Origin of the sequence: Variovorax sp. J2P1-31 (assembly GCF_030317215.1) — a bacterium.
Lineage (GTDB): Bacteria > Pseudomonadota > Gammaproteobacteria > Burkholderiales > Burkholderiaceae_C > Variovorax.
Genome location: NZ_JASZYA010000001.1, coordinates 1007404 through 1120450 on the forward strand (window position 1 = coordinate 1007404; position 113047 = coordinate 1120450).

Sequence of the window (113047 nt, forward strand, 5' to 3'; positions counted from 1 at the left end):
GCCACCGTGCGCCACCACCAGCACCGGGGCCGGCTGCGCCAGCGCATCGGCGAGCGAGAGGCGGTTGCGGTCCACGAACTGCGGCAGCGTCTCGCCGCCCTCGGGCGCGCAGGCCCAGTCGAGGTTCACCGAGGAGGTGCCGATCAGCGCGCCGAAATGGCGCTCGCGCAGGTCCTCGCGTGCCAGCGGCACGATGCGCAGGCTGGCGGCCACGGTGTGGGCGGTGTCGAAGGCGCGGCGCGCGTCGCTGCAGACGATGGTGCGGATCGGCTCGCCGGTCAGGCGCTCGGCGGCCAGCACGGCCTGCTGCCGGCCCAGTTCGCTCAACGGCTCGTCGACCGCCTGGAAGATGCGCGAGGCGTTGCGGCCGGTCTGGCCGTGGCGCAGGAAGTAGAAGTGGTCGCAGGCCGGCGAAATGGGCTCGGCGGCGGCCAGGCGGACCAGTTCGTCGAAGCCGGCGGGATGCTGCTGGGTGAAGTGCGCGGTGGTGGTGCTCATGGGGCTGGAGTCAGGAGGAGGAAGGCCGGCCGATCTTCATGGCGTGGGGGCGCGCCAGCAGCCGGTCGACGTAGACGTCGATCTTCGCACTGCCCGAGCGCCGGCCCATCATGCGCTGCCAGATGAACATCGCGCCCACCATCACATCGGCCGCGGTGAACTGCGCGCCGAACAGGTAGGGGCCTTCGCCGAGCTCGCGTTCGACCACGTCCCTGACGATCGCGAAGTCGTTCCAGCCGCGCGCGGGCGGCGTCTGCAGGTTCAGCAGGTCGTCGCCCATCGAGGGCTCGAGCTGCGCGGTGGCGTAGACCATCAGCGAAAGGAAGCGACCGCGCTCGGGCGTGCCCAGGGGCGGCGCGAGCCTGGTGTGCGGGTACTTCTCGGCGATGTAGAGCGCGATGGCCGGGTTCTCGAACACCCGCGCCTTGCCGTCGACCAGCGCCGGCAGCTTGCCCGCGGGGTTGATGGCGCGGAAGGCCGGCGTCTTGTGTTCCTTCTTCTGGAAGTCGATGGGCACGATCTCGTAGGCCACGCCGGCCTCGTCGAGCAGCCACTTGGCGATCAGCGCGCGGCTGTAAGGATTGAAATAGAGCTTCATCGCAGTCTCCTTTTCAGAGCTTGGGAATGCGCAGCGTCTTGCTCACCATCAGCGTGCCCGACAGCGCGAACAGCAGGACCAGCGGGTGCAGCTGCCACGGGCCCAGCACCCAGGCACCGCCCCAGACCGCATCGCCCACGCGGCCCTGCCATGCCGCCCAGGCGAGCACGCCCACCAGCACCACGCTGGTGGGAATGGGCGTGCCCTCGAAGTACTTGACCTTGTCGGCGCCCTCGGACAGCGCCTCGGCCGTGACGTTGTAGCGCGCGAGCCGGCTCACGCCGCAGCAGACGAAGTAGACCAGCACCAGGCAGTCCCAGCCGCCGTCCAGGCCGGCCGCGAAGGCCAGCGCGGCGGGCGCGACGCCGAAGGAGATCACGTCGGCCAGCGAATCGAGCTCGCGCCCGAGCGCCGAGTGGGTCTGGCGCCAGCGCGCGATGCGGCCGTCGAACACGTCGAAGACGAAGGCCGCGGGGGCCAGCGCCGCGGCCCAGAGGAAATGCGAGAGCGAGGGCTTGGCCATGTAGGCCATCGCGAGGAAGACCGCGCCGACGCCGCAGGCCGCATTGCCGAGCGTGAACACGTCGGCCAGGTGGAAGCCGCGGATCATGGAGAAGTGCTGGCGTGGCATGGGGCGGGGTCCTCGGAACGGGGTTCGGACCGCCGGTCGGCGGTCGCATCGCCGCACCTTAGCGCAATCGGCGCGCGCGCCTTGTAGGCTCAATCCGGCGTCTCGGCGCCGCTGCGCGTGAGCAGCGCGCGGTTGCCGCCCGACTTCTTGGCCGCGTACATCGCCTCGTCGGCGTAGCGGATCAGCTGCTTGTAGTCGTCGCCGTGCTCGGGGTACAGCGCGATGCCGATGCTGGGCGAGACCTGCAATTGGCGCGCGGCCAGCATGAAGGGCAGGCGCAGCACGCTCAGGATGCGGCCGGCCACGGCCATGGCCTGGCCCGCGGAATGGTCGTTGTCCAGCAGCACCAGGAACTCGTCGCCGCCGATGCGCCCGACGGTGTCGGCCGCGCCCACGCAATGGCGCAGCCGCAGGGCGGTCTCCTGCAGCAGCAGGTCGCCCACCGCGTGGCCGAAGCTGTCGTTGACCTGCTTGAACATGTCCAGGTCGAGGTAGAGCACCGCGAAGCGCGAGGCGCGCGTGCGGGCGCGCTGCAGCGCGGCCTCCATGCGGTCGTGCAGCAGTGCGCGGTTGGGCAGGTCGGTCAGCGGGTCGTGGCGCGCGATGTGCCGCAGCCAGGTGTCGCGGCGCTTGCGCTCGATCGCGGTCGCGACCTGGTCCGAGACGAACTGCAGCAGTTCCACGTCGGCGTCGGTGTAGCGCTCGTCGCCCGAGTAGCTCTGCACCACCAGCACGCCGAGCGTGCCTTGCTGGGTGCGCAGCGGCACGCCCAGCCAGTCGAGCGAGCCCTTGCCGACGTCGAGCTTCACGCGCGCCGGCAGCGGGGTCGGGATGTCGGAGCGCAGCAGCAGCGGCTGGCCGCTGCGGATCACCTCGGCACTCAGCGTGCCCGCGCTCAGCGTGAGCGGCGCGGGCGGCGTGTGGTGGGTGTCGACGTAGTAGGGGAAGGTGAGGGCGTCGGTGGCCTCGTCGTAGAGCGCGACGAAGAAGTTGAGCGCGGGCAGCAGGTCGCCCACGATCCGGTGCACGCGCTCGAACAGCGCCCCCAGGTCCTCGGCCGTGTGCGCGGCCTCGGACACCGCGTAGAGCGCGGCGCGCATCGATTCGGCGCGCCGGCGCTCGGTCACGTCGCGCGCCACGGCCACCCGCACCTGGTCGGCTTCCGACCAGCGGGCCGACCACATGATGTAGACCGCGCGCCCGTCCTTGCGCCGGTAGCGGTTCTCGAAGTGCGGGGCCTGGACGCCGGCGATGACCTTGTCCACGCCCTCGAGCGTCCGGGCGCGGTCTTCGGGCCAGACGAAGTCGATCATCGGCTGGCCGATCATCTCTTCGGCGGTGTAGCCGAAGATCCGCTCGCAGGCGGCGCTCAGGAAGACGAAGCGGCCCGAGGCGTCGACCACGCAGATGGCGTCGACCAGCAGGTCCATGACGGTGTGGAGGAAGGCGGCGCCGTGGCGGTTCATGGACAGGGTCGCGGAAAGGGCAGGGGAGCGGATGCAGCCGCAGGATGCACATGTCGTGCCAATGCAGGAGCGCATCATGCCGCACCCGCTGCCCGGCGGTCGCCGCCGCCTGTTTCCAGGACCCTTGCGCCAGATCAAGGGCGCTGCAGATCCGGACGCCGCGCGCCCTTAGCGCCCGAGAAGGCGCCTAAGATTCCTCCGCACCGCAACGGCCGCGCGCAGCGGCGAAGGACACACAGGCATGTACTACAGCAGTGGCAACTACGAGGCCTTCGCCCGGCCGCGCAAACCCGGCGGCGTGGAGAACAAGACCGCATGGTTCGTCGGTTCGGGCCTGGCGGCCCTGGCGGGCGCGGCCTTCCTGATCCGCGACGGCCACATGTCCGGAGACCGGATCACCATCCTCGAGCGGCTCGCGCTGCCCGGCGGCGCGCTCGACGGGCTCGAGGTGCCGGAGAAGGGCTTCGTGATCCGCGGCGGACGCGAGATGGAGAACCACTTCGAGTGCCTGTGGGACCTGTTCCGCTCGATTCCCTCGCTGGAGGTCGAAGGCGCGAGCGTGCTCGACGAGTTCTACTGGCTCGACAAGGACGACCCGAACTACTCCCTGCAGCGCGCCACGGTGAACCGGGGCGAGGACGCCCATACCGACGGCCTGTTCACGCTCAGCGAGCAGGCGCAGAAGGAGGTGGTGAAGCTCTTCCTGGCCACCCGCGAGGAGATGGAGAACAAGCGCATCCATGAAGTTCTGGGCCAGGACTTCCTCGCCAGCAACTTCTGGCTCTACTGGCGCACCATGTTCGCCTTCGAGGCATGGCATTCGGCGCTCGAGATGAAGCTGTACCTGCACCGCTTCATCCACCACATCGGCGGCCTGCCGGATTTTTCCGCGCTCAAGTTCACCAAATTCAACCAGTACGAATCGCTGGTGCTGCCGCTGGTCGCGTGGCTGCGGGAGAAGGGCGTGGTGTTCCAGTACGGCACCGAGGTCACCGACGTCGACTTCGACATCGCCGCCGGGCGCAAGCAGGCCACGCGCATCCACTGGACGAAGGACGGCGTCGCGGGCGGAGTCGACCTCGCGCCCGACGACCTGGTGTTCATGACCATCGGCTCGCTCACCGAGAACTCCGACAGCGGCGACCACCGCACGCCCGCCAAGCTCGACGAAGGCCCGGCGCCGGCCTGGGACCTGTGGCGCCGCATCGCCGCCAAGGACCGCGCCTTCGGCCGGCCCGACGTGTTCGGCGCGCACATCCCCGAAACCAAATGGGAGTCGGCCACCGTCACCACGCTCGATGCGCGGATTCCGCAGTACATCCGGAAGATCGCCAAGCGCGACCCGTTCAGCGGCAAGGTCGTGACCGGCGGCATCGTCAGCGCCCGGGACTCGGCCTGGCTGATGAGCTGGACCGTGAACCGGCAGCCGCACTTCAAGCGGCAGCCCAAGGACCAGATCGTGGTCTGGGTCTATGCGCTGTTCGTGGACACGCCCGGCGACCATGTGAAGAAGCCGATGCAGGACTGCACGGGCGAGGAGATCACCCAGGAATGGCTCTACCACCTGGGTGTGCCGGTCGAGGACATCGCCGAGCTGGCGGCGACCGGCGCCAAGACCGTGCCGGTGATGATGCCCTACATCACGGCCTTCTTCATGCCGCGCCAGGCCGGCGACCGGCCGGACGTGGTGCCCGAAGGGGCCGTCAACTTCGCCTTCATCGGCCAGTTCGCCGAGTCGAAACAGCGCGACTGCATCTTCACCACCGAGTACTCGGTGCGCACGCCGATGGAAGCCGTCTACACGCTGCTGGGCGTGGAGCGCGGCGTGCCGGAGGTGTTCAACTCGACCTACGACATCCGCACCCTGCTGGCCGCGACCGGCCGCCTGCGCGACGGCAAGGAGATCGAGATCCCGGGCCCGGCCTTCCTGCGCCACCTGCTGATGAAGAAGCTCGACAGCACCCAGGTCGGCGCGCTGCTGCGGGAGTTCAAGCTGGTGGCCGACGACTGAGGTCGGCCGGCGGCCTCAGGGCCTGTAGCCCGTGCGGTCCTGGTCCGTGATCGCACGCAGCACCCGGCAGGGCGCGCCCGCGGCGATCACGCCCGCGGGGATGTCGCTCGTGACCACGCTGCCCGAGCCGACGATCGAGCCCTCGCCGATCGTGACGCCGGGGTTGAGGTGCACCCCGGCGCCGATCCACACGCGGTGACCGATCCGCACCGGCTTGGCGCGGCAGCCGCCCGCCGCGCGCTCCGCCGGGTCGAGCGCGTGGTTGCTGGTGTAGATGCCCACGCGCGGCGCCAGCAGCACGTCGTCGCCGATGAAAATGCCGCCGCCGTCGAGCATCACGCAATCGAAGTTGGCGTAGAAGTTGTTGCCGATGTGGATGTTGCGTCCGAACTCGCAGCGGAAGGTGGGCTCGAAATGCACGCCGCGGCCGACCGATCCCAGAAGCTCAGCCAGCAGGGCTTCCCGCTCGGCGGCGGGGCGCGAGAAGGACTGGTTGTAGGCGTTGGTCAACAGCACGGCCTGCTGGCGCGCGGCGATCAGTTCCGCCGTCAGGTCGTTGTACATCCGTCCGCTCTGCATGTGGGCGAACTGCCGCTGCAGGTCGAGGGAAGGCGGGGTGGGACTGTGCATCCGCGGAATGCTCTCATGGCCGCGCTGGAGGCGGGACGGCCTTGGCCCCCCGCGAGGCAGGGAAAAGGGTGAGGCATCCCGTCAACCGGCCTTTCTCAGCCAGCGCGTGATGGCGACCCGATGGGCCGCGTCCTCGCGCCGCTCGCGGGCCAGCACCCGGACGACCACGACCACGGCGGCGATCCCGAGCAGCGGTGCCAGCAGGCCGCTGTAGGGCACATGGGCGGAGAACACCGACAGGTCCCACAGGGCATGCAGCAGCATGGCCGGGACCAGCGAGCCGGTGGTGCGGCGCGCGAGGTAGAACACCGAGCCCATGCCGAAGGCGATGAAAACCTGCACGATCGCCAGCGCGCCGATGCCGAAGAAGAGGTTGGGCAGGTGGAACAGCGCGAACATCGCGGTCGACAGCAGCCACACGCCGGTCTCGCCGAAGCGGCTGCGCAGCGCGACGATCAGCGTGCCGCGGTGGACCATCTCCTCGTTGAAGCCGACCATGAGGCAGCCGCCGACGAGGTAGAGCCACATCTCGGGCGTCACGCTGCGGTAGTCGCCGAACAGCATGTTCCCCACCGCCACCAGCGCCGCGAGGGCGGGCACGACCATGGCCCAGCGCGCCAGCCGGCGCCGCTCGGTCAACGCGGGGCGCCACCAGCCATAAGCCCAGACTGAGCCCAGCGCCACCACGAAGCCGGCGAGGGTCGGGGGCAGCAGCCAGGTGCGAAGGGTCTGGGCGCTCTCGCCGATGCGTGCGTAGTCGATGCCGACCCAAACGAAGGCGGCGTAGAACACGGCCGCGTAGGCGAGGCAGATCCCGACGCCGCGCCACACGGAGGGTGGCACGCGCAGGGCGGGGTGGATATCGGTCTTGTCGGTCTTGTCGGTCATTGGCGGTTCTTCGCGCGCCCGGATCGCCTGCAGGGGCCCCGTGCCCCTGGCGTCAGCGCGCCCGCACTGTAAACCAATACCGACTAATATCAACCATATTGGTAGATAAAATAAGAATCGGGTCGGACGTACCGGGGCCCGCGAAGCGCATCACCGTGTGCCGCACACCGCGCGCAACGCCTGCACGAACAACGCATCGGCTTCGCGCAGCGAGGCCTCCGCGCGCCGGAACAGCGTCACGGGCGGCAGCGTCCAGCCGAAGCGATGGCCGACCACGCCCACACCCGCCAGTCGGGCCAACTCCTCGGCGATGTCGGCCGGCACGATGGACACGGCCCGTTCGTTGGCCGCGATCAGTTCGCCGATCACCTTGGCCGACAGGCTCTCCACCATCGGCGCGGGCGGGGCCACGCCCGCGCGCAGGAAGAAGTCGGTGATCTGCTCGCGCATCGGCGTGTTGCGCTGGCCCAGCACCCAGTCCAGCTGCGCCAGCTCGGGCCAGGACAGCGGCTTGCGGCCCAGCCGCGTCGCCAGGCGCCGGTGCGCCACCAGCCGCGGCTCCTGCTCGTAGAGCACCTCGTGCACCAGGCCGTCCATGGCCAGCACGGCCGAGCTGCGGCCGATCACGCAGTCGAGTTCATGGCCGCGCAGCCGGGCCAGCAGGTGGTCGCTGGTGCCTTCGTGGATCGTCACCGTGATGCCCCGGTCCTGCGGCCGGGTGCGGCCGATGGCCTGGGCCAGCAGGCGACCCGGGATGAACGGGATCACGCCCACCTGCAGGTGCGCGGCGCGGCCGGCACGCGCGGCTTCCATGTCCCGCACCCAATGGCCCAGGTCCTGCAGCATGGCCTGGGCACGGCTCAGCGCCACCTCGCCCAGCGCCGTCGGCGCCATGCCGCGCGCCGAGCGCGTGAACAGCGGCGCGCCGAACATCGCCTCGAGTTCGGCCAGCGCGTGCGTCACGGCCGGCTGGCTGGTCGCCATGTGCTCGGCCACGCGCGTGAGCGAGCCGTGCTGCGCGATCAGGCGCAGCAGCTGCAGGTGGCGCATCTTGAGTCGCGAGGCGAGCCGCGCCTGGATGTCGTCGGAGGAGGAGGTCGTTGTCGAGGTCATGAGTAAATCATGATGCCTCGATACTCAACTCGAATGATCGGCTTATGCCCCCTGGCCACAATGCGGCATCGCCATCGCAAGACACACAGGAGCGGACAGGGGCATGGAGTCGATCTATTTCATCGTGGCACTGGGGGCGGTGGTCGCCGGTTTCGTGCAGGGCCTGTCGGGCTTCGCCTTCGGCCTGGTGGCCATGTCCTTCTGGGCCTGGGCACTGGAGCCGCGCCTGGCGGCCGTGCTGGCGGTGTTCGGCGCACTGACCGGCCAGGTCATCGCGGCGGTCTCGGTGCGGCGCGGCTTCGACGCGCAGCGGCTGCTGCCCTTCGTGCTGGGCGGCCTGGCGGGCGTGCCCGTGGGCGTGTGGCTGCTGCCGCGCCTGGACGTGGACGCGTTCAAGGCGGTGCTGGGCGGGCTGCTCATCGTCTGGTGCCCGGCCATGCTGCTGGCGAAGCGGCTGCCGCGCATCCGCTTCGGCGGCCGGCTGGCCGACGGCGCGGTGGGCATGGCAGGTGGCGTGATGGGCGGCATCGGCGGCTTCACCGGCACCTTGCCCACGCTGTGGTGCACGCTGCGCGGCTTCGACAAGGACGCCCAGCGCGCGGTGATCCAGAACTTCAATCTGTCGATGCTGGCCGTGACCATGGCGACCTACCTCGCCACCGGCATCGTCACGCGCGAGATGCTGCCGCTGTTCGCCATCGTGGCGTCGGCGATGCTGGTGCCCACGCTGCTGGGCGCCCGGCTCTATGTGGGCATCAGCGAAGCCCGCTTCCGGCAGGTGGTGCTGGGACTGCTGACGGTGTCGGGTGTCGTGCTGCTGGCCGCGGCCTTGCCGAGGCTGCTGATGCGGTAAGGACAGGGACGGTGGACGGAATGCGAAGCGCCTCATGTGCAGCCCTGCGCCTTCACGACGCCGCACCATGCCGCACCCCTGGCGTTCCAGGTCGGCCGCTACATCGGCCAGTCTTGGCATTCAATGCATGAGCTCGCGTCGAGTAGGCTCCGATGATGCGTTACCAGATTTCCTCCGACCGCACGGTCTCGTGGCAGGAGTTCGCTGAACTGATGGCGTCCGTGGGATGGGGCGACGGCTACGACGAAATGACGTTCGAGCGTTCCAATACTGCCTACCCACTGGTCGTGCATGCCCGTTCGGACGAAGGGCTGCTGCTCGGCTATGTCTCTGCTTTCAGCGATGGAGCGTTCACCACGATGCTCGGCGAACTGGTCGTTCGACCCGCCGCTCAAGGCGCAGGCATTGGACGCGCCCTCATGCGGGCCGTCGAGTCGGCGTACCCTGGCGTTCCGGTCTACGTGAAGGCCATGGGAGACGCCAAGAGATTCTTCGAGGCCTGTGGCTACCGCCGTCCGGCAAGGGAGATGACGGTCATGTTCAAGAAGCCACCTCCGATCTCGCGGTAGAGCAGTGATGGCCGGGTTCGGCCATCGGCGGACCCGTCGACACCGTCGTTCAATAGACTCGCGCCATCCATGAACATCAGGCAAGCGCATCCCTCCGACGCACCCATGATTGCCTCCGTGCTTCAGGAGGCAGCCGAGTGGCTCGCCGCCGACCGACGAGCGCGCTGGTCAGCGCTGAGATTGGCGGCGAACGGGTCCTGATGGACATGACCGAAGGGTTGTTCCACGGGGCCTGCCAGGGAGATCAATGGATCGGCGTCATGAAGTTTGAGTTGGAGGATGCCCACTTCTGGCCTGAAGTCCTGCCTGGCACCTCGGCCTTCCGACACAAACTGGCGGTGCGGAGGAACTGGGCGAAGAAAGGGGTTTCGACGGAACTGCTGTGGTACGCCCGCGTTCGGGCTCAACGTCTGGGACGAACTCACCTGCGGCTTGACTGCGTCGCGGAACGCCAGGGGTTGCGCAAACTCTACGAAGACGTTGGCGTTTCCCTGCACAGGGTCGTTCGGATAGGGACTTGCGCGTATGCCCGCTACGAGCTTCGGACGTCAACATAGCGACGGCAATCGGCCACGCCAAGTCGACCGAGCAGTTTCTCGTCGACAAGCGACTGGTCGGTGGACCGCCCCAACCCGCAGGAGACTCGCATGGGACTGCTCACCTTCAGCCTCAACCTCACGCTGGACGGCTGCGTCGACCACCAGGAGGGAATCGCCGACGACGAGACGCACGCCTTCTTCAGCCGCCTCATGGAGGAGCGTGGCGCGATGCTGTGGGGCCGCACCACCTACGAGATGATGGAGAGCCACTGGCCGGCGGTCGCCCGCGGTGATGTGGCGGCGCCGCCGACGGTGCGCGAATGGGCGCTCAAGCTGGAGGCCAAGCCGAAGTACGTCGTGTCGTCGACGCGAACGGACTTCCCCTGGACCCACAGCCACGCGATCGCCGGCGATGTGCGCACGGGCGTGCAACAGCTCAAGGACACGACCCCGGCCGGCGTGCTGCTCGGCAGCGCCAAGCTCGCGAGCGCGCTGGACCGGATGGACCTGATCGACGAGTACAGATTCCTCGTCCACCCCAGGATCGCCGGCCACGGCCCGACCCTGTACCAGGGCGGGCTGCCCGGCACGCGACGGCTGGCGCTGGTCTCGGCGAAGCCGCTGCGCAACGGCGCGGTCGCGATGCATTACCGGCGCGCGCGTGACTGACCATCGGTTGCAGCGGACGGTTCGTTCAGGGTTCTATTTGGACTCTGGACCGAGAACAGGACGCCACCTGAAATTTCGACTGCAGACATACCCCCAGTGATGCTTGATATCTGCCACCTGCCGTTCAAGGCTCGTTGCGCCATTGCTCCCAGGAAGAGGCAGCGAGAAAACATAGCGGATGGCAGCGGCTGCGAGCGTTTCTTTCTCGCTCGTCCAGCCCTGCTCCTCTTTCTCCTTGAGAAGCGTTGCGTAGGCAGTTGACTGCGTATTGACATTCAACTCCCTTGCTCGCCACAGATACCATCGCCCGATTCCAGCTGCTTGCTTGGCGCACAAGGCCCCGACTCCGTTCTCATCAAGCCCGCCGAAAAAATGAGCAGCCTGAGGATTCGCGGCCCGCATATCCAAGATCATCTGGTAGTCAGCAGGCGTCTCTTTTGGCGGGATGAAAGCAACGTCGGCATAGGAATTCGAGCACGCCGTCAATGCCACGAGAAGAATCGGCACGCCGCACGCCCTGAAGGACAGATGTGAAGAAAAACTTTTCAAGAAGATGCCATCCATCGTGACTTGCCAGGTGTTCGAGAAGGCACGATTTCTTGTCTCATGCCCTCGAGTCATTGTTCGCCTCTCCCTCGGGTTCTTTCGCAGACGGGTGATGCCACGCCTGCGGAGGATCGGGTGCCTCGACTCCAAGATGCTTCCTTGCATCCGAACGGGGTGCCCCCGCGAGTCTTCCCATCGGGCCATCGGCGCATGCGCTGACTGGAATGAAGCTCGGACAGTCATTGGTCATTGTCCCTTGGATATCGACCATTGACGGTGATGGTCTGAATGCAGTCCGCGTCAAGAACATGTCCGGCGCTGTCCTGAACGATGTTCACGTCAATGCCGTAGCCTGACCCGCCATATCGGCCGGTACGGCTCCACGCAAACATGCCCCAGACATAGGCCGGCGGCCAGGAGCGGACATTGACATGGGGAGAGGTGTCGTGATTGCTGAAGCTCCAACCGGTGTAGATCGCGAACTCATAGGGGTTCAAACAGAACCCGCTCTGCTTGGGGCCGATCTCCAAACGCAATATTTGAAATCTCTCTCCGCGAGGTGATTCGTCCTTTCCAATCGAATAGAACGCTCTGAAGACCTCCCATGTCCCGGCATTGGCATAGCGCATCCCGCTGACCTCATACCGTTTGCTGAGATACAGACGCTCCACCTCGTTCAAAGGCCGTTCCGTCAGCATGATTCCCATTCTTCGCTGAACTTCCTGGACATTCGGCGCCGGATCCTCCGGGTTCTTTGGGAAGAGCGTGATCAGACGATCGATCATCTGCCTGAACTCGGGCGGCCATGTGTTGGCGATGGCAGGATCGCGCATCGGCAAGGGCGTGCCCACCGGTTGGGGTACCGGCCGACTGGGCAGGATGGGCGGCGCCGACGCAACCGTGCTCGCGTTTGTGGGCAAACGAGGAAGTCCCGGTGCTACCGCCGGGGCTTCGATTTTTCTCTCTGAGTTTGGGGCGGCGGTGCATCCGGCCAACGCGATCATGGCCCCCGCCCAGATGACAAGACGTCGAATTGCGAGCGTTCGGTCCATATCGATCGTTGTTGTGTCCGGCGGCAACTGGAGCTCCGATGCGCCCACGGCCTGTTGCAAGGGGTAGTTGGAGACGGTCAAGGCGTTCAGAACGCCATCATGGAGGCCGCTTGTCCCGGGTGGAACGTCCAACGCGCGGATCAGTGCTGAAGTATTGCGACGTGCGCAAGTCCTCCCGCCGGGTCGAAGTACACATGCAGTCCGTCGAAATCGATGCGAAAGCCGCTGCACATGCCAAGCGTGTAGTGGATCTCGCCCGGCTTCTCGCCATCAGGCTGGCCGAGAACGCGAACAACGTCTTCCCGCCTGAGCCCGGGTCGAAGAATCTGCTCCTTGATGTGCATTGCCATGCCGCCTCGATAGCAGTCGGCGTCGGATGCGTTCGTCTGTTTCGCGGACCACGCGGTCGAATCGAATCTCGAGGTTGCAAAGACCCCGCCGTGAAAGAGCCAGTAGAGCCAGCCCGCACAGCCAAAGAGGATCGCCACGGAACCCAGCGCGAGCCACTGGATCGCGCGAAGAAAATGGTTCCTGGGAGGTCGTTGATTCATGAACTCAGCATGCCAGAGCTTCATGTCAATCGTTGATTGAACTGTGCCGGCGAATGAGCGGTCTTGGCTGCGGCGGCCGAATCAAGACAGTGACGCGCGTTCAGCGCGCCAGCGATTTCTTCATGGAGGCAAGGTAGAAACCCGACGCATAGTCGTCGACGCGCGCGTACTCCTCGTAGCCGTGCCGCCGGTAGAACGCGGGCGCTTGCCACTCGAAGGTGTCGAGCTTCGCGTTCCTGGCGCCCCATGCGATGGCTTGCCGCTCGGCTTCGGCGAGCAGGCGGCTGCCCAGGCCCGCGCCACGCGCATCGGCCTCGACAAACAGCACGTCGATGCTGAGCCAGTAGAGAAACACGAAGCCTCGCAGTCCACCCACCAATCGGCCGTTGGCGTCTCTGGCATTGAGCCGGATGTACTGCTGCTCGGGATACTCGCCGACGAAGTCATGGTTGTAGTGGCGCAGTCTGCGGCCGAGCTCGCCGGAGCGGACTTCTTCGGCGGTGGCGGCGGCGATGCGTAAGTTTTCCATTCGGGAGCCAGCGTAGAGGAGCGAGGCGTGGAGGTCGGCTTTGGGCCGCATTTCGCGCCCGCGCACCCCTCACCCGGCCCGCCTCACACCCCTTCGACGATCCGCAGGTCCCGCTCGGCACCGTCGCCCAGCGCATCGAGCGCGGCCTGGTAGGCCGCACTGTCATGAACCGATTTCGCCTGCGCGACGCTGTCGAATTCGATCAGCACCGTGCGCTGCGCCAGGCCGAATTCGTAGACCTCGGCCGGCAGTCCCCGGGCCAGGAAGCGTCCGCCGCCGGCGGTGATGGCCGGGCCGGCCAGCGCTGCATAGGCTGCGAGTTTGTCGGCGTCCTTGACCGCACGGTACGCACTGACCCAGTAGGCTTTTGCCATGGTGATCTCTCTTCAAATGTTGGAAAAAACAGAAGGCCGCATCGGCGCGATGGCAGTCGGCGACGCGCTCGCGGCGCGGCTTCCGGCCGGATCTTGCCAGAGCTGGAAAAAGAGGGATCCCGGCCCGCCGCGCAGCTGTCGGCGACAAGGGATTTCTAGGGCGTGCCCGTCGGCTCCGGCCACCGCTGCGGTACGCGACGCAGCTTGTCGGTGCTGTAGCCCAGCGCCACCAGCCGCGCCACCGCCGCCTGGTAGCGCGGCTCGGGAATGGTGGGCGTGCGCGCCATGATCCAGGCGTAGTCGCGGTCGCTGCGGCCGACGATGGTGAGCTGGTAGTCGGGGTCGATGTCGACGATCACGTACTCGGCCTTGATCGGCCAGATGAACTGCATGCCCCACACTGCATTGCCGGTGCCCGGCACCACCGTGCCTTCGGGATGCATCGTCTTCACTTCGCCGTCGAAGGCGCCCTCGCGGTAGCGGAAGCGCGTCGCGATCCGGCCGTCGGGCTGCAGCGTGTACGACTCCACCGCGTTGAAGGCATCGCGTTCGGGACGGGTCGGGATGTTGCCGATCACGTACCAGTCGCCCATGAAGCGCTGCAGGTCCACCTGCGCGACCGGCGGGATCGTCGACCTGGACGAGGTGGCGCAGCCCGCGACGACCAGTGCGGCGGCCAGCGCCACGGCGATCAGGACGGGTGGGCGGGTGAGGGTCTGGCGCAGGCTTCGGGTCATGGCGGGCTCCTGGAATGCTGCGCAAGCTACCGGAGCCGCGGCGTCCGCGACGTCGGACGATGCCGCCAGAGCGAGGGTCGCCGCCGCTACTTCAGCGCGCCGAAGCGCTCGGCATAGATCGCCGTCACCCAGTCGATGAACACCCGCACCCGCGGCGAGAGCTGGCGGTGGTGCGGGTACAGCACCGAATGGACCATGGGCGGGCAGGGCGTGTGGGCCAGGATCTCGACCAGCGTGCCTTCGCGCAGCTGCCGCTCGATGCCGTAGCGCGGCACCTGGATGATCCCGCAGCCCTGCTCGGCGCAGAGCTTGTAGCTGTCGGCGCTGTTGACGCTGATCCAGCCCTGCAGCGTGTGCTCTTCCACCTTGCCGTCGACTTCGAACAGGTAGGGAAAGACGTCGGGCCGCGCGGCGGAGAAGAAGTTCACGCCCAGGTGCCCCGCCAGGTCGGCGGGCTGCAGCGGCGTGCCATGGGCCGCGAGGTAGGCCGGGCTGGCGCAGGTCACCTGCGGCACCAGCGCGAGCCGGCGCGTGACCAGCGAGGAATCGCGCGGCTCGCCGCCGCGCACCACGCAGTCCACACCTTCGCGCACCAGGTCCACCAGCCGGTCGCCGCTGCCCATCACCATCTCGATGTGCGGATAGCGTGCATGGAACTCGCCGATGCGCGGCAGCAGCAGGTCGTTCGCGGCGGCGCCGTGGATGTCGATGCGCAGCCGCCCGCGCGGGTTGACCGCCAGCTGCGCCAGCGAGGATTCGGCGTCCTCCAGGTCGCGCAGCAGATGGCGGCAGCGCTCGTAGAAGGCCTGGCCGTCGACCGTGGTGCGCACCTGCCGCGTGGTGCGTTCGAGCAGCCGCACCTGCAGCCGGGCCTCCAACGCCTTGAGCGCGTGGGTGGCGGTGGCGCGCGGGATGTCGAGGGAATTGGCCGCCTGCGTGAAGCTGCCGAGCTCGACGATGCGGGTGAAAAGTTGCATGGCATCGAAGCGGTCCATGGCGTCCTTTTCAAGCTAATTGTTGAGGTGGGTTGGATTGTATTGGCGAGTTTTGGGCCTTTATCCGACCGGAGCGAATAGAGAGACTCGTGCCGCATCCACCCCCGAGGCCCCGATGAACCATCCCTCCACACCGCCGCCGGCAGCGCCCCAGCTGAACCGGCGCACCTTCATGATGAGCACCGCGGCCGGTGCCGGCGTGGCCGTGACCCGCCATGCCGCCGCGGCGCCGGATGCGCCACCGACCGCTCATGCCGGAACGCAGCCCACGCAGGTCAGCGTCAACGGCCAGCCGCACGCGCTGATGCTGGAGCCGCGCGCCTCGCTGCTCGATGTGCTGCGCGAGCAGCTGGGTCTGACCGGCGCCAAGAAGGGCTGCGACCACGGCCAGTGCGGCGCCTGCACGGTCCACCTCGACGGGCGGCGCGTGGCCTCCTGCCTCACGCTGGCCGTCAAGGCCGACGGCTGCGCCGTCACCACCATCGAAGGCATCGCGGCGGCCGACGGCACGCTGCATCCGATGCAGCAGTCCTTCGTCGACCACGACGCGCTGCAATGCGGCTACTGCACGCCGGGCCAGGTGATGGCGGCCATCGCCTGCGTGCGCGAAGGCCATGCCACCAGCGACGCGCAGATCCGCGAGTCCATGAGCGGCAACCTCTGCCGCTGCGGCGCCTATGCGGGCATCCTCGAGGCGATCCGCGAAGCCGCGCCGCAGATGCTGCGCCGGGAGGGCCCGCGCCATGCGTGACTTCGCCTACCTCCGCCCGCGCAGCACCGGGGAAGCGGTGCAGCTGTTCGCCCGCCAGCCGACCGGTGCGCGCTACTTCGCGGGCGGCACCACGCTGTTCGACCTGATGAAGCTGGGCGTGGAAGCGCCGGCCACGGTGATCGACGTCACGCGCATCGAGGGGCTGGCGAACATCGATGCGAGCGAGCGCGGCGAGCTGCGCATCGGCGCGCTCGCGGCCATGAGCGAGGTGGCCGAGCACGCCGTGGTGCTGCGCGAATTCCCGGCCCTGTCGGAGTCGCTCTGGAAGGCCGCCTCGCAGCAGCTGCGCAACATGGCGACCGTCGGCGGCAACCTGCTGCAGCGCACGCGCTGCGCCTACTTCCGCGGCAGCCCCGAGTTCGCCTGCAACAAGCGCCAGCCCGGCAGCGGCTGCGCGGCCCTCGGCGGGCAGAACCGCGGCCATGCGGTGCTGGGCGGCAGCGAGGCCTGCGTGGCGGTCTATCCCGGCGACATGGCGGTCGCGCTCACGGCCTTCGATGCGGTGGTCGACACGCTGAGCCCGCGCGGCGAGCGCACGGTGCCGGTGCGCGAGCTGCACCGCGCGCCGGGTGCCACGCCGCACCTCGAGACCGTGCTGGCGGCCGACGAACTGATCGTGCGCATCCGCATCCCGCGCGGCCCCGTGGGCCGGGCCTCGACGTACCACAAGGTCCGCGACCGCGAGTCCTATGCCTTCGCGCTGGCCTCGGCCGCGGTGGCCGTGCAGCTGCAGGGCCAGCGCGTGGCCGATGCGCGCATCGCGCTGGGCGGCGTGGCCACGCGGCCCTGGCGCGCCACCGAGGCCGAGCGCAGCCTGCGCGGGCTGCCGCTCACGCGCGCGGCTGCACGGCGCGCGGCCGAGCTGGCCTTCGCGGGTGCGCAGCCGCTGGAACACAACGCGTTCAAGGTGGCGCTGGGCATCGAGACCGTGACCGACGCGCTCATGCTGGCCAAGGACAGGAGCTGACGATGGCAACGACGATCAAGAACACCCCGCGCGCCGGCACCGAGCGCGTCGACGCGCACGACAAGGTGCGCGGCGTCACGCGCTACGCGGCCGACGATGCGCGAGCCGGGCTGCTGCATGCGGCGCTGGTGCCTTCGCGCATCGCGCGCGGCCGCATCGCCGGCATCGACACGGCGGCCGCGCAGCGCGTGCGCGGCGTGCGCGCGGTGCTCACGCACGAGAACGTCGGCGCCTTCGACAGCGGCGGCTTCCTGATGGGCGGTGGCTTCGGCTTCCAGAGCGTCTATCCGCTGCGCTCGGCACAGATCGCCTACCGCGGCCAGAGCGTCGCGATGGTGGTGGCCGACACGCTCGAGGCCGCGCGCGAGGCGGCCGCGCTGGTGGCGGTGGCCTACGAGGCCGCGCCCTTCGTCGCCACGCTCGACGCGCCCGACGCCGAGCCGCTGGCGCAGACCGCGGTGCTGCCGCAGCCGATGTTCGCCGACCGCCGCGTGGGCGACCCCGAGGGCGCGCTGGCCGGCGCGGCCGTGACGGTGGACCTGCGCTACACGCTGCCCGCCCAGCACCAGAACCCCATGGAGATCATCGCCACCGTGGCCGAGTGGGACGGCGAGGGCGTGCTCACGGTCCACGAGCCCACGCAGAACGCCGAGGGCGTGCGGCACGGCGTCGCGAAGCAGCTGGGCCTCGATGCCGCCCGGGTGCGCGTGCTGTCGCCCTCGCTGGGCGGCGGCTTCGGCCAGAAGAACTCGCTGCAGTCGCACACCGCGCTGGTGGCGATCGCGGCGCGCACGCTGGGGCGTCCGGTCAAGCTGGTGATGACGCGCGCGCAGCTGTTCCACAACGCCAGCTTCCGCCCGGCCAGCCGGCACCGCGTGCGGCTGGGCGCCGACCGGAATGGCCGCTTGCTCGCGGCCATCCACGAGATCGACCAGCAGACCTCGCGCCACGACCTGTTCCCCTCGATGGGCACCGAGATCACGTCGCGGCTCTACGGCATCCAGAACTTCCTCGGCCAGGAGCGGCTGGTCCGCACCGACGTGCAGACGCCGGGCTACATGCGCGCACCCTTCGAACATCCCGCGGCCTTCGCCTTCGAGAGCGCGATCGACGAGATGGCCTATGCGCTCGACCGCGACCCGGTGGCCCTGCGGCTGGCCAACGACGCCGCGGCCGACCCGCTGACGGGCAAGCCCTTCTCCTCGCGCCACGTGGCCGAGTGCCTGGTGAAGGGCAGCGAGATGTTCGGCTGGGCCCGCCGCACGATGGCGCCGGGCTCGATGCGCGCGCCGGACGGCAGCCAGGTCGGCTGGGGCGTGGCCATCGGCACCTACAAGGCCGCCATGGCGCCGGCCATCGCCACCGTGCGCCTGCGCAGCAACGGCACCGTGCGGGTGGCGGTCGGCGGCCACGAGATGGGGCAGGGCATGCGCACCGCCATCGCGGTGACGGTGGCGCGCGCGCTGGGCGCGCCGGTGGCCGCGGTCGAGATCCTGCTGGGCGACACCACCGCCGCGCCGCAGCACCTGACGGCCGGCTCCTGGGGCACGGCCACCGCCCTGCCGCCGGTGCAGGAGGCCGCGCAGCGGCTGATGGACGACCTGCGGCAGCACGCGGGCGCCGCGGCCGGCGAAGCGGGCGTCACGGCGCTGGCCTTGCTGCGTGCCTCGGGCCGGCCCTTCGCCGAGGCCGAGAGCCGCCGGCGCGCGCCGGGCCAGCCCGAGCAGGTCTTCGGCCGGCTGACCGGCGGCCTGCCCGCGGCCGCCGGGCCGGTGTACCCGGACTTCGTGGGCTTCAGCTTCATCGCGCATTTCGTCGAGGTGCGCATCGAGCCCACCACGCGCCGCATCCGCGTGCCGCGCGTGGTCAGCGTGGCCGACTGCGGCATCGTCGCCAGCCCGCGCACCGCGCGCAGCCAGGTCGAGGGCGGCGTGGTCTGGGGCATCGGCGCCGCGCTGCGCGAGGTCAGCGAGGTCGATCCGCGCTACGGCGGCTTCCTCAACGCCGACCTGGCCGAGTACGTGCTGCCGGTGGCGGCCGACATCGGCCGCATCGAGGTCGACTTCGTGGGCAAGCCCGACACGCGGCTCAACGCGCTGGGCGTCAAGGGCCTGGGCGAGGTGGCGATGGTGGGCGTGGCGCCGGCCATCGTCAACGCGGTGTTCCATGCGACCGGCAAGCGCCTGCGGCGGCTGCCGTTGATGCTCGAAGACCTGCTGTAGCCCTGCGCCGTCGCCTCACTACCCCGGCGAATCGAAGAAGGCCTTGAGTTCGAGCAGTTTGCGCGCGATGTGCGCCGCGTCGCGGAAGTCGCCCTCGGGCCGCGCCACGCCCACCGCCAGCGTGGCGGGGTGCGCGCTGGAACTCGAGCGCGCGAGCTGCAGCGCCATCAGGTTCACCAGCCCGCCATGGTCGCCGTACTGCGCGTTGGTGGCCAGCGTGAGCTCGAACACGCCGGGCCGCGTCAGCTCCGAGGGCGGGGGCGCGGTCGCATAGCGGTAGGTCTGGAAGGACTGCACCACCAGGTGCCCGGGGTTGAAGCCCATGGCCACGGTGCCCACCGTCAGGATCTCGGCCATGCTGGCCATGAACACCGTCTCGCCCGACTGGTCGCGCAGGTGGCGCACCAGCGGCGCCAGGCGCTGCGCCGCCACCTGGAAGCCCAGTGCATCGAGCGCCATCTGCTGCGGCCGGATGCCCACCAGCAGGTAGCCGCTCTCGTCGCGCGCCAGGCAGGACAGGCGTTCCAGCTCCGTCACCGTGAGGTAGGTCGAGCTCACCGGCAGCTTGAGCCGCACCGCGATCTCGTAGGCCGTGCGCACCTGCTCGCGCGACACCAGCGCGAGGATGTCGCGAAAGCGCGTGACGGCTTCGGTGGCCCAGGCGGTGGACATCAGGCCGGCCCCGCGTTCACACGAAGAAGGGCTTGCGCCCGTTCGTCGTGGTGCTGCTGGGAATCCAGCCCGAGGCGTGCACGTATTCGTCCTCGCGGTCCCAGCGCACCTTCTCTTCGGCGAACAGGTCGGCCTTGACCGAGGCGGTCTCGTGGCCGCGCGAGATCACGATCTCGAGGTTGGCCTCGACGCGGCGCGGCACCTGGCGGCCGAACAGCGTGTCGAGCGCGGTCTGGAAGCTCAGCGCGCCCATGGCCGCGGGGTAGTCGACGCCGCACAGCGGGATCTTATGGTGGAAGGCCAGCTTGTACATCAGGTTGACCTCGCCGCCGGTGTGCGGCGGGATGGTGCCGCGCTTGTAGCCGGCCTCGGTGAAGGCGCGCAGCGATCCCACGCCCTGCAGGCCCGAGTCGCACCACACGCCGTCGAACTTCGTGCCCTCGGCCAGGTGGCGCTGCACGATCGCATGGCCCAGGCTGGCCTCCCAGTTGGTGAACTCGATCGCCACCACCTCGATGTCCGGATGCAGGCCCAGGATCTCCATCGCGGCCTGCAGCCGCAGCCGGCAGGGGCTGGCGTCCTCGCGGCCGCAGAGCATCAGGATGCGGCCGCGGCCGCCCAGGTGCTCGACCAGCCACAGCGCGCTCATGCGGCCGACGAGCACGTCCGACGCCGTCACGAAGGACACCATGTCCTCGGGCTCGCCGCAGAGGCGGTCGACGCCGATCACCGGGATGCCCTCGGCGCCGAGCCCGCGCACCGCGGCCAGCAATTCGGGGTGGTCGCTGGCGGCCGCGCTGAGGATGCACAGGTCCATGCGCTCCGCGCGCATCTCGGCCAGCTGTTCGATCTGGCGGCGCGGGTCGTCCCTGGCGTCGCGCACCATCACGCGCGAGACCACGTCGCGCTGGCGCTGTGCCGCGGCCATCAGGCTGCGCGCCATGGCCACGCGCCAGGGACTGGAGCTCGAGGCGTTGGCGAAGCCGATCACGAAGGGCGGCTCGCGCCGGAAGCGCGTGGTCGACACCAGGTCGAGCAGGTTCGGGTTCCATTGCGCCATGCGCGGCATGCCGCGGCCGCTGGCGTCGGGGTAGTGGCGCACGCCGCCCGAGATGCTCGGGTCGCCCGCAGGTGCCAGGGCCCGCAGCGGCGCGAAGAAGAAGGCCGCGGCCGCCGGGCCCAGCGCCAGCATGCCGCGCGCCGGCCGCTGCAGGAAGCCCTCGTCGACCAGCGCGTTGACCAGCTTGTAGCCCGTGGACTGCGGGATGCCGCTGCGCGCGAGCAGCGTGGCCAGCGGCAGCTCCGCCTGGCCCTCGCCGAAGCTGGACAGGAGGTTGGCGATGCGCTCGAAGCTTTGCATGGTGGGCCTGACTTTAGCCAAGCGAATCTTCCATGGGCCCGGGTTTTCTCCCTATGTGGAATAGAAAGCTCGGGGCTAACCCTATTTTTCTCTTCGGTTGGAACAAGCGCTGCGGATAGGCGTTGAGAGCGCAGGGGCCACTGGGAACACTACGCATCCCCTGAACACCGCCCCGAGCGACCCGATCCCATGGCCATTCCCACCGACATCCAGCCCGCCGTCTTCCAATCGCACAACCCCGCCACCGGCGCACTGATCGAGTCCGCCACCGGCCATGGTTCGGCCGAGATCGAAGCCCGCGTCGCACAGTCCCACGCCACCTGGAAGCGCTGGTCGCTCACGCCCATGGCCGAGCGCAGCGCCATGCTGCACCGCCTGGCCGAGCTGCTCGAGCAGCGCGCCGAAACCTACGGTCGCCTCATCACCACCGAGATGGGCAAGCCCATCGGCGAAGCCATCGCCGAGGTGAAGAAGGCCGCCCTGGGCGCGCGCCACTTCGCCGACCAGGGCCCGGCCTACCTGGCGCCCGAGCCCATCGAGGGCATGAACGCCCGGGTGGTCTACGAATCGCTGGGCCCGGTGTTCGCGGTCATGCCCTGGAACCTGCCCTTCTGGCAGGTGCTGCGCTTCTTCATCCCCACCGCGCTGGCGGGCAACACCGTGCTGGTCAAGCATGCCGAGACGGTGCAGGGCTGTGCGCGTGCACTCGAACAGCTGGTGCTCGACGCCGGCGCGCCGCCCGGCCTGTACCTGAACCTGGCGATCCGCCGCGGCGCGGTGGCCGCGGTGGTGGCCGACCCGCGCGTGCGCAGCGTGACCGTCACCGGCAGCACGCAGGCCGGCCGCGCGGTCGCGGCCGAAGCCGGCGCCCATGGCAAGAAAGCCGTGCTCGAACTGGGCGGCTCCGACCCCTTCATCGTCTGCGAGGACGCGGACTTCGAGCGCGCAGTGCAGCTGGCCGTGACGTCGCGTTTCTCGAACAACGCACAGAGCTGCATCGCGGCCAAGCGCTTCTTCATTCACGAGGCCATCGCCGAGAAGTTCCAGGCCGCCTTCGTCGCACGCGCCTCGGCCCTGCGCATGGGCGACCCGCTGCAGCCCGAGACGCAACTGGGCCCGCTCGCGCGCGCCGACCTGCGCGAGAGCGTGCATGCGCAGGTGCAGGCCGCATTGGCACAAGGCGGCACGCTGCTGTGCGGCGGACAGCCCGGCGAGGGCCCGGGCCATTTCTATCCGCCGACCGTGATCGCGGGCCTGTCGCACGACGCGCCCATCGTGCAGGAAGAGATCTTCGGCCCGGTGGCCTTGCTGTTCAGCTTCAAGACCGACGAAGAAGCGATCGCGCTGGCGAACGCCACCGAGTTCGGCCTGGGCGCGACGATCTGGAGCCGCGACCTCGAACGCGCGCACCGGCTGGCTTCGGCCGTGGAAGCCGGCGCGGTGTTCATCAACGACTTCGTGCGTTCGGACCCGCGGGCGTCCTTCGGCGGCGTCAAGGGCTCGGGCTTCGGCCGCGAACTCGGCGCGCTGGGCGCGCGCGAGCTGACCAACGCCAAGCTGGTCTACGTGGGGTGAGCGCTCCACACGACAACGCGCCGCGGCTGGAGATGCGCGCGATCCGCAAGGTCTTCGGCGCCGTCACCGTGCTGCGCGAGGTGAGCCTGCAGTGCCGCGCCGGCCAGGTGCATGCGATCTGCGGCGAGAACGGGGCGGGCAAGTCCACGCTGATGAAGGTGCTGGGCGGCATCCATGCGCCCGATGGCGGCGAGATCCGGATCGACGGCCAGGCCGTGCGCTTCGGCCATCCGTCGGAGGCGCGCCGTGCCGGCATCGCGATCATCCACCAGGAGCTCGCGCTGCTGCCGCACCGCACGGTGGCGCAGAACATCTTCCTGGGCCACGAGCCCGCGCGCTGGGGCGTGATCGACACGCAGGCGATGAACGCCGGCGCCGAGGCGGCCCTGCGCCGTGTCGGCTGCCGCATCGATCCGCGCACCGAATGCGGCCGGCTCTCGGTGGCCGAGCAGCAGATGGTCGAGATCGCCAAGGCGGTGTCGCTGGATGCGCGCATCCTGGTGCTCGACGAACCCACGGCCGCGCTCGACGACGTCGAGTCGCAGAAGCTCTTCGACCTGATCGCCGAACTGCGCCGCGCGGGCGTGGCCATGCTCTACATCTCGCACCGCATGGCCGAGGTGATGGCATTGGCCGACGACATCTCGGTCATCAAGGACGGCCAGCGGATGGCCACGCTGCCCGCCGCCGAGGCCACGGTCGACCGCATCGTGCGGCTGATGGTGGGGCGCGAGCTCAGCGACTTCTATCCGCCCGCGGCCGCGCAGCCGCCGGGTGCCGAGGTGCTGGCGGTCGAGCAGGGCGGCAACGACCGGCTGCACGGCATCGACCTGCGCCTGCATGCCGGCGAGATCGTGGGCGTCGCGGGACTGGAAGCCTCGGGCAAGGTCGAGCTGGCGCGCGCGCTCTACGGCGAGCGCCGCTTCACCCGCGGCACGGTGCGCGCCTGGGACGGCAAGGGCGCGGCCCGCAGCCCGCGCGAGGCGGCGCAACGCGGCATCGGCTACCTGCCCGACGACCGCAAGCGCGAGGGCCTGGGCCTGCAGCAGTCGCTGCGCGACAACGCGGCGCTCACGCTGCGCGCGCTGGCCGGGCCTTTCGCGGGCGCTGCGAGCGCGCAACGATCCCGCAGCCGCATCGATGCGCTGCTGAACAAGGTGGAGGTGCGCGCTGCCGATTTCGAGATGCCGGTGGGCGCGCTGTCGGGCGGCAACCAGCAGAAGGTGATGGTCGCCCGCTGGATGGCGCGCGAGCCGCGCCTGTGGATCGTCTGCGAACCCACGCGCGGCATCGACGTGGGCGCCAAGGCCACCGTCTACCGGCTGCTGCGCGACTACGCCGACGCGGGCGGCGCGGTGCTGGTGGTGTCCTCGGACGTGGCCGAGATCATCGGCCTGTGCGACCGCATCTGCGTGATGGCGCTGGGGCGCATCGTGGCGCAGCTGCCGCGTGGTGCGTCCGAAGAAGCCGTGATCGCGCAAGCCGTGCGGCACGACGTGGCCGAAGAGGTGCCGGCATGAGCGCGCAACCGCATTTCGCGCGCCGCCACCTGATCCCGATCACGCTGGTCGCGATCTCGGCCTGCGTCTACGTCGGCACCGCGATCGCGACCGGCCAGCATGCGCAGCTCACGCTGGCGGGCGTGATGGGCCTGGTGCAGCGCATGGTCGCGCTGGGCCTGGTGGCGCTGGGCCAGAACTTCGTGATCCTGGCCGGCTCGATCGACCTGTCGGTGGCCAACCTGATCAGCGTGAGCGCGGTGCTCGCGTCGTACTTCATGCAGGGCGACACCGGTGCCATCGGCTATGCGGTGGTGGGCGTGCTCGGCGTGGCCGCCGCGGTCGGCGTGGTCAACGGCCTGCTGGTCGCGCGGCTGGGCGTGAGCCCGCTGATCGCGACGCTGGGCGTGGGCCTGGTGCTGCAGGGCGTGCTCACCGTGGCCTTCACTTCGCTGCAGGGCCAGGTGCCCAAGGCCTACCAGGCGCTGGCCTATGGCAGCGTGGCCGGCGTGCCGATCGCGGTGCTGGTGCTGGGGGCGGTCGCGGTGGCGGCGGCCCTGGCGCTCACGCGCACGGTGGCGGGCGCGCACCTGTTCGCGGTGGGCGGCAACGCCGACAGCGCGCGGCTCGCGGGCATCCGCACCTCGCGCGTGACCATCGGCGCGCATGCGGTGGCGGGCCTGATGTCCGGCCTGGCCGGGCTTTACCTCGCGAGCTGGCTGGGGGCGGGCACGCCCTGGGTCGGCCGCGACGGCGGCTACGACCTCGACTCGATCGCGGCCGTGGTCATCGGCGGCACCCTGCTGGCCGGCGGGCGCGGCAGCATCGCCGGAACCATGGCGGGCGTGTTCGTGTTCGCGACCATCGACGCGGTGTTCAACATGCTGCAGATCGACGCCTTCCTGAGCCAGGTGCTGCGCGGGCTGATCGTGGTCATGGCGGTCGGGGTCTACACCTTCCGCAACAAGGGGCATGTGGCATGAAGCGGCTTCGGAAAATCAATCCGGCGCTGGTGCTGCTGCTGGTGCTGTTGGCCACGATGGTGTGCATGAGCCCGCTCTACCAGACGGCGCCGGGCTTCATGAGCTTCCTGCAGCGCGCGGCACCGCTGGTGATCCTGACCTGCGGCGCGTCCTTCGTGCTGATCGCCGGCGGCTTCGACCTGTCCTCGGGCGCGCTGATCACGCTGGTGGTGATCGGCTGCGCGCTGATCACCAACGGCGATGCCTCGATGACCTGGACCGCGGTCGCGGCGGTCTACGGCATGGGCCTGGCGGTGGGGCTGCTCAACGGCCTGATCGTCACCCAGCTCAAGGTGCCCTCGATCATCGCGACGCTGGGCGGGCTGCTGTCGATCAAGGGCCTCGCCATGGTCTGGTCGGGCGGGGCGCCTTCGGGCTATCTGCCGCAGAACCTGCGCTACCTGGGCCGCGGCGTGCTGCGCGACGTGCCCATCACCGGCACGCTGCCCATCGCGGTGATCGTGCTGGTGGGCTTCGTCGCGCTGTACTACTGGCTGATGCATCGCACCAACTTCGGCCGGCTGGTGCTGATGATCGGCGACAACCCGGTGGCGGCCGAGCTCGCGGGCGCGCCGGTGCGGCGGGTGCGGGTGGCGGCCTTCGTGCTGTCTTCGCTGTCGGCCGTCACGGCGGGCATCCTGCTGGGCGGTTTCTCCGGCGTGTCGGTCGATGTCGGCACGGGCTACGACCTGCAGGCCATCGCCGCGGCCGTGATCGGCGGCGTGGTGCTGCTGGGCGGGCGTGGCTCGATCCCGGGCGCCTGCATCGGCGCGCTCACGCTCTACACGCTGTTCACCGTGCTCAACCTGCTGGGCTTCTCCGAGCCGCTGCGGGTGGCGGTGCAGGGGCTGATCCTGATCGGCGCCGCGGCGCTCACGGCCTGGCGCCACCAGCGCCGCTAGCACGGAGGCCTCGCATGCAGTGAACACGACGCCACTTTTTCCATCCCGTTCCCACAACAGATCCACAGGAGACAAGCTCATGAATTTCACCCCCTCCCTCCGGCAGCCGGCGCTGCGCTGCGGCGCCCTGGTGCTCGCGCTCGCCGCCCCTGCGGGCGCCTTCGCGCAGGTCGCCAACGTCAACGTCGACCAGGAGATGCAGGCGCAGGCCCAGCTCATGGCCGCCAAGCCCGAAGGCCCGGCCGACCAGCCCTGGCTGCAGCACATCGGCGGCAAGAACATCGACACCGCCAAGTACAAGAAGAAGGGCCCCTACACGCTGTGCTTCTCGAACGCCAGCGTGAGCAACCCCTGGCGCGTGGTCGGCTGGAACACCATGCAGGCCGAGGTCGAGCTCAACAAGGCCGACATCAAGGGCTTCGAATACGCCGACGCGCAAGGCAAGGACGAGAAGCAGATCTCCGACATCCGCTCGCTGGTGAACAGCGGCAAGTGCGATGCGCTGATCGTCTCGCCCAACACCTCGGCCGCGCTCACGCCGGCGGTGGAGGAGGCCTGCAAGAAGCTGCCGGTCGTGACCTTCGACCGCTCGGTCAACAGCCTGTGCCCGGTGACGGCCGTGCGCTCGGTCGGCGGCTACGCCTGGGGCAAGGTCGGTGCCGACTTCATCGCGGCCAACGCGCCCAAGGGCGGCAAGGTGCTGGTACTGCGCACCGCGCCGGGCGTGGACCTGTTCGAGACCCGCTGGGCCGCGGCCAGGAAGGTGTTCGACGACGCCGGCCTCAAGGTGGTGGGCAACGAGTTCGTGGGCGGCGACCGCGCCAAGACCAAGGCCACCGTGGCCGACTACCTGAGCCGCAGCGGCAAGATCGATGCGGTGTGGGTCGACCTGGGTGCCGTGTCGGTGGCCGTGGCCGAGGCCTTCGAGGACGCGGGCCAGCCGTACCCGGTCATCACCGGCGAAGACCAGCAGGACTACCTGCAGGCCTGGAAGAAGAACGGCTTCAAGGGCATCGCGCCGACCTACCCGGCCTACCAGTGGCGCACCGCGGTGATCGCCGCGCTCAAGACCCTCAAGGGCGAACCGCTGCCGGGCCCGACCTGGGTGCTGCCGCAGCCGAGCATCACCGCCAAGGAGCTGCCGCTGTACGTCAACGAGAAGCTGCCACCGCTGCACTACTCGATGTGCGGCTGCGAGAAGATGCCGGGCTACCCGCAGCGCTGGGGCGGCAAGCAGTGATGGCCCGGAAGATCGACTACCTGATCCTGGGCGGCGGCACCGCGGGCTGCGCGCTCGCGGCGCGGCTGTCGGAGAGCGCGGACAAGCAGGTGCTGCTGGTGGAGGCCGGTCGCGACCTGCGGCCCGATGCCATGAGCGACAGCATCCGCAGCCGCTACCCCGGCCTGGCCTACCTCGACAAGCAGAACCTCTGGACCGCACTGGTCGCCACCGTGAGCGGCGCGCCCACGCGCCAGCCCCAGCGCACGCCGCGCGGCTACGAGCAGGCGCGCGTGCTGGGCGGCGGCTCGGCCATCAATGCGATGGTGGCCAACCGCGGCGCGCCCGACGACTACGACGAATGGGCGCGGCTGGGCGCCGAAGGCTGGAGCGGCGCGGTCGCGCTGCAGTACTTCCGCAAGCTGGAGCGCGACTGCGACTTCGACGACAAGTACCACGGCCAGACCGGGCCGATCCCGGTGCGCCGGCTCGCGCCGGGCAGCGTGTCGCCCTTCGTGCAGGCGGTGTGCCGCTCGCTCAGGCTGCGCGGCCATCCGCAGTACCCGGACCAGAACGGCGAATGGAAGGACGGCGTGTTCCCGGCCGCGATCGCCACCAGCGACGAGGGCCAGCGCGTGCCCGCCTCGATCGTCTACCTGACGCCCGAGGTGCGTGCGCGCCAGAACCTGCGCATCCTCACCGACACCCAGGTGCAGCGCCTGCTGTTCGACGGCGGCCGCGTGATCGGCGCCGAGGCCGGCGGCCAGCCGCTGCACGCGGCGCAGACCATCGTCTGCATGGGCGGCATCCATTCGGCCGCGCTGCTGCTGCGCAGCGGCATCGGCCCGGCGGCCGACCTGGAGGCGCTGGGCATCACGGTGAAGGCCGACCGCCCCGGCGTGGGCGCCAACCTCATGGAGCACCCGCTGACGGCCGTCTCGACCTACCTGCCGCCCGCCTCGCGCATGAAGGACCTGGCCGAGCACCACGACCAGGCGCTGCTGCGCTACACCTCCAAGAGCATCCCCGACGCACCCGCGGGCGACATGCACGTGGCCATCATCGGCCGCACCGCCTGGCATGCGATCGGGCAGCGCATGGGCACCATGCTGGTGTGGGTCAACAAGTCCTACTCGCGCGGCACCGTCAAGCTGCGCTCGGCCGATCCGAACGAGGAGCCGGCGGTGGACTTCAGGCTGCTGTCCGACCCGCGCGACCTGGCGCGGCTCAAGGAGGGCTTCACGGTCGCGGCCAAGGCGCTGGCCGACGCGAACCTCGACGGCGTGCGCGGCACGGTGTTTCCCACCAGCTACTCGGAGCGCGTGCGCCGGGTCTCGGCACCCGGTGCCTGGAACGCGTTCCAGATGGCGACGCTGTCCTTCGTGCTCGACTGGGCCGGGCCGCTGCGCGGCGCGATCGTGCACGGGCTGATCACGTTGGGCGTGCGCATCGACGACCTGCTGGCCGACGACGCCAAGCTCACCGAGTTCGTCGGCAACGGCGTGGCGGGCGTGTGGCATGCCTCGGGCACCTGCAAGATGGGCGCGGCCGACGACCCGATGGCCGTGACCGACGGCGCGGGCCGGGTGCACGGTGTGGAGGGGCTGCGGGTGTGCGACTCGTCGATCATGCCGTCGATCCCGCGCGCCAACACCAACATGCCGACCCTGATGCTCACCGAGCGGATCGCGGACCTGATCAAGGCCGAGGCGGCGCGCTTCGCGGTGGGCGACCGGCGCGCGGCCTGAGCGGCTTCAGCGGGCCGCGAAGGCGCGCTGCAGGGCCTGCGCGAGCGTGCCCACCAGCGCCTCGCGCTGCGGCGAGGCGCGGCGGAAGTGGTGCACCACGCCGCCGCGCGCTTCCCATTCCGGATGGTTGCGTGCCGGCTGCACCGCGCGCACCGCATCGGCCGCCGCGCGCGTGGGCGCATCGCCGTCCTTCGCTGCCTCGGTGTCGATGCGCTGCGTGGCCGCATGGCCGCGCCGCTCCAATGCCTGCGTGAGCTGCAGCTGCCAGGCGGCCAGCGCGAACAGCACCTTGTCTTCCACCGTGAGCTCGTGCAGGTCGCGCAGCTTGTTGGCGAGCTTGCGGCCCAGCGGGCCCCAGCCCTGGGAGACCGCGCCGCCGATGGCGCCGCCCAGCGCAGCGCCCGCGCCCAGCGAGAGGCCGGCCAGCGCAAGGTCGGCCACCACGCCCACGGCCACGCCGACCGCCGCCCCCTTGCCCAGGCGCAGGCTCGCGTCCTTGAGCGCCTCGGGGCTGAAGAAATCCATCGACCAGCGGCCTTCGAGCAGCGGCAGCGCGGCCTCGGCCGCATCGCCTTCGCGGAAGCCGTAGAGCGCCAGCAGGTCGGAGGTGCAGCGCTGCGCCTTGGCCGACACCGCCTGCTGCAGGGCCGCGACCTGCGGTGCGCGGCGCGCCGCGTCCTCGAACTCGGCCGCGGGCAACGTGCGGCGCGTGGCGGCCACGTCGACCAGCAGTTCGGCGATGCGCGCGGCGGCGTCGCTGCGGCGCTGGGCGAACTCGGCGTCGAGCGAGGCGATCACCTCCTGCAGCTGCGCGCGGCGTTCGCGCAGCAGCGTGACCAGGTCCTGGTAGAGGTCGTGCTCGGCACCGACGAAGGGCGCGGCCGCATCGAAGCGCACCACCGCATGCATGCCATAGGCCGCGAGCAGCGTGCGCCATTCGTCTTCGCGCGCGGCGGCGTCGCGCACGAAGTTGAGCACCGGCAGCACCGGCCGCGCGCAGGAGCGCAGCAGCTCGATCTCGTCGCGGTACTTGGGCAGCACCGGTTCGCGCGCGTCGATCACGAGGAAGGCGGCATCGACCTCGAGCAGCGTGCGCAGCACCTTGGCCTCCTGCTCGAAGCTGCCGTGCGCCTCCGGGCCCTCGAGAAAACGGCGGATGCGCTCGGGCGGCGTGGGTGCGTCGCCGAGTTGCGCGATGTGCTCGCGCAGGCTCACCGCGTCTTCCAGCCCGGGCGTGTCGAAGAACTGCACGGCCGCGCGCTCGCGCACCTTGAGTTCGATGCGCTCCACATGGCGCGTGGTGCCGGGCCGCGCCGACACCTCGCCGAAGTCGACGCGCCGGGTCAGCGTGCGCAGCAGCGAGGTCTTGCCGGCGTTGGTGTGGCCGACCACGGCGATGCGGATGGCGGGGTCTTGCATGCTCATCCTCCCGCCAGCGCATCGCCGAGCCGCGCATGGACGGCGATGCGCTCGAGGCCACAGTCCCGCAGCCAGTCGCGCCAGCGCTGCACACCGGTCTCGGGCAGCGCAGCGCCGCCGTCCTCGGCCAGCAGCCAGAGACCGCAGTCGCCGCAGTGCGCGAGCAGCTCGCGCAGCAGGCGTTCGGTGCCGCGGTCGGGGCTGGCGGCCGCGCGACAGGCCAGCAGCAGGGCGCGCGGCCGCAGCTGCGCGGCGGTGTCGAGCAAGGTGCGCCGGGCCTCGGCGCTGCCGTCGATGCGCAGCGCCCGCGCATCGGCGGGCAGGCCGGCCGGCGGCCAGGCGACGTCGGGCGGCAGTTCGAAGCCGACGCCGAGCAGCGCGTCGCCGGTGTCGAGCGGGCGCGCGGGAGCTGCCGGGTGTTCGGCGCCGGGGTCGGCATCGACGATGGCGCGCGGCGCCAGCGCCTCGAAGCGCGCGGCCAGCCGGCGGTGGCAGGGCGCGTCGAGCGCGGGTTGCAGGCCGCGCTTGCGCCATTGCCACATCGCGGCGCTCAGCAGCAGGAGCAGCACGCGCGGCAGCAGCCCGTAGACCACGATGCAGCCGGTGAGCCACAGGGCCCAGCTGCGCTGGCCGGCAGCGTCGGCCATGCCGCCCGGTGCCAGCACGACGCCGGCGTCGGGGGTGGCGAAGCCGAACACCGCGGGCAGGCGGCCCAGCCATTGCACCGCCTGCAGGAAGAACTGCGGGTCGAGGATGGTGGTCTCCCAGTTCAGCGTGTAGCGGTGGAAGGCCATCGCGAAGAGCAGGGCGGCCAGCACGACCAGGAAGGACAGCGTCCAGATGCCATGGCTCACCAGCCCCAGCGCCCAGGGCAGCAGCCGGGCGCGCGCCAGCAGCCGGGTGGCGGCGCGCAGCAGCACCGGGGCCTGGCCCTGGCGCCCGCCCGCGACGCGCGCCGTGAGCGTCATCCAGAGCCAGCCGAAGGACAGGCGCGGCGCGCGCAGGGGCAGCAGCAGGCCGAGCAGCCAGGCCAGCAGCGTGAGCAGGTGCAGGCCCAGCAGGCTGACCAGCGCCGCCATGATGTTGATGCGCCGCTCGGCGCCGCCGACCACGCTGCCCGCCAGGCCCAGGCCCGCGAGCACGATGGCCAGCACCAGGCCCAGGCCGATCCAGGGCGCCCATTGGCGGGCGCGTGCGAGTTCGTGTTGGAGGCCGAGACGCTGGCCCAGCAGCTGCGCGCGCAGCGCGATCCGGCCGGGCAGGTCCGTCCGCCGGGCCATGGCTTCGCGCATGGCGGCCGCATCGTCGAGCGGGCCGGCCTCCTCGATCAGCTGGACGGCTTCGGTGATCAGCGCATTCGGCGGCGGCGTGGCGGCGGTCGGGCGCGATGCGATGTTCAACGGCGTTTCTCGGTTCTTCTTCGGCACCGGCGCAAGGGGCCGGCAGGGTGCGGGAAATTATGCCGTGCGCACCAACGCGAAGGGGCCGCGAACGGCCCCTTCGGATGGCCGGCCTTGCGGCCGGCGCTTTGGTTTGCCGGGTTCAGCGCAGGCCGAAGAACGACAGCACAGCAACCACGACCACGACCAGACCGACGATGTAGATGATGGAATTCACGCGAGGGCTCCTCTTTGTTGACAACACCGACAGCCTCGCACCGGGGCGTTTTTTTCCTGTCGGCGGCTGGCGGCGTGTGCTGTAGGACGCACCGAGCTTCGTGCGGGGCATGCCGACGCTTCGCCGCGCCCCCGTCCTGTGCAGCCCGATGCGGAGCCGGGCGGCCGATGCGATTGCCGCCGGGCGCGCCTGTGATCGACGCCGCAAGTCAGTCTCCGCTCAGGTTGCGCGCGGCCCGTGGCGCGCGCCCGGTGGGTTGCGGTGCCGGCCCGCAACGCAAGCGTCACGCACGCGTAACCGACGTGACACCGCGCGTGCCTATGCTCGGCAGCCCCTCCGCTCCTGTTTCTTCCCATGTCCCAGTTCAACGATTCGCACGATCTTTCCTCGGCCTCGTCCGACGCGCCCTCCGAGGCTGCGCGGTCCGTCGGCGAAGGTCCGGCGCGTCGACAGATCCTCAAGCTCGGTGCCGGCCTGCTGGCCGTGACCGGCGGTTCCCTGCTGGCCGCCTGCGGTGGCGGCAACAACGATGCCGCGGCCACGCCCGCGCCCCCCGCGCCGGCGCCCGCACCCGCGCCGGCCCCCGGCCCGGCACCGGCGCCCGCGCCGATCTCCAGCTTCGCGCTCGCCGTGATGCCCGACACGCAGTTCTACGCCCGCTATGCGACCTCGGCCGAAGGCAGCGAGTACATGACCCGCTTCGGCAACGAGCCCTTCTCGGCCCAGACGGGCTGGATCGTGGCCAACGCCAAGGCGCTGAACATCCCCTTCACCATCCACCTGGGCGACGTGGTCGACCAGGTCGGCAAGCCGGACCAGTGGAAGGTGGCGGACGCCGCGATGAAGCTGCTCGAGGCCGCCAAGCAGCCCTACAGCGTGCTGGCCGGCAACCACGACGTGCTGCGGGACATCGACTTCGGCGTCGATCCCGTCGACGGGACCGAAGCCAACCGCAACCTGGCCAACGAGCCCTACCTGCAATGGTTCGGCAAGACGCGCGCCGCGGCACAGTCGACCTTCCGCGGACGCGACCCGAGCGGCTTCCACGAGTACCACGTGTTCGAGGCGCAGGGCCAGAAGTTCATGGTGCTGTCGCTGTCGTGGCGCATCTCCGACGCGGGCATCGTCTGGGCGCGCCAGGTGATCGCGGCCAACCCGACGCTGCCGGTGATCCTGGCCAACCACCAGCTGCTCAACATCGCCGCCGACGGCGTGAGCCCGCTGGAAACCGGCTACGGCCTGATGCTCTGGGAGAAGCTGATCCGCGACAACGACCAGATCTTCATGACGCTCAACGGCCACCACCATGGCGCGGCGCACCTCACGAAGACCAACGACTACGGCCATGCGGTCGAGGAGATGGTGGTGGACTACCAGATGGCCTACCAGGGCGGCAACGGCCTGATGCGGCTCTACGAGTTCGACCTGACGAACAAGAAGATCAAGGTGCTGTCCTTCTCGCCCTGGGTGCCGCAGAAGCCGGCCGCGACGCTGACCGCCTTCGACCAGGCCGTGCTGACCACGCCCAACGAGGAGTTCAGCATCGACATGGACTTCAGCCAGCGCTTCGGCGGCTTCAACAAGTCCTTCGGCGTCGGCGAAGCGACCGTCGCCAGCTCGCTGGTGGCGCAGGCCAAGGCCATGCTGCTCAAGAACTACGTCGAGCCCGTGGTCGCGACGCCGCGCCCGGCCGCCAATGCCGACGACTATCCCAAGGTCGCGAACACGCTGGCCCACTGGCGTTTCTTCGGCGGCACGGCGAACCAGGCGGTGCCGGTGGGCGCGGTGATCGCCGACGTGACCGGCGCCAATCCGCTGCACCGCGATGCGCTCAACCAGGGCGGCATCCAGAGCGCCCAGGCCGGCGACATCGTGTGGAGCGACGACCGCCATTTCTTGTCGGCCGCGCCGGGCTCGGTGCGCTTCCTCAACACCGACAAGAATGTGCCTCGCCTGAGCTACTTCCTCACCGATGCCGCCGCGCCCCTCAATGCGCAGACGCTCGAGAACGGCTACACGGTCGAGGCCTTCATCAAGATCGACCCGAGCTGGACCAGCGGCAAGCAGGCCTGGATGAACATCATGACGCGCGACGGCATCCGCGGCCAGCTGCCGGGCTGGAACGGCGACGACGGCGAATCGCCGCCGATGCTGTTCGCGATCTCCAGCCTGCGCGAGGTGCAGTGGGAAGTGGTGCCCACGCAGGGTTCGCGCACCGGCCGCACCAACTGGTCGGGCGAGATCATCGCGGGCGGCTGGGTGCACATCGCGATCGTCAACGACCCGGCCACGCACAACACCACGATGTACGTCGAGGGCGCGCCGGTGCTGCGCAACGCCGGCAACGTGCAGGGCCTGTCGACCCTGTCGGCCAGCTCGCCCTGGGTGGTCGGCGGCGGCTCGTGGAACGGCGCGCGCGCCGACGGTTTCTTCGGCAACATCGGCGAGGTGCGCGTGGTCGCGGCGGCGCTGAAGTCCTCGCAGTGGCTCACCGCACGCGCAAGCTGAGGCGCGCCGGCGAGCGGTTCAGGACCTGATCACTGCTCGCCCAGGAAACCGCCGCTCTGGTGCGCCCAGAGGCGGGCATAGAGCCCGCCCTGGGCCAGCAGGGTGGCGTGGTCGCCTTCTTCGACCACCTTGCCTTCGTCGAGCACGATCAGCCGGTCCATGGCGGCGATGGTCGAGAGCCGGTGCGCGATCGCGATCACGGTCTTGCCCTCCATCAAGCGGTACAGGCTGGCCTGGATCGCGGCCTCGACCTCGGAGTCGAGCGCGCTGGTGGCTTCGTCGAGCAGCAGGATCGGCGCGTCCTTGAGCATCACGCGCGCGATCGCGATGCGCTGGCGCTGGCCGCCCGAGAGCTTGACGCCGCGCTCGCCCACATGCGCCTCGTAGCCGCTGCGGCCCTTGGCGTCGCCCAGCGAGTCGATGAAGGCCTGCGCCTCGGCGCGTTCGGCGGCTTCGCGGATCTCGTCGTGCGGCGCATCGGGGCGGCCGTAGGCGATGTTGTCGGCCACCGAGCGGTGCAGCAGCGAGGTGTCCTGCGTGACCATGCCGATGTGCTTGCGCAGCGAATCCTGCGTGACCTGCGCGATGTCCTGCCCGTCGATCAGGATGCGGCCGCCGTCCAGGTCATGGAAGCGCAGCAGCAGGTTCACCAGCGTCGACTTGCCCGCGCCCGAGCGGCCCACCAGGCCGATCTTCTCGCCGGGGCGCACCGTCAGCGTCATGTCGTCGATCACGTTCGGGCGGCCTTCGCCGTAGCGGAAGCTCGCATGCTCGAAACGCACCTCGCCGCGCGGCACCACCAGGGCCGGCGCGGCCGGCGCGTCGACCACGGTGCGCGGGCGCGACAGCGTCTTCATGCCGTCCTGCACCGTGCCGATGTTCTCGAACAGGCTGGTCATCTCCCACATGATCCAGTGCGACATGCCCTGCAGCCGCAGCGCCATCGCGGTGGCCGCGGCCACCGTGCCCACACCGACCACGCCGCGCGACCACAGCCACAGCGCCATGCCCGCCATGCCGGCGGTGAGCGCCATGCTCAGCGTGTGGTTGACGATCTCGAAGGCGCTCACCAGCCGCATCTGGGCATGGCCCGTGGCCTGGAACTCCTGCATGGCCGAGCGCGCGAAGCCGGCCTCGCGCTGGGTGTGCGAGAACAGCTTGACGGTGGCGATGTTGGTGTAGGCGTCGGTGATGCGCCCGGTCATGAGCGCGCGCGCATCGGCCTGCGCCTTGCCGATCTTGCCCAGCCGCGGCACGAACCACGCGAGCTGCGCCACATAGAGCAGCAGCCAGACGACGAAGGGCACCATCAGTGTGGTGTCGAGCACCGCCGCCAGCACGATCAGCGTGGCGACGTAGACGCCCATGGCGACCAGCACGTCGGCCAGCACGAAGATGGTGTCGCGCACCGCCAGGGCGGTCTGCATCACCTTGGCCGTGATGCGGCCGGCGAACTCGTCCTGGTAGAAGGCCATGCTCTGGCCCAGCATCAGCCGGTGGAAGTTCCAGCGCAGCCGCATCGGCAGGTTGATGGCCAGCGTCTGGTGCTTGACGATGGTCTGCAGGCCCACCACCACGATGCTCGCGACCAGGGCCGCGGCCAGCCAGATCAGCGTGGTGCCGCGGTCTTCCCAGAGGCGTGCCGGGACCTGGCCGCCGAGCCAGTCGACGATCCGGCCCAGCATGGCGAACAGCAGGGCCTCGAAGGCCGACATGACCGCGGTGAGCCCCGCCATCGCCGCGATCTTGCCGCGCGTGCCCTGGGTGCAGGCCCAGAGGAAGGCGAAGAAGCCATTGGGCGGCGGCACGGGTTCGGCGGCGGGGTAGGGCTGGAGAAGTCTTTCGAAGAAACGGAACAAGGCGGGCGGTCTTTCAAGTGGAAAAAGGCGCCAGGCGCCTTTTCGAGAGGGCTCCACTGTAGCGGGCGCGCGGCGCCCCTGTCGGTGTCAGGACTTTGGCGCCACCATCTGCCGCACCCGGCGGGCGAGCGCATCCAGCGTGAAGGGTTTGGTCATGATCTCCATGCCCGGATCGAGGTGGCCGTTGCCCACCACCGCGTTCTCGGCATAGCCGGTGATGAACAGCACCTTGAGCTCGGGACGCGAGGCCCGCGCCGCGTCGGCCAGCTGGCGGCCGTTCATGCCGCCGGGCAGGCCGACGTCGGTGATCAGCAGGTCGATGGCCGTGCTCGACTGCAGCACCGCCAGGCCGGCCGCGCCTTCCTCGGCCTCGAGCGTGCGGTAGCCAAGTTCGCCCAGCACCTCGGTCACCAGCGAGCGCACCGAGGGCTCGTCGTCGACCACCAGCACCAGGCCCGCGCCGGGCACCTCGGTGGCATCGAAGGGCGCGGGCGCTTCGTAGGGCGCCTCGGCTTCGTGGTGGCGCGGCAGGTACACGCACACGGTGGTGCCCATGCCGACTTCCGAATAGACCCGCACCTGGCCGCCCGACTGGCGCGCGAAGCCATAGACCATCGACAGGCCCAGGCCGGTGCCCATGCCGATGGGCTTGGTGGTGAAGAAGGGCTCGAACACCCGCCGCGCCACCTCGGGCGGCATGCCGGTGCCGGTGTCGGTCACGCACAGCGAGACGTACTGGCCGGTGGGCAGGTCGCGGTCGCGCGCGGCCCGCTCGTCCATCCACTGGTTGGCCGTCTCGATCGTCAGGCGCCCGCCGCCGGGCATCGCGTCGCGCGCGTTGAGGCAGAGGTTGAGCAGCGCGTTCTCCAACTGCGGCGGATCGACGCGCGTGATCCACAGGCCCACCGCCCCGACCACTTCGAGCCGGTTCTCCGGGCCGATGGTGCGGCGGATCAGTTCCTCCATGCCGCGGATCAGCCGGTTGATGTCGGTGGCCTTGGGGTCCAGCGTTTGGCGCCGCGAGAAGGCCAGCAGCCGGTGCGTGAGCGCGGCCGCGCGCTTGGCCGCGCCCTGGCCGGTGTGGATGTAGCGCTCGAAGTCCTCGTAGCGGCCCTGGCGCAGCCGGCGCTGCATGAGCTCGAGGCTGCCGGTGATGCCCGACAGCAGGTTGTTGAAGTCGTGCGCCAGCCCGCCGGTGAGCTGGCCCACCGCTTCCATCTTCTGCGCCTGGCGCAGCGCATCCTGCGCGGCCTCGCGCTCCTGCGATTCCTCGCGCAGCCGGGCCAGTGCGCTCTCGACCTCGTGCGTGCGCTCGGCGATGCGGGCCTCGAGGCTGTCGTTGAGCGCGCGCAGCGCGTTGCCGGCCTCCACCTTGTCGGTCACGTCGACGCCCTCGGCGAAGATGCCGGTGGCGGTGCCGTGGGCGTCGAGGATGGGCTGGTAGACGAAGTCGAGGTAGCGCTCGGTCAGCGCCGCGCCCGGCGCGCGCTGCAGCGCGATGCGCAGGCCCTGGCCGACGAAGGGCACGCCGCTGCGGTAGACCTCGTCGAGCCGTTCGTAGAAGCCCTGTCCCGTGAGTTCGGGCAGGGCTTCGCGCACCGGCTTGCCCTCGACCGCGCGGTGGCCGATGAGCTGCTGGTAGGAGCTGTTGACCAGTTCGAAGACATGCTCGGGCCCGCGCAGTACGCACATGAAGCCCGGCGCCTGCTGGAACAGGTCGCGCAGGCGGTCGCGCTCGGCGGTGCGTTCGGCCAGCGCTTCGGCGTTGGCCAGGCTGGGCGCGATCTGGCCCGACAGCAGCTGGACGAAGCTCATCGTGTCGTGGCTGCCCGGTGCATAGGGACTGGCGCCGCACACCAGGAAGCCGGCCGCGCGGGCCGTGCCCTGGGGCGGCAGCGACACCACGAAGGCCGAGGGCGCGGGCCGGTCCCAGGGGCCGTGCGGGATGTCGCCGGCGCCGTCGAGGGGCTGCACGAAGGCGGTCTCGCCGGCCACGAGCCGGTCCAGCGCCCAGGGCTCGGCGGCGTCGCGCGCCAGCGAGCGCGGCGCCAGCCGATGGCCGGGCGCGATGCCGGTGGCGCAGGCCAGTTGCGCGGCGCCCGTGCCGTCGAACAGGTACATCAGCGCGAAGGGCAGGTCGCGTTCGGCCTGGGCGAGCGCGTCGCGGGTGCTGCGCACCACCGCCTCGCGCGTGTCGCTGGCCGCGAGCCTGGCACCGAGTTCGCGCAGCGCGCGCAGCCGGCGTTCGCTGATCACGCGGCCCGTGTCTTCGGACACCGCGCAGAACAGGCCCTCGACCTGGCCGCCCGCGCCCAGCAGCGGGCTGTAGGAAAAGGCGTGGTAGGTCTCTTCGGGATAGCCGGAGCGCTCCAGCAGCAGCATCAGCGCATCGTCCCAGGTCGACTCGCCCTTGTCGTAGACCGTGCGGATGCGGCCTTCGACGTCCTTCCAGATTTCCGACCACAGCACCCGCGTCGGCATGCCGAGCGCGCGCGGGTGCTTGAGGCCCAGCGTGGGCCGGTAGGCATCGTTGTAGAAGAAGGCGACGTCGGGGCCCCAGCCCAGCCACATCTGGAAGCGCGAGGTCAGCAGGATGCGCAACGCCACCTTGAGCGCGTCGGGCCACTGCGCGGGTGGCCCGAGCGGCGTGGCGGCCCAGTCGTGCCCGCGCATGCGCTGGGCCATCTCGCTGTCACCGACAAAGATGTCGGCGTTCAGCGCCGATCCGGAATTTGTCGGGTGCTTCATTGGCCGAAAAATGTAGCAGGCCGTTTTCGGCCGCCACGTCGGACAACACCCCAGCCCGAAGCGCAGGCCGATCCAATCAGCGCGCGTTCGGCCGGATCAGGAATTTCTCCCCGGTCGCGCGCTGGTTGTAGCGCGCGATGGCCGTCGGCGACAGCACCTCGGTCAGCGACAGCTCGCCCGCATAGCGGCTGGCGAAGGTGGTCTTGAGTTCGGCCGCCACGCGCTGCTTGAGCACCTGCGCCGCGGCCGGGCCGATCTTCTGCAGGAAGGGAAACAGCAGCCAGCCGCCCATGCCCCAGGCCATGCCGAAGCTGCGGTTGAAGGTGGTGGGCCGGGTGTCGAGGCCGCCGTAGAGGTAGACCTGCTTGTGCGTGCTCGAGCCGTAGCGGTTGTAGACCTTGGCGGTGCGCGAGATCGCGGCCTCCATGCAGGAAAGGATCTGGCCGGCCAGCGGGCCGCCGCCGGTGGCGTCGAAGGCCAGCGTCGCGCCGGTCGCGGCCAGCGCATCGGTCAGGTCGGCGAGGAAGCTCGGCGCGCTGGCATCGCAGACGTGGGTGGCGCCCAGGGCCTTGAGCAGTGCCGCCTGTTCGGGCTTGCGCACGATGTTGACCAGGGCCACGCCGTCGGCCAGGCAGATGCGCTGCAGCATCTGGCCCAGGTTCGAGGCCGCGGCCGTGTGCACCAGGGCGGTGTGGCCTTCGCGCTTCATGGTCTCGACCATGCCGAGCGCGGTCAGCGGGTTGACGAAGGACGAAGCGCCGTCGGCCGCTGTGGCGTTGTCGGGCAGCAGCAGGCACTGGTCGACCGGCACCGCGCGGTACTGCGCATACATCGCGCCGCCCAGCACCGCCACGGTCTTGCCGAGCAGGGCCTGGGCCGCGGGCGCGCCGCCGGCCGCGACCACCACGCCCGCGCCTTCGTTGCCCACGGGCATCGGTTCGTCGAGCCGCGCGGCCATGGCCCTCATGCCGGCCTCGGGGATGCGGGCCGTGAGCAGCGGACGCTCGGCCGTGCCGCCGGCGACCGCGGTCTCGAGGTCGGCGGTGCCGAACAGCAGGCCCAGGTCCGAGGGGTTGAGCGGCGCGGCGTCGATGCGCACCACGACCTCGTGGTCGGCCACGGCGGGGACGGGCACTTCGGCGAGCGAGAGTTCGAGTTCGCCGCTGCTTTTCACGAGCGAGCGCAGTTGCAGGGCGGTGCGGGGAAGGTCGAGCGGCATGTTGTCTCCAGAATGGGTGAGCGACAGTCTAGGTCGTGTCGCCACACAGTGCTTGACCCAGGAAATCGATGAAGCTGCGCAGCTTGGGCGCCATGTACTGCCGGCTGGTATAGACCGCGAACAGCGTGACCGGCTGCGCGCTGTACTCGGGCGCCACCCGCACCAGCGTGCCGGCCGCCAGGTCGTCGTCGACCAGCCACTCGGGCAGGAAGGACATGCCCAGGCCCGCGCGCACCGCATGCAGCGTGAGCGTGGTGTCGTCGGAGCGCAGCACCGGGTTCAGCCGCAGCGGCGCCTGCCGCCCGCCCGGCCCCTTGAGCGACAGCCCCTCGATGTTCACGTAGCTGGGCACGATGGCGCCCAGCCGGGCCAGCTCCGATGGCAGCACGGGCGTGCCGGCCTGCGCCAGCAGCGCGGGCGTGGCGACCAGGTGGAACTGCACGCGGCACAGCCGGCGCGCGATCAGCGCGGGCGAGGGCTCCTGCGTGGCGCGCAGGGCCAGGTCGTAGCCGTCGGCCGCGAGGTCGACCTTGCGGTTCTCCAGGTGCATGTCGACCAGCACCTCGGGACAGGCCGCGTGGTAGCCGGCCAGCACGCGCGCGAAGTGCGGCGTGGCGCACCAGACGGGCGCGCTCACCTTCAACTGGCCGCGCGGCGCATCGTTCTTGCGGCCGATCGCGGCCTCGGCCGCGTCCAGCAGGTCGAGCGCCTGCGCGCTCTGGGCGTACCAGGACTCGCCCGCCTCGGTCAGGCTCAGGTGCCGGCTCGAGCGGTTGAGCAGCCGCGCGCCCAGCGACTTCTCCAGCTGCGCGACATGCTTGCTGGCCATCGGCGCCGAAATGTCCAGGCGCTCCGCCGCGGCGGTGAAACTGCCGGCGTCCACCACTTCGCGGAACACCCGCAGGCTGGTCATGCGGTCCATGGATGATTTCCTGTGGAGAAACGAATCCTTGAATCCTAGCCCATCGATTTCCTGAAGGGAAATCTCTAGACTCGTGTCAAAGGAGCCATTCCATGACCACCACGACTTCCACCGACCGTCTGCTGCCCACCTACTTCATCTCGCACGGCGGCGGCCCGTGGCCGTGGATGAAGAAGGAGATGGGCGACGCCTATGCGCAACTCGAGGCCTCGCTGGCCGACATGCCGCGCCAGATCGGCCGTGCGCCGCGCGCCATCCTGATGGTCTCCGCCCACTGGGAGATGCCGGCCTTCACGGTGCAGGGCAACCCCAAGCCGCCGATGATCTACGACTACGGCGGCTTCCCGGCCCACACCTACCAGGTGCACTACGACGCGCCGGGCTCGCCCGAGGTGGCGCGGCGGGTGGTGCAACTGCTCGAGGCCGCGGGCCTGCCGGCCGCAATCGATGCCGAGCGCGGCTTCGACCATGGCGCCTTCTCGCCGATGGCGGCGATCTACCCGAAGGCCGACGTGCCCATGGTGCAGCTCTCGCTCAAGCGCGGCCTCGACCCGGCCGAGCACATCGCGCTGGGCCGCGCGCTGGCCCCGCTGCGCCGCGAAGACGTGCTGATCGTCGGCAGTGGCCTGAGCTACCACAACCTGCGCAACTTCGGCCCGCAGGCCCGCGAGGTGTCGAAGGCCTTCGACGACTGGCTCGACGCCGCGGTGGTGGGCGCGACGCCGGCCGAGCGCGTCGCGCACCTGCTCGACTGGGCCTCGGCCCCCGCGGCACGCATCGCGCATCCGCGCGAGGAGCACCTGATCCCGCTGATGGTCGCGGTCGGCGCGGCCGAAGCCGAGGCGGGCGAGCGCGTGTACCACGAACAGGATTTCATGGGCGGGATCGCGGTGTCGAGCTTCCGCTTCGGGGCCGTCTGACGTCCGCTTCCGGCCGCACCTGCCAAGGACCTGCGGAAGCTCAATGCAGCTCGAAGACCACGTCCTGTGCACCTTCCCACAGCACCTTGCGCCCCAGCTCGGCCAACTGCTCCTGCCCTTCGATGATGGTCAAGAAGTGGTTGCCGGCCAACGGCCCCATGCGGCTCGCGAAGCTGCAGGGCCCGTAGGCCCAGATGATCTCGGTCTCACTGATGCCGCCCGGGTAGAACAGGATGTCACCCCGTGAGGGATGTGCCGTGTGGTTCTCAAAGCCAACGCCCAGCTTCCAGTCACCCAATGGCACCCAGACGCCTTCGCCGCTCCAACGCACGTGGATCAGCTTCTGGCGGTAGGGCAGCAGCTTCAGGAAGGCGGCCACGGTCTCGGGTGCGTCGGGATGGGTCTCGGCTGCGAAGGACAGGCCGGCGGCGGTGATGCGGATGCGGGGCATGGGTTTCAGTCCGGTTCGATGTTGAGAGAGAGGGAGAGTCACCGAGGTGCCGGCACGATCCACTTGTCCACGGTGGGGGGCTGCCAGGCGGCCAGGGCATCGAGCATGGTTTCGGGGTCGGAGGCGATGACCAGCATGTCGCGGTGCTCGGGTTTCATGAAGCCCTCGTCCACCGCGTGGTGCAGCATGGCACGCAGCGGCTGGTAGAAGCCGCGCACGTCGAGTGCGCCACAGGCCTTCACATGGTCGCCCAGCTGCGTCAGCGTGGCGGCCTCCAGCAGTTCCTCCAGCGTGCCGAGCCCACCAGGGAGCGCGATGAACGCCTCGGCCAGTTCGGCCATGCGTGCCTTGCGGGCACGCATGTCGGCTGCAATCTCTTGACGCGTCAGGCCGGGATGCAGATGGCCGCGGTCATGTAACCGCTGGCTGATGATGCCGGTCACCTCGCCGCCGGCGGCCAGCGCTGCATCGGCCAGCACGCCCATGAGGCCCTTGTGCGTGCCACCGTAGACCAGCACCAGGCCGCGCGCGGCGATGGCGCGGCCGAGGGCCGCGGCGGCCTCCTGGTAGGCCGGCGAGTGGCCGGTGTTGGAACCGCAAAAGACCGCCACGCTGTGCATGCCATCTCCTCAGGCCATCGCCATGTCGCCGGACTTGCGCTGCGTCCAGCCGGTCATGCGTCCTTCGAAGAAGGCCGAGACCGCGTACAGCGCCACACCGAGCACCGCCAGGATCACGAGGCCGGCGAAGACCATGGGCACGTCGAAATTGCCGCTGGCAATCATCATCACGTTGCCGATGCCCTTGTTGGCCGCCACCGTCTCGGCCAGCACCGTGCCGACGAAGGACAGCGTGATGGCGATCTTGAGCGAGGCGAACAGATAGGGCAAGGCACGGGGCAGACCCACGTTCCACAGGATGTCGCGCTTCTTCGCGCCCAGCACGCGCAGCACGTCTTCCAGCTCCGGCTCCGTGGTGGCCAAGCCCGTGGCCACGTTCACCACCACCGGGAAGATGCTGATGACCGCCGAGGTCAGGATGGCCGGTACCGTGCCGGCACCGAACCAGACCACGAAAATCGGCACCACCGCGACCTTGGGAATGCTGCTGAACCCCACCAGCAGCGGATAGGCCACGTCGTAGGCCAGCCTGGATGAGCCGATGACCATGCCGATGAGCACGCCGGCCAGCACCCCGATGACGAAACCGGTGAAGGTCGTGTACAGCGTCTGCACGGTGTGCGGCCACAGGAGCGGCATCTTTTCCCACAGCACGGTGACGATCTGGCTGGGCCGCGGCAGGATCAGGTCGGACACGCCGAAGCCCAGGCACAGGGCTTCCCACAGGACGAAGAAACCGAGCAGCGCGCCGACGGACAGCAGCCGCTGCAGCGCGTGTGGAGAGAGGCGTTTCATGCTGCGATCCTTTGCGCCACGGAGGCGCTGACGATGGGAAGGGAAACGACGTTGGCGCCGCCCGTGCGGGCCTCGGCGATGCGCATGCGCAGCTGCTGCACGAGCGCGCCGAACTCAGGCGCGTAGCAGGCCTCCAGCGTGCGGGGTCGCGGGAAGTCCACGGCCCGGTCCTCGAGGATGCGCCCCGGCCGCGAGGTCATCACGCAGATGCGCGTGGCCAGGTAGGCCGATTCGCGCAGGTCGTGCGTGACCAGCAGCACCGTGGGCCGCTTGGTCATCCACAGGTCCTGCATGATGGCCCACAGCTCCTCGCGCGTGAACGAGTCCAGCGCGCCGAAAGGCTCGTCGAGCAACAGCAGTTGCGGCTCGTGGATCAGCGCGCGGCACAGGGATGCGCGCTGCAGCATGCCGCCCGAGAGCTGCCAGGGCCGCTTGTTGCCGAAGCCCTTGAGCCCGACCTGCTCCAGCAATGCCTCGGCACGGTCCGCGAACTCGCCCTTCTTCTTGGCGCGGTAGTCGGCGCGGAAGGGCTGCACGATCTTCAGCGGCACCATCACGTTCTCGCGGATCGTGAGCCAGGGCAGCATGGTCGGGTTCTGGAAGGCCAACCCGATGCGCGTGGTGGCCACGGGCGCGCTGTCCTTGCCGATCACGCCGACCTGGCGGCCGCCGACGATCACGCCGCCGGAACTGGGCTCCAGCAGGCCGGCCACCAGCTTGAGGATGGTGGACTTGCCGCAGCCGCTGGGCCCGACCAGGGCGACGAAGTCGCCTTGTTCGATGCGCAAGTCCGTGTGGTCCAGCGCGATGGTGCCGGCACCGTAGCGCAGCGTCACATCGGACAACTCAATGGCGGGTGGCGGGCTCATGTCGCCACCTCTTCGACCCGATAGCCCTCGGGCGTGGCCGTCAGCGGCACACCGGCGGGCGTTTGCAGGATGGCGCTGGTGTACAGCTCGGTGTTGCGCGGCGTGGGCGTGGGCATCTTCTGTATGCTCTTGACCGACCGGCCCCAGCCCGCCGCGTCCGCCACCAGCTTGCTGTCGCGCATCACGAAGCGGCCGCGCACCAGCGTGTGCAGCGGCGTGCCCTGCACCATGCGGCCGTTCCAGGGAGAAATCTTGGCGATGCTCTGCAGCTTGCCCTGCGAAATCTTGGCCACCCGTCCCATGTCGACGATGGCGATGTCGGCATGCGCGCCAGGGGCGATGACACCTTTCTTGCCGTAGATGCCCCAGGCCTTGGCCGGCGCCACGGCGCTCCAGCGCACGTAGTCCATCAGGCTGGCGCGGCCGCGGTTGACCTCGGTCAGCATCAGCGGCATCTGGGTCTCCACGCCGGGAAAGCCACAGTCGCATTCCCAGATGCTTTCGCGCGTGTTCTCCTCCACGGTGTGCGGGGCGTGGTCGGTGGCGATCATGTCGATGGTGCCGTCCATCAGCGCGTCCCACAGCGGCTGGTTGTGGCGCTTCTCGCGCACGGGCGGGTTCACGCGCAGGATGCCGCCCAGGCGCACCATGTCTTCGTCGGTGTTGAGCAGCATGTACTGCGGGCAGGTTTCGGCCGTCACGTCCACGCCGCGGCGCTTGGCATCGCGCAGCACATACAGCGAGTCGGCCCCGCTGTGGTGGGCGATGTGCACGCGCGCGCCCGTCCACTCGGCCAGCGTCACCACACGCTGGATGGCCTCGACCTCGCAGACGGCAGGGCGGGCCGCCAGGTGGGCCAGCGCGTCGATGCGGCCGGCCTCGATCATGTGCTTCTGGCGCCGGGCCATGATGGAGGAGTTCTCGGCGTGCACCACGGTGCGGATGCCCAGCGGTGCCAGCTTTTCGAAGCCCTCGAGCAGCGCGCCGTCGGTGGGCGCCGGCAGGTTGCCGAATGTATTGCCGACGAAGGCCTTGAAGCTGGTGCAGCCGCCGTCCAGCAACTCCTCCAATCGGTCGATGGTGTCGTCGCCCAGCAGGCCATGGATACCGAAGTCCACATAGGACGACTCGGCGGCCTTGAGCTTCATGTTCAGCGCTTCGATGGTGCCCGTGGCCGGCTTGGTGTTCGGCATCTCGAACACCGTGGTCACGCCGCCGCAGGCGGCTGCGGCCGAGCCGGTCTTCCAGGTTTCCTTGTTGGGGTAGCCCGGATCGCGGAAGTGCACGTGGCTGTCGATGGCGCCCGGCAGCAGGTACATCCCATCGGCGCGGAACTCCTCGCGTGCCGGCGGCATGGTGTCGTCGTGGCCCACGGCCACGATGTGCCCGTCGGCGATGGCCACGGACGCGGGGATGACCTGCTCGGGCGACACCACCATGGCGCCGCGGATGACCAGGTCGACTTCTTTGAACACGTTGGACATGCAATCTTCTCCTTGTGGGTGTGTGGTGGTGTGCTTACAGGGCGGCCCAGCCGCCGTCGACGGGCAGGTCGACGCCGGTGATCTGGCGCGAGACGTCGCTGGCCATGAACAGGCAGGCGTTGGCGACGTCCTCGTCGGTGCTGACGCGGCGCAGCGCGTAGTCCTCGGCATGGCGCGTCATGGCTTCTTCGAGCGAGATGCCGAGCTTGGTGGCCATGTTGGCGCAGACCTTCTCGCGGAAACGCGGGCCATCCACCATGCCGGGCGCCACGCAGTTGACGTTGATGCCGTGCGGGCCGGCCTCCAGCGCGAAGCTCTTGGTGATGCCGCGCAGGCCCCACTTCGAAGCGGAGTACGCCATGCGCCCGGCGCGGCCACGCATGCCGAACGTGCCGCCCACGTTGACGACCTTGCCGTAGCGCTGCGCCACCATGGTGGGCAGCACGGCGTGCATGGTGTTGAAGCAGCCGGTCATGTTCAGGCCGACGATTTCCTCGAACTCCTCGGTCGTGGTCTCCCAACCGGTCTTGCCGATGGGGCCGGAGCCGCCGGCCACGTTGACCAGGATGTCGATGCGGCCGAAGGCTTCCAGCGCGTGGCGGGCCAGGGCCTCGGCCTGGCGTGCATCGGTCATGTCACAGGGCACGACGACGGCCTGCGCACCCAGCGCGCGGGCCTCGGCGGCCACGGGTTCGATGGCGGCGGTGTCGCGGCCGGCCAGCACGAGCTTGGCGCCTTCGCGGGCGAAGGCCAGGCTGACCGCGCGGCCCATGCCCTTGGCGGGGCCGGTGATGACGGTGACTTTGTCGGTGAGCTGCAGGTCCATGGTGTGTCCTTGTGCGGGGATATGGGGGATGGGGGTGGATCAGAGCTTGGCGACACGCTCGGTGCGGGCCGGCAGGAAACTGCGGTCGAAAACTTCGGCGACCTTGGGGGTGCGCGGCAGCTGGTAGGCGCCGACGACCACGTCGATGGCGCGCTGCATGCGCGCGTCGTCGATGTCGCCCAGGCCGATGCGGCCCACCTCGGCGTGGCTCATCTCGGCCTTCACGGTGGCCAGCAGGCGCTCCTTCTCCACGTCACGCTTGAGCAGCGGCTCGCGGGCCATGACGGCGTCCATGCCGGCATCGGGATTGGCCAACACGTCGCCGATGGCGCGGTTCAAGGCCTTCAGGAAGCCTTTGACGGCGGCCGGGTTGGACTGCACGAAGCTGCGCGAGAACAGGACGGTGTTGGAGTACAGGTCCATGCCGTGCTCGCCGTAGGGGATGAAGCGCAGCTGCTTCTCGGGGTCGATGCCTGCCAGCTTGGCGCTGAACCAGATGGTGTTGACGTAGCCGAACACGGCGTCGGCCTGGCCCCGCATGAGCATCTGCTCGCGCAGGTTCGGCGCCATGTTGGTGATGTTCACCTTGCCCGCGTCGATGCCGGCAATCCTGGCGAAGGCCGGGAACAGCTTGAGTGCGCCGTCATTGGCCGGGCCGCCGATGGTCTTGCCTTCCAGGTCCTTGGGCGACTTGATCGCGCTGTCCTTCTTGACCACGATGGCGAAGGGCGGCTGGTTGTAGAGCATGGCCACGGCCACCGGCGCGTCGGCCGGGCGCTTGGACACCAGGTCGATCAGCGCGTTGACGTCGCCGAAGCCGCCCTGGTAGGCGCCCGAGGCCACCTTGCCGATGGGGGCAGCCGAGCCTTCGCCCTGGTCGAACTGCACATCCAGCCCCTCGGCCTTGAAGTAGCCCTTGTCCTGCGCGAGGAAGAACCAGGCCTGCGGGCCTTGGTACTTCCAATTCAGCACGAACTTGATCTTGACGGGCTCCTGGGCCTGGGCCGTGGGGACCATGGAGGCGAACGACAGGGCGGCGGCCAGGGCGATGGCGCTGCGGCGGGTGATGCGGTGCATGGCGAAGCTCCTTGGAGATGGTTGGGGATCAGGGAGAAACAGGGGGACGGCGTCGGCGCGTGCCGGTCGGCAATGCGTCCTTCAGCGCGGCGGCCGTGGCCACGAAGCCGTGCAGCCGCTCGACGAGGAAGTGGATGGCCCGCGTGACATAGGCGGGCGAGGAGGTGCTGCAGGCGTCCGACAGCAGCACGCAGTCGTAGCCGATGAAGGCCGCGTCCTGCAGCGTGGAGAACACGCAGCGGTCGGTGTTGATGCCTGCGAACAGCAGCGTGGTGATGCCTTGGTGGCGCAGCACGCTGTCGAGCTCGTTGTCCCAGAAGCCGCTGAGGCGGTGCTTGTGGACCGTGATGTCGCTGGCCGCGACCTCCAGCTCGTCGATGACCTGGGCACCCCAGTCGCCGGCCACCAGCGCACGGCCGCGGTCGATGGTGGAACGCTCCGCATAGCCGACCGCGTCGGCACGGCCGCCCTTGCCCTTGAAGTGCACCGTCGCGCTCAGGTTGCGCGCGTCGGGGCGGATGCCCCAGTTCAGCCAGACCACCGCGCCACCAGCACGGCGCCAGGCCGGCAGCAATGCCGCGATGGCGGGGATCGGCTTGCGTGCAGCCTTCACGTCCTGGCCGCGCTGGCCGAACCAGCCTTGCGGGTGGCAGAAGTCGTTCTGCATGTCCACAACGACCAGCGCTGTGTGTGCCATGTCGATGGTCAGCGCCTGCGGTGCGGCGGCAAAACGCAGGGGGCGCGCACGCTGCGGCTTGCGCACCAGATTCACGCCTTGTGCGTCCAGTGCCCAACTGTTGTGCGGCGTGGGACCGAATGCGCCCAGCGCTGGTGCAGCGCTTTGCGGGAGCTGTTTACGGGTGGATTTAGGCATCGGCATGGCGCCAATGTAGAAAGAAAAGGGCTTGCTGTGTGCTCTCCGAACATGCCTAATAACGCTGGTACCGTTGCCGTATCGGCAACACTTACGCTGTGAACACCTTATGAACCACCTGCGTTTCCTGCGCTATGTCGACGAGATTGCGCGCGCCGGCTCCATCCGCCAGGCGGCCGAGCGCCTGCACGTCGCACCCTCGGCCGTGAACCGCCGACTGCAGGACATCGAGGAAGAGCTGGGTGCGGCGATATTCGAGCGGCTGCCGCGCGGCATGCGGTTGACGGCCGCGGGCGAGCTGTTCATCCGCTACGTGCGCACGCGCAGTGCGCAGCTTGAGCAGGTCCAGTCGCAGATCGAGGAGCTCAAGGGGCAGCGGCGCGGTACCGTGCGGCTGGTGGTGAGCCAGGCGCTGACGACGCGCTTCCTGCCGCAGGCGGTGGCTGGTTTCCGCAAGACCCGCCCGCAGGTGGGATTCGAGGTGCACGTGGGCGACCATGTGGGCGCTCTGACGCGCCTGCGTGCCTACGAGTCGGACGTGGCTCTGGTGTTCAACCTGGCGCCTGAGCCCGACATCGAACGCGTGATGGTCATGGAGCAGCGGCTCATGGTGCTGATGCATAAGGACCATCCGTTGGCATCGCGCGCCGGCCTGCGGCTGCGCGACTGCGCGGACTACCCGCTGGCGCTGCCCAACCGCGACACGGGGGGGCGTCAACTCCTCGAGCGCTTCCTGCTCAAGAGTTCGGTCAAGCTCAGCCCCGTGATCGAGAGCAACAGCTTCGAGTTTTTGCGCAACTGCCTGCACGATGGACAAACGCTGTCCTTCCAGATCGCCATCGGCGCTGCGAGCGACGACGCCGACATCGTGGCCAAGGACATCGAGGAGCGCGGGTTCCCTCGCGGCCAGTTGGTGCTGGCGCGGTTGGTGGGAAGGCAGCTGCCCGTGATTGCGCACTCGTTCGCGGCGCATCTGGAGAAGGCGCTCGGCGAGGGCGTCCAGGGATGAGCAGAATCAGAATGTCACCTGCGCACGCCGCGCGCCGCCCACCGCGACGCCTCACCAAACCATCTCGCAGCCGCCTGCGCCGCCTCTCCGGCGTCGGGCGTTGCCTCGCTGACCCAGGCAACGATGCCGTCCGGTCGCAGCAGCAACGCGGTCAGGCCCAGCGCGTCTCTTGGTCTGCAGGCGAGGTATTCGATGCGAGCTGGCCAGCCGCTGGCACACGCCGCCAGCGTCGCATCGGCGGCGAAATCCAGCAGGAGGCCTTTGCCGCCTTTCAGGTACGCACCCAGCCTGGTTCCATCGCTGAATTCGAAGTCAGGGGCACTGCGACCGACCAGCGGGTGCGCACCGCCGAGCTCGTAGCGAAGCGACAGGCCCCAGACGCGCTCGGCAAAGTAGGTTGCGCCATCGGGCGTGTCCATGAGGTCCCGGACGATGGCTTCGAGTGCGCGGGTGCTGCGGCTCGGCCGCATGAGCGCGACCTGGGCGCGGGATCCATCGAGCACCTGCGATGCCACGGGATGCCGCTCTTCAAAGTAGGTGTCGAGCAAGCTGTCGGGTGCATGGCCACGGATCACGCTGGCGAGCTTCCATCCGAGATTCATCGCATCCCCTAGACCCAGGTTCAGGCCTTGGCCGCCCAAGGGGGAGTGGATGTGGGCCGCGTCGCCGGCCAGCAGGACCCGGCCACTGCGATAGCGCGTCGCCTGGCAGCTTCGATCGGTCCAGGTGGTCGCGAGCCGCAGGTCGGCCACCGTGACCTCCGTGCCTGAAACACGCCGCAGCACGGACTGGACATGGGCCAGCGTGATCGGTCCTGTCCGGTGGAGGGCACCGCCGTCGAAATCGACCATGGCGATGGTGCCGGGCGCCTGGTAGGTGTACATGCCCGTGGGGGTGTACCGACGACCGGCGGCGAGCTTTTCGGGAGCGGCCAGCACGACCTCCACGGAGTAGCCGGTGAACTCGGCGTCGGTTCCGATGAACTCGAAGCCGGCGAGCTTGCGCACCATGCTTCGGCCACCGTCGCAGCCGACGAGCCAGCGCCCGTTGAACGTCTCGCCGCCAGCGCGAACATTCAATTCATCGCTTGACTGCGCGAAGCCTTCAATGGCAAGGCCCCGCCTGATCTCGGCGCCCATCGCACGGGCGCGGGCGGACAACACGGTTTCGATGCGCGCCATGGTGGTGGCCATGTGGGTGCCGGCGGGACCTGGCAGGCGATAACGCCACCGTAACGGCTCGACCTTGTCCAGGGAGAACGGGATGCCTGCGAAGTGGCCGCCGGGTCGACGGCCCTGCTGCATCCCATGAGGAATCGGAACGCTGGCAGCGCCCGCCGGGTCCGGCGCGGGTTGGTGCTGCGCGATGTCGTCCAGCAAGCCGCGACGGTAGAAGGCTTCGATGGTGGGTGCAGACAGGCCGCGCATGCCGAAGGGCGGCCGCTTCAACGGCGTGTCGGGGTTGTCGGCTCGCTCCAGCACCAAGACCGTGGCGCCCGCCAGGCGAAGCTCGCAGGCCAGGAACAAACCGACAGGTCCTGCGCCCGCAATCACGACGTCGTATGTCTTCGAATCTCGCATCAACTGCTCCTTGTGGGTCGTTCGACCGGAGCGGTTGTCGATTCGAAACCGCACGGACGAACAGAAGGGATGCACGGGCATCCCGGGTTCGTCGTGGGGCCTCGGCAGGATGCAGAGGCAGAGCTTTCGTCTTCGAAAGGACCTGGGCTTACCGAACCAGATCCGCCTTTTTCGACAGGGCGGCACTTTAGCATCGGTCGCTCCCCGCGGGCTGGCCACTGCCAGGCGTGTTCCAGCCACAGAAGCGGCCTCCGCGCTTATTCGATTTCCTTCCAAGCTTGCTACCAATGGGCGCAAGGAGCGGCGCGAATCGGACTTCTGCGCGCCCAGAATCAGGGTTTTCCACGACGAGCATGACTCGTTGCCAGCAGAAGCCCGGCGGCATCCTGCCGGCAAGCTTTCCGATGACCCAAGAAATTCGCCTCAATGCGTTCATGATGAATTGCGTTGGGCACCTGGCCCCCGGCCAGTGGCGCGGCGCGCAAGACCAGTCGAGCCGCTATCTCGACCCCAACTACTGGATCGACCTCGCCACCCTGCTCGAGAAGGGCCTGTTCGACGCCCTGTTCCTCGGTGACGTGATCGGTGTCTACGACACCGATGGTGATTCCCCGGACGCGGCCCTGCGCCACGCCGCGCAGGTGCCGATGAACGATCCGTTCCCGCTGATTCCGCTGATGTCGCACGCCACCCGCCACCTGGGTTTCGGCGTCACGGCCTCGGTCACCTACGAGCCGCCGTACCTGCTGGCGCGACGCCTGACGACGCTGGACCACCTGACGCAGGGGCGCGTCGCATGGAACATCGTGACCTCCTACCTGCGCAGCGGTGCGGCGAGCCTGGGCCACATGGCGCTGGTCCCGCACGACGAGCGCTACGACCGGGCCGACGACTTCCTCGCGCTTTGCTACAAGCTGTGGGAAGGCAGTTGGGAAGAGGGCGCGGTGGTGCGCGATGCGCAGCGCGGCCTTTATGCCGACCCGGGCCGCATCCATGCGGTGTCGCACGACGGGCCTTACTTCCAGTCGCACGGCGTCTACCAGTGCGAGCCCTCGCCGCAGCGCACGCCGCTGCTGTTCCAGGCCGGCGGCTCGGCACGCGGCACGCTGTTCGCGGCGCGCCATGCGGAGTGCATCTTCGTGGGTGCGCCGACGCGCGAAGGCGTGCGTCGCACGGTCGCCGACCTCCGCCGGCAGCTGGAACTGCAGGGCCGCCCGGCCGACAGCGTGCGCATCTTCGCCATGTTCACGGTCATCGTCGACGCGACCTCCCAGCTCGCGCAGTCGCGCTTCGAGGCCTACCGCGAGCACGCTGCGCACGAAGGCGCGCGGGCCTTGTTGTCGGGCTGGACGGGCGTCGACCTGTCGCGCTACCAGCCGCAGGACACGCTGAGCTACGTCGACACCGAAGCCGGGCAGTCGGCGCTGGCGTCCTTCAGCAAGCTGGACCCGCGGCGCACCTGGACGGTCCAGGACGCGGTGGACTTCGTCGCCATCGGCGGACGCGGGCCGGTGGTCGTGGGCAATGCCCAGGACGTGGCCGACGAACTGCAATCGTGGGTAGCGGAGACCGGCATCGACGGCTTCAACCTGGCCTATGTCGAGTCGCCCCGGACCTTCGAGGACATCGTCGAATTCCTGATCCCCGAACTGCAGGCGCGCGGCGCCTACAAGGAGTCCTACGCGGCGGGAACCCTGCGCGAGAAGCTGCTGGGGCAAGGCCCGGTGCTCGCCGACAGCCACATCGGTGCCGCCGCCCGCCGGCGCGCCTGAACACCGCCCCCGGTGGCCGCGCGCCACCGACTTTCCATCCTTCCGACATCTTTTCGAAAGCACCGACATGCCCAGAGTTTCCGAACTGGACCCCGCTTCCTTCGACCCGCAGTTCAAGGACCTGTTCGAGCGTTTCACCGGTGGCGGCGCCACCTTTGCCGACCAGTTCTCCGTGATGGCGCATGTGCGCCCCGCGGCCGAGCACCTGTTCTCCATGCTGCTCGAACTCAAGGCCCGCGAAGGCGTGTCCTATCGCTACGTCGAGATGGCCATCGTGGTGGTGTCGCTGCTCAACCAGTGCACCTACTGCGTCGACAACCATGCGCCCCGCCTGTCGGTCGAAGGCATCTCGCGCGAGGGCGCATTGAACCTGCTCGACTTCGCCGAGCACCCCGAGCTGACGGCGGTCGACAAGGTGGTGGTCGAGTACGCGATCGCGGTCACGCAGGCGCCGCAGCGCATCCGCGACCAGCTCATGACCCGTCTTCGCACGCACTTCAGCGAGGCCCAGGTGGTCGAGCTGACGCTGCGCATTTCCCTGTGCGGTTTCTTCAACCGCTTCAACCAGGCCCTGCAGATCGGCGAGGAGCACGGCGCCGTGCCGGCCGCCGAGCTTTCGTCCCCGAGGAGTATCTGATGACCCGCTTCCAACCCCTTTCGCGCCGTGCCGCGCTGGCACTCGCCGCCGGCAGTCTGGCGCTGCTGGCCGCGCCGCATGCCGCGCTGGCCCAGTCGTCCGCCGAGCCGATCCGCATCGGCGTGCTGGCGCCGCTGAGCGGTGGCGGCGGTGCCTACGGCGCCGGCATGGCGGACGCCGCGAAGAAGGCGGCCGAGTACATCAACACCGAAGCCGGCGGCGTGCTCCACGGCCGCAAGCTCGAGATCGTGATCGAGGACGACGAGAGCAACCCGACGGCCGGCGTCGCCGCGACGCGCAAGCTGCTCGAGGTGTCGAAGGTCTCGGCCATCGTCGGCCTCTGGAGCAGCGCGGTCGCCATGGCGGTCAAGCCGCTGACCATCGAGAAGGGCATCCCGCTGCTGGTGACCGGCTCGGGCGACGAGGTGACGCAGGGCGACAACAAGGGCCTGGTCTGGCGCTTCCAGGCCACCGGCCGCGACTGGGGCCAGGTCTTCGCGCGCGCCGTCGCCGAGGACGGCGCACGCAAGGCCTCGCTGCTGGTGCTGCAGACGCCGTTCACGCTCAGCATGGTCCAGCCCTTCGTCAACGAGTTCAAGAAGGGCGGTGGCGAGATCCTCGACATCGTCTATTACAACCCGAACCAGCCCTCGTACCGCGCCGAGGTCGAGAAGGTGTTCGCGAAGAACCCCGATGCGGTGTTCCTGCCCAGCTACCTGCCCGACCTGTCCGCGGTCACGCGCGAGGTCTACCGCGGCGGCTTCACCAGCAAGATCTACGCGAACTCGTCGGCCGCGGACGCCGAGGGTGCCTTCGTGAAGAACGTCGGCAAGGCCGTGGCCGAAGGCATCCACCACGTGCAATCGATCCCGCCCAAGGATTCGACGGCCTACAAGACCTTCGCCAGCCGCGCCGGCATCGCGCCGAACACGCTGGCGATCTTCCCGTCCAACGTGTGGGACGAGATCTCCGTGCTCGCGCTGGCCATCGAGAAGTCGGGCAGCGCCGACCCCAAGGTGTTCGCCAAGTCGATCCCGCAGGTGGCCAACGGCGTCGGCACCAAGGTCGAGAATCCGGTCGACGGACTCAAGGCCCTGCGCGCCGGCAAAGCCGTGGCCTACAGCGGCGCGGGTTCGCAGTTCACCTTCACCCCCACGGGCGACCAGCTCAACCGCGAGTTCGGCCACTTCGTGATCCGCAACGGCGTGAACGAACTGGTGGACGTGCTCAAGTAATGGGGGCTGCCGTCATCGAACGCAGGGCCGCTACCTCGGCCACGCAGGCCCGGCTGGCCGCGCGCGACGTGTCGCTGGCCTTCGGCGGCGTGTCCGCCTTGCGCCTGGCGACGCTGGCCATCGCGCCGTCGCGCATCACGGGCATCGTGGGGCCGAACGGCGCCGGCAAGTCGACGCTGTTCAACGTGCTGGCCGGCACGCTCGAGCCCGACCAGGGGCAGGTGCTGTTCGACGGCGAAGACATCACCGGGCTGGCCGTGCACCGCCGCGCGCGGCGCGGCATCGCGCGCACCTTCCAGCTGTCGCGCGAGCTCGACAGCCTCACGCTGCTCGAGAACCTGCTGCTGGCCGCGCCCGATCATCCGGGCGACACGCTGCGCTCGGTGTTCCTCGGTCGCGGCAAGGTGCGCCGTGCCGAGGCGCAGGCCACCGAGCGCGCCGTGGCGCTGCTCGACCGCGTGCGGCTGACCCGGCTGCTCGACGCGCCCGCGGGCAGCCTGTCGGGCGGCCAGAAGAAGCTGCTCGAACTGTGCCGTGCGCTGATGCGCGACCCGGAGGTCATCCTGCTGGACGAACCGGCCGCGGGCGTGAACCCGGCGCTGATCGACGAACTGGTCGACTTCATCCGCACGCTGCGCGACGAAGGCATGACCTTCGCCATCGTGGAACACAACATGGAAATGATCGCCGCGCTGTGCGACACCGTCTATGTGCTGGCCGAAGGCACGGTGTTGACGCAGGGCAGCTTCGCCGAGGTCACGGCCGACGCGCGCGTGCAGCAGGCCTACCTGGGAGGCTGAATGAGCGCATCGCTTTCGATCGAGAACCTTCACGCCGGTTATCACGGCAAGAACATCCTGCATGGCGTCGCGCTGGAACTGCCCGCGGGCGGCGCCCTGACCATCATCGGCCCGAACGGGTCCGGCAAGTCGACCCTGCTCAAAGCGGTGGTGGGCCTGCTGCCGCCCTCGGAGGGCCGCCTGCGGCTCGCCGGGCAGGACATCGGCCGGCTGGATGCGCCCGCGCGGGCGCAGCGCGGCATGGCCTATGTGCCGCAGGAGAACAACGTGTTCCGCAACATGGACGTGGCGGACAACCTGCGCATGAGCGGCGAGTTCCTGCGGTCCGGCAGCGGTGCATCGTCGCTGCGGGCGCGCACCGACGCCATGCTGGAACTGTTCCCCGAACTGCGGCCGCATCTGCGGACCTCCGCGGGCCTGCTGAGCGGCGGCCAGCGCCAGATGGTGGCGATGGCGTCCGCACTCATGCAGTCGCCTTCGCTGCTGGTGCTCGACGAGCCGTCGGCGGGGCTGTCGCCACGCAACGCCGAGCTGCTGTTCGTGGCCATCCGCCGCATCCGCCAGACCGGCGTCACGCTGCTGATGATCGAGCAGAACGCGCGGCTGGGCCTGTCGGTGGCCGACACCGGCCTGGTGCTGGTGGCCGGCAAGGTGCGGCGGCTGGGTGCCGCTGCCGAACTTGCGGCCGACCCCGGCCTGCACCACCTCTACCTGGGAAGCGGCCAATGATGCAGCTCTTGTTCAACGGCCTGGTCTCCGGAATGCTGGTGGCCTTGCCCGCGCTGGCGCTGGCGCTCACCTTCAGCGTGCTGCGCTTCGCCAACTTCTCCATCGGCGCCATGCTGACCGTCGGGGCCTACCTGATCTACTGGTGCAACACGGCGCTGGGCCTGAGCCTGCCCTGGGCCGCGATCGTGGGCACCGGCCTGGCCGCGCTGCTGGCGGCGGCGATCGACTTCGTGGTGTACCGGCCCCTGCGCGACCGCTCCAGCATCACCTTGCTGGTCGCGTCGATGGGCGTGTCCTTCGTGCTCGAGAACTCGGTGAGCTTTCTCGCGGGCAACACGCCGGTCGGCTATGCGGTTGACGTGGCACGCCCGCTGCGTTGGGCCGGGTTGCGGGTCAACCACGAGCAGCTGCTGGGCGCTGGCGTGAGCCTGGCCTGCCTGCTGCTCATCGGCCTGGTCTTCGGCTACTCCCGGCTCGGCCGCGCCATGCGCGCCGTGGCCGACAACCCGTCGCTGGCGGCCACGCGGGGCGTCTCGCGCCAACGCGTGGCCACACTCACCTGGCTGCTGTCGGGCGCGCTCGCGGCCATCGCGGGCATGCTGATCGGGCTGGACACCACGCTCGATCCGCTGATGGGTTGGAACTACGTGCTGCCGGTCTTCGCGGCGGCGATCCTCGGCGGCCTGACCCATCCGCTGGCCGCCATCCCGGGCGCGCTGGTGATGGGCGTGTTCGCCGAGCTGGCCACGCTCGTGCTGCCGCCGCACTACCGCACGCTGGTCGCCTTCGGGGTGCTCAGCCTGCTGCTAGTCGTCCGGCCTTCAGGCCTGCTGGGCCGGAAGTGGGTCCACAAATGACGACGTACCTCTTCTCCATCCTGATCCTCGTGACCCTCGCCAGCCTGGCGGGGCTGGCGCTCAACATGCAGTGGGGCCTGACGGGCCTGGTCAACTTCGGCCTGTTCGGCTTCTACATGCTGGCCGCGTACGTGTGCGCGCAACTGGCGACCCAGCTGCACTGGAACCCGTGGCTGGCGATGCTGGCCGCCGTCGCATTGACGGCCCTGGCCAGCGCGCTGGTGAGCCTGATCTCGATCCGCCTGTCGGAGGACTACCTCGCCATCGTCACGCTGGGTTTCGCCGAAAGCCTGAAGCTCGTGATCACCCACGAGTCATGGCTCACGCGCGGCAGCCTGGGCATCTCCGCCATCCCGCGGCCGGTGGAGAACGACACGGCCTTCCTGCTGCTGGCGGTGGCCCTGCTGGCGCTGGTGTTCGTCGTATTCGAGATCGTGGCCCGCTCGCCGCTGGGGCGCACGGCCCGGGCGCTGCGCGACGACCCGGTCGTGGTCGCCACGCTGGGCAAGAACGTGCTGGGCCTGCGGCTCAAGCTCTTCGCGCTGGGCGGCGTGGCCGTGGGTGTCGCTGGGTGCCTGCATGCCTTCTACTACCGCTACATCGACCCCACGCAGTTCGGCCCGATCATCACGGCCTATGCCTTCATGGCCGTCATCATCGGCGGGCGCGGCAGCCACCGTGGCGTGCTGCTGAGCGCGGGCACGGTGATCCTGCTGCTGGAAGGCACGCGTTTCCTCAGCGACTACGTCTCGTGGCTGAGTCCCAGCCAGCTGGCCTCGCTGCGCCTGATGCTGATCGGCGTGGGGCTGATCCTGATGCTGATCTACCGGCCGCAGGGGATGACGCGCGAGTACCGGTTGCGCAGCCGGCGGCCGGGCTGATCGCGCGCCGCCGACGTCGTCGAAGAGGCGCGGGCAGAATAGGGCGGGTGAATTCCGCACCTTCCTTTCTCACCGCCACCACCGACGCCGATGCGCGCCGCCTGCTCGCGCAGATCGATGCGCGCGCCACCGCCCACGATGCCGAGCACGAAGGCGTGCGCGTGCGCTGGCGCCGCTTCGGCCCGGACAGTGCGACGCTGCCGCCGCTGGTGCTGCTGCACGGCGGCCATGGCAGCTGGATGCACTGGCCGCGCAACATCGAGGCGCTGTCGGCCGAGCGCGCGCTGTGGCTGCCCGACATGCCGGGCTTCCACGACTCCGGCGTGCCACCGGCACCCGCCGCGGGCGAAGCCGCGATCGACCCGCTGCTGCGCGCGCTGGGCGGCACGCTCGACGCGCTGATCGGCGCGGGCACCGTGATCGACCTCGGCGGCTTCTCCTTCGGCGGCCTGACCGCTGCGCAGTTCGCGGCCCGGCGTGGCGCGGTGCGCCGGATCGGGCTGCTGGGCAGCGGTGGCCACGGCACGCTGCGGCGCATGACGGTCCAGATGATCAACTGGCGCGCCGCGCCCGACCGCGAAGCGGAGATCGCCGCGCTGCGCCACAACCTGGGCGCGCTGATGCTGCACGATGCGGCCGCGATCGATGCGCTGGCCTTCGCGATCCACGACATCTCCTGCCACGGCACGCGCTTCCGCAGCAAGGAGGTCTCGCTCGCGGGCGGCCTGCAGGCCGCGCTGGCCACGCACGACGGCCCGCAGCTGCTGGTCTGGGGCGAGTACGACGTCACGGCCGATCCGCGGCCGTTGGTGGCCGGGCTGGCCGCCGGGCATCCGCGGCGCCGCGCCGTGGTGGTCGACGGCGCCGGGCACTGGGTGCAGTACGAGCGCGCCGAAGAGACCAACCGGCTGCTGCGCGACTTCTTCGGCGCGCCGGACTGACGCGTTTCAGTCGATCGGAATCGGCATGCCCAGCAGCAGCTGCGCCATGCCCTTGCCCATCGGGTCGGGCCGCAGCGAGGAGGGACCGCCGCCGTCGAGCGCCTCGGTCATGAAGAAGTTGAAGGCGCCCAGCCCCGGCACTTCGTAGCGCGTGACCTCGCCGTGCACCAGGTGCGCGAGGTAGGCGCGCACGCGCTCGGGCGTGAGCACGCGGCGCAGCAGGTCCAGGTCCTCGGGTCGCCGCGCGATCACCGCGATGTTCGAGGTGTCGCCCTTGTCGCCCGAGCGGCCGTAGGCCAGCGCGATCAGCGGCACCTGGCGCATCGCTGCGGCCGTGGCCATCAACTGCGTGCTGCCCGGCCCGGCGCTTGGTGAGGCGGCGCTCGGCGGCACCGGCCCGCCGCCGCAGGGGATCGGCACGCTTTCCTGGCGATCGCCGAGCACAACGCGCGGCGCGGGCAGCCGCTCCTTGGCGACCAGGCAGGAATACAGCCGGTAGCGCGGCTCGACTGCGGCGCGGCCATTGAGCGTGAGCGCGCTGCCGCTGGTGGTGCCGGGCGCGAAGGACACGCCCGGTGCGCGCGCCTCGCGCGAGAAGATCTCCAGCGCCTCCTTGCGGGCATGCGTGACCGCGACGCGCGCGATCGCCTCGCGCAGCACGCTGGGCGCGGCATGCGGGCCGTAGCTGTCCTCGGCACCGAGCACCGTGACCGCGCTGCGCTCGAAATCGCCCAGCCCCTTCTCGTGCAGCAGCCTGCGCACGCGGCCCAGCAGCGCATCGCCGGTGCGGCGCGCCTTGGCCACGGCCTCGGCGCCGAACACCGAGACCTGCGCGGTGCAGCGCCAGCCCTGCTGGTAGGTCGCGGCCAGCTTATAGGTCGGCGGCGGCGCCATGCCGCGCGCGCCCGTCACGCGCACGCGGTCGGGGCCAGCGGCCACGGCCGTCACCTGGGTGAAGTCGCACACCACGTCGGGCAGCACGTAGCGCGCCGGGTCGCCGACCTCGTAGAGGATCTGCTCGCTGACCGTGGCCGGCGTCACGCAGCCGCCCGTGCCCGCGGGCTTGCAGACCACGAAGCCGCCCTCGGCATCGCATTCGACGTACGGGTAGCCGATGTTCTCCCAGTCGGGCACCGAGGCCCAGTCGGTGAAGATGCCGCCCGTGGCCTGGGCGCCGCATTCGAGGATGTGGCCGGCCAGCGAGCCGGCCGCGAGCCGGTCGTAGGCCTCGGCGGTCCAGCCGAACTCGTGGACCAGCACGCCCAGCGTGGTGGCGCTGTCGACGATGCGCCCGGTGACCACGATGTCCGCGCCCAGCGCCAGCGCGCGTGCGATGGGCAGCGCGCCCAGGTAGACGTTGGCGCTGTCGATGGCCTCGGGCATCGCCTCGCCGGTGTAGAAGTCGGGCGTGTGCTCGGCCGCCAGCGCGGGCAGCAGCGCCAGGCTGTCGTCGCCCTCGATGAAGGCGACGCGCGGCGCGCAGCCCATTTCCTTCGCCAGCGCTTCGATGGCCGCCGCGCAGCCGCGCGGGTTCAGGCCGCCCGCATTGGCCACCAGCCGGATGCCACGTTCGAGGCAGCGCGGCAGGATCTCGCGCAGCGTCACCTCGACGAAGTCGCCCGCATAGCCCAGCGCGGGATTCACCTTGCGCGCCTGGGCGAAGCTCGACAGCGTCATCTCCGCCAGGTAGTCGAACACCAGGTACTGCATGCCCTCGACGTCGACGAGCTGGCGCGGGCCGATCAGGCTGTCGCCGATGAAGGCGCAGGCGCCGCCGATCTTCACGGTCTTGTGGGTCATCGCATCAGTCCAGGGAAATCTGCAGTTGCCGGATCAGGTCGCCGTTGACCTTGGCTTCCTGCGCAATGAAGCGCGCGAACTCCGCGGGCGTGCTGCCCACGGGCTCGGTGCTGATGGCCGCGAGGCGGGTGCGCAGCTCGGCGCCCTTCATCACGCTCGCGATCTCGCCGGCCAACCGCTGCACGATGGCCGGCGGCGTGCGCGCCGGCGCCATCACGCCGGCCCAGGCGTAGGCCACGAGCTCGGGATGACCCAGCTCCTTGAGGCTGGGCACCTCGGGCAGCAGCGGCGAGCGGTCCTGCCCGGTCACGGCCAGCGCCGTGAGCTTGCCCGGGCGGATGTGCGGGCCCATGGCCGAGATCGCGTCGAACATGAAGCCCACGCGGCCGCTGACCAGGTCGGTGGTCGCGTCGGCCGTGCCCTTGTAGGGCACGTGCATCGTGCCCTTCATGCCGGTGGTGCGGGCGAAGCGCTCACCCAGCAGGTGCGCGGCCGAGCCCACGCCGCTGCTGGCGAAGCTCTGCGGCGCGCCGGCGTCGCCGCCCGAGCGCACCAGGTCGTCGAGCGTGCGCAGGCCCGGGCGCGCCGTGACCAGCACCAGCGAGGTCCGCGTGAGCTGCGCGACGGGCGCGAGGTCGGCCGGCTTGTAGGGCAGGCTGCGGTAGAGCGCCTCGTTGTTGGCATAGGCGCCGATCACCACCAGCAGCGTGTAGCCGTCGGGTGCGGCCTTGACCACGAGGTCGGTGCCCAGGATGCTGTTGGCGCCGGGCTTGTTGTCGATCACCACCGGCTGGCCCAGCCGGGCCGAGACCTCCTTCATCACGTCGCGCGCGATGATGTCGGTGTTGCCGCCGGCCGGGTAGGGCACGACGACGCGGATCGGCCGGTTCGGGTAGGCCTCCTGCGCGCCGGCCAGGCCGATGCCGACGCTGGCCAGGACGGCGAGGGCGGCAAGGCGCAGCGCGCCGCGCGCCCGGTGGGCGGATGTCTTGTGCATGTCTGTTGTCTCCGTTGCCAGCGTCTGGGGCGCCGGGAAGAGGCCGGCCGCGTCGCGCTGTGCGGCCCATTATGGAAATCGACCGGCCGTGCGGCCAGACCTATCATGGGGTTTTGCGATAACGATCTGGAATCGACCGCCGACCCTCCGCCATGCAGCTCAAGGACCTCCAATCGTTCAGGATCGTGGCCGAACTGGGCAACCTGCACAGCGCGGCCGACGTGCTGGGCGTGACGCAGCCGGCCCTGTCCAAGGCCATCCAGCGGCTCGAGACCTCGCTGGGCGTGCGGCTGTTCGAGCGCACGCCGCGCGGCGTGGCGCTGACCGCCATCGGCCAGGCGCTGTACGCGCGCAACCTGCGCCTGGGCCAGATGGTCGACGACATGCGCCAGGAGGTGCAGGACCTCAAGACAGGCCAGTCGGGCGAGCTGCGCATCGGCACCGTGCCGGCCGTGGTCGAGTCGGTGGTGACGCCGGTGCTGGCCTCCTTCCTGGGCGCGCCGCGCGCCGTGCGCTTCCAGGCCCATGTGCAGCTCAGTGGCGTGCTGATGCACCAGCTCGAGACCGGCGCGCTCGACTTCGCGATCGCCGCGGTGCAGCCACAGACGCCGGCCGCGCTGTCCTGCGTGCCGCTGGGCGAGCAGCAGTCCTTTGTGGTCGCGCGCAAGGGGCACCCGCTGCTGCGGCGCCCCTTCACGCTGCAGGACATGGCGGCCCAGGCCTGGGCGCTGCCGCCCTCGAACATCGCGCTGCGCGCCTGGGTCGAATCGATGTTCGCCGACGCCGGCATCGAGATGCCGGCCGCCTTCCTGCAGACCGACGCCTCGCCCGCGGTGTTCGCGCCGCTGGTGCGCGCCAGCAACCTGCTGACCGTGATGACCGCCGATTCGCTGGGCGCGAACACCGGCGTGGGCCTCGCGGCGCTGCCGGCGCCGGCGCCGGTGTGGGCCTTGCAGATCGGGCTGTTCTGGCGCCGCAACGCCTACTTCTCGGCCGTGATGAAGGACTTCCGGGACCGGGTGGTCGAGGTGTTCAGCGCGCGCGATGCGCGGCTCGACCGGCGGCCCCTGCGGGCCGGACGCTGAGGCCCTTGCTTCGGCCGCGGGTCTTGTCGGATCTTGCTTTCTATTGAGAATCATTCTCATGACCGGCTATGATCCCGGCCTCATGAACCCGACCACGCCGTCGAACGGCGCTCTTCTTTCCGTCTTCGAGCAGCACTACGCCGAGCTGGTGCGCTACATCGCGCGCCGCACCGGCAGCATGGAGGACGCGCGCGGCCTGGCGCACGACACCTGGCTGCGCATCGCCGAGCGCGCGCCCGGCACGGAGGCCGAGCTGGCCGATCCGCGGGCCTACCTGTTCACCGTCTCGCACAACGTGGCGATGAACCACCTGCGCCGCGGCAACTGGCTGCAGGGCTACCTGGCCGAGTGCGAGCAGGTCGAAGGCGCCGCGCCGGCCCAGGCGCCCGACGTGGCCGAGAGCGCGATGTACCGCCAGGCCGTGGCCAGCGTCGAGGCCGCGCTGGCCGGCCTGCCGGCGCGGGTGCGCGACACCTACCTCGCGCACGGCCTGCACGGCGAGAAGCAGGTCGACATCGCGGCGCGCCTCGGCCTGTCGATCGACACCGTCAAGCGCGACATCGCGCAGGCCACGCGCGCCATCGAGCAGGCGCTGCATCAGTGGCGTCACACCTCGGACCAGGACAAGACGGCCGCCGCGCGCACCGGCCGCCGCAGGTCGCTGGCCGCGCTGCTGGGCGTGTTCGCCGTGGGCGTGACGGGCACGGCCGCGTGGCAGCACCTGCAGCGCGAATCGATGCGTTTCCAGGCCACGCTGGCGACGCTGCGGGGCCGCATGCTGCAGCGCAGCCTGCCCGACGGCTCGGAACTCACGCTCGATGCGCAGAGCCGCCTCGACGTCGACTACACGGCCGCGCGCCGCCTGACGCGGCTGCACGAAGGCGCGGCCTTCTTCGCGGTCCGGCGCGACGAGGCGCGGCCCTTCGTCGTGCAGGCGCTGGGCGTGGAAGTCACGGTGCTGGGCACGCGTTTCGGCGTCGAGATCGACGGCGGCCGCGGCGTGATCGTGCAGGTCGAGTCGGGCCGGGTGCGGGTCGATGCCGGCGGGCACAGCGCCGAACTCGGTGCCGGCCAGAGCCTGCGGATCTCCGAGGCCGGGCAGGTGCTGACCCGCGTCGTCCGCCCGGCGGCCTGGCGCCAGGGCGAGCTCGAATTCGACGCCGTGCCGCTGGCCGATGCGCTGGCCCGCGTGGCGCGCTATGCGCCCGCGGCGCTGCGCGTCACGCCCGCGGCCGCACGCCTGCCGATCAGCGGCAAGGTGCGCGTGGCCGAAGCCAACGGCTGGCTGGCCTCGCTGCCCAGCGTGCTGCCGGTGCGCGTCGAGCGGCAACCCGACGGCAGCATCGACATCGCGCACCGCTAGCCGCACAACGCACGCGTCTCACCCACAAAAAAGTCTGCCCCGTTTTTTCGCCTCGTGGGTCTTACAGGTTGTGAACCCGAAACAACCAACCAAGGTCCCCGTCATGCAGAAGAAACTCCAGGCCCGCCGCACCGGCTTGGCACGCGCCGTTGCCGCCCTCGGCTTTGCGCTGTCCCTCCAGGCCGCCCTGGCCCAGAACGTCGCCTTCGACATTCCCGCCCAGCCGCTGGCGAGCGCGCTCAAGGCGCTGGCCGACCAGGCCGGCCTGCAGCTGGCGTTCTCGCCCGCGCAGGTGCAGGGCAAGCAGGCGCGCCGCCTCCAGGGCACGCGCGATCCGCGCAGCGCGTTGAACGAACTGCTGCAGGGCTCGGGCCTGCAGGGGCGGGTGGAAGGCACGACGCTGACGGTCCAGCCGCTGCCCACGGGTGTGGCCGACGCGACGCTGCCCTCGGTCACGGTGAGCGCGCAGGCCGATCGCAGCGGCACCACCGAGGGCACGGGTTCGTACACCACCCGCGCGACCGCGGCCGCGACCGGCCTCGCGCTGTCGCTCAAGGACACGCCGCAGTCGGTCAGCATCGTGACGCAGCAGCGCATCGAGGACCAGCACCTGCAGAGCCTGACCGAGATGCTGGCCAACACCACCGGCATCTCGGCCAGCATCAACGACGGCAACCGCATGACCTACTACGCGCGCGGCTTCTCGATCACCAACTTCCAGTACGACGGCATCCCCACGGCCGGCACCTCGAACTGGTATGCGGGCGAGAGCGAACTCGATGCCGCGCTCTACGACCGCGTGGAGGTGGTGCGCGGCGCCACCGGCCTGCTGACGGGCGCGGGCAACCCGGCCGCTTCGATCAACCTGGTGCGCAAGCATGCCGACAGCAAGGTGCTCGCGGGCGAGGTCTCGCTGGGCGCGGGCTCGTGGAGCAGTTACCGCGGCTCGGTCGACCTGAGCACGCCCATCACGGCCGACGGCCGGGTGCGCGGCCGCATCGTGGCGGCCTACCAGGACAGCGATTCCTACGTGAAGCTCAGCAACGTGAAGAAGAAGGTCTTCTACGGCGTGGTGGATGCCGACCTCACACCCTCGACCAAGCTGAGCATCGGCGCCGACTACCAGGACAACGACCCCAAGGGCACGCCCTGGGGCGGCTTCCCGCTGTGGTACGCCGACGGCAGCCGCACGAACTGGGACCGCTCCGCGACCCCGGCGGCGAACTGGTCGTACTGGGCCACGCAGACCGAGACGGCCTTCGCCACGCTCGAGCACCGCTTCGACAACGACTGGAAGGCCCATGTGGGCCTCACGCACAGCAAGCAGTCGCTCGACACCAAGCTGCTGTTCCTGATCGGCTGGCCCGATCGCACCGACGGCCTGGGCATACGCGCGATCGGCAGCATCTACAACGGCTACCGCGAGCAGGACACGCTCAATGCGCAGTTCAGCGGCCCGGTCGAGCTGCTGGGCCGCAAGCACGAGCTGACCTTCGGTCTGATCAACAGCGAGCAGAAGTACCGCTACGACTACCGCCAGGCGCAGAACCTCGCGCCCGTGGTGTTCGACGGCAACTGGAACGGCAGCTACCCCGAGCCCGACTGGAGCGCCAACCGGACGCTGGACGAAGGCAAGGTCACGCAGCGCGGCGTCTACGGCGCGGCGCGCTTCTCGCTCAACGACCGCGCCAACCTGATCGTGGGCGGCCGCTACAGCAGCTGGCGCGACCGCAACGTCGACTACCTGCGCGACGACAAGAAGTTCATTCCCTACGCCGGCCTGACCTTCGACCTCACGAAGAGCGCCACCGCTTACGCGAGCTACACCGGCATCTTCAACCCGCAGGATGCGCGCGACCGCAATGGCCGCTACCTCGACCCGATCATGGGCAAGAACTTCGAGCTGGGTCTGAAGAACAGCTTCCACGACGGCCGGCTCAACACCTCGGTCGCGCTGTTCAGGATCCAGCAGGAGAACCTCGCGCAGGCCGACGGCGACTTCCTGACGCCCGGCGGCCTCGACCAGGCCTACTACGGCGCCAAGGGCGTGCGCAGCACGGGCGTGGACATCGACGTCTCGGGCGAACTGCAGCCGGGCTGGAACCTGTCGGGCGGCTTCACGCACTACACGGCCAAGGACGCCGTCGACGCGACGGTCAGCACCAACCAGCCGCGCACCCTGCTGCGGCTGTTCACGACCTATCGCCTGGGCGGCAGCTGGAACAAGCTGACGCTGGGCGGCGGCGTCAACTGGCAGAGCAGCAACTACACCATCGCCAACGGTCCCAACGGCCAGGAGCGCGTACAGCAGGATGCCTATGCGCTGGTCAACCTGATGGCGCGCTACCAGTTCGATCCGCGCCTGTCGCTGCAGCTCAACGTGAACAACGTCTTCGACAAGGCCTACTACAGCCAGATCGGCTACTACAGCCACGGTGCCTGGGGCGCGCCGCGCGGCGTGCTGGCCACGCTCAACTACAAGTTCTGAGAACGCGTGAGGTCATGGCGGCGATCCACGCCCCATGTGGCCCCCTTGTCCGACAGCGACGAGGGCGGAGGCTGGCCACAATGAGGTCATGACCCTCGACACCCGCACCCAGAAACAGAAGATGCTCGCCGGCGACCTCTACGACGCCGGCGACCCCGAGATCCAGGCCGACCTCGCGGCCACGCGCGAATGGCTGGTGCGCTACAACGCCTCGCTGGGCGGCACCAGCGCCGAGCGGCACCGGCTGCTGGTCGAGCGCTTCGCCTCGGTGGGGAAGGGCGCGGGCATCCGTCCGCCCTTTCATTGCGACTACGGCTTCAACATCTCGGTCGGCGAGGGCGTGTTCCTCAACTTCAACTGCGTGATCCTGGACGTGGTCGAGGTCACGATCGGCGACAAGACGCAGATCGGCCCCGGCGTGCAGATCCTCGCGGCCGACCATCCGCGCTCGCCGCAGGAGCGCGCCTCGGGGCTGGAGTTCGGCCGGCCGATCCACATCGGGCGCAACGTCTGGATCGGCGGCGGCGCGATCATCCTGCCGGGCGTGACCGTGGGCGACGATGCGCTGATCGGCGCGGGCAGCGTGGTCACGCGCGACGTGCCGGCGGGCGCCACGGTGGTGGGCAATCCGGCGCGCGTGCGCACGGCCTAGCCAGCGCGATCCGCAACGCGCGGCATTGGCCTGCATGCGTGCAGGACGATGCCGACGGCCTCCGCGCCGGCCTGGGGTCACCATGGCTCGCATGATCCTTGCGCTTCGACGCCGCGCACCGTTTCGCGCTTTCTTCCCCGTTCTTCCCTCCGCCGCCACCCGGCGCCTGACCGCGATGGCCCTGGCCGCCGGACTGGCGGGCGGGGCCACCCTGCCGACGCGGGCCCAGACGCCGCCCCCGGCGGTGGCCGCGCACAGCCCCTGGGCCGATCACCTGCGCGCCGACCTGGCGCGCATCGACGCCGCGGGCAAGGCCCGCATCGGCGTCTACGTGCAGGACCTCGACACCGGCGAGGCGCTTTCGTACAAGGCCGACCAGCGCTGGTACCTGGCCTCGATGGTCAAGGTGCCGGTCGCGATGACCGTGATGCGCGGCATCGAGCGTGGCGACTACACGCTCGACACGGCCGTCACGCTGCGCGCGTCGGACTACGTGGACGGCGCCGGCACCACCAACCGCCAGCCGGTGGGCCAGCCGATCCCGATCCGCGTGCTGCTCGAGCAGATGATCATCTACAGCGACAACACCGCGACCGACATGCTGATCGACCTGGTGGGTATCGCCGAGGTCAATGCGCTGGTCGAGTCGCTGGTGCCGGAGGGCTTTCGCCGCATCACCAGCCTGGGCGCGATCCGCCGCACGCTCTACGGCGCGCTCGCGCCGGGGGCCGAGCAGCTGGGCGGCAAGGACCTGCTGCTGCTGCACCGCGAACGCTCCGATGCCGCGCGGCTGCAGTTGCTCTCCAGTCTGGTGGACGTGCCGGTGGCGCGCTTCAAGCTGCCCAGCCTCGACGCGGCCTACAACGCCTACTACGCGAGCGGCCTCAACTCGGCGCGGCTCGATGCCTATGGCGCGCTGCTCTCGCAGCTGGTCGGCGGCCAGGCGCTCGCACCCGAGTCGACGGCCTATCTGCTCCAGCTGATGGAGCGCGTGGCCACGGGCACGCACCGCATCAAGGCGGGGTTGCCCGCGGGCGTGCGCTTCGCCCACAAGACCGGCACCCAGCGCCGCCGCACCTGTGACGGCGGCCTGGTGCGGCTGGCCGAGGCCGGCCAGCAGCGCCGCGTGCTGGTGGTGGCCTGCACCCGTGACGAGCCGTCGCTCGACCAATCCGAATTCGCGCTGATGCAGGTGGGCGCCGCCGTCTGCCGGTCCGGCCTGTTGACCAAGGGAGTCCATGACGATGAAGCGATCTGCCATGCCGCGCCTGCTCTGCGCGTTGACCGTCGGCCTGTGCCTGCTCGGCCTTGAGTCCGCGCGGGCGGCGGACTGGGACGCAGGGCTCAAGCAGGAGATCGAACGCATCGACCGCGAGTCGCCGGGCAAGCTGGGCGTGTACGTCAAGCGCCTGAAGCAGGGCGACAGCTTCAACTACGGTGCCGACCAGCGCTGGTACCTGGGCTCGACGGTGAAGGTGCCGATCGCGATCGCGGTGCTGCAGCAGGTCGATGCGGGCCAGCTCAAGCTGTCCGACACCATGACACTGGAGCCCGGCGACCGGATCGAGGCCGGCCAGCTGGTGTGGCGCAAGCCCGGCGCGGTGATCAGCATCGACGAATTGCTGCAGCGCATGCTGGGCGACAGCGACAACACGGCCGCGAACATGCTGATCCGCAAGGTCGGGCTCGCACAGGTCAACCGCAGCGCGCAGGCGGCGATGGGCGCCGACGGCCTCGGCACCTTGAGCACGCTGGCCGAGGTCCGCTACGACGTGTATGCCGAGCTGCACCCCGATGCGCGCAAGCTCTCGAACGACCAGCTGGTGACCATCGCCTCGGCCCCCATGGGCCCGCAGCGGGTGGAGGCGCTGCGCCAGGCGCTCGACGTGCCGGCGTCGGCGTTCCAGGTGAAGACCATCGACGAAGCCTATGACCGCTACTACCGGCGCGGCCTCAACGCGGCCACGCTGGTGGCCTACGGTGCGATGCTTGAGAAGCTGGTGCAGGGCAAGCTGCTCCAGCCCGCGAGCATGCAGAAGCTGTTCACCGCCATGAAGATCGACATCTTCACCAACTACCGGCTGCAGGCGGGCCTGCCGCGCAGGGTGAAGTTCATCCACAAGACCGGCACCCAGCACCGCACCGCCTGCCACGCGGGCGTGATCCAGCCGCAGAACGGCGGCGCCGATGCGATCGTGGTCGCGACCTGCGCGTCCGGCCTCGACGAGCAGCGCGAGGCCGGCAAGGTGTTCGAGCGGGTGGGGCGGGCGATCACGAAGACGGTGTTGGACTGAGGGTGCGGCTTCCAGCGCGCGTTCGCATCGGGGTGGCTGCGCGAGCAGCGACCGGCGGTGGAGCGAGGCCGGTGCCGCTACCGTCGGAGCCCCTGCTCGTTCCCCTGCTGTTGTTGCTGCAACCACTGCTGCGCCGCGTGCAGTTCGCGCTGCTGCGTCGCTTGCGCCAGCTGCTTGAAGCCCTGCTCGGCGGGTATACGCGCCGCCTGCACCGGATCGACCATCGCCGAGCTCAGGCAGCGCAGGCCGCCCCACGGCGCATGGCCGACGAGCAGCTTGAGCTGGCCATTCGTATCGGGTTCCAGCGCCACCACATCCAGGCGCTTGGACAGCGGCTGTGCCTTGAAGTCGGCCAGCGCCTGCGAAGCGATGCTGGCGCTCTGCTGCGTATCCCAGCGGCCATGCTGCGCGACCACCTCGTAGATCTTCTGGAAGTCCTTGTGATCGGGATGCGCGGGATCGCGTGGATCGGTCTGGCGCACGGGTGCAGCAGGCTCGGTGTGAACCGCCGGGCGCTCGTCGTTCCTCTGGCCGCTGAGCCGCGCGATCTGTTCCCGAGCGGCAACCAGTTCGGACTCCTTCGCTGCCCAGCGGGCCTGCATCGCGGGGCTGTCGCCCGCAGCGGCTTGCGTCTGCTGCGGATACGGGAACGTGGCGGTGCGCTGTTCATGCGCAGAGGTGGATTGCGCAGGTCGAGACGGTGCAGCCTGCGCAGAAGCAGGAACCACTGGCATCGTGACGCCGGCATGGCCCGGCGAAGACGCGTGGATCGCGGGCGCTCGCGTCTGTTCATCGGGCAGCGGAGCCGGCATCGTCACTTCCCGCTCGAACTGTTTCTGCACAGGCATCTCGCTCAACAGACGCCCTTGTGTGCGTTCCTGCGTGCGACTCACCGAAGGGAGTGACGGACTCGGCTCGTGCCTGAAGCGCTCCCGGTCCTGCTGCTGCGCCAGGGCCAGGCCTCGCATCAGGTCCTGCTCCTGTGCCTGGTGCATGCGGTACGACGGGCTGCCCTTGACCAGAGTGGAAGCATCCAGCTTGCCGACGGCCTGCAAGGAACCGACAGAGATCTGCTCGGGCTCGTCGCGGCGCTTGTGGGCCTCGGCGAAGGGCATGCCACCGGGCGTGGGCGTCATGCGTTGTTCGTGCGTGGGGATAGGGTGGGCGGGCTCCCGATGTGCGGCGGGCCGTGTGGGGCCCGGAAGAGGGGACCCTTGCGACGTCAATTGCTTGCGCGTGGCCTCGAGCTCATCGCGCACGCGGCCCTGCGCGGTGTTCGTGCCGTAAAGGCTGCCCGGCGTGGTCCACTGCCCGTCCTCGCCCCGTGTGTAGGTATGCCCGTCGGAGGCCGGCAACTGGTCGGGCGGCGTCTGCGCGGCCTCGAGCACAGCCGCAGGCACCGGCCCATGCTGCTTCCACCCATGCTGGTCGTAGGCCCGCTGGTAGCGCGCGGCGATGGCCTGCGGGCCCTGGGCAATGTTGTGGGCGATGGCGGCCTGCGTGGCACGGTCGAGCTGCAGTGCCTGCTCGGGACTGGCCGTGACCGTGCGTTGGACCGGCATGCCGTGCGTCAGGGGCGTCGCCGGCGCGAGGGTCTGGCGTGTCCAGGTATGGCTTCGCGGGTCGCGCAGCCACGGCTGATTGGCAGCTGCCAGTCCCGGCAGCACCGTTTCACCGGTGCTTTCCGGTGGCTGCCGGAACGGGTCCTGAAGTGCTGGCCCGCGGGCCAGCGCCAGTTCGACGGCGGTGCTGCTGGCTTTGTAGTTCAGTTCGTCGGCCAGCCGTGGGGCGGCGTGCATCAGCTGGCTCTTGTAGCCAGCGGCTTCGGACGGACCTTGCGGGCCAAACTCACCGGGGCGTGGCAGGCGTGTCCAGCCTTGTTCCGGGTGCTGGGGGTCAAGCTTCCAGACGTTGCCGTCGCTGCCGCGCTGGCTGTGGATGCGAGCCTGGTCGGCGGCGTCCATGATCCTGTCGCCGGCGACGGCACCGATCATGCCGCCGGCCAGGCCCAGGGCCATGGCGCCGGGGCCGGTCTCGATGCCGGCCGCCGCCGCCATCGAGCCCACGGCCATGGCGCCACCGGCCATGCCGAGGTTGCGGCCCGCGAAGTGCATCACCTGCGACTGCGCGCCGGTCAGGTTGCCCTGGTCGAGCAGTCGGGAGGCTTCCCGGCCCGTGGTGATGGCATCGGGGATCTGGGCGGCCGCGCCAGCGACCTTGAGGCCGAGGTGGACACGCGCGATGCCGGGCTCGATGCGTACAGCGCGATCAACGGCGGCGGCTTCGGTCGCGCCACGCTGGACGTCCGTTTTGATCTTGAGCTCGTTGTTTTCGCGCAGGACGTTTTGCGCGGTGGGTGGCGTCACTTTGGGATGGCGCGGCAAGGCTTCGGGAAGCTGCTGCTCCCAGGCTTGCTGCTTTTGCCATTTGTGGTTCAGGCCGCGGGTGCGCTCCGGGTCGGTCAGGCGGGCTTCGCGAGCCTGCGCCAGCGCCGCGCCTGGCTTCAACGGGCTGGTGCGGCTGTCGTAAAGCTCGGCGCCTTCGCGGTTGAAGATGCGGATGCGCGCGTCGGGCAGTTGCGCATGCACCTTGTCGAGGTTGGCGGGCAGGCTGTCGTAGACGCTGCTGCGGACTTCCTGGGGGACGAAGCGGCCGTAGCCCTTGTTGTCGAGGTCACGGGCGAAGCGTTCATGCACGCCATGTTCACTTTCGAGGCGGTGCGTGGCGAGCACGCGCACCTCGACTTCATAGGGATGCGTTGGCAGGGCCTGCATCTTCTTCATTTCGCCGATCCAGTGGTCGGCGCCACCCAGCGTCGTGTCGAAGACGATGTTGCGTCGGCCTTCGACGAAGGCGTGGTTCAGTTTATCGGTCCAGCCTCGGGCGTCCTGGTGGGTGTGGCTTGCCCATGTGTAGGGGTGGGTTTCGCGGAGCTTTTCGACATCGCGATGGAATTTGCGCGTCTCATCGAGATCAAGCTTGACAACGTTGCCGGTGAACTCTTTCTCAACAGCGCTGGCTAGACCACCCTTGCCAGCACCTGGTTGGCCTGCCAGGACGATGGCGCGAGGATATTTCTGTGCGGCGGTCTCCTGAAAGCCACTTTCTGGAAAGATCTTTTCGGCATAGATACGGTTATGCGTGGCTTCGTCTAAGGTCCATTCCGTCGCGTGACTCATTGGAAGTCCTTTTCATAGGTCTTAAAGTAGTTCCAAAGATCGTCGTCGGCATGTATGGAACGTCTTGCCTTACTAATCGTCACTCTCTTTCGCTTTGCTTGTTCAGCAGCTTCCGAGTCCCCTCGTGCTGTAGCTTGCTCTGCCTCTTTGTCCGCATCACCCCAAATTGCATCAAACGTGCCCTCCAGCAGCCAGATGGCACTGTCAAAGCTCAGGGCACCCAATGGGCCGGAGTGGCTCTTGGTCAAGCCACCCTGTAGTTCTTCAATCAGCTCCGGATATTCTTTGAGCAGTTCGCGCACCGTGCGAGGCACGGGTGGCGGCGGGAGATTCAGGTGCTTGCGGTTCATTTGAATGGTCTCTTTGCTTAGGCGTCGGTACGGACTTTCTTGAAAATGCAACGGCCAATGCCCTTCTTATCGGGGTGCCAGCGAAACGCTATGCACGCTATGTTCACTTTCTAGGCAGTGCGTGGCGAGCACGCGCACCTCGACTTCATAGGGATGCGTCGGCAGGGCCTGCATCTTCTTCATTTCGCCGATCCAGTGGTCGGCGCCTCCCAGCGTCGTGTCGAAGACGATGTTGCGTCGGCCTTCGACGAAGGCATGGTTCAGTTTGTTGGTCCAGCCTCGGGCGTCCTGGTGGGTGTGGCTTGCCCATGTGTAGGGGTGGGCTTCGCGGAGATGCTTGTAGTGCTCGTGGAATCGACGTTTCTCGTCGAGATCAAGAGTGACTACGTTCCCGGCAAACTCTTTCTCGGCAGTCTTGACTAAGCCGCCTTTGCCGGCACCCGGTTGGCCTGCGAGCACGATGGCACGAGGGCGTTCCTGTGGAGTCGTTTGATCAAACCCGCTCTTTGGGAAGACTTCGTCAGCATAGATCCGGTTGTGCGTCGCCGGGTCCAGAGTCCACTCGGTGGGGCGGCTCATTGGAACTCCTTCTCATAGGTTTTGAAGTAGTCCCAAAGATCGTCGCCAGCATGGATGGTGCGCATTGCTTCATTAACCGCAATCTTCTTCGTTTCAGCTCGTTGGATCGCGTCAAGCTGATCGCGTGCCTTGGCTTGATTTCCCTCATCCCGCGCATCAACCCAGTCTGCCTCCAACATATCTTTCAGCAGCCAAACGGCTCGCTCAAAGTCCATAGGGCCGCGTGGACCATAGTGGAGGCTGGTCAGAGCTTCTTGAAGTTCTTCAATCAGCTCCGGATAGACTTTGAGCAATTCGCGCACGGTGCGAGGCACGGGTGGTGGCGGAAAATTGAGGTGCTTGCGGTTCATTTGAATGGCCTCCTTGAGTGGGTCGTCAGTGCGGGAGTTTCAGGACCGGTGGTCGTAGACGCTGCTGTGGACTTCCTTGTGAACGAAGCGGTCGTGGCCGTATTTGTCGAGGCCAGCAGCAAAACGCTGATGTACACCATGCTCGCTCTCCAGGCGGTGCGTGGCGAGCACGCGCACCTCGACTTCATAGGGATGCGTTGGCAGAGCCTGCATCTTCTTCATTTAGCCGATCCAGTGGTCGGCGCCACCCAGTGTCGTGTCGAAGACGATGTTGCGTCGGCCTTCGACGAAGGCGTAGTTCAGTTTATCGGCCCAGCCTCGGGCGTCCTGGTGGGTGTGGCTTGCCCATGTATAGGGGTGGGTTTCGCGGAGATGTTTGTGGTCCGGGTGGTACTCGCGCTTTTCGTCGAGATCGAGAGTGGCGACATTGCCGGCAAACTCCGTCTTCGCGGCGTCCGCCAAGTTACGCTTGCCAGCACCGGGTTGGCCTGCCAGCACAACGGCACGAGGATGCTCCTGCGAAGTAGTTCTGCGAAAGCCGCTTTCGGGGAGAACTCGTTCGGTATAGATCCGATTGTGAGTGGCCTCGTCCAAGGTCCATTCCGTGGCGCGACTCATTGGAAGTCCTTTTCATAGGTCTTGAAATAGCTGGACAGATCGCCGTCGCCGGACGCATCCAGCCTTGCCATTGCGATCGCCATGGCTTTCTCATCAGCCCGACGGACTGTCTCCTGGTCGCCCCGTGCCTTGGCCTGGTCGGATTGCTCGTGTGCATCGACCAAATCCCCACCCAGCATGTCCTTCAGCAACCAGATGGCACTGTCAAAGTTCAAAGCACCCAGTGGGCCGTAGTGGCTCTTGGTCAAACCATCCTGTAGTTCTTCAATAAGCTCCGGATAGTCTTTGAGCAATTCGCGCACGGTGCGAGGCACGGGTGGCGGTGGGAAATTGAGGTGCTTGCGTGTCATTTGAATGGCCTCCTTGAACGGGTCGTCAGTGTGGATTCTTTGCCACCGGGGTGTTGGTGCACGTGCGCATGCAGCTTGTCGAGGTGGGCGAACAGGCTGCCGCAAATGCTGCTGCGCACTTCCTTGGGACGAAGCGGCACTTCTTCTTTCTCAAGCCCCGAGTCTCCAGCGATCCCAGGTACCCATGTTGGGTGCAGAGCGACAGCCTCCAGCAACTCCATTGGACCGAACGGCCCGTAAGGCAGCCTCTTCCATTCGCCCTGAACGTGGGTCGGGCCGGGACGGCACGTGTCCAGGTCATGGTCTTCCCTTTCGCGCTCTTCGGCGCAGTCTTTCCGACGATCGATGTGTGACGCGCGAAAGCGTAGCACCGCGATGCCCGGGAAGGGAAGCCGGCGGGCGGGCGGGAGGTACGCCGCCGAACGCTGGCTAGCGCGGCGTCAAGACGCCGCCGTCACCGACGCCGCATGCCGCCGCCAGAAGGCCGCATCCGGCACGGTGCCGAAGCCCGCCTTCGCGTTGTCCGCCATGTGCTCGGGCCGGCTGGTGCCGGGGATCACGCAGGTCACGGCCGAGTGGCTCAGCGTGAACTTGAGCAGCACCTGAGCCCAGCTGGTCGCACCGATCTCGGCCGCCCAGCCGGGCAGCGGCTTGTCGCGCAGCCCGCGCAGCAAACCGCCGCCGCCGAAGGGCTGGTTCACGATCACGGCCACGCCGCGCTCGGCCGCGAGCGGCAGCAGGCGCTGTTCGACCGCGCGGTCGTCGATCGAATAGTTGATCTGCAGGAAATCGAGCGTCTCGGCGCGCAGCACCGCCTCGACCTCGCCGAAGGCCGAGGCCGTGTAGTGCGTGATGCCGATGTAGCGGATGCGGCCGCTGGCTTTCCATTCGCGCAGCGTCGCGAGCTGGGTGCGCCAGTCGACCAGGTTGTGCACCTGCATCAGGTCGATGCGCTCGGCCTTCAGGTGCGCGAAGGACTGTTCCATCTGCGCGATGCCGGCCTCGCGCCCGCGGGTCCAGACCTTGGTCGCGAGGAAGGCCTGGGGGCGGTCCTTCGATGCAGCCAGCAGTTCGCCCGTGGTCTGCTCGGCGCGGCCGTACATCGGCGAGCTGTCGAGCACCGTGCCGCCTGCGTCGAACAGCGCCTGCAGCACGCCCGGCAGGCGCCGGTATTCGTCGCTGCCCGGCGCGTGGCCGAAGCCGACCCAGGTGCCGCAGCCGATCACGGGCAGGGCTTCCTTGGTCGAAGGGATGGGGCGGGTGTTCATGGGGGTTTTCTTCTGCGCCGCGGCGCCGAAGGGCAGGCCGGCGGTGGCGACGCCGGTCGACAGGCCGACGGCCATGCGCAGCACCTGGGCGCGCGTGAGTCCGGCGGGGTGGGCGTGGGGCAACGGTGGCATGGCGACTCCTGGGAAGGTGGGGGTCAATCGGCAGCGTGTCCTGCGGTGGATGCACGGGGCGCGGTCGAGTTCCCCGCAGGAGCGTGCAATCGTCGCTCCTGCTGGCGCGCGATCCACAGCGAGAGGACGGCCCATGCGGCGGCCAGCGGAATCGCCAGCGCCGCCAGGCCCGCGAAGCCCACGCCCAGCGCGCCCAGGCCGGCCGAGATCCAGCCGCTGACGGCATCGCCACCGCGGTAGACCACGGTCTCGATCGCGTTCTTGGCCTTGTACTTGGCTTCGCGCCCGACCACGGTGAACAGCACCTCGCGCGCCGGCCGTGCGATCGCGTAGTCGAAGGCGCGGCGCAAGGCCTGCGCGGCGGCCAGCACGAGCACCGTGGGCGAGAGCGCCACCGCCGCGAAGGCCAGCGCCGAGGCGACCGGCAGCAGCACCAGTGCCGTCCCCACGCCGAAGCGCTTCATGAGCCGGCCGGTGACGAAGAGCTGCAGCAGCAGCGTGAGCGTCGATACGCCCAGGTCGACCAAGGCGAAGAAGCGGGTGCGCGATGCCGTATCTGAAAAGGCCCCGGCCACGATGCGGCCCTGCTCGAAGTAGAGGAAGGTCGAGGCCGCGGTGTGCAGCAGCAAATAGCCGCACAGGCCCAGCAGGTAGGGCGAGCGCGCGATCAGCGCCAGGCCGGCCAGCACACTGCCGCCGATGGGGCGGGCGTCGCCGGTGGCCGTGGCGGCGCCAGCGGCGCCTTCATGCGCAAGTCTTTGGCCTTCGCGCGGATACAGCCGGTGGAAGCACTGCAGCGCGGCTTCGAGCAGCAATGCCGCGCCCAGCGTCAGCGCGACCGGCCCGAGCGCCGTGACCAGCGAGGCGGCCAGCGCCGGCCCGACGAAGGTGCCCGCGGTGCCGCCGGCCGCAATGAAGCCGAACAGCCGCCGGCCTTGTGCGTTGCTGAAGCAGTCGGCCAGCACGCTCCAGAAGATGCTGATCACGAACAGGTTGAAGACACTGATCCACACGAAGAACACGCGGCCCACCCAGACGCCGTGCACGCCGCTTGCGATCAGCACGCAGAACACCAGGATGCTCACGGTGAAGAAGCGGTAGGCCAGCGGCACGAAGCGCCGCGGCGGCAGCCGGGTGACCAGCCAGCCGAACAGCGGCACCAGCGCGAGCATCGCGACGAAGGTGGCGCTGAACAGCCACTGCAGTTCGTCCGCGCCGCCGGCCAGGCCCAGCGCATCGCGCAGCGGCCGCAGCAGGTAGTAGCCGCCCAGCAGGCAGAAGAACCAGCCGAAGCCGAGCAGCGTCGCCCGCACCTCGTCCGGCTGCACGTCCACCGCCCGACGCAGCCAGCGGTGGAGCAGGGCAGGGGGCGCGGGGAAGGGCGAGGTCACTGCGCCAGTTTGCCCAAGAAGCGGCCAGATGCCGTCGGATGCCCTTGCGATGGCGTTGGCTCTCAGCCTGACCCGCGAAACTTGCATACAAGGGTAAACCCCGATGTTTCGTCTGAAACCGGTTTCATACACTGGCCAGCCCACGCACCGCTTGCCTGTCCGCAGGATTTGCCCAGTGAATTACCAATTCCAGTTCGACGCCGTCTTCGCCGCCTGGCCACTGCTCCTCAAGGGCACGTGGATCACCATCCAGCTCTCGCTGGTGGCCACCGTGCTCGGCCTTGTCGTCGCCATCTTCTGCGCCTGGGGCAAGACCTCGGGGCCCGCCTGGTTGCGCTTCATCGTCAATGCCTACATCGAGGTGATCCGCAACACGCCCTTCCTGGTGCAGTTGTTCTTCTTCTTTTTCGCGCTGCCGGCCATCGGCCTGCGCTGGTCGCCCTACACGGCCGCGCTGACCGCGATGGTGGTGAACCTGGGCGCCTATGCCACCGAGATCATCCGCGCGGGCATCGAGTCGATTCCCAAGGGCCAGATCGAGGCGGGCCGTGCGCTCAACCTCAAGCCCTGGGAGATCTTCCGCTTCGTGATCATCAAGCCCGCGCTCAAGGCCATCTACCCCGCGCTCACCAGCCAGTTCATCCTGCTGATGCTGAGCTCGGCCGTGGTGTCGGTGATCTCGGCCGACGACCTGACCTCGGTCGCGGCCAACCTGCAGTCGCAGACCTTCCGCAGCTTCGAGATCTACATCGTGGTGGCAGGTATCTACCTGTTGCTGGCCTTGAGCTTCTCCGGCCTCTTCAAGCTGATCTATCAGCGAACCCTCAACTATCCGGATCGTCGATAGCAATGGCTCGCCCCCAGTCTTCGCGCACTTCGTGTCGCTTCGCCAACCCCCTACCGGGGGCAACACCAGCGGCCCGGCAAAGCCGGTTCCGCGGTGTTTCCCGATCAAGCCTGCATCGAGCTGAGGCGCCGGTTGCCCACTCGCTGAAAGACTGAGATTTGATATGCGTACCTTCGGCTTTCCCGAATTCCTCTTCATCCTCCAGGCCGTCCAGTGGACGCTGGCGCTGTCGCTGATCGCCTTCGTCGGCGGCGCGCTGCTGGGCCTGGTGATCGCGCTGGCGCGCACCTCCGAGAGCCGCTTCGCCCGCGGCGCGGCCGTCACCTTCATCCAGATCTTCCAGGGCACGCCGCTGCTGCTGCAGCTGTTCCTGATCTTCTTCGGCGCGCCGGTGCTGGGCCTGGACATCAACCCCTGGATCGCCGCGGGCGCCGCGCTGATCCTCAACAGCGCGGCCTTCCTGGGCGAGATCTGGCGCGGTTGCATCGAAGCCGTGCCGCGTGGCCAGATCGAGGCGGCGCAGGCACTCAACCTGCGCTATGTCGACCGCATGCGCGACGTGGTGCTGCCCCAGGCCTTCAAGATCGCGCTCGCGCCGACCGTGGGCTATGTGGTGCAGATCATCAAGGGCACCTCGCTGGCCGCCATCATCGGCTTCACCGAGGTCACGCGCGCCGGCCAGATCATCAACAACGCGACCTTCCAGCCGCTGCAGGTCTTCGCCACCGTGGCCGCGATCTACTTCGTGATCTGCTGGCCGCTGTCGCTGCTGGCCGCGCGCATGGAGCGCCGCCGCGCCCAGGCGCTGGCCCGCTGATTCCCCCTTTCTTTTCTTGCCTGTTCCCGTCCTCAACTCAGGAGACTTCGACATGACCCGTTCCACCACCCGCCGCACCGCCATCGCTGCCCTCGGCCTGGGCGCCGCACTCACCGTGTTCGCACCTTTCGCCACCGCGCAGTCGATCGCCGACATCAAGAAGAAGGGCGAAGTCACCATCGGCATGCTGGTCGACTTCCCGCCCTACGGCACGACCAACGCGCAGAACCAGCCCGACGGCTACGACGCCGACGTGGCCAAGCTGCTGGCCAAGGAATGGGGCGTCAAGGCCAACATCGTGCCGGTCACCGGCCCGAACCGCATTCCCTTCCTGCTGACCAACAAGGTCGACCTGCTGGTCGCGTCGCTGGCCATCACGCCCGAACGTTCGAAGCAGGTGCAGTTCTCCGCGCCCTACGCCGCCGCGACCATCGTGCTGTACGGCAAGAAGGACGCCAACATCAAGGGCGCGGCCGACCTCAAGGGCCAGCGCATCGGCGTGGCCCGCGCATCGACGCAGGACGTGGCCGTGACCAAGGCCGCACCGGAAGGCACCGAGATCCGCCGCTTCGACGACGACGCCTCGGCCATGCAGGCCCTGATGTCGGGCCAGGTCGATGCCATCGGCTGCTCGGTCACCGTCGCGGCGCAGATCGCCAAGCGCGTGCCCGCCAACACCTTCGAGAACAAGTTCACGCTGGTGCAGCAGGCCATGGGCGTCGCGATGCGTCCGGGCCAGGAAGAGCTGCTGAAGAACGTGAACGCCTTCGTCGAGAAGAACACGGCCAACGGCGAGCTCAACAAGCTCTACCAGAAGTGGCTGGGCGCCGACCTGCCGAAATTGAACTGACCCCCGAGTCTTCGCGCACTGCGTGTCGCGTGCGCCTTCCCCCTTCCAGGGGGCGACACCAGCGGCCCGGCAAAGCCGGTTCCGCGGTGTCCCACGCGAAAGCCGATGTGCGCATTCGATGAAGAAACTTTGGAACGAGAAAATATGACCGACGCAGTCACGACCCCTGCCGGCACCGAGCCGATCATCCGCATGGAAGCGGTGAACAAGTGGTACGGCGAATTCCAGGTGCTGACCGGCATCGACCTGAGCGTGCGCGCGGGCGAACGCATCGTGATCTGCGGGCCTTCGGGCTCGGGCAAGTCGACGCTGATCCGCTGCATCAACCGCCTCGAGACGGTGCAGCAGGGCCGCATCGTGGTCGACGGCATCGAGCTCACGGCCGGTGGCAAGAACGTCGATGCGGTGCGCGCCGAAGTCGGCATGGTGTTCCAGCAGTTCAACCTGTTCCCGCACCTGACCATCCTCGAGAACTGCACGCTGGCGCCGATGCGCTCGCGCGGCCTGTCGAAGGAGCAGGCGGAAGAGGTGGCGATGAAGTACCTCACCCGCGTGCGCATTCCCGAGCAGGCCAAGAAGTACCCGAGCCAGCTGTCGGGCGGCCAGCAGCAGCGCGTGGCGATCGCACGCGCGCTGTGCATGTCGCCCAAGATCATGCTGTTCGACGAGCCCACCTCGGCCCTCGATCCCGAGATGGTCAAGGAAGTGCTCGACACCATGATCGGCCTGGCCGAAGACGGCATGACCATGCTGTGCGTGACGCACGAGATGGGCTTCGCCCGCAGTGTGGCCGACCGCGTGATCTTCATGGCCGACGGCAAGATCGTCGAACAGGCGCCGCCGGCCGAGTTCTTCAGCAACCCGAAGAACGACAAGACCAAGCAATTCCTGGGTCAGATCCTTTCCTCGCACCAGGCGCACTGATGGCCTCGATTCCCGTACTGATCTCGCTGTCGTCCTTCGGCGCGGCCGAGGTGGGCCGGCACGGCCAGCTCTGGTGTTCCGAACTCGCGCGCGCCGCGGGTGCCGATTCGGTCGAGGTGCGCGGCGAGCTGCTGCGCAACCCCGACGCCGAACTGCCCGCGCTCGCGGGCCATGCCTCGGTCTACAGCAGCCCCGAGGGCCTGTGGGCCGAAGGCGGCTGGCTCGACAGCGCGGCGCTGGCGCGCGGCATCGCGGCCGCGACCACGCTCGGCGCCAGGCGCCTGAAGATGGCCATCGGCGACTTCCGCACCAGCTCGCACGGTTCGCTGTGGGGCCTGAAGACCCAACTGTCCGAGACCCGCATCGAGCTCTTGATCGAGAACGACCAGACCGTCTCGGCGGGCACCTTGCCCGCACTGCTGACTTTCTTCGACGTGGCCGACCGTGCCGGGCTGAACCTGGGCATGACGTTCGATATGGGCAACTGGCACTGGCTGGGCGAATGCCCGCTCGAAGCCGCCAAGGCCCTGGGCCACCGCGTGCGCTATGTGCACTGCAAGGGCGTGCAGCGGCTGCCGGCCAAGTGGGTCGCGGTGCCGCTGGCCGATTCCTCGGCCCCCTGGCGCGCCGTGCTGCGCGCGCTGCCGGCCGACGTGCCGCACGCCATCGAATACCCGCTGATCGGCGACGACCTGCTGGCCGTCACGCGCACCCAGATCGACTTCATCCGCGCCGCCCGCGCCTTGCCATGACCGATACCGCCTTCGACGTCGCCCTGTTCGGCGAAGCCATGCTGCTGCTGGTGGCCGACCGGCCGGGCCCGCTGGAAGACGCGCAGTCCTTCCACAAGCGCACCGCCGGCGCCGAGACCAACGTGGCCATCGGCCTGTCGCGCCTGGGCCTGAAGGTGGGCTGGGCCAGCCGGCTCGGCACCGATTCGATGGGCCGCTACCTGATCGCGACCATGAAGGGCGAGGGCATCGACTGCAGCCACGTGATCTGCGACGCGTCACAGAAGACCGGCTTCCAGTTCAAGGGCCGCGTCACCGACGGCAGCGACCCGCCGGTCGAATACCACCGCAAGGGTTCGGCCGCGAGCCAGATGACGGCCGACGACATCGACGTGCCCTGGCTCACCTCCGCGCGCCACCTGCACGCCACCGGCGTGTTCGCCGCCATCTCCGCGACCACGCTGCCGGCCGCGATCAAGGCCATGGACACGATGCGCGCCGCGGGCCGCACCATCTCCTTCGACCCCAACCTGCGCCCCACGCTGTGGGCCTCGACCGAGGCCATGCGCAGCGCCATCAACGACCTGGCCTCGCGCGCCGACTGGGTGCTGCCCGGCATCGAGGAGGGCCTGCTGCTCACCGGCCAAAGCACGCCCGAAGGCATCGCGGCTTTTTATCGCCAACTCGGCGCGAAGCTGGTGGTGGTGAAGCTGGGCGCCGAGGGCGCCTACTACGACAGCGACGTGGCCGGCACCGGCCGCGTGGCGGGCTTCCCGGTCGAGGAAGTGATCGACACCGTGGGCGCGGGCGACGGCTTCGCGGCCGGCGTGATCAGCGCTCTGCTCGAAGGCCGCAGCGTGCCCGACGCGGTGCGCCGCGGCAGCTGGATCGGCGCGCGCGCGGTCCAGGTGCTGGGTGACACCGAAGGCCTGCCGACGCGGGCCCAACTCGACGAGGCGAAGCTGGGATGACCGCTGCAATGCGCAAGAAGGTGCTGGTGTTCCGCGAACTGCCCGAGGACCAGCTCGCGCGGCTGCAGGCCGTGCACGACGTGACCGTGGCCAACCCGAAGGTGGCGGCCCAGCGCGCGGCCTTCGATGCCGCGCTGCCCGAGGCGCAGGCGCTGATCGGTTCGAGCTGGCCGGTCGACGCGGCGCTGCTCGATCGCGCACCCAAGCTCGAGGTGATCTCGAGCGTGTCGGTGGGCGTCGACAACTTCGCGCTGGCCGAACTGCACCGGCGCGGCATCCTGCTGTGCCACACGCCCGGCGTGCTCGACGAGACCGTGGCCGACACCATGTTCGCCTTGCTGATGGCGACCAGCCGTCGCGTGGTCGAGCTGTCGAACCTGGTGCGCGAAGGGCAATGGACCAGGAACATCGGCCCCGAGCTGTTCGGCACCGACGTGCACGGCAAGACGCTGGGCCTGCTGGGCTTCGGCCGCATCGGCCAGGCCATCGCGCGCCGCGCGGCCCTGGGCTTCGGCATGCCGGTGCTCTACCACGCACGCCGTGCGGTCGACCTCGCGGCGCAGGCGCCCGAACTGCAGGGCCATGCGCTGCACACGCCGCTGAACGAGCTGCTCGCGCGCGCCGACTTCGTGGTCGCGATGCTGCCCCTGTCCGATGCCACGCGCGGCATGATCGACGCCGAGGTCTTCGGCGCCATGAAGCCGGGTGCGATCTTCATCAACGGCGGCCGCGGTGCCACGGTGAACGAGGCCGCGCTGCTGGCCGCGCTCGACAGCGGCCACCTGCACGCGGCCGGGCTCGACGTGTTCGCGACCGAGCCGCTGCCGCTCGATTCGGCATTGCGCACCCATGCGCGCGTGACGCCGCTGCCGCACATCGGCTCGGCCACGCACGAGACCCGCCATGCGATGGCCGAGCTGGCGACCACCAACCTGCTGCAGGCGCTGGCCGGCCAGAGGCCGGGCGCCGTCTTCGACACGGCCTCGGCGTGAGCACCCGGGCACCGCGCCAGAAGCCCGCGGGCCAGCGGGCCACCATCGCCGACGTGGCGGCGGCGGCCGGCGTGTCGAAGGCCACGGTCTCGCGCTTCTTCAACCACCGCGAGCGACTGCTGAGCCCCGACATCGCGGCGCGCGTGGAGACCGCGATCGCCGCGCTCGGCTATTCGCCCAGCCCCATGGCCCAGGCCCTGAGCCGCGGCAGCACGCGGCTGATCGGCCTGATCGTGGCCGACATCACCAACCCCTATTCGGTGGCCGTGCTGCGCGGCGCCGAGAAGGCCTGCCAGGACGCGGGCTACCTGGTGATGCTGTTCAACCTCGGCAACGAGAGCGGCCGCGAGCGCGAGGCCATCGATGCGCTGGCCAGCTACCAGGTCGACGGCTTCATCCTCAACACGCTGGGCCGCGGCGCCAGCACCGTCGACGCGGTGGCGCTGCACGGCAAGCCGGCGGTGCTGGTCGACCGACGCCATGCGGGCATGCAGGCCGACTTCGTGTCGCTCGACAACCCGGGCGCGATGGCGCTGGCCTGCGAACACCTGCTGGCCGGCGGCTACCGCGAGTTCCTCTACATCACCGAGCCGCAGAAGGGCGTGAGCACGCGGCGCGAGCGTACGAATGCCTTCGGCGACTGCATGGCCGCGCATGCGCCGGGCGTGAAGGGCGAGGTGTTCGAGAGCGAGGAGGGCGACAGCGCCGGCCTCGAGGCCGCGCTGCGCGCCCTGCGCCAGCGGGCCCGGCGTGCTCGGCGTGCGCCGGCCGTGATCTCGGGCAACGCGGTGGTCACCCTGCGCGTGGCCGCGGCCGTGGCCGGGCTGGACTGGCAGTTCGGCGAGGACCTGGGTTTCGTCGGCTTCGACGAGGCCGAATGGTCGCCGCTGGTCGGGCCGGGCCTGAGCACCATCGCGCAACCCACGGCCGAGATCGGCCGCGGCGCCGCCAACTGCCTGATCGAGCGCCTGCGCGGCCTCGATCTGCCGCCGCGCGTGCTGCTGCTGCCGGGCGAGCTGGTGACGCGGGGGTCGTCGCGGCGGGACGGCGCGGCCTGAGCGGGCCGGCCTGCCTGGCGCTTCATCCGCCGGCGACGGGCCTTCTGCGAACGATCAGGAAGAACAGAAGGCAGGCCAGCGCCAGCAGCCCGAAGAAGGCGAAGCCGATCATCGAATTCTCCGAGCCGATGTCCGTGAACAGGGTGAGTGCGTCCAGCGCGACGTACAGGCTGTAGGCCAGCGTGGGCGCGAACAGCACGATCGACACGATCCGGACGGGCGCGCCGGGGCGCAGGATCAGCAGGATGCCCAGCACGACCGACGCGACCAGCAGCAGCGGCACGCCGACCACCAGCGTGAGCAGGCCATGCGGGTCGGCGAGGGCGGCGGGTGAGCACAGGGCAAGAGCGGCGGCGGCCCAGAGTCGCGGGGAGGTTCTCATGGCGCTAAGGTAACCCAGGCGGCGCCACAGTCGATCCGGCCTGCTGCGTCGTCCTCATGCACCATCGGCCATCGGGCCATGGCAGGCGACACACAGCTTGTTCCCGTCCGGATCTCGGAAGTACGCGCCGTCGTAGTGCTCGTGGTACTGGGGACGCAGGCCGGGCGGGCCCTCGCAGGTGCCGCCATTCTCCAGCGCGGTTCGGTGTGCGCTTCGAACCATCTGCCTGGAGGCCGCGGCGAACGCGACCATCTGCCCGTTGCCGGGGTGATGCGGCTGGCCGTCGTGGGGCGTGCAGATCACGAAGAAGGGGCGCGTTCCGCCGGCACTGTGCCAGCCGGCCCAGGGCCTGTCCCGCTCGCAGAAGCGCAGCGCGAGGCCGAGGCTGTCCATCACCGGGCTGTAGAAGCGCAAGGCGCGCTCGAAATCGCTGACGCTGACAAAGATGTGGGAGAACACCGGGGCTCCTCGGGCGTGGGGAGAAAGGCTTCGGCCGTCGCGTGGCGGCCCGACGCCGCCGGCATGCAGCATGCCACAGCGCCATCCTGGCGAGACCTCGCAGGCCGATGCGAACGTGGTGGCCTTGGCTTAGACACTCAACTGCGTCGTCGACAGCACTTCCTTCAGCACCATGAAGCTGCGGATCTGCCGCACGCCCGGCAGGTAGAGCAGCTGCTCGGCGTGCAGCCGGTTGAAGCTCTCGTGGTCGCGCGTGCGCAGCAGCATGAAGTAGTCGAACTCGCCCGTCACGACATGGCATTCGAGGCAGCCCGAGACCTTGTGCACCGCCTTCTCGAAGTCGGCGAAGGACTCGGGCGTGGAGCGGTCGAGCACCACGCCGATCATCACCAGCATGCCGGCGTCGAGGGCGCGCGGCTCCAGCAGGGCCACGATGCCGCGGATCATGCCCATGGCCTTGAGCCGCTCGACGCGGCGCAGGCAGGCCGGCGCGCTGAGGTTCACCTTGGCCGCCAGCGCGATGTTGGAGACCGATGCGTCGCGCTGCAGGGCGCGCAGGATGGCGCGGTCGATGCGGTCGAGCTCGCCCTTCGGCGAAGGGGCGGGCGCGACGCTCGCGGAACGGCGTTTTGTTGTGCTCATCAGGGGTTTCTCGAAATTTCCAAAGGATGAATGGATTCTGAGGGCGCCTTCATTCCGTGAACAAGCACTATTTCGCAACCCTGTGTCGCGGCTCCATTCCTAAGATCGATGCACCACATCCCGCCGATCACGCACACAGGAGCACCGCCCATGAATCTGAAGAAATTCCCCCGCTATCCGCTGACCTTCGGGCCGACGCCCATCCAGCCGCTCAAGCGCCTGAGCGCGCATCTGGGCGGCAAGGTCGAGCTCTATGCCAAGCGCGAGGACTGCAACAGCGGCCTGGCCTTCGGCGGCAACAAGACGCGCAAGCTCGAGTACCTGATTCCCGAGGCGCTCGAAGGCGGCTACGACACGCTCGTGTCGATCGGCGGCATCCAGTCGAACCAGACGCGGCAGGTGGCGGCGGTGGCCGCGCACCTGGGACTGAAGTGCGTGCTGGTCCAGGAGAACTGGGTCAACTATTCCGACGCGGTGTACGACCGGGTCGGCAACATCGAGATGTCGCGCATCATGGGCGCCGACGTCCGGCTGGATGCCGCGGGCTTCGACATCGGCATCCGCAAGAGCTGGGAAGACGCGATGGAGAGCGTGCGCCAGGCCGGCGGCAAGCCCTTCCCGATTCCCGCGGGCTGCTCGGAGCATCCCAAGGGCGGGCTCGGCTTCGTGGGCTTTGCCGAAGAGGTGCGGCAGCAGGAGGCCGAGCTCGGCTTCCGCTTCGACTACATCGTGGTCTGCGCGGTGACGGGCAGCACCCAGGCCGGCATGGTCGTGGGCTTCGCGGCCGATGGCCGCGCCGACCGCGTGATCGGCATCGACGCCTCGGCCAAGCCGCAGAAGACCCATGAGCAGATCCTGCGCATCGCGAAGAACACGGCGCAGCTGGTCGAGCTCGATCGCGACATCACGGCGCAGGACGTCGTGCTCGACACCCGCTTCGGCGGACCGGAGTACGGCCTGCCCAACGAAGGCACGCTCGAAGCCATCCGCTTGAGTGCCAGGCTGGAGGCCATGCTCACCGACCCGGTCTACGAGGGCAAGTCGATGCACGGCATGATCGAGAAGGTGCGGCTCGGCGAGTTTCCGCCGGGCTCGAAGGTGCTGTATGCGCACCTGGGCGGCGTGCCGGCGCTCAACGCCTACAGCTTCCTGTTCCGCAATGGCTGAGGCGAAGGGAAGGGCATGAAGCTGCTGCAGCGCGCGACCGGGCCGGGGCGGCGCATGCAGTGGGTCTGCGGTGCCGAGGTCGTCGAGCTGGCGTTGGCGGTGGCCGCCGTGCTCGCGCGTTCGCACGGCATCGGCGCCGACCTGTGGCGCATCGACGACTGGGCCGCGATGGCGCAGGACGGCATCGATGCCGAAGGGCGCTGGCGTCGCGGCGAGAGCGCTCGTGTGCTCAGCCGCTTCGATGCGCTGCTGGCGCCGACGCAGGGCGCGATCCTGGCCGTCACGCGCGCGCCGCGCGCGGTGCCGGAACTGCTGCGCGCCTTCGCCCCGGCCGGGCGGCGCTATCTCAGCCTCAGCGGCGACGACGTCGAGGCCCTGCACCCGACCGCGCTGCGGCTCGATGCGGAGATCGACATCGAATGGTCGAACCTCTCGGCGACGTAGCGCGCTGCAATCAGGGGAGAGGGCGAGGGCGCGCTGCCGTGGTGCCTCAGGCCCAGCGGCCGGACGCACTCATCGCTCGACCCCCTGGCGGTAGACGGCACGGCTGACCTCGGTGGCCCCACTGCCGTCGGCCTTGCCCTTCATCCAGCGCACGGGGCCTTCGAGGTAGCCGTCGACCAGCGCGCCTTCGCGCCAGCGGTGCTCGCCCTTCTCGATGGTGAGGAACTGGTGCAGCCGGCCCGTGCCCTCGGGTGCCAGCGGCTGGCCGTCGCGGTCGAGCACCCTCAGATAGCGTTCGCGGCGCTTCTTCTCGTCGTAGATGCTTTCGGTGTTGAGCGCACCGCCGGGCCAGTAGCGGCTGCGGTGCTCGCCGTCGGCGCGCTTCTCGTGGCGCAGCTGCAGCGTGCCGTCGGCGAAGAAGTGTTCGTCGCCCAGCGACTGGTTGTCGCGGAACAGCGAGGCCGTCTTGGGCGCGCCGTTGGCATGCATGGATTCGCGCAGGCCGTGCTTGCGCCACAGGGCACGCGTGCCTTCGTGCGACTGCAGCTTGCCGCCCTTGAGGCGCCAGGTGCCGCTGGCCTGGCTCGGGTAGTGCAGCCAGTGGCGGGTGCGCGTGCCGCCGTAGCCGTTCTCGGTCTGCAGCAGCTGGCGGTCGCGCGAGAACCAGACCACGTCGCAGTCGCCATCGCTGCGCTCGAGCAGGTTGGGCCCGATCGGAAAGCCGTCCTCGAAGCGCAGCCGGTGCGTGCCGTCCTTGAGCGCGATGTGCGCCACGCCGCGCTCGGGCAGGCCGGGCACGGCCGCGATCTCGAAGTAGTCGTGCGGCGACTGCACGATGGCCGCGCACAGCCGTTGCGAGATCGTGTGGTTGACGGCGTAGAAGTCCTTCTCCAGCGCCTCGAAGCGCGCCCGGTGGCTGGAGAACAGCGCCTCCGGCCACTCGTCGCTGTCGCGCGCCGACGCGACCGCGGGCGCCACCTCGGCCCAGGCCGCATGCACCGCCTCGACGAAGGGCTGGGCCTGCGCCAGGTGCGGGTTCTGCGCGATGAAGGCGGGCACCTGCGCGAAGCCGGGTGTCGACAGCGCGAGGTTGTAGAAGTACTGCATCACGCCGCCGTTCGAGACCTGGCCGTCGAACAGGTCGTAGAAGTAGGCGGCGCGCACCAGCGGCGCGGCCTCGGGCGCCTGCTCCGGCGACAGCGTGTCCATGATCGCGGACGTGAAATAGGGCGCGGCCTGCAGCAGGCCCGGCCAGTCGATCGCGGGGCGAAGGGTGGGGGTGTTCAACGGTGCTTCCATTCGAAAGAAAGGACGGTGGCACGAGTATGCCGAAGGGCCTGCATGCGGCGCGCCCTGCAGTCGCCGCGAGGCCGGCTTCTAGAATCCGCTCCCCTGATCCGGCACGACACGCGCGCGCCGGACGCATCACTCTCCCGGCGCCTCGCATGCATCTTCGTTTTCCTTCGCTTCCCTCGGCCTTCCTCGTTCTCGTGCTCTCGGGCTTCCATGGGGGTGCCGCAGCGCAGGCACCGATGCCCCAAGCGGCGGCCCCCGTCACCACGGCGGTGCCCGCGCCGCGCCTGCGGCTCAGCGAGCAGCCGAAGGTCCGCAGCGCGGTGATCGAGATGGTCGGCTACGCGCGCGGCAGCTTCAACGAGGTCGATGGGCTGATCGCGAGCCAGGTGCTCGCCGGCATGCGCTCGCGCCACGACATCACGCGCACCGTCTGGCCCGATGGCCGCACGGTCATCGCGTCCATCGACGGCGGCGACCATGGCGAGGAGCGCGCGGCCATGCTGCTCGATGGGGAAGGGCGCCTGCTGGCGCTGGGCCTGGTCAACGGGCACTGCCGGGCCCCGGCGAAGAGCGACGACCGCAAGGCGTGCAACCCGGCCCCGCAGGCCGTGCTGTCGATCTTCCAGCCCGCCGGCGCGAAGCAGGCCGATGCCGATCCGCTGGTCGTTTGGGCGAAGACGCTGCCCGACGGCCTGGCGCTGATGGCCGAGAGCGACGATCCGGCGGTGGCGGCGGACGCGCAGAAGATCGCGACGGTCGAGTACCTCACGGGCCAGCCGACGACGCCGGGCTGGCGCGACGACGAACTGCCGCCGGGATTCCCGGCCTCGCTGCGGCCCCTGCTGCTGCAGACGGCCGAAGTGAACAGCACCGCCAGCGCCGGCAAGATCGTGCGGCCGAAGGGCCTGGCGGGCCAGCCGATGCGCACGGCCTACGAGCGCGCGCAACGCGACGAGCCGCAGCTCCCCGATGCCGAGGTGACGCTGCGCAGCTATGCCGCGCTCGACACCGTGTTCGAGGCCTACCGTGCGCTCACCCACGGCGCGAGGCTGGAGCAGAGCGGCCGCGAGGTGGTGTTCAACGGCACCGATGGCGCCGGCCGCTACAGCGTGCGGCTGCGCGATGCGCAGGAGACCGGTGTGTTCATCACCGTCTCGAGCTGGAAGCGCCGCTAGCCTGCACCAGCGGCAGGCCGGGCGCGGGTCCGGATCAGGCGATCTCGGCGATCAGTTCGATCTCGACGCAGGCACCCGTGGGGATCTGTGCCACGCCGAAGGCGCTGCGTGCATGCGCGCCCTTTTCCGGGCCGAAGACTTCGGCGAAGAGTTCGCTCGCGCCGTTGGTCACCAGGTGCTGTTCGGTGAAGCTGCCGGTCGAGTTGACCAGGCTCATCACCTTGACGATGCGCACGACCTTGTTCAGGTCGCCGACGGCCGCGTGCAGCGTGCCCAGCAGGTCGATGGCAATGGCGCGCGCGGCCTTCTTGCCTTCTTCCGTCGTGATGTCCGCGCCGAGCTGGCCGACCCAGGACTTGCCGTCCTTCTTGGCGATGTGGCCCGAGAGGAAGACCAGCTTGCCGGTCTGCACGAAGGGCACATAGGCGGCAGCGGGCGTGGCCACGGGGGGCAGGGAGATGCCGAGTTGGGAAAGCTTGTCGTAAACGCTCATGAAATCACTCCTGATGAAAAGCCTTGGAGGTTAACGCGGTTACCCTGACTTTTTGCGTATCCGCAAGAAATCCGGGCGTCGATGCGTCACATGGGGGGTGTGATCGCGTACCGCACTCGCGCAATTTTTTGCGCCTCGCGGCGCCGAATGCGGCGAGACCTGGTGTCAAATTGTAAGGATCGACGCGCGGCGCTCTCAGGGCCGGGGTCGGTCCGCAGGCACCGCGGTGTCTTTCCCCCTGTTCTCTCAATGAAAGCCTCGATTCCATGTTCTCTGCGCTCAAGCTGCTGTTCCTGTCCGCCGTTCTGGTGCTCACCGGCTGTGCCGCCAACGTGCAGCGCCAGGGCAGTGTCGACAAGCAACTCGCGATCTCGCCGGTCGCGGCCAAGCGCATCACGCTGGAGGTCCAGGGCAGCAAGGCGTTGGCCGCATCGAAGGACTGGGAGCAGTTTCGCAACGAATGGCGCATCGGCATGGAAGAGGCGACCAAAGCCGCGGGCATGACGCTCGCGCCCCTGGACGCGTCCGCCGCAGTGGGGGCCGCATCGGCCACGCAGCCCTCGACCCGCGTCACCGTCCGCATCAACGACTACCGCTACATCACGCGCGGCGCCCGCGTCGCCGTGGGCATCATGACCGGCAATGCGTACATCGATGCCGACGTCTTCTTCACCGAGCTGCCGGGGACGGCGCTCGCCGGCACGCGCAAGTACGCGACGACCTCATCGGCCATCCAGGGTGTCTTCGCACCGATGACCGAGAGCCAGATCCGGGGCATCTGCGACGAGATCGTCAAGGATGTGGCGCAGCGGTAGCGGAAGAGGGCGGTGGTGCCTTGCCGTTCATGCCTGAGGCGACTGCCCTGCAAGTCACTCGCGGCATGCAGGCGCACGGGCTGGGCTGCTTTGGCAATGGCGGACATTCAAAGGAGGCTTGATGTTCAACGTACTGACGGACGTCGTCGTCGGACTCTTCGAGTTCATCGTCGACGTCGTGCTCTTCAGAAGACAGCGCCGCAAGCGCGGCCACAGCGAGCGCGCATTCTCCGAGGACGCGGGCGAGATCGCACGCTTCGACCTCGTCACGTTGACGTCCATCGGTCTCGCATCGGTGGCGTTGATGATTTTCCTGAGCTTCGTTGTCGGTGTTTCCGTGGGCTGGAGCGTTGCGGTGGGTGTTGCAGTGGGCGGGGTTTGGGGCGTCTGGCGATATATGCAGATGGTTGATGGGCGGTAGGTGATGGCTGAAAGGATGGGAGCCTTGCGGCCAACGATAGGATGATGGGCTTCGGCCAGAAGGGGACGTTCAGCGCCTCGGGCCCGACGTCCGCTTCAGACTGGTTGCGGAAGTTCGCGATAGCGAATCTAGTCGACTGCTTGGGGCTGTAGAGCGGTCATTCCAGAGTGCATGATGCGCCCCTATGAGCGATTCAGGCCGCACCGATCCCGCACCACAACAAGCCTCGCCCCAAGGTTCCCATCGAACTAGCTGCGTGCGTCGTTCCGCCAAACGGCTGCACATCTGGATAGTCGCGCGCGCCAGGACGGCGTATCGATTTCTGGTGCAACACAACAACCGACAACTTCAGGTACAACGCGAGACGCACAATGACAAGGCTGGGCACGCTCGAATTTGACGACTGCATTCTCGATGCGCTGCGCGACGACAACCTCGTCGTGTTTGCCGGTGCCGGGGTTTCAATGGGGCCGCCATCCAATCTAGCCAGCTTCTGGAAACTCGCCAACGACATCGCGCTGGGCACTGGCCTGGCTCCAACCGAGTCAGAGCCACTCGACCGCTTTCTGGGAACTCTGCAGCATCGCAAGGTGGCAGTACACGAGCGCGCGGCCCAATCGTTGTCTCCTGTTGGAAGTGCTCCGAATGCTCTGCATTGGTCTCTGCTGCGTCTATTTCGCACGGCAGAGAGAGTTCGGGTCGTGACCACGAATTTCGATCGACACTTCGAAACAGCAGCCAACGCCTTGTTCGGCTCAGAGCCGCGCGTTTATCACGCTCCGGCCCTGCCTCTGGGCTACGACTTTACCGGCATCGTCCATGTGCACGGCGCGCTTCCACATGCGCGAGACCTGGTCCTGACTGACGCGGATTTTGGTCGGGCCTACCTGACCGAAGGTTGGGCTAGACGCTTCCTCTTGGATGTCTTTCGCCGATACACGGTGCTATTCGTGGGCTATAGCCACAACGATGTGGTGATGAACTATCTCGCCCGCGCGCTGCCCGCCGAGGTTGCAGTCGGACGCTTCGCCCTCACTGACGAAGATGGAAGCTGGGACCTCCTTGGCATCAAGCCTGTTCGGTTCAATCGAGTTGATGGTCCTAGCGCCTACCAAGAGCTTTACGACGGCGTTCAAATGCTCGCTGAGCGCGCGACGCGTGGAGCCTTGGACTGGCAGACCCGCATGGCGGAGATCGGGGGGAGAGAGCCCCCGGCCGATGCGGAAGCCACCGGCGAAGTCGAACACGCGCTTCGTGAGGTGCACACCACGCGCTTTTTTACCAATGTCGCACGAAGCGCTGAATGGCCCAAGTGGTTAGGTGCCCGTAAGCATCTCGATGCACTGTTCTCCCCAGCAGAACTGAGCGAGCGAGACAAGCTATTAGCATGGTGGCTGGCAGAGCATTTTGCTATCGAACATCCAAACGTGATCTTCGACTTGCTTGCCACACACGGCATGAGACTGAACCCCAATTTTTGGTGGTCCATCGGCCGTGAACTGGGCGTCGTGAAAGATAAGCCGCTGGAGGAGCCCGCACTCAAGCGCTGGGTGTCGATCTTGCTCGCCACGGCACCGACCGCCGCAGATCATCATGTGATGTCGTGGCTCGCCGAACGGTGTGGTGACCAGGGCCTCTTCGGGCTGACGCTGAAAGTATTCTTCTCAATGGGGCAACACAGGCTCAACATCAAACCTAAATTCGTCTGGCATGAGCTGGAAGATGGCGAGCAGCGAGGAATAGACGCCGAATGCGTCCTGCGCGCTGACCACTGGTCCATGAATGAAGTCTGGACCAAACATCTGCAGCCTCAAATCGCTTCGATAGCGCAGCCTTTGCTTTCTGGAATCTCCCAACGTCTGGAAGAGATGCATCACGATCTCAGGGCCTGGGAGATTGCGACTCAGGATTGGGATTCGGTGAGCTATGGCCGGGCAGCGATAGAAGCCCACGAGCAGGATCGGCACCCGGAAGCAATTGACGTGTTGATCGATGCGGCTCGTGATGCTCTCGAATGGCTTGCAGGGAGTACGCCCGCTCTGGCCAACTCATGGATCGAAAGACTCATTGCCTCGGACGTCCCCTTGCTACGGCGACTGGCGATACACGCGACTACAGTTCTTCCGCAAATGTCAGCCGATGAGCGCTTGGGGTGGCTTCTGGATCGAGTCGATCTGAACAATTTCTTGGAACATCACGAGATTCGCCGTGCGGCGTTTCTGAGCTTCGGAACGGCGAGTGAAGAGATGCGCCAAGCGATTGTGAACGGCGTGCTCGCGCACACATTGCCGGCGAGCGATGACAGATCCGCCGAGATGCGAACCGCACGCGCGCATTTCGACTGGCTCTCATGGTTGCTGCAGTCGAAGCCGGATTGCCCGCTGGCTGGAGCGGCACTGGCGCTGATCACTGCACAGTATCCGCACTGGGTTCCGTCCGACCATCCCGATCTCACTCATTGGACGGGTTCGGCGGAATGGGTAGGGTCGCGAAGCCCTTGGTCCGTTGAAGAGCTTTTGGCTCGCACCCCCGGTGAGCAACTCGATGACTTGCTCAACTTCAACGGTAACCGCTTCGACGGGGCAGGCAGGGACGGCTTGATAGCGACCGTCCGCGACGCCTGCAAGCAGGAATCAAGTTGGGCGTTCGAATTCGCGGAGGCTTTGAGCGAGAGGCTGCTGTGGCCATCTGACCTTTGGCCCGCTGTGATCAGAGGATTGCAGGAAGCCGAATTGGGGGTGGATGGCTGGCGCAGGCTGCTGGCTGTTGCGTCAAGGCGGGAATTGCGCGAAGCGCACGCGTACGATATTGCGAATCTGCTTTACGCGCTCGTCAGGGATGGCGGCAAGCCATTCGCCCTTGATCTGCTCGAAGACGCCAACGCAATCGCCCTACCTGTCTGGCAGGCTCTCCCATCCAACGCTGAGGACGAGGATGTTGACGATTGGCTGTCGCGCGCCATCAACCGGCCGGCCGGCGCGATCGTCGAGTTCTGGATCAGTGGCTTGTCGCTGTTCATGCACGGCAAGGGAAGGACCGAAAGAACTCTACCCGACAACTACCGGCAATGGTTCACGGTGGTGGCTCAGGACGCCACATCGAAGGGCGGCTTAGGTCGCACCCTTCTGGCCAGTCAGACTGCCTTCTTGTTCAGCCTCAGCGACGACTGGACGCGACAACACATCGTTCCGCTCTTCAACGACAAGGTTCGCCAGAAGTTCCGTCAAGCATGGGACGGCTTCCTCGTCTGGGGCCGGCTGAATCCGGCGTTGGTCGAAGCTTTGATGTCCGCTTTCATTGGAGCATTGGAACGATTCAACGTCGATTTCTCGGATCGACGGCGTCGCTTTGTCGAGTTCTACGCGGCCTTGGCGGTGTTTCATGTCACAGACCCGACGGCGCACCTTCTGCCTGCCCTCTTCAAGTACGGTTCAGTGGACGACCGAATCGGGTTCACATCCCATGTCGGCCATTGCCTCCGCCAGCTGCAGCCTGCCGCCAGACAAGAGCTGTGGGACGCTTGGCTGCATCGCTATTGGCAAGGCCGTCTGCAGGCTGTCCCTGTCAAGTTGGAGGAGGCCGAAATTCGGGCCATGATCGAGTGGTTGCCAGACCTCAGCGAATCGTTCCCGACCGCAGTAACGCTAGTTGTCCGCTCGCCCCCTGTCCGCATTGAGCACAGCGGTGTCCTGTACGGTTTGAAAGAGAGCGACTTGGTCACGCGCTACCCCGCCGAGACGGCTCAATTGCTGATTTATCTGTGCAGTTGCGTAATCGGCTACCACGCCGGTGATCTCGGAACTATCGCCGGCCGCCTTCCTGCTCTTGAACCTGCTCTGAGGCGGCAACTCGATGACGGGTTGGCTCAAGTCGGGGTTAAGCGATAGACCGTGTCGCGATCGGAACGGCTGCCGCCTCGAGCGGGCACTAGGCACGCGACGAGCAGGATTGAGGGGGGCAACGTCATGGGGCGCTGTGAAAGACCGCAGCCGAAAGCGGCTTCACCGAGGCTTCGGCCGCTGCGACACCCGGGGAGGCGCTTGCAGGCAGAGCTCGATGACCCGCTTCGGCAGTGCGCGGCGCGCGGCTGCAGCTAATCTTAAAAAGGAGACAAGATGGAAAAAGATCGGTACGTACTATTCGAGCGATACGAGCTTGCAGATAGATTTCTGGAAGAGCTTAAGTCGGAAATGGAAAGTCATGAGTACTGGGACTATCCAAGAGAACATCCCTTTGATGACAGGTGCATAGTCTCTTGGAACGACCACTATTTGTCGAGAGCAGCCCATCTTCTCGACAACAAGAAGATCCTGACGCCGGCAGAGGTTCGGTCAGAGGGATGGGAATTCCATCCGGTCTTCACTGGATCGTTTATCAATGCTCGCCTGAAGCTGGATCAGGCGCAGTTTTTACATGACGGTCTGAAAGACGCTTCGCGCCACCCAAATTTTCCTGTTTACAGAGCGCTGTTCTTTGCGTTGCTCGCATCGTTCTATTCGCTCAAGGAAGCGATCAAAGTGACCTGCAAGAGGCTCAGCCCGCAGGCAGATAAATGGTGGGATGTACGGAAAGAGGCGCTCTGGGCGGACCCTCACGCAAAGTACTTTCACGAACTGAACAATGCTGAAAAGCACCATTTAAATCCTTCCCCTCTGCAGCTGAGCGCAATGCAGTACGGATTTCAAATGCGCCCTCCCGCTGTTTTCTTTACGGGGCGAGTGGTCTTTTCAGCGGAAGGTGCTTTCGGGATTGCCAACGAAGGCACCGCGAGGGAAAAGCGCATCTACATTCCCGGCATGAATCAAGACCGTACTGTGTATTTGCTCGATGCGAACGGCGCAGGATTAGGCGATCCGGTGGTAATTTCGGCGCACGTGCTTCGGTTGTATGAAGACGCTGTCTTCGACGCCAGAACAGCCTTCGAACGCAAGCGTAAGACCGCATCCAACGGCTAGTCTTCTAGGCGCGCGGCCGCCGCCGCGCATCCTCCTCCACCTGCCTTGTTGTCCGAATCTCTGATGGCGACACGCGCATGCTGCGGAGAGCCAGCCAGCTATACCCAGTGAAGGTGCGGCTGGCAGAAATCGACGCGCCGGAGAAGGCTCAGGCGTTCGGCGAGCGCAGCCCACAGTCGCTTGCCGCAATGTGCGCAGGCGAACAAGCTGTCCTGCGCCCAACGAGTATCGACTTTTATGGGGCGCACTGTGGCGCGTGCGGAATGTCGCGGGAAGGATGCCAACGCCGAATAGGTGCGCGCCGGGATGGCGTGGGCGTACATGCAGTACCAAACCGACCCTCTAATCCCGAAGCTTCAGAGGCAAGCACGAAGAACGCGGGCGGGGCTTAGGTGGCACAGGGCACAAGCGCTGAGCCACTACCGCCATGGAAGTGGCGCAAGGCCAGGCGAAGAAATTAGCGCATGTCGAGAACCGCGCGCATGCACGCACAGACGAAGGTTACGAAGGACAGCTTCGGGCCCGAAGCGGTCCCCCGACTTTGTCCAAAGCTGCCGGTCATCGCGCCAAAGCCAAGCGACATCCCGCTCCACGCATGGTCTAACCAGGCACGCTGAATAAAATTCCGCCATGTGCGCCGCTTCAGTCCCCCGCCCCCAGTGCACCGCGTGCCTGCGCCCGCTCAGCGCCTGCATTTGCCGCTGGGTCGCGCCCACCGACCACGCGGTGGAGGTGCTGGTGCTGCAGCACCCGCTGGAGGTCCACCAGGCCAAGGGCAGTGCCCGGCTGCTGCACCTCAGCTTGGCGCACTGCCGCTTGGTGGTGGGTGAGGCATTTGCCGCGCCGGTCTGGCCGGTGGACGACAAGCACACGCTGCTGCTGTACCCGGACAGTCCGCAAGACAGCGCTCCGGACCTGCGAGCCCCGCTCCCACTACCGCCCGAATGGCCGCAAGCCAAGTCGCGCCTGCGCCTGGTCGTGCTGGACGGCACCTGGCGCAAAAGCCGGAAGATGCTCTACCAAAGCCCGCCACTGCAGCAGTTGCCCCGCTTGGCCCTGCGCAACTTGCCGCCTTCGCATTACCGTATCCGCAAAGCCCATGGGCCCGACCAACTGTCCACGCTGGAGGCGACCTGCTACGCCTTGAGCCAATTGGAAGGCGATGCGGCGCGGTTCCAGCCCTTGTTGGATGCCTTCGACGGGTTTGTAGAGTACGTGGAGCAGGCTGGCGGGCAGCGAAACGCGCAAACTGACAAGTCCTGCACTCGACCAAGGGTTACCGGGTTCATTTGATCCCGCTGCAGCAGCACATGCCCGCTCCGGCTCAGCCGACCTGCCGCTTTTCCCCTGCAGCCCTCGGCGCCTCGCTTCGCGCCAGCCACAGCCCGCTCGCAACGATCAACGCCCCGCCGCCCAGCGTCCAGGCATCGGGCGCGGCCTGCCAGAACACCCAGTCCAGCAGGAGCCCCCAGGCGAGGGCGCTGTACTCGAAGGGCGCGATGGCGGCGGCCTGGCCGTGGCGGAAGGCTTCGGCGATGGCCAACTGGCCCAGGAAGCCGCTGATGGCCAGGCCTGCCAGCAGCCAGGTGTGCTCGGCCTGGATCGGCACCCATTGCGGCGCCGACAGCAGGCTGCCGCAGACCGCCATGCCTGCCGTGGTCCAGAAGACCAGCGCGGCGCTCGATTCGGTGCGGCTGATGAGCCGGCCCAGCATGTTCGACAGCGCGTAGCAGACGGCGGCCACCAGAATCGCCAGGGCACCGGTCGAGAGGAAGGCCCCTTGCTCGGGTCGCAGCGCGATCACGACCCCGATGAAGCCCAGCCCGATCGCGATCCAGTGCCGCGGCTGGACCGACTCGCCCAGCATCGGCACGGCGATCAGCACCATCAGCAGCGGCGCGATGAAGGTGAGGGTGTAGGCCTCGGCCAGGCCCAGGGTCTTCAGGCCATGGACGAAGAGCACGAGCATCGTCATGTTCAGCGCGGTGCGCAGCAGATGCAGGCGCCAGCGCAGCCGGCGGTTGAAGACGCCGGCCGCCTCGCGCCGCCAGGCGATGTACAGGCACACCAAGGGCAGGGCCGTGAGGCCGCGCATGGCCATCACCTGCACCGGCGGGTAATGCCCGGCCAGGTTCTTGAGCAGCGCGTCCATGCAGGCGAAGAAGGCGCAAGCCAACAGCATCGCGGCGATGCCGCGCAGGGTTCCGGTCGAGTGCATGGTCGGGTTGTCCTGCGGCAGTGGCCGGGACGGAGGGGGCTTGTCTTGGATCGCCTGGCGTCGGCGTGATGAACGTTCGGTCTGGGTCGGATTCTGCCTTCGATCAGCGCGCCGCAGGCTGCACGCAAAAGAGCAGCGCCCGTCGCGCCGCCGGTGGCACACTGCGCCTGTCGTCCCCATCGGGCATTCCGGCGCAATGCGCTTCCAAGAATGACGTCCACCTCCAGCGCAGCGACAACGGCCACGGCATCCCTCGCGGCACCGTCCCCCGGCCCCTTGCATCACAAGCGGCGGACACCGGCCCTGGTGCTGGCCGCGATCGGGGTGGTCTACGGCGACATCGGCACCAGCCCGCTCTACACCCTGAAGACGCTGTTCGATCCGGCCAACGGCATGCCGCTGAACCCGGCGAACGTGATCGGCGTGGTGTCGCTGATCTTCTGGTCGCTGATGATCGTGGTCTCGCTCAAGTACGTGGTGCTGATCATGCGGGCCCACAACCATGGCGAGGGCGGGATCATGGCGCTGCTGGCCTTGGCCGCGTCCTCGGTGGCGGACCGCCCGCGGCTGCGCCGCATGCTGTTGCTGATCGGCGTGTTCGGCGCCTCGCTGTTCTACGGCGACGGCGTGATCACGCCGGCGATCTCGGTGCTCAGCGCGATCGAGGGGCTCGAGCTCGCGGCGCCCGGGCTGGCCCAGTACGTGGTGCCGATCACGCTGGCCGTGCTGGTGCCGCTGTTCCTGGTGCAGAAGCGCGGCACCGCGGGCATGGGCGCGATCTTCGGGCCGATCATGGTCGTGTGGTTCGTGGTGCTGGCGGGCGCGGGCGTCGCCCATCTGCTGGCGCAGCCGGCCATCCTGGCCGCGCTGAACCCGCTCGAGGGCCTGGCCTTCTGCCTGCACCACGGCTGGCTGGCCTTCGTCGCGCTGGGCGCGGTGGTGCTGGCGCTGACCGGCGCCGAGGCGCTCTATGCCGACATGGGCCATTTCGGCGCGATGCCGGTGCGGCTGTCCTGGTTCAGCCTGGTGTTCCCGGCGCTGGCGCTCAACTACCTGGGGCAGGGCGCGCTGCTGATCGCCGACCCCACGGCCGTGACCAACCCCTTCTTCCTGATGTTCCCGGCCTGGGCGCTGGTGCCGATGGTGCTGCTGGCCTCCGCCGCCACCGTGATCGCCTCGCAGGCGGTGATCTCGGGCACCTACTCGATGACCAAGCAGGCGATCCAGCTCGGCTTCCTGCCGCGCATGCAGGTGCGCTACACCTCCGAATCGGAGGCCGGCCAGATCTATGTGCCGGCCGTCAACTGGCTGCTGCTGGCGGCCGTGGTGATGGCGGTGCTGGGCTTCGGCTCCTCGACCGCGCTGGGCTCGGCCTACGGCATCGCGGTCACCGGCACGATGCTGATCACCACCTGCCTGACCTTCTTCGTGGTGCGCTATGCCTGGCGCTACAACTGGTGGCTGTGCGTGCTGGCGACCGGCTTCTTCCTGGTCATCGACGTGGCCTTCTTCTCGGCCAACCTGCTGAAGATCGCGCAGGGCGGATGGTTCCCGCTGGCGATCGGCGTGGTGATGTTCATCGTGCTGACCACCTGGCACCGGGGCCGCGAGATGATGGAGCGCGAGGCCCGGGAGCGCGCCGGCACCACGCCGCTCGGGCCCTTCATCCAGGCGCAGGTCGGCAGCCGGAGCGACCGGGTCGAAGGCGCCGCGATCTACATGTCGATCAACCCCAAGGGCGTGCCGCACGCGCTGCTCAAGAACCTCGAGCACAACCACGTGCTGCACGAGTGCATGGTGTTCCTCACGGTGGTCAACCACGAGGTCCCGCGCGTGCCGGCGGCCGAGCGGATCACGCTGACCGACCTGGGCGCCAACTGCTTCCACCTGAGCGTGCAGTACGGCTTCAAGGACCGGGTCCACATCCCGATGGCGCTCGAGCTCTGCGCGCGCCACGGGCTGGTGTTCAGGCCGGACAAGATCTCCTATTTCCTGAGCCGCGCGTCGCTGGTGCCGAGGCCGGGGCACGGCATGGCGATGTGGCGCGCGCGCTTGTTCGCGACCATGCTGCACAACGTGGGCAGCGTGGCCGACTTCCTCAAGCTGCCTTCCAGCCGGGTGATCGAGCTGGGCGTGCGCATCGAGATCTGAGCCGGCCCGGCAGGCTCAGCGCGCCGCTTCGAGATGCGTCACGGTCGGCTTGCCCTGCACGACCTCGACGTGGAAGCGCACCTTGTCGCCGGCTTTGGCCCGGTCGAGCATCTTTTGATCAGCGACGTCGAAGCCCATGGTCATCGCGGGCATCGCGAGGTTGGGGATGTCGCCGTGCTTGAGCACGATCAGGCCGCGCGCCGGGTCGACCTTCTGGACCACCGCGTCGGTCAGCTGGCCGGCCCCGGCCTGGGGCTGCGCCGGCATCTGCATGGACGCCATGGGGTCCTTCGCGGCCTGGGCATGGGCCAGGGCGGTCGAAGCGGCGAGCAGTGCGAAGGCGAGGGAAGGGATGGTTTTCATGATCAAGCTCCTGGGGTTGGATGGATGGAAGAGACAGGGGAAGAAGAGGCGGTGCGCCGATGCAGCAGGTACCAGGCCGCCGGCACGACCAGCATGCTCAGCAGCGGCGCGCTGACCATGCCGCCGACCATGGGCGCGGCGATGCGCGTCATCACCTCCGAGCCGGTGCCGTGGCCCCAGAGGATGGGCAGCAGGCCGGCCATCACCACGGCCACGGTCATGGCCTTGGGCCGCACGCGCAGCACCGCGCCTTCGCGGATCGCGGCGCGCAGGGTGTCGTCGTTCATGGGTTCGCCGGCTTCGAGGCGCCGGTCCAACGCGTTCTTGAGGTAGACCAGCATCACCACGCCGAACTCGGCCGCCACACCGGCCAGCGCGATGAAGCCGACCGCCGTGGCCACCGAGATCGAATGGCCCAGCGCCCAGATCAGCCAGAAGCCGCCGATGAGCGAGAAGGGCACGGCCGCCATCACCAGCGCCGCATCGGCGAAGGACCGGAACAGGAGGTAGAGCAGCACGAAGATCACGGCCAGCGTGACCGGGATCACCAACGTCAGCCGCTCGGTCGCGCGTTCCAGGTACTCGAACTGGCCCGACCACGACACCGCGTAGCCCGCGGGCAGCTTCACGGCCTGGTCGACCGCGGCCTGCATCGCGTGGACGGCGGAACGCAGGTCGCGCCCGCGCACGTCGACGTAGACCCAGCCCGACAGCCGCGCGTTCTCGCTGCGCAGCATGGGCGGGCCGTCGGCGATGCCGATCTTCGCCACGTCGCCGAGCAGCAGCTGCGCGCCCTTGTCGGTCACGAAGGGCAGCTGCCGCAGGCGCTCCAGCGAGTCGCGGATCTCGCGCGGGTAGCGCAGGTTGATCGGGTAGCGCTCGCGGCCCGCGATGAGCTCGCCCACGTTGTCGCCGCCGATGGCGGTGGACACCACGGCCTGCACCTCGGCCACCGAAAGGCCATAGCGCGCGGCCGCGAGCCGGTCGACGTCGACATCGATGTAGCGCCCGCCCGTGAGCCGCTCCGCCAGCGCCGAGGACACGCCGGGCACGGGCTTGACGGCGGCCTCGATCTGCGTGCTCAGCGCATCGATGGTGGCCAGGTCCGGGCCCGCCACCTTGATGCCCACGGGGCTCTTGATGCCCGTGGCCAGCATGTCGATGCGGTTGCGGATCGGCGGCACCCAGACGTTGCTCAGGCCCGGCACCTGCACCGCGTGGTCGAGCGCCTCGATCAGCTTGTCGGGCGTCATGCCCGCGCGCCATTGATCCCTGGGTTTGAACTGGACCGTGGTCTCGAACATCTCGAGCGGCGCGGGGTCGGTCGCGGTGTCGGCGCGGCCGGCCTTGCCGAACACGCGCGCGACCTCGGGCACGGTCTTGATCAGGCGGTCGGTCTGCTGCAGCAGCTCGGCCGCCTTCGACACCGACAGGCCCGGCAGGGCCGAGGGCATGTAGAGCAGGTCGCCTTCGTCCAACGGCGGCATGAACTCGCCGCCCAGCCGCATCAGCGGCACGGCCGTCAGCGCCAGCAGCAGCGCGGCGACGAGCAGCGTGGCCTTGGGAAAGCGCAGCACCCATTCCAGCGCGGGCCGGTACACGGCCATCAGGACGCGGTTCACCGGGTTGGCGGCCTCGTGCGGGATGCGCCCGCGGATCAGGTAGCCCATGAGCACCGGGATCAGGGTCACCGACAGGCCGGCCGCGGCCGCCATCGCATAGGTCTTGGTGAAGGCCAGCGGCGCGAACAGCCGGCCCTCCTGCGCCTCGAGCGAGAACACCGGCACGAAGGACAGCGTGATCACCAGCAGCGAGAAGAACAGGGCCGGGCCGACCTCCACCGAGGCATCGCCCACCAGCCGCCAGCGTTCGGCCGTCGTGGGTGGCCGGCCCTGCGCGGTCTCGAAGGCCTCGATGTGCTTGTGCACGTTCTCGACCATCACGATCGCGCCGTCGACCATCGCGCCGATGGCGATCGCGATGCCGCCCAGCGACATGATGTTGGCGTTGACGCCCTGCCAGTGCATCACGACGAAGGCCGCGAGCACGCCGACCGGCAGGGCCACCACCGCCACCAGCGCCGAGCGCAGGTGGAACAGGAAGACCGCGCAAACCAGCGCCACCACGATGAACTCCTCGATCAGCTTGGTGCGCAGGTTCTCGACCGCGCGGTCGATCAGCAGCGAGCGGTCGTAGGTCGGCACGATCTCCACGCCCGGCGGCAGGCTGGGCTTGAGCGCTTCGAGCCTGGCCTTGACGGCCGCGATGGTGGCGCGCGCATTCTTGCCCGAACGCATCACGACCACGCCGCCCGCCACTTCGCCTTCGCCGTCGAGCTCGGCGATGCCGCGCCGCATCTCGGGGCCGACCTGCACCGTCGCCACGTCGCGCAGCAGCACGGGCGTGGCGCCGCTCGTGGCCAGCGGGATGGTGCGGAAGTCGTCCAGCGTGCGCAGGAAGCCGCGCGAACGCACCATGTACTCGGCCTCGGCGAATTCGACCACCGAGCCGCCCGAGGCCTGGTTGGCCTTCTGCAGCGCGTCGACGACGGTCGATTGCGTGATGCCCAGCGCGCGCATGCGGTCGGGGTCGAGCAGCACCTGGTACTGGCGCACCATGCCGCCGATGCTCGCGACCTCGGCCACGTCGGGCACGGTCTTGAGCTCGAACTTGAGGAACCAGTCGTTGAGCGCGCGCAGCTGCCCGAGGTCGTGCGTGCCCGTGCGGTCGACCAATGCGTACTCGTAGACCCAGCCCACGCCCGTGGCATCGGGGCCCAGCGCGGCGTTGGCGCCCGCGGGCAGCTTGCTCTGCACCTGGTTCAGCGACTCCACGACGCGCGAGCGCGCCCAGTAGGGATCGGTCTTGTCGTCGAACAGCACGTAGACGAAGGAGTCGCCGAAGAAGGAGTAGCCGCGCACGGTCTTGGCACCGGGCACGCTGAGCATCGTGGTGGTCAGGGGATAGGTGACCAGGTCCTCCACCACCTGGGGCGCCTTGCCCGGGAAGGGCGTGCGGATGATGACCTGCGTGTCCGACAGGTCGGGCAGCGCGTCGAGCGGCGTGCGGGCCACCGACCACGCGCCCGCGGCCACCAGGAACAGGGTCGCGATCAGCACCAGGAAGCGGTTGCCGATCGACCAGCGGATCAGGGCGGCGATCATGGCTTGCCGCCTGCCGTCACGCGCTGGACCCCGACCAGTTCGTAGCCCGTCGGGCCGCCCTCCTTGAATTCGAAGCGCACGGTGTCGCCGGGCCGGATGTCCGGGAAGGCCTCGGGCGAGGCCTTGGCGAAGCCCATGGTCATCGGCGGCCACCGGAGCGTGGCGACCGGGCCGTGCGAGACGGTGATGCTGTCGGGCGCCACGGTCTCGACCTTGCCTTCGGCCTGGTGGATCGCCGCAGCGGGCGCCGACGCAGCCGAGACCGGTGCGGGTGCCGCGATGTTCCCCAGCACCGAGCGCAGCCGCGCCTCGGAGTCGATCAGGAACTGGCCGCTGGCCACGACCTGGTCGCCTTCGGCCAGGCCGGAGAGGACCTCGGTGTCCTCGCCCTGGTCGGCCCCCAGCGACACCTCGCGCGGCTCGAAACCGCCCTCGGGCTGGCGCACGATGACCACCACGCGCTGGCCCGTGCGGATCACGGCCTCCGACGGCACGAGCAGCCGGGTGCTGCGCGGCCCCGCGACCTGCAGCCGCAGCAGCAGGCCGGGCACCAGCTTGCCGTTGCGGTTGTCGACCTCGAAGCGGGCCTTCAGGGTGCGGGTGGCCGCGTCGATCTCGGGCAGGATCTCGTCGAGCGTGCCGCTGAAGGTCTGCGTTGGATCGGCCTGCAGCACGGCCTGGACCTTCTGGCCGCGCGCCAGGCGCAGCGCCTGCGCCTCGGGGATCTGGGCCACGGCCCAGACCTTGTCCAGGCCCGCGATGCGGAACAGCGTGGTGCCGGGCGACACGGCCACGCCTTCGCGCACGCCCAGCTCGGCCACCACGCCGGCGCTCGGTGCCGTGAGCACATAGCGGGCCTGCGCGGTGCCCGTCGCTTCGCTGCGCCGCACGAGATCGGCCGGGATCGACAGCGCGCGCAGGCGCTCTCGCGCCGCCCCGACGATCTCGGCCGACACGCCGGCGCGCTGGAGCGCCAGCAGCTCGTTCTGCGGGCCGAGCCAGTCGGGCGCGAAGACCGTCGCCAGGGCCTGGCCCTTGCGCACGCGCTCCATCGGCGCGCGCACCGACAGCTGCTCGACATAGCCCGCCACGCGCGTCTGCACGGCCACGTTGAGCCGCTCGTCGAACTGCACGGTGCCGACGGCGTCGAAGGACGTGGAGGTCTCGGCACGCCGCACCTTCGCGTAGCGGATGCCCAGGTTCTGCTGCACGGCCGGACTGATCGCCACGCCTGTGTTTTGCGTCGCGCCTTCGGCATAGACGGGCACCAGCTGCATGTCCATGAAAGGCGACTTGCCGGGCTTGTCGAAGCGCTGGCCCGGCACCATGGGGTCGTGCCAGTAGAGGACCTGGCGGGTGTCGGCGGCGGCAGGCGCGGCCATCGATGCCTCCATCGACGGGCCCGTCCTGCGGCCCAGGTAGAAGGCGCCGGTTGCAAGCAGCAGGGTGGCGAGCAGCGCGGCGCCGATCGTGCGGGTTCTTTTCATCGCGCCACCTCTTCGCCGAGCGGCTTGAAGGCCAGCTGGACCTGTGTCCGGGCCAGCTCGCGCTGCAGGGCCAGCAGCTTGCGCTGCGCCTCGACCTCGGCGTGCCGTGCTTCGAACAGCGTGAGCAGGCTGCCCTGGCTGGACTGGTAGGCGGCCGTCGCAGCCGCCGTTCTCTGGCCCGCGGCGGCGACCACGGTGTCGCGGTAGCGGTCGATGCGTTGCTGCAGGCGTTGCGCATCGCTGGCGAGCGAGCGGTACTCGGCGGTGGCGGCCCGGGTGGCTTCGGCCAGCGCGGCCTCGGCCTTGTCGGCCAGCGCGAGCTGGGCGGCGGTGTCGCGGTCCTGGCGCTCGCCGGGCGCGATGGCCAGCGGGATGTTCACGCCTACCGACACCATGTCGGCATAGCCGGTGCGCTGGCCGTAGCTGAGGTCCCAGCTCCAGTTGGGCTTGCGGTTGGCGGCGGTCACGTCGGCGTTGCGCCGCGCCATGTCGAGTTCGCGCTGCAGCGTCGCGACCGTGGGGTGCGCGGCCACATAGGCTTGCTCGGTGGGCAGCGTGATGGTGGGCGGCGGCTGCAGCTCTGCGGGCACGACGCCGACCCAGCGCTGGAAGGCGACGCCGGCCGCGCTCTGCTGCTGCCGGATGTCGGCCGTCTCGTCTTCGGCCATGCCTTTGGCGCCGGCCAGTGCTAGCACCTCCTGGCTGCTGCCCGCGGCCGAGGACAGGCGGGCGCGCGACGCTTCCAGCTCCTCATGGGCGTGGTGTTCCATGCGGGTGGCGAGCTGCAGGTTCTCATCGGCATAGAAGGCGTCGACGTAGGCCAGCGCGGTCTGAAGGCGGGTGTCGGCGGTGGCGGCCCGCACCTGCACCGCTTCGCGATCGACCGCCGCATCGGCGGCCGCCTGCCGTGCCGCGCGCTTGTCGGCAGACAGCCATTCCTGGCTGATGCCGATGCGCTTCATGGTCATCGAATCGCGCGCGGTGTGGAAGCGGTCCGGCCCGGTGGCGGGCAGGTTGTCGACGCCGATGCGCAGCGTGGGGTCGGGCAGTTGGGCGGCCGCATGGGCCGCCTCGCTGGCGCTCAGGACGCCGGCCTGGGCCGCGCGGGTGCTGAGGGAGCGCTGCGCGGCGAGCTGCAGCGCGGCGTCGAGGGACAAGGCAGACGGGGACGCGGCCGCGGCAAGGCACGGCAGCAGCGCGGCGGCCCAGACGGCCGCGCGCGGGAAAGGATGGGACATGAAAACTCCGCAGACGAACGAAACAATCGCCGGCACGCGGACACGCCGCACCGGCACCGATCAGTCGACGGAGAGGTCAAACGCGCAGTCTGCGCGTGGAGAGGAAAACGGGTTCGGGCGGCGGATGCTGCCGCTCGGGTTCGGCCTGGCGGGGCAGGGCATGGCTCGCCGACACCAGCACCAGGGGCATCATCACGATCTGCACGATGGCGGGCAGCGAGGGCGTGCTGAGCTTCACCGGCTCGAAGGACAGTGAGAGGTCGGCCGCATGCTGGAAGCACAGCACCGGCTGGGCCATGTCCATGCCCTCGCAGGGCGCGGCGCTCGCCACCATTTCGGCCATGGCCTGCGTGTCCGGCACGCCGGGGCAGACATAGGCGGCCAGCGCCAGCTGCGAGAACAGCAGCGACAAGACCACGGCGAAGGCGGTCAGGCAGCGATGGAGGGAACGGCGGCGGGCCATGAGGACGCGGAGTGTAGCGCGGCAGGCCGCGGCCTGCAGGCGGCGGGGTTCAGGTCCTGGATTGCGATTGCGATTGCGACTGCGATGCCGATGCCGATGCCGATGCCGATGGCGCCGCCGCGACTGCGGCCGCCAACTCCTCCTGCGGCTGCACCGTCACCCCCACGTCGAGCGTGTGGCGCGCGCCGCCGTGCAGCACGCCGCGCATCGGCGAGACGTCGGCGTAGTCGCGGCCGATGGCCAGGGTCACGTAGTCCTCGCCGGGCTGGCGGCCGTTGGTCGGGTCGAAGTCGGCCCAGTCGCCCGGGCCGTCCGCGCCGGGCAGGTAGACCGACACCCAGGCATGCGAGGCGTCGGCGCCCACCAGCCGCGGCTGGCCCGGCGGCGGCTGCGTCAGCAGGTAGCCGCTGACGTAGCGCGCGGGCAGGCCCATGGTGCGGAAGCAGGCGATCAGGATGTGGGCGAAGTCCTGGCACACGCCCTTGCGCTGCGCCAGCGCCTCGACCGCGGGCGTGCTGATCTCGGTGCTGGTGGCGTCGTAGTCGAAGTCGCGGTACATGCGCTGCATCAGGTCGCTCGCCACCTCGAAGGTCGGGCGGCCGGGCACGAAGCTGGCGCGGGCATAGGTGGCGAAGTCGTCGTGCCGCGGCACGTAGCGCGAGGGAAAGACGAAGTCCGAGGCGGGATCGAAGCGCGCGCCCTTGGCATAGCGGAAGCGCTCGCGCACCGCCTCCCAGGGCAGCTCGCGCGCGATGCTCTCGGCCAGCACCGGCTCGGAGGTCTCGACCACGCTCTGGGCCTTGACCACCAGGTGCTCGTGCGTCGACTCGAGCGCGAAGAAGGCGCGCGTGTTGCCGTAGACGTCGGCCGATTCGCTGCGCTGCGCGGGCTCGGGCGTGATCGACAGCGCATGGCTCAGCAGCTTCTGCGAGGCGGTCTCGCGCGGCTTGAGGTGCGCCAGGTGCTGCGCGGTCTCGACCGGCGGCACGTAGTCGTAGCGGGTCTCGTGGGTGACGTGCAGGCGCATCTCAGTTCTCCGTGGCAATGCGCGCCGAGGACAGCGGATGAACCTGCCACAGGCAATGGCCAGAGATACCGCGGAACCGGCTTCGCCGGGCCGCTGGTATCGCCCCCTTGAGGGGGAGGCGCCGCAGGCGCGTCGGGGGTGGTCCAGAGATACCGCGGAACCGGCTTTGCCGGGCCGCCGGTATCGCCCCCTCGAGGGGGAGGCGCCGCAGGCGCGTCGGGGGTGGGCTTCTCATACACCGACCGAGCGCACGGACTCGGAAGTGAGCGTGAAGTAGCGGATGCCGATCGCATCCGACACATGGTAGGCCGCGGTCTCGCAGAACTCGAAGAGCTGGATCAGCGCGGGGTAGCGGCCTTCGGCGTCGGTCTCGCACAGGTGCTCGAGCGTCCACATGGCGGGGTCGGGCAGCTCGTACGAGAGCGCGGTCAAGGTGCCGGGCGCGCTGCCCGCGAGCTTGGCGATGCGCCCGCGCAGCGTCTGCGTGACCCAGGCCAGCGAACGCGGGTTGTCGCCGTCGAGCACCAGCAGGTCGACCATGGTCGCCACGTCGCGGCGTTGCTGGTAGCGCGCATGGAAGGTGATGGTGCTGTCGAACAGCGCCACCATGGCCTCGAAGCCGCTGACCTCGTGCACCGCGCCGTTGGCGAAGCCCGCGGCCATCGCGCTCGACAGGAAGGCCAGCCGCTCGATGTGGCGGCCGATGGACAGCAGGCGCCAGGCGTCGTCGCGCGTCATGCGGTCGGTCTGCGCGCCGGTCATGGACGACAGGGCCGCGCTCGCGGCCTCGAGCGAACGCAGCGCGGCGCCCGCGGCCAGGGTGCCGTCGAGCGTCTCGCCGGGCTCCTCGGTGGTCTGGTGCAGGAAGTCGATCTCGGCGCGCACGATCTGGTTCCAGTGGTCCTGCGACAGCCGCTCGCGCACCGCGGCCGCGGCCTGCCGCACGCAGCGCAGGTTGTAGCCCACGCTGCCGCCGGTCTCGACGTTGCCCAACTCGGCGATCAGCGCGCGCTCGAACACGCGGCGCGACTTGGAGCCGATGGGGACGCCGGGCGCGATCAGCGCGTTGCGCGTGGCCAGGCCGTGCAGCCATTCGAGCAGCGTGCGGGAGGAGGGGTCCTCGCCGCCCATCAGGTCGAGCGTGATGCGCGCCAGGCGCACCGCGTTCTCGGCGCGCTCGGTGTAGCGGCCCAGCCAGAACATGTTCTCGGCCGCGCGGCTGGTCACGGGCGCGCGGTGCCGCGCCAGCGAAGCCGGCGTGGCCTGCGGCTGCAGCAGCGTGGTGCGGTCGACCTCGCCGTGCGTCTGCACCCACACGTCGGCACTGCTGCCGCCGCGCTGCATCGACGCGATCTGCGCGTTGGCCCCGGCCAGCCGCGCCAGCCCGCCGGGCAGCACGCGCCAGGACTGCGCGCCGTCGCTGACCGCGAACACGCGCAGCAGCACCGAGCGCGGCGCGATCCGGCCGCGCTCGGCGCGGTCGCTGCCTTCGGCCCAGGTCGGCATCTGCGACAGCGGCAAATAACTCTGCACCGTGTGCTCGTCGCCCTGGCGCACGATGCGGCCGGCCCATTCGTCGAGCTCGCGCCGGCCCATGCGGCTGCCCAGCACGGCCTCGAAGCTGGTGTGCGAATCCTCGCCCGGGTAGGTGGCCTTGATCGCGCAGTCGCCCAGTTGCGGCAGCGCGGCCTCGAGCGCGGCGCGCTCGCCGCACCACCAGGTCGGCAGCGCCGGCAGCTGCAGCTTCTCGCCGATCAGGCGCCGCGCCAGCGCGGGCAAAAAGCCCAGCAGCGCCGGCGATTCGAGGAAGGCCGAGCCCGGCATGTTGGCCACCAGCAGGTTGCCCGCGCGGATCGCCTGCAGCAGGCCGGGCACGCCCAGCGTGGAGTCGGGGCGCAGTTCCAGCGGGTCGAGGAACTGGTCGTCGAGCCGCTTGATCAGGCCGTGCACCGGGCGCAGGCCCTGCAGGGTCTTGAGGTACACGCGCTGGTCGCGCACCGTGAGGTCGCTGCCCTCGACCAACGTCACGCCCAAATAGCGCGCCAGGTAGGCGTGCTCGAAGTAGGTCTCGTTGTAGGGGCCGGGCGTGAGCAGCGCGATGTGCGGCGGCGAGCCGGCCGGGCACATGCGCTGCAGGCCTTCCATCATCGCGCTGTAGGTGGCGGCCAGCCGCTGCACCTGCAGTTCCTCGAAGGCCTGCGGGAACTGGCGCGAGATGGCCAGCCGGTTCTCGAGCAGGTAGCCCAGGCCCGAGGGCGCCTGGGTGCGCTGCGACACCACCCACCAGTTGCCGTCGGGGCCGCGCGCCAGGTCGAAGGCCGCGATGTGCAGCCAGGTGTCGCCGGGCGGCTTCACGCCGTGCATGGAACGCAGGTAGCCGGGATGGCCGCGCACCAGGGCCGCGGGCAGCAGGCCTTCGGCCAGCAGCTGCTGCGGGCCGTAGACGTCGGCCATCACGCGGTCGAGCACGCGCACGCGCTGCTGCACGCCGGCCTCGATCTGGGTCCAGCTCTCGGGCGAGATGATCAGCGGGAACAGGTCCAGCGACCAGGGCCGCTGCGGGCCGTCGGCATCGGCATAGACGTTGTAGGTGACGCCGTTGTCGCGGATCTGCCGGGCCATGCTGGTGGCACGCCGCGGCAGGTCGGCGAAGCCGCCGTGGCCCAGGTGGTCGAAGAAGCGGGCCCAGGGCGGCGTGAGTTCGGACGGCGCCGCGGCCTTGGCCGTCGGAGCGGGCGCGGCCGC

General features: G+C 68.9%; 103 protein-coding genes and 1 pseudogene (2 of these 104 running past the window's edge). 49 read left to right on the top strand and 55 right to left on the bottom strand.

Annotated features, from left to right (window positions below; genetic code table 11):
* The 4 genes from QTI20_RS04650 to QTI20_RS04665 form a co-directional block, all read right to left on the bottom strand.
* Positions 1–498, bottom strand: partial view of a histidine phosphatase family protein gene (locus QTI20_RS04650; protein WP_286549795.1) — the 5' portion only. The gene continues 150 nt to the left of window position 1, outside the view; the window shows 498 of its 648 coding nt (coding positions 1–498); the start codon lies at positions 496–498; its stop codon lies off the left edge, out of view.
* Between the two features lie 10 nt (positions 499–508).
* A complete protein-coding gene (locus QTI20_RS04655) occupies positions 509–1096 on the bottom strand; it encodes a glutathione S-transferase family protein (RefSeq protein ID WP_286549794.1) in 588 nt (195 codons plus the stop codon).
* Positions 1097–1109: 13 nt separating this feature from the next.
* Positions 1110–1727 (bottom strand): CDP-alcohol phosphatidyltransferase family protein, encoded by a 618-nt coding sequence (locus tag QTI20_RS04660; protein WP_286549792.1) that lies wholly within the window; start codon positions 1725–1727, stop codon positions 1110–1112.
* An 89-nt stretch (positions 1728–1816) separates the two neighbouring features.
* Complete coding sequence (locus QTI20_RS04665) at positions 1817–3193, bottom strand: sensor domain-containing protein (RefSeq protein ID WP_286549788.1); 1377 nt, start codon at positions 3191–3193, stop codon at positions 1817–1819.
* Between the two features lie 241 nt (positions 3194–3434).
* Here QTI20_RS04665 and QTI20_RS04670 point away from each other — a divergent pair, with 241 nt between their 5' ends.
* On the top strand, positions 3435–5204 hold the full coding sequence (locus QTI20_RS04670) for an oleate hydratase (protein WP_286549786.1): 1770 nt from the start codon (positions 3435–3437) through the stop codon (positions 5202–5204).
* Between the two features lie 15 nt (positions 5205–5219).
* Here QTI20_RS04670 and QTI20_RS04675 read toward each other — a convergent pair whose 3' ends face one another.
* The 3 genes from QTI20_RS04675 to QTI20_RS04685 all read right to left on the bottom strand — a co-directional run bounded on the left by QTI20_RS04675 (position 5220) and on the right by QTI20_RS04685 (position 7835).
* Complete coding sequence (locus tag QTI20_RS04675) at positions 5220–5834, bottom strand: sugar O-acetyltransferase (protein WP_286549783.1); 615 nt, start codon at positions 5832–5834, stop codon at positions 5220–5222.
* An 81-nt stretch (positions 5835–5915) separates the two neighbouring features.
* Positions 5916–6722 (bottom strand): CPBP family intramembrane glutamic endopeptidase, encoded by an 807-nt coding sequence (locus QTI20_RS04680; RefSeq protein WP_286549781.1) that lies wholly within the window; start codon positions 6720–6722, stop codon positions 5916–5918.
* Between the two features lie 150 nt (positions 6723–6872).
* Positions 6873–7835 carry a LysR substrate-binding domain-containing protein gene (locus QTI20_RS04685; RefSeq protein ID WP_286549780.1) on the bottom strand — a complete coding sequence of 321 codons (963 nt, stop codon included), beginning with the start codon at positions 7833–7835 and terminating at the stop codon, positions 6873–6875.
* A 103-nt stretch (positions 7836–7938) separates the two neighbouring features.
* On the opposite strand from QTI20_RS04685, the gene QTI20_RS04690 reads away from it, so the two are divergent.
* The 4 genes from QTI20_RS04690 (at position 7939) to QTI20_RS04705 (ending at position 10465) form a co-directional block, all read left to right on the top strand.
* On the top strand, positions 7939–8688 hold the full coding sequence (locus QTI20_RS04690; protein WP_286549778.1) for a sulfite exporter TauE/SafE family protein: 750 nt from the start codon (positions 7939–7941) through the stop codon (positions 8686–8688).
* Between the two features lie 155 nt (positions 8689–8843).
* Positions 8844–9257 (top strand): GNAT family N-acetyltransferase, encoded by a 414-nt coding sequence (locus tag QTI20_RS04695; RefSeq protein ID WP_286549776.1) that lies wholly within the window; start codon positions 8844–8846, stop codon positions 9255–9257.
* 260 nt (positions 9258–9517) lie between these two features.
* Positions 9518–9814 carry a GNAT family N-acetyltransferase gene (locus QTI20_RS04700; RefSeq protein WP_286550990.1) on the top strand — a complete coding sequence of 99 codons (297 nt, stop codon included), beginning with the start codon at positions 9518–9520 and terminating at the stop codon, positions 9812–9814.
* Between the two features lie 90 nt (positions 9815–9904).
* The gene (locus QTI20_RS04705) at positions 9905–10465 is read left to right on the top strand and encodes a dihydrofolate reductase family protein (protein WP_286549774.1); all 561 of its coding nucleotides are present in this window, start codon (positions 9905–9907) and stop codon (positions 10463–10465) included.
* Between the two features lie 33 nt (positions 10466–10498).
* On the opposite strand, the gene QTI20_RS04710 is transcribed toward QTI20_RS04705, so the two are convergent.
* The 7 genes from QTI20_RS04710 to QTI20_RS04740 all read right to left on the bottom strand — a co-directional run bounded on the left by QTI20_RS04710 (position 10499) and on the right by QTI20_RS04740 (position 15249).
* The gene (locus QTI20_RS04710; protein WP_286549773.1) at positions 10499–11029 is read right to left on the bottom strand and encodes a hypothetical protein; all 531 of its coding nucleotides are present in this window, start codon (positions 11027–11029) and stop codon (positions 10499–10501) included.
* A gap of 221 nt (positions 11030–11250) precedes the next feature.
* Entirely contained in the window at positions 11251–12144 is an 894-nt protein-coding gene (locus QTI20_RS04715) for a hypothetical protein (protein ID WP_286549771.1), read from the bottom strand.
* A 59-nt stretch (positions 12145–12203) separates the two neighbouring features.
* On the bottom strand, positions 12204–12638 hold the full coding sequence (locus QTI20_RS04720) for a hypothetical protein (RefSeq protein WP_286549770.1): 435 nt from the start codon (positions 12636–12638) through the stop codon (positions 12204–12206).
* Between the two features lie 76 nt (positions 12639–12714).
* Entirely contained in the window at positions 12715–13143 is a 429-nt protein-coding gene (locus tag QTI20_RS04725) for a GNAT family N-acetyltransferase (protein ID WP_286549768.1), read from the bottom strand.
* Between the two features lie 83 nt (positions 13144–13226).
* Positions 13227–13517, bottom strand: coding sequence for a DUF1330 domain-containing protein (locus tag QTI20_RS04730; protein WP_183027782.1), 291 nt, complete (start codon positions 13515–13517; stop codon positions 13227–13229).
* A 155-nt stretch (positions 13518–13672) separates the two neighbouring features.
* Positions 13673–14254: a lipocalin family protein gene (locus QTI20_RS04735; protein WP_286549766.1), complete on the bottom strand. Its 582-nt coding sequence runs from the start codon at positions 14252–14254 to the stop codon at positions 13673–13675.
* A gap of 86 nt (positions 14255–14340) precedes the next feature.
* Positions 14341–15249: a LysR family transcriptional regulator gene (locus tag QTI20_RS04740; RefSeq protein WP_286549765.1), complete on the bottom strand. Its 909-nt coding sequence runs from the start codon at positions 15247–15249 to the stop codon at positions 14341–14343.
* A gap of 115 nt (positions 15250–15364) precedes the next feature.
* Here QTI20_RS04740 and QTI20_RS04745 point away from each other — a divergent pair, with 115 nt between their 5' ends.
* From QTI20_RS04745 to QTI20_RS04755, 3 genes are read left to right on the top strand one after another with little or no spacing between them, the layout of a single operon-like run.
* Complete coding sequence (locus QTI20_RS04745) at positions 15365–16000, top strand: (2Fe-2S)-binding protein (protein WP_286549762.1); 636 nt, start codon at positions 15365–15367, stop codon at positions 15998–16000.
* On the top strand, positions 15993–16988 hold the full coding sequence (locus QTI20_RS04750) for an FAD binding domain-containing protein (RefSeq protein WP_286549760.1): 996 nt from the start codon (positions 15993–15995) through the stop codon (positions 16986–16988). Before QTI20_RS04745 ends, QTI20_RS04750 begins: the two co-directional genes overlap by 8 nt.
* Positions 16989–16990: 2 nt before the next feature.
* On the top strand, positions 16991–19210 hold the full coding sequence (locus QTI20_RS04755; protein WP_286549758.1) for a xanthine dehydrogenase family protein molybdopterin-binding subunit: 2220 nt from the start codon (positions 16991–16993) through the stop codon (positions 19208–19210).
* An 18-nt stretch (positions 19211–19228) separates the two neighbouring features.
* Here QTI20_RS04755 and QTI20_RS04760 read toward each other — a convergent pair whose 3' ends face one another.
* Together QTI20_RS04760 and QTI20_RS04765 are read right to left on the bottom strand one after the other, a co-directional pair.
* Complete coding sequence (locus QTI20_RS04760) at positions 19229–19882, bottom strand: IclR family transcriptional regulator (protein WP_286549757.1); 654 nt, start codon at positions 19880–19882, stop codon at positions 19229–19231.
* Positions 19883–19898: 16 nt separating this feature from the next.
* A complete protein-coding gene (locus QTI20_RS04765; RefSeq protein WP_286549754.1) occupies positions 19899–21242 on the bottom strand; it encodes a substrate-binding domain-containing protein in 1344 nt (447 codons plus the stop codon).
* Positions 21243–21431: 189 nt separating this feature from the next.
* On the opposite strand from QTI20_RS04765, the gene QTI20_RS04770 reads away from it, so the two are divergent.
* The 6 genes from QTI20_RS04770 to QTI20_RS04795 all read left to right on the top strand — a co-directional run bounded on the left by QTI20_RS04770 (position 21432) and on the right by QTI20_RS04795 (position 29207).
* Entirely contained in the window at positions 21432–22817 is a 1386-nt protein-coding gene (locus tag QTI20_RS04770; protein WP_286549752.1) for an NAD-dependent succinate-semialdehyde dehydrogenase, read from the top strand.
* Positions 22814–24337: a sugar ABC transporter ATP-binding protein gene (locus QTI20_RS04775; protein ID WP_286549750.1), complete on the top strand. Its 1524-nt coding sequence runs from the start codon at positions 22814–22816 to the stop codon at positions 24335–24337. The genes QTI20_RS04770 and QTI20_RS04775 overlap by 4 nt, the downstream gene beginning before the upstream one ends.
* Positions 24334–25299: an ABC transporter permease gene (locus QTI20_RS04780; protein WP_286549748.1), complete on the top strand. Its 966-nt coding sequence runs from the start codon at positions 24334–24336 to the stop codon at positions 25297–25299. The genes QTI20_RS04775 and QTI20_RS04780 overlap by 4 nt, the downstream gene beginning before the upstream one ends.
* The gene (locus QTI20_RS04785; protein WP_286549747.1) at positions 25296–26240 is read left to right on the top strand and encodes an ABC transporter permease; all 945 of its coding nucleotides are present in this window, start codon (positions 25296–25298) and stop codon (positions 26238–26240) included. The genes QTI20_RS04780 and QTI20_RS04785 overlap by 4 nt, the downstream gene beginning before the upstream one ends.
* Before the next feature lie 79 nt (positions 26241–26319).
* The gene (locus QTI20_RS04790) at positions 26320–27480 is read left to right on the top strand and encodes an ABC transporter substrate-binding protein (protein WP_286549746.1); all 1161 of its coding nucleotides are present in this window, start codon (positions 26320–26322) and stop codon (positions 27478–27480) included.
* Positions 27480–29207 carry a GMC family oxidoreductase gene (locus QTI20_RS04795; RefSeq protein ID WP_286549744.1) on the top strand — a complete coding sequence of 576 codons (1728 nt, stop codon included), beginning with the start codon at positions 27480–27482 and terminating at the stop codon, positions 29205–29207. The genes QTI20_RS04790 and QTI20_RS04795 overlap by 1 nt, the downstream gene beginning before the upstream one ends.
* A gap of 6 nt (positions 29208–29213) precedes the next feature.
* On the opposite strand, the gene QTI20_RS04800 is transcribed toward QTI20_RS04795, so the two are convergent.
* The 3 genes from QTI20_RS04800 to QTI20_RS04810 all read right to left on the bottom strand — a co-directional run bounded on the left by QTI20_RS04800 (position 29214) and on the right by QTI20_RS04810 (position 32354).
* The gene (locus QTI20_RS04800; protein ID WP_286549741.1) at positions 29214–30626 is read right to left on the bottom strand and encodes a GTPase/DUF3482 domain-containing protein; all 1413 of its coding nucleotides are present in this window, start codon (positions 30624–30626) and stop codon (positions 29214–29216) included.
* 2 nt (positions 30627–30628) lie between these two features.
* Positions 30629–32026, bottom strand: coding sequence for a DUF2868 domain-containing protein (locus tag QTI20_RS04805; protein WP_286549739.1), 1398 nt, complete (start codon positions 32024–32026; stop codon positions 30629–30631).
* Between the two features lie 142 nt (positions 32027–32168).
* The gene (locus QTI20_RS04810; protein ID WP_286549737.1) at positions 32169–32354 is read right to left on the bottom strand and encodes a hypothetical protein; all 186 of its coding nucleotides are present in this window, start codon (positions 32352–32354) and stop codon (positions 32169–32171) included.
* Between the two features lie 243 nt (positions 32355–32597).
* Here QTI20_RS04810 and QTI20_RS04815 point away from each other — a divergent pair, with 243 nt between their 5' ends.
* On the top strand, positions 32598–34751 hold the full coding sequence (locus QTI20_RS04815; protein ID WP_286549735.1) for a LamG-like jellyroll fold domain-containing protein: 2154 nt from the start codon (positions 32598–32600) through the stop codon (positions 34749–34751).
* 29 nt (positions 34752–34780) lie between these two features.
* Here QTI20_RS04815 and QTI20_RS04820 read toward each other — a convergent pair whose 3' ends face one another.
* From QTI20_RS04820 to QTI20_RS04835, 4 genes are all read right to left on the bottom strand, one after another.
* Entirely contained in the window at positions 34781–36610 is a 1830-nt protein-coding gene (locus tag QTI20_RS04820; RefSeq protein ID WP_286549734.1) for an ABC transporter ATP-binding protein, read from the bottom strand.
* 87 nt (positions 36611–36697) lie between these two features.
* Positions 36698–39358: a hybrid sensor histidine kinase/response regulator gene (locus QTI20_RS04825; RefSeq protein ID WP_286549733.1), complete on the bottom strand. Its 2661-nt coding sequence runs from the start codon at positions 39356–39358 to the stop codon at positions 36698–36700.
* Between the two features lie 76 nt (positions 39359–39434).
* On the bottom strand, positions 39435–40577 hold the full coding sequence (locus QTI20_RS04830) for a zinc-binding dehydrogenase (RefSeq protein ID WP_286549731.1): 1143 nt from the start codon (positions 40575–40577) through the stop codon (positions 39435–39437).
* Between the two features lie 28 nt (positions 40578–40605).
* Positions 40606–41499: a LysR family transcriptional regulator gene (locus QTI20_RS04835; protein ID WP_286549729.1), complete on the bottom strand. Its 894-nt coding sequence runs from the start codon at positions 41497–41499 to the stop codon at positions 40606–40608.
* 92 nt (positions 41500–41591) lie between these two features.
* Here QTI20_RS04835 and QTI20_RS04840 point away from each other — a divergent pair, with 92 nt between their 5' ends.
* On the top strand, positions 41592–42419 hold the full coding sequence (locus QTI20_RS04840) for a DODA-type extradiol aromatic ring-opening family dioxygenase (RefSeq protein WP_286549726.1): 828 nt from the start codon (positions 41592–41594) through the stop codon (positions 42417–42419).
* Between the two features lie 40 nt (positions 42420–42459).
* On the opposite strand, the gene QTI20_RS04845 is transcribed toward QTI20_RS04840, so the two are convergent.
* The 8 genes from QTI20_RS04845 to QTI20_RS04880 are packed head-to-tail and all read right to left on the bottom strand — an operon-like array spanning position 42460 to position 49313.
* Positions 42460–42870, bottom strand: coding sequence for a DUF3830 family protein (locus tag QTI20_RS04845; RefSeq protein ID WP_286549724.1), 411 nt, complete (start codon positions 42868–42870; stop codon positions 42460–42462).
* 38 nt (positions 42871–42908) lie between these two features.
* Positions 42909–43490, bottom strand: coding sequence for an LOG family protein (locus QTI20_RS04850; protein ID WP_286549721.1), 582 nt, complete (start codon positions 43488–43490; stop codon positions 42909–42911).
* Positions 43491–43499: 9 nt separating this feature from the next.
* Complete coding sequence (locus tag QTI20_RS04855; RefSeq protein WP_286549718.1) at positions 43500–44285, bottom strand: ABC transporter permease; 786 nt, start codon at positions 44283–44285, stop codon at positions 43500–43502.
* Positions 44282–45154: an ABC transporter ATP-binding protein gene (locus tag QTI20_RS04860; RefSeq protein WP_286549715.1), complete on the bottom strand. Its 873-nt coding sequence runs from the start codon at positions 45152–45154 to the stop codon at positions 44282–44284. Before QTI20_RS04860 ends, QTI20_RS04855 begins: the two co-directional genes overlap by 4 nt.
* Positions 45151–46638, bottom strand: a complete 1488-nt coding sequence (locus QTI20_RS04865; protein WP_286549713.1) for a dihydroorotase — start codon at positions 46636–46638, stop codon at positions 45151–45153. The genes QTI20_RS04860 and QTI20_RS04865 overlap by 4 nt, the downstream gene beginning before the upstream one ends.
* 34 nt (positions 46639–46672) lie before the next feature.
* Positions 46673–47464, bottom strand: a complete 792-nt coding sequence (locus QTI20_RS04870) for an SDR family NAD(P)-dependent oxidoreductase (RefSeq protein ID WP_286549711.1) — start codon at positions 47462–47464, stop codon at positions 46673–46675.
* Positions 47465–47503: 39 nt separating this feature from the next.
* The gene (locus QTI20_RS04875; RefSeq protein WP_286549710.1) at positions 47504–48541 is read right to left on the bottom strand and encodes an ABC transporter substrate-binding protein; all 1038 of its coding nucleotides are present in this window, start codon (positions 48539–48541) and stop codon (positions 47504–47506) included.
* A 28-nt stretch (positions 48542–48569) separates the two neighbouring features.
* Entirely contained in the window at positions 48570–49313 is a 744-nt protein-coding gene (locus tag QTI20_RS04880; RefSeq protein ID WP_286549708.1) for a cysteine hydrolase family protein, read from the bottom strand.
* A 211-nt stretch (positions 49314–49524) separates the two neighbouring features.
* On the opposite strand from QTI20_RS04880, the gene QTI20_RS04885 reads away from it, so the two are divergent.
* A complete protein-coding gene (locus tag QTI20_RS04885) occupies positions 49525–50424 on the top strand; it encodes a LysR family transcriptional regulator (protein ID WP_286549707.1) in 900 nt (299 codons plus the stop codon).
* 14 nt (positions 50425–50438) lie between these two features.
* Here QTI20_RS04885 and QTI20_RS04890 read toward each other — a convergent pair whose 3' ends face one another.
* The gene (locus tag QTI20_RS04890; RefSeq protein WP_286550989.1) at positions 50439–52004 is read right to left on the bottom strand and encodes an FAD-dependent monooxygenase; all 1566 of its coding nucleotides are present in this window, start codon (positions 52002–52004) and stop codon (positions 50439–50441) included.
* Between the two features lie 404 nt (positions 52005–52408).
* Here QTI20_RS04890 and QTI20_RS04895 point away from each other — a divergent pair, with 404 nt between their 5' ends.
* The 8 genes from QTI20_RS04895 to QTI20_RS04930 all read left to right on the top strand — a co-directional run bounded on the left by QTI20_RS04895 (position 52409) and on the right by QTI20_RS04930 (position 59856).
* The gene (locus QTI20_RS04895) at positions 52409–53776 is read left to right on the top strand and encodes an LLM class flavin-dependent oxidoreductase (protein WP_286549704.1); all 1368 of its coding nucleotides are present in this window, start codon (positions 52409–52411) and stop codon (positions 53774–53776) included.
* Positions 53777–53843: 67 nt separating this feature from the next.
* Positions 53844–54413, top strand: coding sequence for a carboxymuconolactone decarboxylase family protein (locus QTI20_RS04900; RefSeq protein WP_286549702.1), 570 nt, complete (start codon positions 53844–53846; stop codon positions 54411–54413).
* Positions 54413–55648, top strand: coding sequence for an ABC transporter substrate-binding protein (locus tag QTI20_RS04905; RefSeq protein WP_286549699.1), 1236 nt, complete (start codon positions 54413–54415; stop codon positions 55646–55648). Before QTI20_RS04900 ends, QTI20_RS04905 begins: the two co-directional genes overlap by 1 nt.
* Positions 55648–56448 (top strand): ABC transporter ATP-binding protein, encoded by an 801-nt coding sequence (locus QTI20_RS04910; protein ID WP_286549697.1) that lies wholly within the window; start codon positions 55648–55650, stop codon positions 56446–56448. The genes QTI20_RS04905 and QTI20_RS04910 overlap by 1 nt, the downstream gene beginning before the upstream one ends.
* Positions 56449–57177: an ABC transporter ATP-binding protein gene (locus QTI20_RS04915; protein WP_286549695.1), complete on the top strand. Its 729-nt coding sequence runs from the start codon at positions 56449–56451 to the stop codon at positions 57175–57177.
* Positions 57174–58034: a branched-chain amino acid ABC transporter permease gene (locus tag QTI20_RS04920; protein WP_286549694.1), complete on the top strand. Its 861-nt coding sequence runs from the start codon at positions 57174–57176 to the stop codon at positions 58032–58034. The genes QTI20_RS04915 and QTI20_RS04920 overlap by 4 nt, the downstream gene beginning before the upstream one ends.
* Positions 58031–58915, top strand: coding sequence for a branched-chain amino acid ABC transporter permease (locus QTI20_RS04925; RefSeq protein WP_286549693.1), 885 nt, complete (start codon positions 58031–58033; stop codon positions 58913–58915). Before QTI20_RS04920 ends, QTI20_RS04925 begins: the two co-directional genes overlap by 4 nt.
* Positions 58916–58962: 47 nt before the next feature.
* A complete protein-coding gene (locus QTI20_RS04930; RefSeq protein WP_286549692.1) occupies positions 58963–59856 on the top strand; it encodes an alpha/beta fold hydrolase in 894 nt (297 codons plus the stop codon).
* A 6-nt stretch (positions 59857–59862) separates the two neighbouring features.
* Here the strand turns inward: QTI20_RS04930 and QTI20_RS04935 are convergent, their stop codons facing one another.
* Both QTI20_RS04935 and QTI20_RS04940 read right to left on the bottom strand, forming a co-directional pair.
* Positions 59863–61656, bottom strand: a complete 1794-nt coding sequence (locus QTI20_RS04935; protein WP_286549690.1) for an acyclic terpene utilization AtuA family protein — start codon at positions 61654–61656, stop codon at positions 59863–59865.
* 4 nt (positions 61657–61660) lie between these two features.
* The gene (locus QTI20_RS04940) at positions 61661–62653 is read right to left on the bottom strand and encodes a Bug family tripartite tricarboxylate transporter substrate binding protein (protein WP_286549687.1); all 993 of its coding nucleotides are present in this window, start codon (positions 62651–62653) and stop codon (positions 61661–61663) included.
* A 152-nt stretch (positions 62654–62805) separates the two neighbouring features.
* Between QTI20_RS04940 and QTI20_RS04945 the strand changes: the two genes are divergently transcribed.
* From QTI20_RS04945 to QTI20_RS04970, 6 genes are all read left to right on the top strand, one after another.
* A complete protein-coding gene (locus QTI20_RS04945; RefSeq protein WP_286549684.1) occupies positions 62806–63738 on the top strand; it encodes a LysR family transcriptional regulator in 933 nt (310 codons plus the stop codon).
* Positions 63739–63796: 58 nt separating this feature from the next.
* The gene (locus QTI20_RS04950) at positions 63797–65101 is read left to right on the top strand and encodes a sigma-70 family RNA polymerase sigma factor (RefSeq protein WP_286549681.1); all 1305 of its coding nucleotides are present in this window, start codon (positions 63797–63799) and stop codon (positions 65099–65101) included.
* Between the two features lie 103 nt (positions 65102–65204).
* On the top strand, positions 65205–67589 hold the full coding sequence (fhuE, locus tag QTI20_RS04955; RefSeq protein ID WP_286549678.1) for a ferric-rhodotorulic acid/ferric-coprogen receptor FhuE: 2385 nt from the start codon (positions 65205–65207) through the stop codon (positions 67587–67589).
* A gap of 88 nt (positions 67590–67677) precedes the next feature.
* Positions 67678–68241 (top strand): sugar O-acetyltransferase, encoded by a 564-nt coding sequence (locus QTI20_RS04960; protein ID WP_286549677.1) that lies wholly within the window; start codon positions 67678–67680, stop codon positions 68239–68241.
* A 175-nt stretch (positions 68242–68416) separates the two neighbouring features.
* Positions 68417–69553, top strand: a complete 1137-nt coding sequence (locus tag QTI20_RS04965; RefSeq protein ID WP_286549674.1) for a serine hydrolase — start codon at positions 68417–68419, stop codon at positions 69551–69553.
* On the top strand, positions 69486–70535 hold the full coding sequence (locus QTI20_RS04970) for a serine hydrolase (RefSeq protein WP_286574151.1): 1050 nt from the start codon (positions 69486–69488) through the stop codon (positions 70533–70535). The genes QTI20_RS04965 and QTI20_RS04970 overlap by 68 nt, the downstream gene beginning before the upstream one ends.
* Before the next feature lie 77 nt (positions 70536–70612).
* Here the strand turns inward: QTI20_RS04970 and QTI20_RS04975 are convergent, their stop codons facing one another.
* The 8 genes and pseudogenes from QTI20_RS04975 to QTI20_RS05010 all read right to left on the bottom strand — a co-directional run bounded on the left by QTI20_RS04975 (position 70613) and on the right by QTI20_RS05010 (position 78752).
* Positions 70613–73714, bottom strand: a complete 3102-nt coding sequence (locus QTI20_RS04975) for a zeta toxin family protein (protein WP_286549671.1) — start codon at positions 73712–73714, stop codon at positions 70613–70615.
* A complete protein-coding gene (locus tag QTI20_RS04980; protein ID WP_286549669.1) occupies positions 73711–74064 on the bottom strand; it encodes a hypothetical protein in 354 nt (117 codons plus the stop codon). The genes QTI20_RS04975 and QTI20_RS04980 overlap by 4 nt, the downstream gene beginning before the upstream one ends.
* 66 nt (positions 74065–74130) lie before the next feature.
* Positions 74131–74643, bottom strand: a complete 513-nt coding sequence (locus tag QTI20_RS04985; RefSeq protein WP_286549668.1) for a zeta toxin family protein — start codon at positions 74641–74643, stop codon at positions 74131–74133.
* Positions 74640–74993: a hypothetical protein gene (locus QTI20_RS04990; RefSeq protein ID WP_286549667.1), complete on the bottom strand. Its 354-nt coding sequence runs from the start codon at positions 74991–74993 to the stop codon at positions 74640–74642. Before QTI20_RS04990 ends, QTI20_RS04985 begins: the two co-directional genes overlap by 4 nt.
* Before the next feature lie 39 nt (positions 74994–75032).
* Positions 75033–75611: pseudogene (locus tag QTI20_RS04995) on the bottom strand (zeta toxin family protein).
* Positions 75608–75961: a hypothetical protein gene (locus tag QTI20_RS05000; RefSeq protein WP_286549666.1), complete on the bottom strand. Its 354-nt coding sequence runs from the start codon at positions 75959–75961 to the stop codon at positions 75608–75610. The pseudogene QTI20_RS04995 and the gene QTI20_RS05000 overlap by 4 nt, the downstream one beginning before the upstream one ends.
* A gap of 440 nt (positions 75962–76401) precedes the next feature.
* On the bottom strand, positions 76402–77361 hold the full coding sequence (locus QTI20_RS05005) for an aldo/keto reductase (RefSeq protein ID WP_286549664.1): 960 nt from the start codon (positions 77359–77361) through the stop codon (positions 76402–76404).
* A gap of 23 nt (positions 77362–77384) precedes the next feature.
* Positions 77385–78752 carry an NTP/NDP exchange transporter gene (locus tag QTI20_RS05010; RefSeq protein ID WP_286549662.1) on the bottom strand — a complete coding sequence of 456 codons (1368 nt, stop codon included), beginning with the start codon at positions 78750–78752 and terminating at the stop codon, positions 77385–77387.
* A 175-nt stretch (positions 78753–78927) separates the two neighbouring features.
* Here QTI20_RS05010 and QTI20_RS05015 point away from each other — a divergent pair, with 175 nt between their 5' ends.
* The 8 genes from QTI20_RS05015 (at position 78928) to QTI20_RS05050 (ending at position 85942) form a co-directional block, all read left to right on the top strand.
* Positions 78928–79599 (top strand): amino acid ABC transporter permease, encoded by a 672-nt coding sequence (locus QTI20_RS05015; protein ID WP_183027742.1) that lies wholly within the window; start codon positions 78928–78930, stop codon positions 79597–79599.
* Positions 79600–79762: 163 nt separating this feature from the next.
* The gene (locus QTI20_RS05020) at positions 79763–80416 is read left to right on the top strand and encodes an amino acid ABC transporter permease (protein ID WP_286549659.1); all 654 of its coding nucleotides are present in this window, start codon (positions 79763–79765) and stop codon (positions 80414–80416) included.
* 52 nt (positions 80417–80468) lie between these two features.
* Positions 80469–81266 carry a transporter substrate-binding domain-containing protein gene (locus tag QTI20_RS05025; protein ID WP_286549658.1) on the top strand — a complete coding sequence of 266 codons (798 nt, stop codon included), beginning with the start codon at positions 80469–80471 and terminating at the stop codon, positions 81264–81266.
* 144 nt (positions 81267–81410) lie between these two features.
* A complete protein-coding gene (locus QTI20_RS05030) occupies positions 81411–82190 on the top strand; it encodes an amino acid ABC transporter ATP-binding protein (RefSeq protein WP_286549656.1) in 780 nt (259 codons plus the stop codon).
* On the top strand, positions 82190–82942 hold the full coding sequence (locus tag QTI20_RS05035) for a sugar phosphate isomerase/epimerase family protein (protein ID WP_286549654.1): 753 nt from the start codon (positions 82190–82192) through the stop codon (positions 82940–82942). Before QTI20_RS05030 ends, QTI20_RS05035 begins: the two co-directional genes overlap by 1 nt.
* Entirely contained in the window at positions 82939–83892 is a 954-nt protein-coding gene (locus tag QTI20_RS05040; RefSeq protein ID WP_286549653.1) for a sugar kinase, read from the top strand. Before QTI20_RS05035 ends, QTI20_RS05040 begins: the two co-directional genes overlap by 4 nt.
* The gene (locus tag QTI20_RS05045; RefSeq protein WP_286549652.1) at positions 83889–84884 is read left to right on the top strand and encodes a 2-hydroxyacid dehydrogenase; all 996 of its coding nucleotides are present in this window, start codon (positions 83889–83891) and stop codon (positions 84882–84884) included. The genes QTI20_RS05040 and QTI20_RS05045 overlap by 4 nt, the downstream gene beginning before the upstream one ends.
* Complete coding sequence (locus QTI20_RS05050) at positions 84881–85942, top strand: LacI family DNA-binding transcriptional regulator (RefSeq protein ID WP_286549650.1); 1062 nt, start codon at positions 84881–84883, stop codon at positions 85940–85942. Before QTI20_RS05045 ends, QTI20_RS05050 begins: the two co-directional genes overlap by 4 nt.
* Positions 85943–85964: 22 nt before the next feature.
* Here the strand turns inward: QTI20_RS05050 and QTI20_RS05055 are convergent, their stop codons facing one another.
* The 3 genes from QTI20_RS05055 to QTI20_RS05065 all read right to left on the bottom strand — a co-directional run bounded on the left by QTI20_RS05055 (position 85965) and on the right by QTI20_RS05065 (position 87425).
* Entirely contained in the window at positions 85965–86324 is a 360-nt protein-coding gene (locus tag QTI20_RS05055; protein WP_286549649.1) for a hypothetical protein, read from the bottom strand.
* A 54-nt stretch (positions 86325–86378) separates the two neighbouring features.
* On the bottom strand, positions 86379–86783 hold the full coding sequence (locus QTI20_RS05060; RefSeq protein ID WP_286549647.1) for a VOC family protein: 405 nt from the start codon (positions 86781–86783) through the stop codon (positions 86379–86381).
* Between the two features lie 129 nt (positions 86784–86912).
* The gene (locus QTI20_RS05065) at positions 86913–87425 is read right to left on the bottom strand and encodes an Lrp/AsnC family transcriptional regulator (protein WP_286549645.1); all 513 of its coding nucleotides are present in this window, start codon (positions 87423–87425) and stop codon (positions 86913–86915) included.
* Positions 87426–87575: 150 nt separating this feature from the next.
* On the opposite strand from QTI20_RS05065, the gene QTI20_RS05070 reads away from it, so the two are divergent.
* Together QTI20_RS05070 and QTI20_RS05075 are read left to right on the top strand one after the other, a co-directional pair.
* Positions 87576–88592, top strand: a complete 1017-nt coding sequence (locus QTI20_RS05070) for a 1-aminocyclopropane-1-carboxylate deaminase (RefSeq protein ID WP_286549644.1) — start codon at positions 87576–87578, stop codon at positions 88590–88592.
* 15 nt (positions 88593–88607) lie between these two features.
* Positions 88608–89036, top strand: coding sequence for a hypothetical protein (locus QTI20_RS05075; RefSeq protein WP_286549643.1), 429 nt, complete (start codon positions 88608–88610; stop codon positions 89034–89036).
* Positions 89037–89105: 69 nt separating this feature from the next.
* Here QTI20_RS05075 and QTI20_RS05080 read toward each other — a convergent pair whose 3' ends face one another.
* A complete protein-coding gene (locus QTI20_RS05080; RefSeq protein WP_286549642.1) occupies positions 89106–90323 on the bottom strand; it encodes a DMP19 family protein in 1218 nt (405 codons plus the stop codon).
* Positions 90324–90481: 158 nt separating this feature from the next.
* Here QTI20_RS05080 and QTI20_RS05085 point away from each other — a divergent pair, with 158 nt between their 5' ends.
* A complete protein-coding gene (locus tag QTI20_RS05085; protein WP_286549641.1) occupies positions 90482–91507 on the top strand; it encodes a hypothetical protein in 1026 nt (341 codons plus the stop codon).
* A gap of 34 nt (positions 91508–91541) precedes the next feature.
* On the opposite strand, the gene QTI20_RS05090 is transcribed toward QTI20_RS05085, so the two are convergent.
* Complete coding sequence (locus tag QTI20_RS05090; protein ID WP_183027728.1) at positions 91542–92000, bottom strand: RidA family protein; 459 nt, start codon at positions 91998–92000, stop codon at positions 91542–91544.
* A 266-nt stretch (positions 92001–92266) separates the two neighbouring features.
* Here QTI20_RS05090 and QTI20_RS05095 point away from each other — a divergent pair, with 266 nt between their 5' ends.
* The 6 genes from QTI20_RS05095 to QTI20_RS05120 all read left to right on the top strand — a co-directional run bounded on the left by QTI20_RS05095 (position 92267) and on the right by QTI20_RS05120 (position 99484).
* Positions 92267–92815, top strand: coding sequence for a hypothetical protein (locus QTI20_RS05095; RefSeq protein WP_286549640.1), 549 nt, complete (start codon positions 92267–92269; stop codon positions 92813–92815).
* A gap of 121 nt (positions 92816–92936) precedes the next feature.
* Positions 92937–93236 (top strand): hypothetical protein, encoded by a 300-nt coding sequence (locus QTI20_RS05100; RefSeq protein WP_286549637.1) that lies wholly within the window; start codon positions 92937–92939, stop codon positions 93234–93236.
* A gap of 371 nt (positions 93237–93607) precedes the next feature.
* A complete protein-coding gene (locus QTI20_RS05105; RefSeq protein WP_286549635.1) occupies positions 93608–97123 on the top strand; it encodes a DUF4020 domain-containing protein in 3516 nt (1171 codons plus the stop codon).
* 228 nt (positions 97124–97351) lie between these two features.
* Entirely contained in the window at positions 97352–98191 is an 840-nt protein-coding gene (locus tag QTI20_RS05110) for a hypothetical protein (RefSeq protein ID WP_286549633.1), read from the top strand.
* A gap of 77 nt (positions 98192–98268) precedes the next feature.
* Positions 98269–98583, top strand: a complete 315-nt coding sequence (locus QTI20_RS05115; protein ID WP_286549631.1) for a thermonuclease family protein — start codon at positions 98269–98271, stop codon at positions 98581–98583.
* 238 nt (positions 98584–98821) lie between these two features.
* On the top strand, positions 98822–99484 hold the full coding sequence (locus QTI20_RS05120; protein WP_286549630.1) for a tRNA-uridine aminocarboxypropyltransferase: 663 nt from the start codon (positions 98822–98824) through the stop codon (positions 99482–99484).
* A 31-nt stretch (positions 99485–99515) separates the two neighbouring features.
* Here the strand turns inward: QTI20_RS05120 and QTI20_RS05125 are convergent, their stop codons facing one another.
* On the bottom strand, positions 99516–100409 hold the full coding sequence (locus QTI20_RS05125) for a DMT family transporter (protein ID WP_286549628.1): 894 nt from the start codon (positions 100407–100409) through the stop codon (positions 99516–99518).
* A gap of 210 nt (positions 100410–100619) precedes the next feature.
* Between QTI20_RS05125 and QTI20_RS05130 the strand changes: the two genes are divergently transcribed.
* Entirely contained in the window at positions 100620–102560 is a 1941-nt protein-coding gene (locus tag QTI20_RS05130) for a potassium transporter Kup (protein WP_286549627.1), read from the top strand.
* Between the two features lie 15 nt (positions 102561–102575).
* On the opposite strand, the gene QTI20_RS05135 is transcribed toward QTI20_RS05130, so the two are convergent.
* From QTI20_RS05135 to QTI20_RS05165, 7 genes are all read right to left on the bottom strand, one after another.
* Positions 102576–102923: a copper-binding protein gene (locus QTI20_RS05135; protein WP_286549625.1), complete on the bottom strand. Its 348-nt coding sequence runs from the start codon at positions 102921–102923 to the stop codon at positions 102576–102578.
* Between the two features lie 2 nt (positions 102924–102925).
* Positions 102926–106087 carry an efflux RND transporter permease subunit gene (locus QTI20_RS05140; RefSeq protein ID WP_286549624.1) on the bottom strand — a complete coding sequence of 1054 codons (3162 nt, stop codon included), beginning with the start codon at positions 106085–106087 and terminating at the stop codon, positions 102926–102928.
* Positions 106084–107574 carry an efflux RND transporter periplasmic adaptor subunit gene (locus tag QTI20_RS05145; RefSeq protein WP_286549622.1) on the bottom strand — a complete coding sequence of 497 codons (1491 nt, stop codon included), beginning with the start codon at positions 107572–107574 and terminating at the stop codon, positions 106084–106086. Before QTI20_RS05145 ends, QTI20_RS05140 begins: the two co-directional genes overlap by 4 nt.
* Entirely contained in the window at positions 107571–108812 is a 1242-nt protein-coding gene (locus tag QTI20_RS05150) for a TolC family protein (protein ID WP_286549620.1), read from the bottom strand. Before QTI20_RS05150 ends, QTI20_RS05145 begins: the two co-directional genes overlap by 4 nt.
* Positions 108813–108888: 76 nt before the next feature.
* The gene (locus QTI20_RS05155; RefSeq protein ID WP_286549618.1) at positions 108889–109275 is read right to left on the bottom strand and encodes a hypothetical protein; all 387 of its coding nucleotides are present in this window, start codon (positions 109273–109275) and stop codon (positions 108889–108891) included.
* Between the two features lie 49 nt (positions 109276–109324).
* Positions 109325–110302, bottom strand: a complete 978-nt coding sequence (locus QTI20_RS05160; RefSeq protein ID WP_286549615.1) for a transglutaminase family protein — start codon at positions 110300–110302, stop codon at positions 109325–109327.
* 231 nt (positions 110303–110533) lie between these two features.
* Positions 110534–113047, bottom strand: the 3' portion of a protein-coding gene (locus QTI20_RS05165) for a circularly permuted type 2 ATP-grasp protein (RefSeq protein ID WP_503011384.1). It continues 183 nt past the right edge of the window; 2514 of the gene's 2697 nt are visible here — the last part of the coding sequence; its start codon lies off the right edge, out of view — the gene reads right to left on this strand; the stop codon is at positions 110534–110536.

Bases quoted from the DNA above. Each gene is read 5' to 3' on its own strand.
- QTI20_RS05020 (WP_286549659.1), top strand. From the start codon at position 79,763: ATGCGTACCTTCGGCTTTCCCGAATTCCTCTTCATCCTCCAGGCCGTC.
- QTI20_RS05130 (WP_286549627.1), top strand. From the start codon at position 100,620: ATGACGTCCACCTCCAGCGCAGCGACAACGGCCACGGCATCCCTCGCG.
- QTI20_RS05070 (WP_286549644.1), top strand. From the start codon at position 87,576: ATGAATCTGAAGAAATTCCCCCGCTATCCGCTGACCTTCGGGCCGACG.
- QTI20_RS04965 (WP_286549674.1), top strand. From the start codon at position 68,417: ATGGCCCTGGCCGCCGGACTGGCGGGCGGGGCCACCCTGCCGACGCGG.
- QTI20_RS05005 (WP_286549664.1), bottom strand. From the start codon at position 77,361: ATGCCACCGTTGCCCCACGCCCACCCCGCCGGACTCACGCGCGCCCAG.
- QTI20_RS04940 (WP_286549687.1), bottom strand. From the start codon at position 62,653: ATGCACAAGACATCCGCCCACCGGGCGCGCGGCGCGCTGCGCCTTGCC.
- QTI20_RS05140 (WP_286549624.1), bottom strand. From the start codon at position 106,087: ATGATCGCCGCCCTGATCCGCTGGTCGATCGGCAACCGCTTCCTGGTG.
- QTI20_RS05030 (WP_286549656.1), top strand. From the start codon at position 81,411: ATGACCGACGCAGTCACGACCCCTGCCGGCACCGAGCCGATCATCCGC.
- QTI20_RS04950 (WP_286549681.1), top strand. From the start codon at position 63,797: ATGACCGGCTATGATCCCGGCCTCATGAACCCGACCACGCCGTCGAAC.
- QTI20_RS04945 (WP_286549684.1), top strand. From the start codon at position 62,806: ATGCAGCTCAAGGACCTCCAATCGTTCAGGATCGTGGCCGAACTGGGC.
- QTI20_RS04750 (WP_286549760.1), top strand. From the start codon at position 15,993: ATGCGTGACTTCGCCTACCTCCGCCCGCGCAGCACCGGGGAAGCGGTG.
- QTI20_RS04935 (WP_286549690.1), bottom strand. From the start codon at position 61,656: ATGACCCACAAGACCGTGAAGATCGGCGGCGCCTGCGCCTTCATCGGC.
- QTI20_RS04785 (WP_286549747.1), top strand. From the start codon at position 25,296: ATGAAGCGGCTTCGGAAAATCAATCCGGCGCTGGTGCTGCTGCTGGTG.
- QTI20_RS04850 (WP_286549721.1), bottom strand. From the start codon at position 43,490: ATGCACAGCGTGGCGGTCTTTTGCGGTTCCAACACCGGCCACTCGCCG.
- QTI20_RS04670 (WP_286549786.1), top strand. From the start codon at position 3,435: ATGTACTACAGCAGTGGCAACTACGAGGCCTTCGCCCGGCCGCGCAAA.
- QTI20_RS04685 (WP_286549780.1), bottom strand. From the start codon at position 7,835: ATGACCTCGACAACGACCTCCTCCTCCGACGACATCCAGGCGCGGCTC.
- QTI20_RS04970 (WP_286574151.1), top strand. From the start codon at position 69,486: ATGAAGCGATCTGCCATGCCGCGCCTGCTCTGCGCGTTGACCGTCGGC.
- QTI20_RS04840 (WP_286549726.1), top strand. From the start codon at position 41,592: ATGACCACCACGACTTCCACCGACCGTCTGCTGCCCACCTACTTCATC.
- QTI20_RS04795 (WP_286549744.1), top strand. From the start codon at position 27,480: ATGGCCCGGAAGATCGACTACCTGATCCTGGGCGGCGGCACCGCGGGC.
- QTI20_RS05000 (WP_286549666.1), bottom strand. From the start codon at position 75,961: ATGACACGCAAGCACCTCAATTTCCCACCGCCACCCGTGCCTCGCACC.
- QTI20_RS05145 (WP_286549622.1), bottom strand. From the start codon at position 107,574: ATGAAAAGAACCCGCACGATCGGCGCCGCGCTGCTCGCCACCCTGCTG.
- QTI20_RS05025 (WP_286549658.1), top strand. From the start codon at position 80,469: ATGACCCGTTCCACCACCCGCCGCACCGCCATCGCTGCCCTCGGCCTG.
- QTI20_RS05105 (WP_286549635.1), top strand. From the start codon at position 93,608: ATGACAAGGCTGGGCACGCTCGAATTTGACGACTGCATTCTCGATGCG.
- QTI20_RS04895 (WP_286549704.1), top strand. From the start codon at position 52,409: ATGACCCAAGAAATTCGCCTCAATGCGTTCATGATGAATTGCGTTGGG.
- QTI20_RS04790 (WP_286549746.1), top strand. From the start codon at position 26,320: ATGAATTTCACCCCCTCCCTCCGGCAGCCGGCGCTGCGCTGCGGCGCC.
- QTI20_RS04815 (WP_286549735.1), top strand. From the start codon at position 32,598: ATGTCCCAGTTCAACGATTCGCACGATCTTTCCTCGGCCTCGTCCGAC.
- QTI20_RS04770 (WP_286549752.1), top strand. From the start codon at position 21,432: ATGGCCATTCCCACCGACATCCAGCCCGCCGTCTTCCAATCGCACAAC.
- QTI20_RS05090 (WP_183027728.1), bottom strand. From the start codon at position 92,000: ATGAGCGTTTACGACAAGCTTTCCCAACTCGGCATCTCCCTGCCCCCC.
- QTI20_RS04905 (WP_286549699.1), top strand. From the start codon at position 54,413: ATGACCCGCTTCCAACCCCTTTCGCGCCGTGCCGCGCTGGCACTCGCC.
- QTI20_RS04745 (WP_286549762.1), top strand. From the start codon at position 15,365: ATGAACCATCCCTCCACACCGCCGCCGGCAGCGCCCCAGCTGAACCGG.
- QTI20_RS05155 (WP_286549618.1), bottom strand. From the start codon at position 109,275: ATGGCCCGCCGCCGTTCCCTCCATCGCTGCCTGACCGCCTTCGCCGTG.
- QTI20_RS04720 (WP_286549770.1), bottom strand. From the start codon at position 12,638: ATGAAGCTCTGGCATGCTGAGTTCATGAATCAACGACCTCCCAGGAAC.
- QTI20_RS04765 (WP_286549754.1), bottom strand. From the start codon at position 21,242: ATGCAAAGCTTCGAGCGCATCGCCAACCTCCTGTCCAGCTTCGGCGAG.
- QTI20_RS04900 (WP_286549702.1), top strand. From the start codon at position 53,844: ATGCCCAGAGTTTCCGAACTGGACCCCGCTTCCTTCGACCCGCAGTTC.
- QTI20_RS04910 (WP_286549697.1), top strand. From the start codon at position 55,648: ATGGGGGCTGCCGTCATCGAACGCAGGGCCGCTACCTCGGCCACGCAG.
- QTI20_RS05055 (WP_286549649.1), bottom strand. From the start codon at position 86,324: ATGAGAACCTCCCCGCGACTCTGGGCCGCCGCCGCTCTTGCCCTGTGC.
- QTI20_RS04890 (WP_286550989.1), bottom strand. From the start codon at position 52,004: ATGCGAGATTCGAAGACATACGACGTCGTGATTGCGGGCGCAGGACCT.
- QTI20_RS04845 (WP_286549724.1), bottom strand. From the start codon at position 42,870: ATGCCCCGCATCCGCATCACCGCCGCCGGCCTGTCCTTCGCAGCCGAG.
- QTI20_RS04830 (WP_286549731.1), bottom strand. From the start codon at position 40,577: ATGCCGCTCGACCTTCCCCGCACCGCCCTGCAACTGCGCTCGCTCGTG.
- QTI20_RS04960 (WP_286549677.1), top strand. From the start codon at position 67,678: ATGACCCTCGACACCCGCACCCAGAAACAGAAGATGCTCGCCGGCGAC.
- QTI20_RS05110 (WP_286549633.1), top strand. From the start codon at position 97,352: ATGGAAAAAGATCGGTACGTACTATTCGAGCGATACGAGCTTGCAGAT.
- QTI20_RS04860 (WP_286549715.1), bottom strand. From the start codon at position 45,154: ATGAGCCCGCCACCCGCCATTGAGTTGTCCGATGTGACGCTGCGCTAC.
- QTI20_RS04980 (WP_286549669.1), bottom strand. From the start codon at position 74,064: ATGAACCGCAAGCACCTGAATCTCCCGCCGCCACCCGTGCCTCGCACG.
- QTI20_RS04730 (WP_183027782.1), bottom strand. From the start codon at position 13,517: ATGGCAAAAGCCTACTGGGTCAGTGCGTACCGTGCGGTCAAGGACGCC.
- QTI20_RS05065 (WP_286549645.1), bottom strand. From the start codon at position 87,425: ATGAGCACAACAAAACGCCGTTCCGCGAGCGTCGCGCCCGCCCCTTCG.
- QTI20_RS05095 (WP_286549640.1), top strand. From the start codon at position 92,267: ATGTTCTCTGCGCTCAAGCTGCTGTTCCTGTCCGCCGTTCTGGTGCTC.
- QTI20_RS04865 (WP_286549713.1), bottom strand. From the start codon at position 46,638: ATGTCCAACGTGTTCAAAGAAGTCGACCTGGTCATCCGCGGCGCCATG.
- QTI20_RS04705 (WP_286549774.1), top strand. From the start codon at position 9,905: ATGGGACTGCTCACCTTCAGCCTCAACCTCACGCTGGACGGCTGCGTC.
- QTI20_RS05120 (WP_286549630.1), top strand. From the start codon at position 98,822: ATGTGCGCCGCTTCAGTCCCCCGCCCCCAGTGCACCGCGTGCCTGCGC.
- QTI20_RS04700 (WP_286550990.1), top strand. From the start codon at position 9,518: ATGAAGTTTGAGTTGGAGGATGCCCACTTCTGGCCTGAAGTCCTGCCT.
- QTI20_RS04855 (WP_286549718.1), bottom strand. From the start codon at position 44,285: ATGAAACGCCTCTCTCCACACGCGCTGCAGCGGCTGCTGTCCGTCGGC.
- QTI20_RS04710 (WP_286549773.1), bottom strand. From the start codon at position 11,029: ATGGATGGCATCTTCTTGAAAAGTTTTTCTTCACATCTGTCCTTCAGG.
- QTI20_RS04875 (WP_286549710.1), bottom strand. From the start codon at position 48,541: ATGCACCGCATCACCCGCCGCAGCGCCATCGCCCTGGCCGCCGCCCTG.
- QTI20_RS05040 (WP_286549653.1), top strand. From the start codon at position 82,939: ATGACCGATACCGCCTTCGACGTCGCCCTGTTCGGCGAAGCCATGCTG.
- QTI20_RS04990 (WP_286549667.1), bottom strand. From the start codon at position 74,993: ATGAACCGCAAGCACCTCAATTTTCCGCCACCACCCGTGCCTCGCACC.
- QTI20_RS04660 (WP_286549792.1), bottom strand. From the start codon at position 1,727: ATGCCACGCCAGCACTTCTCCATGATCCGCGGCTTCCACCTGGCCGAC.
- QTI20_RS04655 (WP_286549794.1), bottom strand. From the start codon at position 1,096: ATGAAGCTCTATTTCAATCCTTACAGCCGCGCGCTGATCGCCAAGTGG.
- QTI20_RS04780 (WP_286549748.1), top strand. From the start codon at position 24,334: ATGAGCGCGCAACCGCATTTCGCGCGCCGCCACCTGATCCCGATCACG.
- QTI20_RS04690 (WP_286549778.1), top strand. From the start codon at position 7,939: ATGGAGTCGATCTATTTCATCGTGGCACTGGGGGCGGTGGTCGCCGGT.
- QTI20_RS05100 (WP_286549637.1), top strand. From the start codon at position 92,937: ATGTTCAACGTACTGACGGACGTCGTCGTCGGACTCTTCGAGTTCATC.
- QTI20_RS05125 (WP_286549628.1), bottom strand. From the start codon at position 100,409: ATGCACTCGACCGGAACCCTGCGCGGCATCGCCGCGATGCTGTTGGCT.
- QTI20_RS04885 (WP_286549707.1), top strand. From the start codon at position 49,525: ATGAACCACCTGCGTTTCCTGCGCTATGTCGACGAGATTGCGCGCGCC.
- QTI20_RS04915 (WP_286549695.1), top strand. From the start codon at position 56,449: ATGAGCGCATCGCTTTCGATCGAGAACCTTCACGCCGGTTATCACGGC.
- QTI20_RS04725 (WP_286549768.1), bottom strand. From the start codon at position 13,143: ATGGAAAACTTACGCATCGCCGCCGCCACCGCCGAAGAAGTCCGCTCC.
- QTI20_RS04835 (WP_286549729.1), bottom strand. From the start codon at position 41,499: ATGGACCGCATGACCAGCCTGCGGGTGTTCCGCGAAGTGGTGGACGCC.
- QTI20_RS05115 (WP_286549631.1), top strand. From the start codon at position 98,269: ATGCTGCGGAGAGCCAGCCAGCTATACCCAGTGAAGGTGCGGCTGGCA.
- QTI20_RS04675 (WP_286549783.1), bottom strand. From the start codon at position 5,834: ATGCACAGTCCCACCCCGCCTTCCCTCGACCTGCAGCGGCAGTTCGCC.
- QTI20_RS05075 (WP_286549643.1), top strand. From the start codon at position 88,608: ATGAAGCTGCTGCAGCGCGCGACCGGGCCGGGGCGGCGCATGCAGTGG.
- QTI20_RS05085 (WP_286549641.1), top strand. From the start codon at position 90,482: ATGCATCTTCGTTTTCCTTCGCTTCCCTCGGCCTTCCTCGTTCTCGTG.
- QTI20_RS04925 (WP_286549693.1), top strand. From the start codon at position 58,031: ATGACGACGTACCTCTTCTCCATCCTGATCCTCGTGACCCTCGCCAGC.
- QTI20_RS04975 (WP_286549671.1), bottom strand. From the start codon at position 73,714: ATGAGTCACGCGACGGAATGGACCTTAGACGAAGCCACGCATAACCGT.
- QTI20_RS05135 (WP_286549625.1), bottom strand. From the start codon at position 102,923: ATGAAAACCATCCCTTCCCTCGCCTTCGCACTGCTCGCCGCTTCGACC.
- QTI20_RS04740 (WP_286549765.1), bottom strand. From the start codon at position 15,249: ATGGACCGCTTCGATGCCATGCAACTTTTCACCCGCATCGTCGAGCTC.
- QTI20_RS04870 (WP_286549711.1), bottom strand. From the start codon at position 47,464: ATGGACCTGCAGCTCACCGACAAAGTCACCGTCATCACCGGCCCCGCC.
- QTI20_RS05045 (WP_286549652.1), top strand. From the start codon at position 83,889: ATGACCGCTGCAATGCGCAAGAAGGTGCTGGTGTTCCGCGAACTGCCC.
- QTI20_RS05035 (WP_286549654.1), top strand. From the start codon at position 82,190: ATGGCCTCGATTCCCGTACTGATCTCGCTGTCGTCCTTCGGCGCGGCC.
- QTI20_RS04760 (WP_286549757.1), bottom strand. From the start codon at position 19,882: ATGTCCACCGCCTGGGCCACCGAAGCCGTCACGCGCTTTCGCGACATC.
- QTI20_RS04755 (WP_286549758.1), top strand. From the start codon at position 16,991: ATGGCAACGACGATCAAGAACACCCCGCGCGCCGGCACCGAGCGCGTC.
- QTI20_RS04680 (WP_286549781.1), bottom strand. From the start codon at position 6,722: ATGACCGACAAGACCGACAAGACCGATATCCACCCCGCCCTGCGCGTG.
- QTI20_RS04735 (WP_286549766.1), bottom strand. From the start codon at position 14,254: ATGACCCGAAGCCTGCGCCAGACCCTCACCCGCCCACCCGTCCTGATC.
- QTI20_RS05160 (WP_286549615.1), bottom strand. From the start codon at position 110,302: ATGCGCCTGCACGTCACCCACGAGACCCGCTACGACTACGTGCCGCCG.
- QTI20_RS04985 (WP_286549668.1), bottom strand. From the start codon at position 74,643: ATGAGCCGCCCCACCGAGTGGACTCTGGACCCGGCGACGCACAACCGG.
- fhuE (WP_286549678.1), top strand. From the start codon at position 65,205: ATGCAGAAGAAACTCCAGGCCCGCCGCACCGGCTTGGCACGCGCCGTT.
- QTI20_RS04665 (WP_286549788.1), bottom strand. From the start codon at position 3,193: ATGAACCGCCACGGCGCCGCCTTCCTCCACACCGTCATGGACCTGCTG.
- QTI20_RS04695 (WP_286549776.1), top strand. From the start codon at position 8,844: ATGCGTTACCAGATTTCCTCCGACCGCACGGTCTCGTGGCAGGAGTTC.
- QTI20_RS04825 (WP_286549733.1), bottom strand. From the start codon at position 39,358: ATGAAGCACCCGACAAATTCCGGATCGGCGCTGAACGCCGACATCTTT.
- QTI20_RS05150 (WP_286549620.1), bottom strand. From the start codon at position 108,812: ATGTCCCATCCTTTCCCGCGCGCGGCCGTCTGGGCCGCCGCGCTGCTG.
- QTI20_RS04920 (WP_286549694.1), top strand. From the start codon at position 57,174: ATGATGCAGCTCTTGTTCAACGGCCTGGTCTCCGGAATGCTGGTGGCC.
- QTI20_RS04800 (WP_286549741.1), bottom strand. From the start codon at position 30,626: ATGCAAGACCCCGCCATCCGCATCGCCGTGGTCGGCCACACCAACGCC.
- QTI20_RS04810 (WP_286549737.1), bottom strand. From the start codon at position 32,354: ATGCCCCGCACGAAGCTCGGTGCGTCCTACAGCACACGCCGCCAGCCG.